This is a genomic window from Gilliamella sp. Choc5-1 (assembly GCF_001690595.1).
Lineage (GTDB): Bacteria > Pseudomonadota > Gammaproteobacteria > Enterobacterales > Orbaceae > Gilliamella > Gilliamella apicola_M.
Genome location: NZ_LZHH01000109.1, coordinates 1 through 97,037, shown reverse-complemented (window position 1 = coordinate 97,037; position 97,037 = coordinate 1). Strand labels below are relative to the sequence as shown.

The 97,037-nt window shown below is 34.3% G+C and carries 81 protein-coding genes, 3 tRNA genes and 1 pseudogene; 35 read left to right on the top strand and 50 right to left on the bottom strand.

Annotated features, from left to right (window positions below):
• From A9G35_RS09685 to A9G35_RS09675, 3 genes are all read right to left on the bottom strand, one after another.
• The coding region (locus A9G35_RS09685) for a helix-turn-helix domain-containing protein (protein WP_141673854.1) at positions 1 to 391 on the bottom strand (391 nt) is incomplete at its 3' end.
• Positions 392 to 595: 204 nt separating this feature from the next.
• Positions 596 to 904, bottom strand: a complete 309-nt coding sequence (locus A9G35_RS09680; RefSeq protein WP_065636666.1) for a hypothetical protein — start codon at positions 902 to 904, stop codon at positions 596 to 598.
• A gap of 641 nt (positions 905 to 1,545) precedes the next feature.
• Positions 1,546 to 3,009 carry an aminoacyl-histidine dipeptidase gene (locus A9G35_RS09675; RefSeq protein ID WP_065636665.1) on the bottom strand — a complete coding sequence of 488 codons (1,464 nt, stop codon included), beginning with the start codon at positions 3,007 to 3,009 and terminating at the stop codon, positions 1,546 to 1,548.
• 148 nt (positions 3,010 to 3,157) lie between these two features.
• Here A9G35_RS09675 and gpt point away from each other — a divergent pair, with 148 nt between their 5' ends.
• From gpt to proB, 3 genes are read left to right on the top strand one after another with little or no spacing between them, the layout of a single operon-like run.
• Positions 3,158 to 3,691, top strand: a complete 534-nt coding sequence (gpt, locus tag A9G35_RS09670) for a xanthine phosphoribosyltransferase (protein WP_081300194.1) — start codon at positions 3,158 to 3,160, stop codon at positions 3,689 to 3,691.
• A gap of 20 nt (positions 3,692 to 3,711) precedes the next feature.
• Positions 3,712 to 4,968: an alpha/beta hydrolase gene (locus A9G35_RS13265; RefSeq protein WP_065636664.1), complete on the top strand. Its 1,257-nt coding sequence runs from the start codon at positions 3,712 to 3,714 to the stop codon at positions 4,966 to 4,968.
• A gap of 27 nt (positions 4,969 to 4,995) precedes the next feature.
• Complete coding sequence (gene proB, locus A9G35_RS13260) at positions 4,996 to 6,108, top strand: glutamate 5-kinase (protein ID WP_065636663.1); 1,113 nt, start codon at positions 4,996 to 4,998, stop codon at positions 6,106 to 6,108.
• A gap of 284 nt (positions 6,109 to 6,392) precedes the next feature.
• Here proB and pyrE read toward each other — a convergent pair whose 3' ends face one another.
• Entirely contained in the window at positions 6,393 to 7,040 is a 648-nt protein-coding gene (gene pyrE, locus A9G35_RS09655) for an orotate phosphoribosyltransferase (RefSeq protein WP_065636662.1), read from the bottom strand.
• Positions 7,041 to 7,053: 13 nt separating this feature from the next.
• Positions 7,054 to 7,770 carry a ribonuclease PH gene (gene rph / locus A9G35_RS09650; RefSeq protein WP_065636661.1) on the bottom strand — a complete coding sequence of 239 codons (717 nt, stop codon included), beginning with the start codon at positions 7,768 to 7,770 and terminating at the stop codon, positions 7,054 to 7,056.
• 157 nt (positions 7,771 to 7,927) lie between these two features.
• On the opposite strand from rph, the gene A9G35_RS09645 reads away from it, so the two are divergent.
• The 5 genes from A9G35_RS09645 (at position 7,928) to A9G35_RS09625 (ending at position 13,269) form a co-directional block, all read left to right on the top strand.
• Positions 7,928 to 8,794, top strand: coding sequence for a YicC/YloC family endoribonuclease (locus A9G35_RS09645; RefSeq protein ID WP_065636660.1), 867 nt, complete (start codon positions 7,928 to 7,930; stop codon positions 8,792 to 8,794).
• An 11-nt stretch (positions 8,795 to 8,805) separates the two neighbouring features.
• Positions 8,806 to 9,696, top strand: coding sequence for a DMT family transporter (locus tag A9G35_RS09640; RefSeq protein ID WP_065636659.1), 891 nt, complete (start codon positions 8,806 to 8,808; stop codon positions 9,694 to 9,696).
• 564 nt (positions 9,697 to 10,260) lie between these two features.
• Positions 10,261 to 10,334: transfer RNA gene (locus A9G35_RS09635), tRNA-Cys, on the top strand.
• A gap of 90 nt (positions 10,335 to 10,424) precedes the next feature.
• A complete protein-coding gene (locus tag A9G35_RS09630; RefSeq protein ID WP_065636658.1) occupies positions 10,425 to 10,616 on the top strand; it encodes a thermostable hemolysin delta-VPH in 192 nt (63 codons plus the stop codon).
• Positions 10,617 to 11,229: 613 nt separating this feature from the next.
• The gene (locus tag A9G35_RS09625; protein WP_065636657.1) at positions 11,230 to 13,269 is read left to right on the top strand and encodes an acyltransferase family protein; all 2,040 of its coding nucleotides are present in this window, start codon (positions 11,230 to 11,232) and stop codon (positions 13,267 to 13,269) included.
• 401 nt (positions 13,270 to 13,670) lie between these two features.
• Here the strand turns inward: A9G35_RS09625 and A9G35_RS09620 are convergent.
• From A9G35_RS09620 to erpA, 3 genes are all read right to left on the bottom strand, one after another.
• Positions 13,671 to 13,746, bottom strand: a tRNA-Gly gene (locus A9G35_RS09620).
• Between the two features lie 18 nt (positions 13,747 to 13,764).
• Positions 13,765 to 13,852 (bottom strand) — tRNA-Leu (locus A9G35_RS09615).
• A gap of 222 nt (positions 13,853 to 14,074) precedes the next feature.
• Positions 14,075 to 14,413 (bottom strand): iron-sulfur cluster insertion protein ErpA, encoded by a 339-nt coding sequence (gene erpA, locus A9G35_RS09610; RefSeq protein ID WP_034914816.1) that lies wholly within the window; start codon positions 14,411 to 14,413, stop codon positions 14,075 to 14,077.
• A 159-nt stretch (positions 14,414 to 14,572) separates the two neighbouring features.
• On the opposite strand from erpA, the gene hemL reads away from it, so the two are divergent.
• Both hemL and bcp read left to right on the top strand, forming a co-directional pair.
• A complete protein-coding gene (hemL, locus tag A9G35_RS09605; RefSeq protein ID WP_065636656.1) occupies positions 14,573 to 15,868 on the top strand; it encodes a glutamate-1-semialdehyde 2,1-aminomutase in 1,296 nt (431 codons plus the stop codon).
• A 66-nt stretch (positions 15,869 to 15,934) separates the two neighbouring features.
• A complete protein-coding gene (gene bcp, locus A9G35_RS09600) occupies positions 15,935 to 16,411 on the top strand; it encodes a thioredoxin-dependent thiol peroxidase (protein WP_065636655.1) in 477 nt (158 codons plus the stop codon).
• A gap of 38 nt (positions 16,412 to 16,449) precedes the next feature.
• Here the strand turns inward: bcp and A9G35_RS09595 are convergent, their stop codons facing one another.
• Both A9G35_RS09595 and A9G35_RS09590 read right to left on the bottom strand, forming a co-directional pair.
• Positions 16,450 to 17,526 (bottom strand): AI-2E family transporter, encoded by a 1,077-nt coding sequence (locus A9G35_RS09595; protein ID WP_065636654.1) that lies wholly within the window; start codon positions 17,524 to 17,526, stop codon positions 16,450 to 16,452.
• A 49-nt stretch (positions 17,527 to 17,575) separates the two neighbouring features.
• Positions 17,576 to 19,099: a helicase HerA-like C-terminal domain-containing protein gene (locus A9G35_RS09590; protein ID WP_065636653.1), complete on the bottom strand. Its 1,524-nt coding sequence runs from the start codon at positions 19,097 to 19,099 to the stop codon at positions 17,576 to 17,578.
• A gap of 225 nt (positions 19,100 to 19,324) precedes the next feature.
• On the opposite strand from A9G35_RS09590, the gene A9G35_RS09585 reads away from it, so the two are divergent.
• On the top strand, positions 19,325 to 19,555 hold the full coding sequence (locus A9G35_RS09585; RefSeq protein WP_065636652.1) for a YdcH family protein: 231 nt from the start codon (positions 19,325 to 19,327) through the stop codon (positions 19,553 to 19,555).
• 336 nt (positions 19,556 to 19,891) lie between these two features.
• Here the strand turns inward: A9G35_RS09585 and mgtA are convergent, their stop codons facing one another.
• The 3 genes from mgtA to zntB all read right to left on the bottom strand — a co-directional run bounded on the left by mgtA (position 19,892) and on the right by zntB (position 26,515).
• Positions 19,892 to 22,600, bottom strand: coding sequence for a magnesium-translocating P-type ATPase (gene mgtA / locus A9G35_RS09580; protein WP_065636651.1), 2,709 nt, complete (start codon positions 22,598 to 22,600; stop codon positions 19,892 to 19,894).
• A gap of 948 nt (positions 22,601 to 23,548) precedes the next feature.
• The gene (locus A9G35_RS09575) at positions 23,549 to 25,441 is read right to left on the bottom strand and encodes a DNA topoisomerase III (protein ID WP_065636650.1); all 1,893 of its coding nucleotides are present in this window, start codon (positions 25,439 to 25,441) and stop codon (positions 23,549 to 23,551) included.
• A 72-nt stretch (positions 25,442 to 25,513) separates the two neighbouring features.
• On the bottom strand, positions 25,514 to 26,515 hold the full coding sequence (gene zntB / locus A9G35_RS09570) for a zinc transporter ZntB (protein ID WP_176701417.1): 1,002 nt from the start codon (positions 26,513 to 26,515) through the stop codon (positions 25,514 to 25,516).
• A 213-nt stretch (positions 26,516 to 26,728) separates the two neighbouring features.
• On the opposite strand from zntB, the gene argS reads away from it, so the two are divergent.
• Both argS and pbpC read left to right on the top strand, forming a co-directional pair.
• Entirely contained in the window at positions 26,729 to 28,462 is a 1,734-nt protein-coding gene (argS, locus tag A9G35_RS09565) for an arginine--tRNA ligase (RefSeq protein ID WP_065636649.1), read from the top strand.
• Positions 28,463 to 28,565: 103 nt separating this feature from the next.
• On the top strand, positions 28,566 to 30,905 hold the full coding sequence (gene pbpC / locus A9G35_RS09560) for a penicillin-binding protein 1C (protein ID WP_065636648.1): 2,340 nt from the start codon (positions 28,566 to 28,568) through the stop codon (positions 30,903 to 30,905).
• A gap of 47 nt (positions 30,906 to 30,952) precedes the next feature.
• Here pbpC and A9G35_RS09555 read toward each other — a convergent pair whose 3' ends face one another.
• Positions 30,953 to 31,243, bottom strand: a complete 291-nt coding sequence (locus A9G35_RS09555; RefSeq protein ID WP_065636647.1) for a putative quinol monooxygenase — start codon at positions 31,241 to 31,243, stop codon at positions 30,953 to 30,955.
• Between the two features lie 460 nt (positions 31,244 to 31,703).
• On the opposite strand from A9G35_RS09555, the gene A9G35_RS09550 reads away from it, so the two are divergent.
• Positions 31,704 to 32,720, top strand: coding sequence for an amidohydrolase family protein (locus A9G35_RS09550; protein ID WP_218057253.1), 1,017 nt, complete (start codon positions 31,704 to 31,706; stop codon positions 32,718 to 32,720).
• Between the two features lie 244 nt (positions 32,721 to 32,964).
• A pseudogene (gene kptA, locus A9G35_RS09545) lies at positions 32,965 to 33,486 on the top strand (RNA 2'-phosphotransferase); the annotation flags it as partial.
• Positions 33,487 to 33,656: 170 nt separating this feature from the next.
• Here the strand turns inward: kptA and A9G35_RS09540 are convergent.
• The 4 genes from A9G35_RS09540 to rnm all read right to left on the bottom strand — a co-directional run bounded on the left by A9G35_RS09540 (position 33,657) and on the right by rnm (position 37,967).
• Positions 33,657 to 35,027 (bottom strand): hypothetical protein, encoded by a 1,371-nt coding sequence (locus A9G35_RS09540; RefSeq protein WP_065636646.1) that lies wholly within the window; start codon positions 35,025 to 35,027, stop codon positions 33,657 to 33,659.
• Positions 35,028 to 35,311: 284 nt separating this feature from the next.
• Positions 35,312 to 36,322 carry a 23S rRNA pseudouridine(2605) synthase RluB gene (gene rluB / locus A9G35_RS09535; protein WP_081300191.1) on the bottom strand — a complete coding sequence of 337 codons (1,011 nt, stop codon included), beginning with the start codon at positions 36,320 to 36,322 and terminating at the stop codon, positions 35,312 to 35,314.
• Positions 36,323 to 36,402: 80 nt separating this feature from the next.
• On the bottom strand, positions 36,403 to 37,023 hold the full coding sequence (locus A9G35_RS09530) for an L-threonylcarbamoyladenylate synthase (RefSeq protein WP_034909803.1): 621 nt from the start codon (positions 37,021 to 37,023) through the stop codon (positions 36,403 to 36,405).
• A gap of 110 nt (positions 37,024 to 37,133) precedes the next feature.
• Positions 37,134 to 37,967, bottom strand: coding sequence for an RNase RNM (gene rnm, locus A9G35_RS09525; protein WP_065636672.1), 834 nt, complete (start codon positions 37,965 to 37,967; stop codon positions 37,134 to 37,136).
• Between the two features lie 70 nt (positions 37,968 to 38,037).
• On the opposite strand from rnm, the gene rraB reads away from it, so the two are divergent.
• Positions 38,038 to 38,433 carry a ribonuclease E inhibitor RraB gene (gene rraB, locus A9G35_RS09520; protein ID WP_065636645.1) on the top strand — a complete coding sequence of 132 codons (396 nt, stop codon included), beginning with the start codon at positions 38,038 to 38,040 and terminating at the stop codon, positions 38,431 to 38,433.
• A 71-nt stretch (positions 38,434 to 38,504) separates the two neighbouring features.
• Here rraB and A9G35_RS09515 read toward each other — a convergent pair whose 3' ends face one another.
• The 5 genes from A9G35_RS09515 to prfA form a co-directional block, all read right to left on the bottom strand.
• Positions 38,505 to 41,183 carry a beta-N-acetylhexosaminidase gene (locus tag A9G35_RS09515; protein WP_065636644.1) on the bottom strand — a complete coding sequence of 893 codons (2,679 nt, stop codon included), beginning with the start codon at positions 41,181 to 41,183 and terminating at the stop codon, positions 38,505 to 38,507.
• A gap of 10 nt (positions 41,184 to 41,193) precedes the next feature.
• Entirely contained in the window at positions 41,194 to 42,534 is a 1,341-nt protein-coding gene (locus A9G35_RS09510; RefSeq protein ID WP_442903179.1) for an OprD family outer membrane porin, read from the bottom strand.
• 870 nt (positions 42,535 to 43,404) lie between these two features.
• Positions 43,405 to 44,259 (bottom strand): 3-deoxy-8-phosphooctulonate synthase, encoded by an 855-nt coding sequence (kdsA, locus tag A9G35_RS09505; RefSeq protein ID WP_065636643.1) that lies wholly within the window; start codon positions 44,257 to 44,259, stop codon positions 43,405 to 43,407.
• A gap of 16 nt (positions 44,260 to 44,275) precedes the next feature.
• Positions 44,276 to 45,112: a peptide chain release factor N(5)-glutamine methyltransferase gene (prmC, locus tag A9G35_RS09500; RefSeq protein ID WP_065636642.1), complete on the bottom strand. Its 837-nt coding sequence runs from the start codon at positions 45,110 to 45,112 to the stop codon at positions 44,276 to 44,278.
• Positions 45,109 to 46,194: a peptide chain release factor 1 gene (prfA, locus tag A9G35_RS09495; protein WP_034909811.1), complete on the bottom strand. Its 1,086-nt coding sequence runs from the start codon at positions 46,192 to 46,194 to the stop codon at positions 45,109 to 45,111. The genes prmC and prfA overlap by 4 nt, the downstream gene beginning before the upstream one ends.
• 293 nt (positions 46,195 to 46,487) lie before the next feature.
• On the opposite strand from prfA, the gene A9G35_RS09490 reads away from it, so the two are divergent.
• Entirely contained in the window at positions 46,488 to 46,721 is a 234-nt protein-coding gene (locus A9G35_RS09490; RefSeq protein WP_065625826.1) for a hypothetical protein, read from the top strand.
• A gap of 170 nt (positions 46,722 to 46,891) precedes the next feature.
• On the opposite strand, the gene A9G35_RS09485 is transcribed toward A9G35_RS09490, so the two are convergent.
• From A9G35_RS09485 to aceE, 4 genes are all read right to left on the bottom strand, one after another.
• The gene (locus tag A9G35_RS09485) at positions 46,892 to 47,386 is read right to left on the bottom strand and encodes an RHS repeat domain-containing protein (RefSeq protein ID WP_065636641.1); all 495 of its coding nucleotides are present in this window, start codon (positions 47,384 to 47,386) and stop codon (positions 46,892 to 46,894) included.
• A 296-nt stretch (positions 47,387 to 47,682) separates the two neighbouring features.
• Entirely contained in the window at positions 47,683 to 49,107 is a 1,425-nt protein-coding gene (gene lpdA / locus A9G35_RS09480) for a dihydrolipoyl dehydrogenase (protein ID WP_065560236.1), read from the bottom strand.
• 16 nt (positions 49,108 to 49,123) lie between these two features.
• Positions 49,124 to 50,719 carry a pyruvate dehydrogenase complex dihydrolipoyllysine-residue acetyltransferase gene (aceF, locus tag A9G35_RS09475; RefSeq protein ID WP_065608597.1) on the bottom strand — a complete coding sequence of 532 codons (1,596 nt, stop codon included), beginning with the start codon at positions 50,717 to 50,719 and terminating at the stop codon, positions 49,124 to 49,126.
• Between the two features lie 12 nt (positions 50,720 to 50,731).
• A complete protein-coding gene (aceE, locus tag A9G35_RS09470; protein ID WP_065636640.1) occupies positions 50,732 to 53,398 on the bottom strand; it encodes a pyruvate dehydrogenase (acetyl-transferring), homodimeric type in 2,667 nt (888 codons plus the stop codon).
• Positions 53,399 to 53,770: 372 nt separating this feature from the next.
• Here aceE and lipB point away from each other — a divergent pair, with 372 nt between their 5' ends.
• Together lipB and lipA are read left to right on the top strand one after the other, a co-directional pair.
• Positions 53,771 to 54,391, top strand: a complete 621-nt coding sequence (gene lipB / locus A9G35_RS09465) for a lipoyl(octanoyl) transferase LipB (protein WP_065636639.1) — start codon at positions 53,771 to 53,773, stop codon at positions 54,389 to 54,391.
• 10 nt (positions 54,392 to 54,401) lie between these two features.
• Positions 54,402 to 55,361 (top strand): lipoyl synthase, encoded by a 960-nt coding sequence (lipA, locus tag A9G35_RS09460; protein ID WP_065636638.1) that lies wholly within the window; start codon positions 54,402 to 54,404, stop codon positions 55,359 to 55,361.
• 37 nt (positions 55,362 to 55,398) lie between these two features.
• Here lipA and A9G35_RS09455 read toward each other — a convergent pair whose 3' ends face one another.
• A complete protein-coding gene (locus A9G35_RS09455; RefSeq protein ID WP_065636637.1) occupies positions 55,399 to 57,171 on the bottom strand; it encodes a DUF3413 domain-containing protein in 1,773 nt (590 codons plus the stop codon).
• A 189-nt stretch (positions 57,172 to 57,360) separates the two neighbouring features.
• On the opposite strand from A9G35_RS09455, the gene A9G35_RS09450 reads away from it, so the two are divergent.
• The 3 genes from A9G35_RS09450 to A9G35_RS09440 all read left to right on the top strand — a co-directional run bounded on the left by A9G35_RS09450 (position 57,361) and on the right by A9G35_RS09440 (position 60,391).
• Positions 57,361 to 59,133 (top strand): AAA family ATPase, encoded by a 1,773-nt coding sequence (locus tag A9G35_RS09450; protein WP_218057252.1) that lies wholly within the window; start codon positions 57,361 to 57,363, stop codon positions 59,131 to 59,133.
• A gap of 117 nt (positions 59,134 to 59,250) precedes the next feature.
• Positions 59,251 to 59,772 carry a bifunctional 3-hydroxydecanoyl-ACP dehydratase/trans-2-decenoyl-ACP isomerase gene (fabA, locus tag A9G35_RS09445; protein WP_034909831.1) on the top strand — a complete coding sequence of 174 codons (522 nt, stop codon included), beginning with the start codon at positions 59,251 to 59,253 and terminating at the stop codon, positions 59,770 to 59,772.
• Between the two features lie 136 nt (positions 59,773 to 59,908).
• The gene (locus A9G35_RS09440) at positions 59,909 to 60,391 is read left to right on the top strand and encodes a thermonuclease family protein (RefSeq protein ID WP_065636636.1); all 483 of its coding nucleotides are present in this window, start codon (positions 59,909 to 59,911) and stop codon (positions 60,389 to 60,391) included.
• 17 nt (positions 60,392 to 60,408) lie between these two features.
• Here A9G35_RS09440 and A9G35_RS09435 read toward each other — a convergent pair whose 3' ends face one another.
• The 5 genes from A9G35_RS09435 to A9G35_RS09420 form a co-directional block, all read right to left on the bottom strand.
• Positions 60,409 to 60,690, bottom strand: a complete 282-nt coding sequence (locus tag A9G35_RS09435; RefSeq protein ID WP_065636635.1) for a DUF5339 domain-containing protein — start codon at positions 60,688 to 60,690, stop codon at positions 60,409 to 60,411.
• 236 nt (positions 60,691 to 60,926) lie between these two features.
• Positions 60,927 to 61,049 carry a DUF5339 family protein gene (locus A9G35_RS14180; RefSeq protein ID WP_442903178.1) on the bottom strand — a complete coding sequence of 41 codons (123 nt, stop codon included), beginning with the start codon at positions 61,047 to 61,049 and terminating at the stop codon, positions 60,927 to 60,929.
• Between the two features lie 226 nt (positions 61,050 to 61,275).
• Positions 61,276 to 61,485 carry a transcription antiterminator/RNA stability regulator CspE gene (cspE, locus tag A9G35_RS09430; protein ID WP_065636634.1) on the bottom strand — a complete coding sequence of 70 codons (210 nt, stop codon included), beginning with the start codon at positions 61,483 to 61,485 and terminating at the stop codon, positions 61,276 to 61,278.
• 303 nt (positions 61,486 to 61,788) lie between these two features.
• The gene (gene proC, locus A9G35_RS09425; protein ID WP_065636633.1) at positions 61,789 to 62,598 is read right to left on the bottom strand and encodes a pyrroline-5-carboxylate reductase; all 810 of its coding nucleotides are present in this window, start codon (positions 62,596 to 62,598) and stop codon (positions 61,789 to 61,791) included.
• 116 nt (positions 62,599 to 62,714) lie between these two features.
• Entirely contained in the window at positions 62,715 to 63,656 is a 942-nt protein-coding gene (locus A9G35_RS09420; RefSeq protein WP_065636632.1) for a type IV pilus twitching motility protein PilT, read from the bottom strand.
• A gap of 37 nt (positions 63,657 to 63,693) precedes the next feature.
• Between A9G35_RS09420 and A9G35_RS09415 the strand changes: the two genes are divergently transcribed.
• Positions 63,694 to 64,395, top strand: coding sequence for a YggS family pyridoxal phosphate-dependent enzyme (locus A9G35_RS09415; protein WP_065636631.1), 702 nt, complete (start codon positions 63,694 to 63,696; stop codon positions 64,393 to 64,395).
• Between the two features lie 36 nt (positions 64,396 to 64,431).
• Positions 64,432 to 64,989, top strand: coding sequence for a YggT family protein (locus A9G35_RS09410; RefSeq protein WP_065636630.1), 558 nt, complete (start codon positions 64,432 to 64,434; stop codon positions 64,987 to 64,989).
• A 202-nt stretch (positions 64,990 to 65,191) separates the two neighbouring features.
• On the opposite strand, the gene A9G35_RS09405 is transcribed toward A9G35_RS09410, so the two are convergent.
• From A9G35_RS09405 to corA, 4 genes are all read right to left on the bottom strand, one after another.
• Complete coding sequence (locus tag A9G35_RS09405) at positions 65,192 to 65,614, bottom strand: YcgN family cysteine cluster protein (RefSeq protein WP_065636629.1); 423 nt, start codon at positions 65,612 to 65,614, stop codon at positions 65,192 to 65,194.
• Positions 65,611 to 65,859 carry a YcgL domain-containing protein gene (locus A9G35_RS09400; RefSeq protein WP_081300189.1) on the bottom strand — a complete coding sequence of 83 codons (249 nt, stop codon included), beginning with the start codon at positions 65,857 to 65,859 and terminating at the stop codon, positions 65,611 to 65,613. Before A9G35_RS09400 ends, A9G35_RS09405 begins: the two co-directional genes overlap by 4 nt.
• Before the next feature lie 25 nt (positions 65,860 to 65,884).
• Entirely contained in the window at positions 65,885 to 66,844 is a 960-nt protein-coding gene (locus tag A9G35_RS09395) for a glucokinase (protein ID WP_065636628.1), read from the bottom strand.
• Positions 66,845 to 67,004: 160 nt separating this feature from the next.
• Complete coding sequence (gene corA, locus A9G35_RS09390; protein WP_065636627.1) at positions 67,005 to 67,946, bottom strand: magnesium/cobalt transporter CorA; 942 nt, start codon at positions 67,944 to 67,946, stop codon at positions 67,005 to 67,007.
• A gap of 217 nt (positions 67,947 to 68,163) precedes the next feature.
• Here corA and A9G35_RS09385 point away from each other — a divergent pair, with 217 nt between their 5' ends.
• The 6 genes from A9G35_RS09385 (at position 68,164) to A9G35_RS09360 (ending at position 74,298) form a co-directional block, all read left to right on the top strand.
• A complete protein-coding gene (locus A9G35_RS09385; RefSeq protein ID WP_065636626.1) occupies positions 68,164 to 68,682 on the top strand; it encodes a single-stranded DNA-binding protein in 519 nt (172 codons plus the stop codon).
• Positions 68,683 to 69,207: 525 nt separating this feature from the next.
• The gene (locus A9G35_RS09380) at positions 69,208 to 71,517 is read left to right on the top strand and encodes a DNA internalization-related competence protein ComEC/Rec2 (RefSeq protein ID WP_065636625.1); all 2,310 of its coding nucleotides are present in this window, start codon (positions 69,208 to 69,210) and stop codon (positions 71,515 to 71,517) included.
• A gap of 100 nt (positions 71,518 to 71,617) precedes the next feature.
• Positions 71,618 to 72,613: a tetraacyldisaccharide 4'-kinase gene (lpxK, locus tag A9G35_RS09375; RefSeq protein WP_065636624.1), complete on the top strand. Its 996-nt coding sequence runs from the start codon at positions 71,618 to 71,620 to the stop codon at positions 72,611 to 72,613.
• A gap of 20 nt (positions 72,614 to 72,633) precedes the next feature.
• On the top strand, positions 72,634 to 72,819 hold the full coding sequence (locus A9G35_RS09370) for a Trm112 family protein (RefSeq protein WP_065636623.1): 186 nt from the start codon (positions 72,634 to 72,636) through the stop codon (positions 72,817 to 72,819).
• Between the two features lie 18 nt (positions 72,820 to 72,837).
• On the top strand, positions 72,838 to 73,602 hold the full coding sequence (kdsB, locus tag A9G35_RS09365) for a 3-deoxy-manno-octulosonate cytidylyltransferase (RefSeq protein WP_065636622.1): 765 nt from the start codon (positions 72,838 to 72,840) through the stop codon (positions 73,600 to 73,602).
• Between the two features lie 3 nt (positions 73,603 to 73,605).
• A complete protein-coding gene (locus A9G35_RS09360) occupies positions 73,606 to 74,298 on the top strand; it encodes a DUF2461 domain-containing protein (RefSeq protein ID WP_065636621.1) in 693 nt (230 codons plus the stop codon).
• A 24-nt stretch (positions 74,299 to 74,322) separates the two neighbouring features.
• Here A9G35_RS09360 and A9G35_RS09355 read toward each other — a convergent pair whose 3' ends face one another.
• From A9G35_RS09355 to A9G35_RS09345, 3 genes are all read right to left on the bottom strand, one after another.
• Positions 74,323 to 74,985, bottom strand: coding sequence for a MarC family NAAT transporter (locus A9G35_RS09355; RefSeq protein WP_065636668.1), 663 nt, complete (start codon positions 74,983 to 74,985; stop codon positions 74,323 to 74,325).
• 632 nt (positions 74,986 to 75,617) lie between these two features.
• Positions 75,618 to 77,204, bottom strand: coding sequence for an alpha-glucoside-specific PTS transporter subunit IIBC (locus tag A9G35_RS09350; protein ID WP_065636620.1), 1,587 nt, complete (start codon positions 77,202 to 77,204; stop codon positions 75,618 to 75,620).
• 123 nt (positions 77,205 to 77,327) lie between these two features.
• The gene (locus A9G35_RS09345) at positions 77,328 to 78,656 is read right to left on the bottom strand and encodes a 6-phospho-alpha-glucosidase (protein WP_065636619.1); all 1,329 of its coding nucleotides are present in this window, start codon (positions 78,654 to 78,656) and stop codon (positions 77,328 to 77,330) included.
• A 248-nt stretch (positions 78,657 to 78,904) separates the two neighbouring features.
• Between A9G35_RS09345 and A9G35_RS09340 the strand changes: the two genes are divergently transcribed.
• Positions 78,905 to 79,621: a GntR family transcriptional regulator gene (locus A9G35_RS09340; RefSeq protein WP_065636618.1), complete on the top strand. Its 717-nt coding sequence runs from the start codon at positions 78,905 to 78,907 to the stop codon at positions 79,619 to 79,621.
• Between the two features lie 253 nt (positions 79,622 to 79,874).
• On the opposite strand, the gene ihfB is transcribed toward A9G35_RS09340, so the two are convergent.
• The 7 genes from ihfB to prfC form a co-directional block, all read right to left on the bottom strand.
• A complete protein-coding gene (gene ihfB, locus A9G35_RS09335) occupies positions 79,875 to 80,165 on the bottom strand; it encodes an integration host factor subunit beta (protein ID WP_065636617.1) in 291 nt (96 codons plus the stop codon).
• A gap of 98 nt (positions 80,166 to 80,263) precedes the next feature.
• Entirely contained in the window at positions 80,264 to 81,946 is a 1,683-nt protein-coding gene (rpsA, locus tag A9G35_RS09330) for a 30S ribosomal protein S1 (protein ID WP_065636616.1), read from the bottom strand.
• Positions 81,947 to 82,061: 115 nt separating this feature from the next.
• Entirely contained in the window at positions 82,062 to 82,742 is a 681-nt protein-coding gene (cmk, locus tag A9G35_RS09325; RefSeq protein WP_065636615.1) for a (d)CMP kinase, read from the bottom strand.
• Position 82,743: 1 nt separating this feature from the next.
• Positions 82,744 to 84,024, bottom strand: a complete 1,281-nt coding sequence (aroA, locus tag A9G35_RS09320) for a 3-phosphoshikimate 1-carboxyvinyltransferase (RefSeq protein ID WP_065636614.1) — start codon at positions 84,022 to 84,024, stop codon at positions 82,744 to 82,746.
• Positions 84,025 to 84,053: 29 nt separating this feature from the next.
• Complete coding sequence (locus A9G35_RS09315) at positions 84,054 to 84,917, bottom strand: helix-turn-helix domain-containing protein (protein WP_065636613.1); 864 nt, start codon at positions 84,915 to 84,917, stop codon at positions 84,054 to 84,056.
• Between the two features lie 114 nt (positions 84,918 to 85,031).
• Positions 85,032 to 87,923, bottom strand: coding sequence for a pitrilysin (ptrA, locus tag A9G35_RS09310; RefSeq protein ID WP_065636612.1), 2,892 nt, complete (start codon positions 87,921 to 87,923; stop codon positions 85,032 to 85,034).
• Between the two features lie 114 nt (positions 87,924 to 88,037).
• Entirely contained in the window at positions 88,038 to 89,630 is a 1,593-nt protein-coding gene (prfC, locus tag A9G35_RS09305) for a peptide chain release factor 3 (protein ID WP_065636611.1), read from the bottom strand.
• Positions 89,631 to 89,834: 204 nt separating this feature from the next.
• On the opposite strand from prfC, the gene ilvY reads away from it, so the two are divergent.
• Together ilvY and A9G35_RS09295 are read left to right on the top strand one after the other, a co-directional pair.
• The gene (gene ilvY / locus A9G35_RS09300; protein WP_065636667.1) at positions 89,835 to 90,737 is read left to right on the top strand and encodes an HTH-type transcriptional activator IlvY; all 903 of its coding nucleotides are present in this window, start codon (positions 89,835 to 89,837) and stop codon (positions 90,735 to 90,737) included.
• 131 nt (positions 90,738 to 90,868) lie between these two features.
• Positions 90,869 to 93,040 (top strand): 3-hydroxybutyrate oligomer hydrolase family protein, encoded by a 2,172-nt coding sequence (locus A9G35_RS09295; protein WP_065636610.1) that lies wholly within the window; start codon positions 90,869 to 90,871, stop codon positions 93,038 to 93,040.
• 71 nt (positions 93,041 to 93,111) lie between these two features.
• On the opposite strand, the gene A9G35_RS09290 is transcribed toward A9G35_RS09295, so the two are convergent.
• From A9G35_RS09290 to fsa, 3 genes are all read right to left on the bottom strand, one after another.
• Positions 93,112 to 93,693 (bottom strand): acyl carrier protein phosphodiesterase, encoded by a 582-nt coding sequence (locus tag A9G35_RS09290; protein ID WP_065636609.1) that lies wholly within the window; start codon positions 93,691 to 93,693, stop codon positions 93,112 to 93,114.
• A gap of 12 nt (positions 93,694 to 93,705) precedes the next feature.
• Positions 93,706 to 94,512: a siderophore-interacting protein gene (locus A9G35_RS09285; RefSeq protein ID WP_218057251.1), complete on the bottom strand. Its 807-nt coding sequence runs from the start codon at positions 94,510 to 94,512 to the stop codon at positions 93,706 to 93,708.
• A 154-nt stretch (positions 94,513 to 94,666) separates the two neighbouring features.
• Positions 94,667 to 95,329 (bottom strand): fructose-6-phosphate aldolase, encoded by a 663-nt coding sequence (fsa, locus tag A9G35_RS09280; RefSeq protein WP_065636607.1) that lies wholly within the window; start codon positions 95,327 to 95,329, stop codon positions 94,667 to 94,669.
• 296 nt (positions 95,330 to 95,625) lie between these two features.
• Between fsa and A9G35_RS09275 the strand changes: the two genes are divergently transcribed.
• Both A9G35_RS09275 and A9G35_RS09265 read left to right on the top strand, forming a co-directional pair.
• Positions 95,626 to 96,492 carry a helix-turn-helix domain-containing protein gene (locus A9G35_RS09275; protein ID WP_065636606.1) on the top strand — a complete coding sequence of 289 codons (867 nt, stop codon included), beginning with the start codon at positions 95,626 to 95,628 and terminating at the stop codon, positions 96,490 to 96,492.
• A 275-nt stretch (positions 96,493 to 96,767) separates the two neighbouring features.
• On the top strand, positions 96,768 to 97,037 hold a 270-nt coding region (locus tag A9G35_RS09265), incomplete at its 3' end, for a helix-turn-helix domain-containing protein (protein WP_141673851.1).

The window sequence follows — 97,037 nt, the reverse complement described above, 5'->3', positions numbered from 1 at the left end:
GTGCCACTTTGGTTTCTAGGGCTATTAAGCGTTTTTTAAAACTTTCTAAATCGTGACGTAGCCAAATAGAGCGTACCCCACTCCCTGACACCATGATGCCTTCTTGACGAAGTTGATTGGCAACTCGATGTTGCCCATAAGCTGGATATTCATAGGCCATATTAACAACGGCTTGTTCTATATGTGGCTCTACCCGATTTTTTTCGATAGGCTTTTTACGACTGATTTCTTGAAGCGCAAGCTCACCCCCTTGCTCATACAATTTTTTAAAGCGATAATAGCTATCTCGACTGTATCCCATGACTTTGCAAGCTTGTTGAACGTTACCGAGTTGTTTAGCTAATTCTAGTAGTCCTAATTTAGGTTTAATGATTTTGGCGGTTTGATTCATTTCTGACTCTCCTTTTGTGTTATAAAATAACTTAAATGTCAGATTAAGTAAAGATTATTACAAATTTAATGCTTTATTATGGATTTTATTTTTTATATCTTCTTTTGTTACTTCCACTTGAGATAAAAATAAATTATTATCATCCCAATTTATTAATTTATTTGTTTTAAAATATAAATCCATATTATATTTGTTGTATACCATCTATAAATATTTTACCAATTCTCCTTCTTGATTATATTCTAAAAAGCTAATATCTATTCCATAAAATGAATTGTTTATGTAAGCTAAGGGAGTTTCTCCGGCTAAGATTGTCACATAATATTGTTGATGATTAAGGCTTGAAAAGGCATACTCAGCCCATTTTTTAGGGTTTTTAATTAACTCTAATTCTTCTTTGTTAAGATTATTATCTAAATTGTTTTCTTTGATATTGTTGAGTGTGTTTTCTTCTGAATCTAAACTCTTGTTTATCCAATTATACTCTTTAAACTGAAAGTTATATTTGCTCATAATTAATCACTTTTTGAATAATACTATAATGAATATACATAAAAAACTTAACTCATTATCACAAACAAGCGATAGTCGCTGATATCATCAAGAAAAATAACTGTCAACAATTTAGCTAAAAGCTTTATATTCAATAAGCTAGCGACTTATAATGTGCTAAATAAAGCCCGATTGAAGCTGTCTGTTCTTTTAACCTGCTAGAATGAGCGTTATAAAAACCTGCCTGTCAAAATGCGATGTCTATCTAGAACATGCTATTTATAACCTCAAAAAACTCATTTAACATTAAATAACATCACTCCTATGAATATAAAACACTAATGAACAGTTTAATCACTATTGGGTATTTACTCGACTATTCTTTTTTAGGTTAAATTTTTGTAAAAAATATTCAGGATTCTATACCGTCTGGAGATAAAAAATGAAAAGAGTGATACGAGCTTTAAATTGAAATGTGGCATTATCAACAAATATTTAGTGATACAAAAAAAAGACAAAAAACTTAACGTTTTATTGATTTTTATAATACGGTTAAATCACATAAAGGGATTTCAGGCAAAACGCCTTATGCGTTTTTAGCGGATTATTTTAATCATGGCGTGTAAATACCTACCGATAAAGATCGGTAGGTACGCGTTAGATTATTTTAGATGGTTTGCCGATTTTAAGATCGCTATTAATAATTCCCAATATCGGTAAACGCTTTGAATATTGACTTTTTCGTCTGGAGAATGCGGTGAAACAATTGTTGGTCCAATTGAAATCATATCCATATTTGGGTAACTCTGTTTAAATAAACCGCATTCAAGCCCAGCATGAATCACCATTATTTTGGCTTTCTGAGAAAAAATTTCGTGATATTTATTTTTTGCAAGTTGTAACAATTGTGAATCTAAATTAGGCTCCCAACCAGAATACCCTCCACTAATTTCATAATTAGCATTTGCTAATTGGCTAAGCGATATCAATGTTGATACAACCGCATCTTTTGCGCTATCAACTTGAGAACGAATTAAAAAATGAACATTCAATTGATTATCTTCAATATTAACAATACCTAAATTAAGTGAAGTTTCAACCACACCATCTAGCTGTTTACTCATTCTAACCACGCCATTAGGTGCTGTATTTAGCCAATTGATGATTTTATTTTGATGTTCAGTAGTTAGTACACGTTTTACTTTATTGGACTGAACTTCTGATAAAGTGATTTCAATAGTCGGTTCAACATGACCTAACTCATTGTGTAAGATAGTTTGATACTGTTGAACAATGGCTTGTAATTTAGGTAGATCTTGTTTATTTAGTGTGATTTCAGCAAAGGCTTCTCTTGGAATCGCATTACGCAATGATCCACCTTTTATATCGGCTAATCTAAAGGAAATATCTTGCGCATATTGCGCTAAAAAGCGAGCCATTAATTTAATTGCATTACCTCGACCAAGATGGATATCACACCCGGAATGTCCACCTTTTAATCCTTTAAGTGAAAGATTCATATAGCAATCGTGCTTTTCTGGCATTACCGCATAAGTAATAGCAAAGGTGGTTGTAAAGTCAACGCCACCAGCACACCCCGTAAATATTTCACCTTCATCTTCAGAATCGGTATTAATTAAATATTGGCTTTTTAGCCAATTAGGTTGTAAACCAAAAGCGCCATGCATGCCGGTTTCTTCTGACACGGTTACTAATACTTCAATCGGTCCATGTTCAACTGATGGATCAATTAAAACAGCAAGTGCAGATGCTAGTCCCACTCCGTTATCTGCGCCTAATGTAGTACCTTTGGCTTTTACCCAATCACCATCAACATAAGCTTGAATTGGGTCGGTTAAAAAATCGTGAATAGTACCTTCATTTTTTTGTGGCACCATATCCATGTGTGCTTGTAAAGCAATTGATGGGCACTGTTCCATACCTTTGGTAGCGGGCTTAGTTAATAAAATATTACCCACTTTATCAAGTTTGCAATCAATATGATGTGTATTGGCAAAATCGACAATATATTTAGTAATCATTTGTTCGTGATGAGACGGGTGCGGAATATTACAAATATCATTAAAAATTTGCCAAACAGAACTAGGTTTTAGTGTAGAAAGCATAATATAACCCCAATATTAAGTAAGTAATAAATTTGAGTGGTTTTTTTTATCTAACCACTCTATAATAAGGTGCAATTTTACATTTATTTTTAGTCCATTAATATTAATTTATTATATTCGTATATCCGATTAAAATTGCAGGTTACTCATGTCAATAGAACAAACATTAACAGAAGAAGAAATTAAAGCAAAAAAACAACAAAAAGCAGAACTTATTGCTGAAAAGAAAAAATTCAACGTCACCTGGGAAATGTTACAATCCTACGGTCGTCAACTTTCAGAGCGTTTATTACCTGCAAACCAATGGAAAGGCATTATTGCCGTTAGCCGTGGCGGGCTTGTTCCAGCTGCTATTTTAGCGCGAGAATTAAGTATTCGCTATGTCGATACGGTTTGTATTTCAAGCTATGATCATGATCACCAACGTGAAAAGCTAATATTAAAACAAGCCAAAGGTGATGGAGAAGGCTTTATCGTGGTTGATGATTTAGTTGATACAGGTAACACCGCTCACACAATTCGCGAAATGTACCCAAAAGCTCATTTTGTCACTATTTTTGCAAAACCAGCTGGTAAGCCCCTTGTTGATGATTATGTGATTGATATTGAGCAAGATACTTGGATAGAACAGCCTTGGGATACCGGTGTCATGTTTGTTAAACCGATTTGCGATAACAAATAATCAAGAAAATTAAATTCGTTATGGTAGCTATCGAAAATCTAACAGCACAAATATTTAAACCACAATTTGATTGCCCAGAAACATCAACGCTTATTAATCGTATCGATAGTGGTGATGGTAGTAGCATTAGCGCCTTAGACGGTGAGATTGACTCAAGATGGTATCGAATTATTAATGCGGTTTTATGGCATTGGCGAGGATTACCAAAATTAGAAGCTGAAGCGGTTTTAGCAAAAATTGCCGCTTCAACTAAACTACACACCAATGATAAATGGTTAGATACCGTCGTTGGTTACCAATCTGGTAACTGGGTTTATGAGTTTTTAAATCAAGCAGCAGCATGGCAAGCTAAAGCTGAATCGATTGATAAAACGAATCTTACCGGTGAAGATAAAAATAATTTACTCAATTATTATCTTATTGCCAGTGAATTATCAAGTATTGCTAGCTATCCACATTTTAAAACTGACGAACTTGCAATGCACGCCCAAACTTGTGCTTACCAAACTTATGCAAAAGCAATTAACTTTTCCCCTTTTTTGATTAAAGAACTTGAATTTAAAGTTGATAACCGTAATGTTAAGACAATGTTACATTTACCAAAGACGGAAAGGACTTGTCCTGTTGTGCTAATTTGTAACGCATTAGGTAATTTACAAATTGATTATTACCGTTATTTTAGTGAATTTTTAGCACCTAATGGGTTTGCTATGCTAACGGTTGATCTGCCCACTGTTGGTTATAGCCGTAACTTTGCTTTATCACAAAATAGTAGCCAAATTCATCAAGCTATAATAGAACAACTTCCATCCATTCCTTGGGTTGATAATAATCGTATTATTGTTGCAGGATTTCGGTTTGGTTCACACATTGCAACACGTTTAGCTTATTTAATGCCCAATAAAATAAAAGGGTTATTTAATTTTACTCCACTCATCCACCAAATTTTTGTTGATAAAGCGTTACAAAAAAATCTACCTAATAGTTACAAAGATATGCTAGCTAGTCGTTTAGGATTACCATCAATATCCAACCAACAATTAGCCGCTGAATTGAACTACTTTTCACTAAAAAATCAAGGGCTTTTAACTCATGCTTGCCAAGTTCCTGTTATGAATATTATTTTTGAAGATGATAAACTCAGTAACCTTTGCGAAGCAAAATTGATTCATTCAACGAAACAAAACAAAGTAGTAACTGTTCCTAAAAAACAATTACAGAAAAGCTTGCATCAAGCGTTAACACAATCAGTAAAATGGATGGAGTCAGTTCTATAATTCACGTTTAAACAAAAGAGTAATATTATGAGCAACAAAAAACAACAAACAATTGTTGTTAAATTAGGTACTAGTGTGCTTACTGGTGGCTCTAAGCAATTAGATAAAGCACAAATAATTAAAATTATTCAACAATGCGCACTTTTACATCAAGATGGACATAAAATTATTATTGTTACATCAGGTGCAATTGCAGCAGGTCGCGAATATCTTAACTACCCCACTCTACCTAATACCGTTGCATCCAAACAATTACTTGCCTCTGTTGGACAAAGCAAATTAATACAACTTTGGGAACAGCTATTTTCCATCTATAAGATTTATATCGGTCAAATGTTACTTACTCGAGCTGATTTGGAAGATCGCGAACGATTTTTAAATGCACAAGATGCACTAAAAGCAATGTTAGATAATCATATCGTTCCTGTCATCAATGAAAATGACGCGGTTGCAACGGCAGAAATTAAAGTTGGCGATAATGATAACTTGTCAGCACTAGCTGCCATCTTAGCTGAAGCTGATAAACTGATTTTATTAACCGATATTGAAGGACTATATACAGCAGATCCAAGATCTGATAAAAGTGCCAAACTAATTCATACAATTGATCATATTGATGATAATTTACGAAGCATCGCAGGTGATAGTGTTTCAGGGCTAGGTACAGGTGGCATGGGCACAAAACTACAAGCCGCTGAAGTTGCCGGTAGTGCTGGTATTGAAGTCATAATTGCCGCAGGAAACAAAGTCAACGTCATTATTGATATTATCAATAATCAATCTGTCGGTACACGATTTATACCACAAAAAACCCCACTAGAGCATCGAAAACACTGGCTTTTTGGTGCACCCAAAGCAGGCATAGTGCGCTTAGATGATGGTGCAGTTAATGCAATATTAAATAATGGTAGTTCGCTGTTACCTAAAGGAATTATCAATGTAGAAAAAGATTTTTCTCGTGGTGAAGTAATTGATATTTGCGATAAAGTTGGCAAACGCATTGCACGCGGTGTCAGTCGCTATAACAGTGATGCTTTAAGGCAAATTGCTGGACATCATTCTCAAGAAATTAGTCAAATTATTGGCTATGAATATGGTCACGTTGCTGTTCACCGTGACGATATGATAATCAAACAATAATGAGACGTTACCAATACTTTTATCATTTGCAATTATTTTTGTTTTGATCACTACTTTAGAATTATTTTAAGTATGAAGTGTAAACAACTGGGCTTTTTCATATAGATAAGTTAATTTTTATCAACTTAAATAAAATTTTTTTACTGAAATGTTATATTTTTCTAAAACTTTTTGACAAAGATAAAGCCTGAATATAAAACATCAAAACAAGTTATATCTTAAAATAAAAAAGCACCTTTCGATGCTTTTTTGAGTTGAAGTATACAAGCAAAAAAGTAGATGGCTTATTTTATTCCATACTCATTACGATATGCTTCAACAAGCCCCACTTGATCTTTGCGAGCAGGATCTTTGTAAAGGTATTGGATCAAATCATCTAATGTAATAATTGAAATAACATCACAATGATAAGTTTGTTTAATTTCTTGAATGGCTGAAAGTTCACCACGACCTTTTTCTTGACGATCAAGGCAGATTAATACGCCTGCAAGTTTAGATTTATTGTCTTCTAAGATCCGCATAGATTCACGAATTGCGGTACCAGCGGTAATTACATCATCAACTAACATGACGCGCTGTTCATAAATAGAGCTACCAACTAAGTTACCACCTTCCCCATGATCTTTGGCTTCTTTGCGATTAAAGCAATAAGGCACATCAACATTATGGTGTTCAGAAAGGGCGACCACGGTTGATGAAACGATTGGAATACCTTTATAAGCAGGACCAAAAATCACATCATACTCTAAATGAGCATCCATTAATGCGGCAGCATAAAAACGGCCTAACAATGCAAGATCTTTTCCGGTATTAAATAAACCAGCATTAAAGAAGTAAGGGCTTTTTCTACCTGATTTTAACGTGAATTCGCCAAATTTTAAGGCTTGTCTATTTAATGCAAATTCAATAAATTCACTTTTGTATGATTTCATTGATTTTCTCCAATTAATCTTTTAAGGCCTGTTTTTGAGCATCAATAATGGTTGCTATTCCATTTTTTGCTAATGCTAACAATTTTAATAACTCTTCATGACTAAATGGCTCGCCTTCTGCTGTGCCTTGTATTTCAATGATTCGCCCATCATCGGTCATGATAACATTCATATCGGTTTCGGCATTTGAATCTTCTATATATTCCAGATCACAAAGCGCTTCACCTTCAACAATACCAACAGAAACAGCCGCAACTAGTGATTTAATTGGGTTTTGTTTGATTTTTCCATTGGCTAACATTTGGTTAATAGCATCATTTAAAGCAACACAAGCACCAGTAATTGAGGCCGTTCGAGTACCACCATCGGCTTGAATAACATCGCAATCAAGTGTAATGGTATGTTCGCCTAACAGCTTTAAGTCAATCATTGCTCGTAATGAGCGAGCAATTAGGCGTTGAATTTCCATTGTTCGGCCTGTTTGTTTACCTTTAGTAGCTTCACGTTGTGTTCTTGAATTGGTTGCACGAGGTAACATGCCATATTCAGCAGTTACCCACCCTTGGCCTTGCCCTTTTAAAAAACGAGGAACACCTTCGTCAACAGTAGCATTACAAAGCACTTTGGTTTCACCAAATTCAACTAATACAGAACCTTCTGCATGCTTAGTATAATGACGGGTTATTTTTATTGGGCGGACTTGTTCCGCAGATCGACCAGAAGGGCGCATGCATTTCTCCAACAGTTTCTGTTTAAAATTAGTTTTGAGTTAATCATTTAGGAGGACATCAACAAGATAAGTCGATGTTTAGCCTAAGCTAAGAGCGCATTATACAGAATTTATGATACAATGCCCAGCAAGTTTTTTACAATTTTAGGATGTTATTATGATTTCAAGTATGACTGCTTATGCAAGAAAAGAGCTAAACCAACCATGGGGGACTGCTTCTTGGGAATTACGCTCAGTTAACCAACGCTACTTAGAAACATATATTCGTTTGCCTGAGCAATTTCGTTCACTTGAACCTATCATTCGTGAAAGATTACGAAACCGCCTAACTCGTGGAAAGATCGAATGTAATTTACGCTTTGAATTAGATCCATCAGCACAACATCAAGAGCTTTCATTAAATAAAGAACTAGCTAAACAAATACTTAATGCGGCAAGTTGGGTGCAAACCGAGCATGACTCAGCGCAAATTAACCCTATTGATGTATTGCGCTGGCCGGGTGTAATGTCGGCAAAAGAGCAAAACTTAGATACCATTTCGCAAGAAATTTTAGCGCTACTTGATACTGCAATTGATGAATTTATTACGGTGCGTGAACGCGAAGGTAAAGCACTTTGTGATCTTATTATCAAACGATTAGAAGCAATTACAGCAGAAGTTGACAAAATCCGTCAATGGATGCCAGAAATTCTTGAATGGCAAAAAGAGAGGCTAAAAAGTAAATTAGAAGAAGCCAATATTGAACTTGATAATTCTCGTTTTGAACAAGAAATTGTTATGCTTGCACAACGTATTGATGTTGCTGAAGAACTTGATCGTTTAATGACACATGTTAAAGAAACCTATTCTATTTTAAAGAAAAACGAAGCTATCGGGCGCAGACTTGATTTTATGATGCAAGAATTTAATCGAGAATCTAACACTATTGCATCTAAATCAATTAATGCTGATGTGACAGCTAGTGCGATTGAACTCAAAGTGCTTATTGAACAAATCAGAGAGCAAGTACAAAACATTGAGTAATGATTTGATTCATGAATAAATCTTTGGGTATTTTAACCGTTACATTGGCATCAATTTTATGGGGAACAACGGGCACAGCTGCTACATTTGCGCCCTCGCTTTCACCTTTACTTATTGGCTCGTTAGCAATGGGCATTGGTGGCATTTTACAATGCACATTGGCGATATCTAAAATAATCAAAGAGCGCCATTTATTAATCAAGCATGGTCACTTACTTACTGTTGGTGCTATTGCTGTTATGCTTTACCCTTTAGCTTTTTATAGCTCTATGCAATTATCAGGTGTAACCATTGGAACGGTGGTTTCTATTGGATCTGCCCCGATCCTTTCGGCGCTCATTGAATATATTAGTCGTGATTTTTGCCTAACTAAACAATGGGTAATAGGAGCAGCCTTGGGTATTTTGGGGATAATTTTACTTGCCTTTTCAAAAGATAATTCCACCGCAACGCAATATGAACACACCACTATAGGTATTTTATTAGGATTAATTGCTGGATTTACCTATGCCTTATATTCATGGTCAGCTCGTCAATTAATGTTAAAAGGCATATCAACAAAATCGGCCATGGGGGCAACGTTTGGATGCGGTGGCATCCTACTCATACCGGTTATGCTGCTTACAGGAGCTGCATTATTTGACTCACTAACCAATATTGTTGTTTGTATTTATATGGCATTAATCCCCATGTTTATGGGGTATTTATGTTATGGCTATGGTTTATCTAAAATATCGGCTAGCTCGGCTATAACAATCAGCTTATTAGAGCCTGTTATTGCAGGCATATTAGCGATGCTAATTATTGGCGAACAAATATCTTTAGTTCGATGGCTTGGCATTATATTGATTCTTATATGTTTTATTTTTATCACCCTATCAAGTATCACCAATAAAAGATAAACCATTGATATCATAAAAAAACAATAATTGTAATTAATTTAGCTATCCCCTAAAACAACTGTTTTAGTCTAACAAGATAGATAATATCGGCACCAAATATAGCTAAAATTTTATTTACCCACTTTAAAAAGCCCATAAAGCATCAAATAACACAACTTCAAATAAAACACTAAAATAAACAGCATAATTCGGTGAAAACAATCTATCTCTAGGAAATTTACATAATCGTTCACTTTTTAGGTTATATTTTTTGTAAAAAATATTCAGGATTCTATACCGTCTAGAGATTAAAAAATAAAAAGAGTGATGCTTGCTTTTAATTAAGATATTGCATAATTACCAAATACCTGAAAATAAAAAACAAAACATTAAGCAATTTCTTAAAAAACACTTTATAATTTTAGATGATTATTTTAACTATGATTGGTTACAGCTCGGCATTTTTCTAAACAATATTAGAAATTAGAATAAAAATGAAGTGATTGATGTAATTATAACCTATTTAATCTTGACGGCTAATCAGGCCAATGCTAATATTTGCAGCCTATCTAGATAGACCTTTAGGGCGCGTTGGCAGAGTGGCCATGCTGCGGATTGCAAATCCGTCTACCTCGGTTCGACTCCGGGACGCGCCTCCATTCCTTATAAAATTAATTAGTATTTTTATTTATTATTTTAGTTATAATCATTTTTTCCAATTTTATAAACTTAACCTATCAGAGCTTACTATGAGTTACTTTAATTATCATGCAAAAGCAAAAAGATTAATTAAGGATGGTTATCTTATTAGATATGAGTTTGTAGATAATTGGAATGGTATTAAACCAGCTTTAGTTTTATATTTTAAAGACAGCAATCCGATGCCAATTAGAGAATATAAATGGAATGAATACTTATTATTGCTGAATAATAAATATTAATGGAGGGTTTAGAGGTAGGAAACAGCTACAATGTTTACAATAATACGAGCCACTACAATTAAAATGAATGTTTTGTGCTTTATTTTGCCTTCCTTAAGCCCTATTCTTTGGCCTGTAAATACACCTTATCAAGCCTTTTATTTGATGATCAATACCGTAAGTTATCTTGCTAAAAATCAAAAATTTATCTAAAATTTAAAAAATGAGATAGATTTTTGAGTTAATTTTAAAAAAACCTTCATCCTTTCCAAAATATTAGATAGCAATCATCTTTATCATTTTATGGTTTTAATAATATTGTTGTTCATATTCTTTGCAATACCCAACCATTGGCTGAATGACGTCGTAGACGATTGTAATAAATTTCGATATGTTCAGATAGTGTTTTATTAGTAAGTTTTCTCGTTTTGTAGTAATAGTCATCAAATTCTTAAGGTTATCTTAGTTACAGTAATTGACTCATCATTGACTTTAAAATCAAACCTATATAAGATTCAGTGCTTAAAATTAAATAATAATCCTTTATCGGTAATTTAACATTGATTATCTAAAAAATAATAATTTACTTATTATTTTAAATACGTTTTCATTTCATTAAACATGGTAGTAATTTATGAGCATTAAATATAGATCTGATATTGATGGTCTAAGAGCTTTATCTGTTTTATCTGTCATCATTTTTCATTTAAATAATTCTTGGCTTCCAGGTGGATTTATTGGGGTTGACATTTTTTTTGTTATTTCAGGATATCTGATTACAAAAACAATTTACACCGAAATGAAAACAAATCAATTTACGTTCAAGAATTTTTATCAGCGACGGATTAATCGTATTTTACCTGTATTTTTTGTAGTGATATTTATTTCAACATTTTTTGCATGGTTTATTCTGTATCCTGATGAGTTTGAAATATTTCTAAAAAGTGTTAAATCTACAACTTATTTTGCGGAAAACCTTTTTTTTGCTAAAAATACTGGTGGTTATTTTGATCTATCTGCTGACAATATGGCAATACTCCACACATGGAGCTTAGCTGTTGAAGAGCAATTCTATATCATTTTGCCTTTCGTCTTACTCTTTTTACTGAAAATAAAATTTAATAAAAATAAAATATTACTTATTTTAGGTGTTATTGCATTTTTATCATTTTGCTTATCACAAATTTCACCATATTATTATTATCTTAGTCGCCAAAATTACTATTCGCTCTTTACTGGTCGGGCTGGTGAGCTGTTAATTGGCTCTATTGTCGGTATTATATCTACTGACCATAATACAAAATCAAACTGGATTGATAATCTAGCAACTAGTTCTTTTTATAAAAATATCTTTTCGTTAATTGGATTTATTATTATTATTTGTTCAATTATTTTTATATCAAATGACTTTCTTTTCCCAAGTTTTATAACCGTGATCCCTGTTGTTGGAGCTGCATTAATTTTATTTTTCTCTGATAAAGAGACTCTTTTATTTAAAATTTTATCTTATCGGCCTTTTGTATTCATAGGATTGATATCCTACTCTCTTTATTTATGGCATTGGCCAATTATTTCTTTATATAAACAATATTTTATTATAGATGAATTAACTGATTTCAATGATTATTTATTCGTTATGGTATTAATAATTATTCTTACTTTATTAAGTTATTTTTTCATAGAGACTCCATGTCGAAAAAATAAAAAAAGTTTTAGATTTTCATTTTGTTGTTATTACCTTATTCCTACGTTAATTATTTTCTCTTTTTATGAAACCCAAAAATACACAAAATTTGCAAATAAAATATTTGTCGAAAGATTTAATGTTGATAGAGGCAACTCTCTTCGTTGGGTTAAAGGAAAAGATGATTTTCTATTTTTAGGAGATAAAAACGAAAAAATTATTAGAAAATTAACCTTATCAATAAGGCCAACAGAAAAACAACTCAAAGCATCAACTAAAATTTTTGGCAATATTACTAAGGAAGCGGCTAAATATGGCACTAAAGTTGTTTTATTGATTGGAGCAGATAAAGCTAGAATTTATCCACAATATTTACCTGATCAAATTCATTTATCTAAAGTAAGATATCTTGATTTTTTTCTTGCTGAATTGCGTAAAAATAAAAATTTAACCATTTATGATTCAGAACCTGATTTATTGGCTGCTGCTAAAATAAATGAAAACTTTATTTATCATCGTACTGATTCACATTGGAATTCTAAAGGTGCTTATATTGCCTACACTGCTTTTTTAAAAGAGCTTGGTATCCCTCCGATTGATGTTACATTTACATTGATTAATAGTAAATACGGTGACATTGCCGATATTGCCGGATTGAAAAAGAAAGATCTAACATTTCATAATGATGATAATTTTGAAGTTTCTTTTAATTCGCCTCAAGATGTTAAATGTACTTACATCGGATTTACACATATATCTTTTGGAAATAATGAAGATTGTATTAATTCATTAGCTCCTATTGATAAAAAAGTATGGGTTATTGGCGACTCTTTCTCTATAGCATTGAGAGAGTATTTTTCTGCAACTTTTAAAAATGTATATTTTATGGGACATTGGCATGAACAATTACCGATATTACCTAAAGAAATAGCAGAAAGCAAAGAAAAGCCAGATATTGTTGTTATAGTTAAAATTGCACGTTCTTTTTAAAAGATTTAATTATTTATTTGTAGAAATTTATCGCATTTTTTCATTAAGTTAATAAATTGTAGTAATAAATAAACATAAACAACAAAATTAGCGCCTTATCACAAGCAAGCGATAGGGTGTCTTCATATTGTTACTACCGCTTAAAATAGTACAGCTATGTAATCAATATCGGGTATTTACTCGACTATTCATTTTTTATGATTACATTTTTGTAAAAAATATTCAGGAGTCTATACCGTTTGAAGATTAAGAAAATAAAAAAAATAATATGAAACTTTAATTGAGATGTGGCATAAACAAGCAAATATTTAATGATTCAACACATAGAAAACAAAAGTTTGTTTATCAGTTATTTTCAGTATTTAAATATGTGTTAAGAAATTTTGTTAAATTATAAAATTTGGAGCGGGAAACGAGGTTCGAACTCGCGACCCCGACCTTGGCAAGGTCGTGCTCTACCAACTGAGCTATTCCCGCATGAGAAGTGTTTATTAGTGGTGCCCGGGGCGAGACTTGAACTCGCACGGCCAAAAAGGCCGAGGGATTTTAAATCCCTTGTGTCTACCGATTTCACCACCCGGGCTCAAAACCAATTACGAAGAAGTAATTGCGTTTTGAATGCTGTGCATTTTACTCATCTTAAATTTATCGTCAACAAAAAAATTCAAATTCTTGTTTGACTGCTCAATGTTTGTCACATTTTGTAGGTTTGTTAACCTTTTCTTCAAAAATTTTAAAAAATAGAATTTATTGTTAATAATAAAAGTGATTAGCCTTTAAAAGAGCTAAAATCTAATTTTATAAATTAAACACTAAACGATGAACCGCAACCGCAAGTGGTTGTTGCGTTAGGGTTATCAACCACAAAGCGAGAACCTTGTAGACCTTCAACATAATCGATGGTACCGCCAACAAGATATTGCAAACTCATTGGGTCGATAACCAGTGATACGCCATTTTTTTCAATTGCTAAGTCGTCTTCGTTTACTTTTTCATCAAAGGTAAAACCGTACTGAAATCCGCTACATCCCCCACCTGTAATGTAAACTCTTAATTTAAGGTTTGGGTTTTCTTCTTCAGTAACAAGTGACTTAACTTTATTGGCGGCGGCATCAGTAAAGTTAATTGGTAAGGCATCGCTCATGTTCTTCTCCTAATATAATAATCTTAATATTATATACCTTTGCTAAATGAAAATACAAAATAGAAAACTTCTATTAAATAAATTTCTAATAGCTAGCTTGAATTTGTTTTGATTTTATGAATAAATACAACAAAATTTTTTATAGAGATTATCTCAATTATGCTAAATACTTTCAAATCAGAAGCTCTTTATCATCAAGCCTTATCGGTTATGCCTGGTGGCGTTAATTCTCCAGTTCGTGCTTTTAATGGTGTCGGTGGCATACCTTTGTTTATTGAGCGTGCAAACGGTGCATATATTTATGATGTCGATAATAAAGCCTATATTGATTATGTCGGCTCTTGGGGACCAATGATTCTTGGGCATAATGATCCCGATGTTGCTAATGCGGTCATTAATGCCGTGCATAATGGATTAAGTTATGGCGCACCAACCGAAATTGAAATAAAAGTGGCTAATTTGGTTTCACAACTGATGCCCTCTATTGAAATGGTGCGAATGGTAAATTCAGGAACCGAAGCAACCATGAGTGCCATTCGTGTTGCGCGTGGATTTACTGGGCGAGATAAGATTATTAAGTTTGAAGGCTGTTATCATGGACATGCCGATTATTTATTAGTTAAAGCTGGCTCTGGTGCTCTTACGTTTGGTCACCCTACCTCACCAGGAGTACCTAATGATTTTGTTAAGCATACCTTAGTTTGTGACTATAACAATTTGGAATCAGTCAAAAAGCAATTTGCACAATATCCTAACGATATTGCCACCATTATTATTGAGCCAGTGGCTGGCAATATGAACTGCGTACCAGCCAAGAAAGCGTTTTTGCAAGGCTTGCGTACGCTTTGTGATGAATACGGTGCGTTGTTAATTATTGATGAAGTGATGACTGGCTTTAGAGTCGCGTTGGGCGGTGCTCAAGATTATTATGATGTGGTGCCCGATTTGACTTGTTTAGGTAAGATTATTGGTGGTGGTATGCCTGTTGGCGCTTTTGGTGGTCGTGCTGATATTATGAAACAACTAGCACCAACTGGACCAATCTATCAAGCTGGTACGCTTTCAGGTAACCCCGTTGCAATGGCAGCAGGATATGCGACATTAACAAAGTTGATGGAAGTAGGTATATATCAAGAATTAGAAGATAAAAGTGCATCGCTTGCCAACGGTTTGTTAGCGGTAGCTAAAAAGCATAATGTGCCATTAGTGGTGAATTATGTAGGTGCCATGTTTGGGTTATTTTTTACAACTGCTCCAGAAGTAACCAGTTATCAAGATGTGATGCAGTGTGATGTTGAATTATTCAAAAAATTCTATCATCATATGCTTAACGAAGGTGTCTATTTTGCACCGTCAGCATTTGAAGCAGGCTTCATGTCACTTAAACATACAGATAAAGAAATCAATCACACAATTGATGCTGCAAGCCGTTTTTTTAGTAATTTAAAAAGATGATGCTGTTTTTAATATACCCAAAGAACTAACAAATTAAACGACTTAACTTAAATAGGTAATAATTATATGGTTAATCCACTTAAAGAAGGTGCACAAGCTCCTCAATTTTCGTTACCAGACCAAGACGGAGAGCAAATAAGCTTGAAAGAGTTTAAAGGTCACCGTGTTTTAATTTATTTTTATCCAAAAGCAATGACACCAGGTTGTACAGTGCAAGCTTGTAATTTACGAGATTGTGCTGATGACTTTAAAAAGTATAATGTAGCAATCCTTGGAATTAGTACCGATAAACCAGAAAAGTTATCTCGATTTGTTGAAAAAGAGTTATTAAATTTTACATTGCTTTCTGACGAAAATCACGAAGTCGCCCAAGCATTTGGTACTTGGGGCGAAAAAGAGTTTATGGGTAAAACTTATGATGGTATTCACCGTATTAGCTTTTTAATTGGTAAAGACGGGAAAATCGAAAAAGTATTTAATGATTTTAAAACTGCTAACCATCATGAGGTGGTTTTAAATTATCTTAAAAACCACCCTAAATAATTAGATTAAATAAAAGCAGATTAGCTATTAGTCTGCTTTTAACTCACACCATTTGCATTATTTAATTCGTCTTGTTTTGGCCAAGCATTGATAATTGCTTTAACTAAAGTTGCTAATGGGATCGCAAAAAATATCCCCCAAAATCCCCATAAACCACCAAAGACAATCACCGCTAAAATAATAACCAGTGGGTGTAAATTGAGCTTTTCAGAAAACAAGCAAGGCACGAGTAAGTTACCATCTAATGCTTGTATTAAGATATAGAAAAATAGCAAATAACCAAATTCAGCGGTTAATCCCCATTGAAAGAGAGCAATAAGAATGACGGGAATACTTGAAATAATAATACCAACATAAGGCACCAATACCGATAAGCCTACAATCACAGCTAATAAAAGTCCATAATCTAAACCAAAATACCAAAAAGGAATATAAATACAAACGGTTAAAATAATAATATGCAATACGTTACCAATAATATAATTAGCTATTTGCATATCCATTTCATTGGCTACTTTGTTTAAAATTGTACGATTTTTAGGTAAGATTTTTGAACAATACCCCCATATTTTGGCTTTATCTTTTAATAAAAAGAACATCATGATGGGCACTAAGACTGCATTAATCGCAACTGAAACTAACCCTAATAAAGAGACAATTGAAAATTGCAATAATGAGTTACCTGTTTGTACAGCTTTGTTAGTAATACCTTGGATTATTGAGTCAAATAAGCGTACATCGATCAATTCTGGATAGTGCTGAGGTAAAGTGGTTAAAAAATTGTTAGCAAAATTTAGCATGTTTGGAATATTGGTGATTAAGCTAATGCTTTGCTTCCAAATTAATGGTAATAAGATCATAAATCCAATTAATACAATCATCAAAAAAAGCAGTAATACCATTACCACAGCAAGCGTTCTTGGAATATTTTTTTTGTGTAAAAAGTTGACTGGCCTATCAAGCAAATAAGAAAGTACAATCGCGATTAAAACAGGTAGCAGAATTTTATTGAAAAAATAGATGATGATAAATAGACTAATAATTACAACCATTAACGAAACAACATGCGGATCGCTAAAGCGCTTTTTATACCATTCAATAAACATTTTTAACATTAAAATACTCCTACTTTACTAACTTTTGAGAGTAATAAACTCTATTTAATTATTTTTTAAAACCACCCAATATACCACGAGTGATCTGTTTGCCAATTTGATTCACAACTTGTCTTGTTGCACTTTTGGCAATTTGTTGGGTTATACCATCATGTTGCCCGCCTTTTGGTCCTTTAGAACCAAAAAGGAGTGTGCTAAAAAAATTAAGTAATCCGCCATTATTTTGTTTATTGTTGGTATCATCATCACTTTTGTTATCACTATTATTGGTATCTTGATTAGGCATATTATTTAACGAAAACCCAGCTTTTAATACTTCATAGGCCGATTGCCTATCTAAAGTTTGTGCATATTTATGATAAAAACGAGATTGATGAATAATTGATGCTTGGTTATCTGGCGACATTGCACCCATTTTTGAACTTGGTGCAATAATATAACCACGCTCAACCATGTTTGGGCGACCTTTTTCGTCTAGAAACGAAATAAGCGCTTCACCGACGCCAAGTTCCATAATCGCTTTTTCAGTGTCAAAACTTGGATTGGCTCGCATAGTTTGGGCGGCTGTTTTTACTGCTTTTTGGTCTTTAGGTGTAAATGCACGCAAAGCATGTTGTACACGATTACCTAATTGCCCTAAGATCGTATCAGGGATATCAGTCGGGTTTTGAGAAGCAAAATAAACCCCCACACCTTTAGAGCGAATTAAACGCACTACTTGTTCTATTTTTTGTAATAATGCGGGGGAAATATCGTTAAAAAGAAGATGAGCTTCGTCAAAAAAGAAAACAAGTTTAGGCTTATCAAGATCGCCGACTTCGGGTAAATGTTCAAAAATTTCGGACAATAACCATAACAAAAACACGGAATATAATTTAGGCGAATTGTATAACTTTTCTGCCGATAGAATGTTAATGACACCACGACCTTGAGCATTAACTTGCATTAAGTCTTGAATATCTAACATCGGTTCGCCAAGAAAAAATTCAGCACCTTGTTGTTCTAATGTTAATAGCCCTCGCCCAATTGCACCAATTGATGATAACGAAATATTGCCATATTGTGTTGTAAACGTTTTTGCGTTATCACCCACGAATTGAATTAATGTACGAAGATCTTTAAAGTCAATTAATAATAAGTTGTTATCATCAGCAATTTTAAATATTAACTGTAATACACCTGATTGTACATTATTTAAATCAAGTAATCGGCTAAGTAAAATCGGTCCTATATCTGACACTGTACTGCGGACGGGTATTCCTTTTTCAGCAAAAATATCCCATAACTCAATCGGTGATGAATCGGGCTGCCAATCATTTACTTCAATACTGGCTAAGCGAGCTTGTAACTTTTCAGATAATATCCCCTGTTCACCAATGCCTGTTAGGTCGCCTTTTACATCAGCAAGAAAAACGGGCACACCGATTTTCGAAAACCCTTCAGCCATTTTTTGTAATGTTACTGTTTTACCCGTACCTGTTGCACCAGTAATTAAACCATGCCGATTAGCTAGTGCCGCTATCATAGATAGATCTTTACCTTGGCTTTTGGCAATTACAATTGATTCACTCATAAGGTAACCCCTTATTAATTTGTGATTAAAATAATATTGTTACGGTCAAATCTGTCACGAAAAAATTTTGCTCTAACAGCAGTTTATTTATAATAATAACCTTTTTATAAAACAGCCCCCATCTATAAAAATAATTTTTCTATGAAACGAGTTAATAATATTGTATTCTGAATTAGCAATAGTCGCTATTGTTATTATTCCATCTAGCCTAAATAAGGAGGCGTTATGTTTCCAGAATATCGAGAAATCATTTCTAAATTAAAAAATACCGATTTACGTTTTCAAAAATTGTTTGATCAACATAATGAACTCGATCAAAAAATCAAAAATATTGAATCAGGTATTATTGTTAACACAACCGAAACGATAGAGGCATTAAAAAAACAAAAGTTAAAAATTAAAGACGAAATTCATGAAATTTTGAAAAAAGCATCAGATAAAATTGATAACATATAACCAAGTATCATTTGCAAAAATTTTAATTAATCGATTTATTATAAGAAATGCAAATAAAAACCCCAACGACTGGGGTTTTTTTATTATCTTTAAACCTAATGTTTATACTAACCATTTGGGTTTTAATTATTTAGCTGCGCTTGTGCTTTTTTTTGTTTTCGGCTTTTGAGCAGCATAATTAAATTTTTATGTGGTTTTTTCATAGATTATTTCCTTTTGTTATAATTATATGGTTAATAAATTAATTTTTAATTACTTTTACTATATAAATTTTAAAATAGCTAAGCGACATTTATATCGCTTAGCGGTTATTGGTAATCAGTTATTATTGTTGTATTAAAACCATTGTCCGAAGCGTTTAATATAAATCCGTTTCATCAATTGTGCAACACAGCAATAACTAAATAAGGTTGCTAAAAGCCATGGAAAATATGACAAAGGTAATGGTTCTAACCCAATTAATCCACCAAGTGGAGAAAACGGAATATAAATACCCACAGCCATAATTAACAAGGTCATCACAATAACTGGAAATGCTGCAGTGCTTTGCACAAATGGGATTTTTTGTGTTCTAAGCATGTGCACCACTAATGTTTGTGATAATAACCCCTCAATAAACCACCCCGAATGGAATAATGATTGCATTTCAACGCTATTAGCACTGAATACAAACCACATTAATGCATACGTTGAGATGTCAAAAATAGATGATGTTGGTCCAATCCAAATCATAAATCGCTTAATATTTAGCGCATCCCATTTGCGTGGTTTTTGTAAAAACTCATCATCCATTTTGTCCCATGGTAATGAGAGCTGTGAAATATCATACAGCAAATTTTGAATGAGTAAATGTATCGCTAGCATAGGTAAAAATGGTAGAAACGCACTAGCAACCAATACTGAAAAAATATTACCAAAATTTGAACTTGCCGTCATATTTAAGTATTTCATGATATTACCAAAGGTTTCACGCCCACATATTACACCTTCCTCTAATACCATTAGGCTCTTTTCAAGCAAAATAATATCGGCTGATTCTTTCGCGATATCAGTTGCGGTATCAACAGATATCCCAACATCGGCATCACGAAGTGCTGGCGCATCGTTTATACCATCACCTAAAAAGCCCACAGTATGGCCATTATCTTGTAATAATCGAATAATTCGTGATTTTTGCAATGGTGTTAATTTAGCAAAAATAGTACGTTGTTCGATTTGTATTTTAAGTTCGGCATCGTCCATTTTTTCAATTTCAGTGCCTAGTAGTGGTATACCTGGTTCTAAACCGACTTCTCGACACACTTTGATAGTAATAATTTCGTTATCACCTGTTAAAACTTTAACACCCACACCATGCTCATTTAAAGCCGAAATTGCTTCAAATGCACTTTCTTTTGGTGGATCTAAAAAGGTTAAAAAACCACGAATTGCAAGGGCTGTTTCGTCTTGTACTGTATATTGCGCTTTTGTTTCGCTAGCGGGAATATCTTTTATACCAACCGCTAACACTCTAAAGCCATCTTTGTTATAATCATGCGCTAAAGCAATTAATGCTTGTTTACGTTTATCATCTAATGGTAAATATTCGCCATTTTCATAAACATGACTTGCAATCGATAGCATTTCTTCAACAGCACCTTTACAAATCATTAAATGGTTATCACTATCATTTTGTACTACCACCGATAAACGACGACGCACAAAATCAAACGGTAATTCATCAATTTTTTTGTATAAGCTAGCCCCCACCTTTTTCATACGGGTCTTTTCTTCGGCAAAACGAATAATCGCTTTATCCATCAGATTTTTCATACCGCTTTGATAATAGCTGTTAAGCCACGCTAGTTCTAAAACAGATGAATCGACCTGACCATTGATATCAAGATGATGTTCTAAAATGATCTTATCTTGCGTTAAAGTGCCTGTTTTATCGGTACATAAAATGTCCATTGCCCCAAAATTTTGGATAGCGTTAAGTCGTTTAACAACCACTTTGCGCTTTGCCATACCAACAGCGCCTTTAGCTAAATTGGCGCTTACAATCATTGGTAACATTTCTGGCGTTAAACCAACGGCTACCGCTAATGCAAACAATGCTGCATCGCCCCAATCATTTTTTGAAAAACCGTTAATAAAAAAGACAATTGGTACCATAATAAGCATAAAGCGAATAAGCAACCAACTTACACTATTAACACCACGATCAAACGAAGTTTCTGCGCGTGACCCAACAATCGATTTTGCCAACGAACCAAAATGAGTATCGGCACCGGTGGCAACCACAATGGCAGTAGCGGTTCCACTGACTACATTGGTGCCCATAAAACAGATATTATTGACATCAAGTACATTATCTTTAGCAATATCTGATTGTTCAATATTATCAGTCGTTTTTTGTGTTACCGCGCCCAACGTGTCATATTTTTCAACAGGGATTGATTCACCAGTTAATACCGCTTGGCTAACAAATAAGTCTCTAGATTCTATCAACCGAATATCAGCTGGGATCATGTCACCTGCGGATAAATAAACAATATCCCCTGGAACAATTTCACTTAATGGAATTTCAATGCGCTCAGGGTTCATATCTTTATGTGCACGACGCAATACCGTTGCGGTTGTGCGAATCATTGATTTTAAAGCTTCGGCCGCTTTGTTCGATCTAAACTCTTGCCAAAAACGCAATAATCCACTGAGTGAGACCATCGTTAAAATAATAATAATCCCTGTTAAATCGGTCTCTTCACCATTTTGCATAGGTAACCAAAAATCGGTCACAAAGCTGACAATGGCTAGTGCCAATAAGACAAATATAAATGGATTGTTAAATGCCATTAATAATTGCACTAAAATTGAAGGTGCCTTTTCACGGGCAACTTCGTTTTTACCATATTGTTCAATTCGTGATTTTGCACTTTCTTGTGTTAACCCCGAAAGACTAGATTGAAATTTAGATAAAATACTATCAAGGCTACTTTGCGATTCGTTGATAGCTTTGATATCAGCACTATTTTGTGCTTTATTTTTTGATGCATTTTTTGTCATCTTCAGTACCTATATTCATAATTTTGGCAAAAGCATGCCAACTCATTGTTAACAAATAACGATAAGTAGTTAAATTTTGTGATGAGCTAAAATTTTAGTGCATAGCAAAATTAGCCTATAAAGCTACTTGTATAGATAGCGCTAAGCATTAAATATAATTAGCAAAAATTAATTAAGAATTTAGATACAACTCGGTGGTTCTAAATGTTTTTCTGAAAGGTGCAAAATACACTGCATAAAGCTGTGTGCGCATTGATGTTTTGAATTTGTGTGATAGCGTGTAAAAAAATGCATATCGTTCACCGTTACCGTTTTATCAATTTCGGTTTGTGAACTGAAAAAATGATGATTTAGACAGGTTCATTAACCGATAATGATGTGTTTAAACTTATCTCCCCGTATTTTGGGGTGACCCGATTGAGTGTCCATATTTCTCCTGTAAATTGAACTCTACACTTTGTATTTCAACTTTTCTTCACCCTCATTTTTAGTTTTCATAATAACTAAAAAAGGAAAAAAAGCTCAAAAGGCGCGCATTTTATACGCTTTTAAGAAATAAAAGTCAATCTATAAAGACATAATAAAGTGATAATTATTGAAAAACAGCACTTATCGTTATTTTTATCTTCATGATTGATTAGTTTGCACTCCATAAAAAGACTATAATTTAACGTTGAGCACAACCTATAGTCATCAGGTTGATTATATAATGTGGCAAGTTGTCTTGTTTAGTCTATTTAAGCAAAAAAACAATTAACTGTTTGTAAAATTTTCATCAAAAAGTTTTAGAAAACTATCTATTTCAATATAAAACACATTTCCATAATGTGTTTATTGATAAAACGCTTTTTTAACTATCTAAGATTATTCAATAATAAAATTAAATTTTCGATTTTAATAAACAAAATAGATAGGCTAACCACACATTGATTTGTTTGTATCTAACCATTAGGCACGAATATTTAACCTTGCATTTTTTAACTGATTAACAAGATCTAATAGTGATAAATTAAGTTGATGCATAAATTGTTGGTACGAAAATGTTTTTTTACTAATTTCATCCAACTGTAATTCCCAATGGGCGGTCATATCGGGCATCGACATTATATCAGGTAGCGATAAAATTAGGTTTTTACCCACCTCGGTTGAGCGTATAGCTTTACCTTGGCGAGTCAAGAACTGACGTTTAAACAACAACTCAATAATACCAGCCCTTGTTGCTTCTGTGCCTAAACCATCGGTTTCACGCAGTATTTTTTTAATTTCAGGATCTTTAACAAATCGGGCAATCCCCGTCATTGCCGACAACAATGTTGCATCAGTAAATGGCCTTGGTGGTTGGGTTTCTTTGCTAAGCAGTTCAGTATCAATACATTGCACTGTTTCACCCTTTTTAACTAATTTAGTTAATAAACCATTACTTTCATTATCATCGTTATTAGCTTCTATCTGATTGTTTTTATTTCGAAATAAAACCTTCCAACCTTCATCAAGCATTTGATTAGCTTTAGAAATAAATTTTCCACCTTGAATATCAACATCAATTTGCAATTCAGCGTATTTATATGCTGGATAAAATTGAGCTAAATATTGCGTTGCAACGGCTTGATAAACGGCTTTTTCGTTAACTGATAGGTTATCCATTTTTGCTTTACGCAAGGTTGGAATAATAGCGTGGTGCGCCTCTACTTTTTTGTCATTCCACGCTTTAGTGCGTAAAGTATAATCAGCATGACTAATTGCGGTTTGCAATTCTGGGCAGTTATTTTCGATGGCAGACTTTACCCCCGTAATTTGTTTTAAGTGTTCTTCAGGCAAAAAGCGACTGTCTGATCTTGGATAGGTAATTAATTTGTGTTTTTCATATAACGATTGACAAACATCAAGCACATCTTGAGCACTCAGCCCATTTTTTTTAGCCATCTCAATTTGCAGTGCCGATAAATTAAATGGCATTGGTGGGGCAAGTTCTTTCTTTTTATTACTAACTTTATCAATTGTTCCTGATTGATTATTGATGCGTTTACAAACATTTTCGGCCAATTTTTTAACTAAAACACGCCCTTCCTCGTCCTGATAAGGCGCGCAAGCTTCACTAGGTTGCCATTTGGCTTTGAAGATTTCATTATCTTGTGTTTGTAGCACGGCAAAAACTTCATAAAAGGGTTTAGGTACAAATTGCGCTATATCTAAATCACGCCTAACAACCAATCCTAAAATAGGCGTTTGTACTCGCCCAATGGACAACACCCCCCGATAACCGTTTTTTTGCCCAACAATAGTACAAAGTCGGCTCATATTAATGCCATAAAGCCAATCTGCTCGTGCTCTTGCCAAAGCCGAAGTAGACAAAGGAATAAAATCTTGGTTACTGCGTAATTGCTGTAATGACTTTTCAACAGCGCTAGCATTTAAATCGCTAATCAAACAGCGTTTTATTGATTTGCGTTTATCTAGCGGTAATTGGCAATAATTTAAGACTTCATCAACCAACAACTGCCCTTCCCTATCTGGATCACCTGCATGCACAATTTGATCCGCCGATTTAATGAGATCCACCAAAATATTAAATTGTTTTTCTGTCGTATTTTTTGGCGTCAATATCCACTTTTCAGGCACAATGGGTAAATCGTTAATTACCCACTTTTTATATCGCTGATCATAAACTTCTGGCGTGGCTTGCTCAAGCAAGTGCCCAATACACCAGCTCACCACATCACCATTACTTGCTTTAATAAAACCATTACCTTTTTGATGAGGTTTTGGTAACACATCAGCAATAGCCCTAGCTAAACTGGGTTTTTCAGCAATAAATAGACGATAGGGCTGATTAGATCGCATAACAACAATTATTCATAAAAAATACCAAAATTATAAACGGTTATTCGTTTTTTACAAAAAAGATTAGCCCAATTACCACCATTTTTTATATTTAAGCCAAATAACCGAAATAACACAAATAATAACAAGCAGTAATATCAACCCAACAAAAGACCAGCCTTCGCTACTAAAAGGAATGCCCGCTAAATTGACACCAAGTAAACTGGTTAAAAATGTAATTGGTGTAAATATAATAGTAAATAGCGACATTAAGTAAATTCGTTTATTGGTTGATTCGGCCAAAAAGCTATTAATCTGCTCCATAATTGAAGCTAACCGCAACAAACAGCTATCGATATCTGATACATAATGATTTTGTTGATAAGAAATATCATGCAAGCGTTGGCGATCGTTATCGTCAATCCATGATATTCTTTCAGTCGAAATTTTTACAAAAATATCACGTTGTGGCGACAATAATCGGCGTAAGACGATCAACTGTTTACGAACCCGACCGATCTCTTTATAAGAAAAGATACGTTGGTTTAATACTGAATCCTCTAGCTTAATGATTTTATTGTGGACACTATCAAAAGATAAGTTAACCTGATCACTAATTAAATCCGACATTTGAATCAACCAATCCGCCACATCCACAGGACCAATGCCCTTTTCTAAGCGATCTTTTAATTCCGCAATAGCAGAAATTTGTTGATGTCGAGTTGAAATGATCATGTTATCGGTAATAAAAAAACGAAAGGTAACAATAGGATCGGGAAGCTCATTAGGAATAAAATTAACGCCTTTTAGCACGACTAAAACGCCCGACTCAAAACGAATCTCTTTGGATATTTGATTTGGTTTTACCAACTCATTTTTAATTAAATCAGGAACTAGGTTTGTGGTATTTATCCAATTAACCGTTTCTTGTTTAGCAAAGTCCAAATGAATCCAAAATGGTTGCGAAACAGAAGGCACACTATGTTCATTAAGCGGTATAGCTTTACCTTTACCATCTAACTGACAGCAAAAAGCTGGATTAGCCTCTAAAAGATGAGAAACAGAAATAATACTTTCACTATTTTGATTCGTCATTATCATTCCCATTTATTACGATTTTTTTAAATTATATACTGAATTTGGATTAAAATGGAGCTACTAATGATCCTTGCCAAAATATTAGATATTGCTTACCATTTTTTTATATATTTTTTTATAAAGAAAAGCTTCTCTATTATACGGACAGTGACAATTTATCACATTCTCGGTATGATATTAGCCATTTTATGATAATTGATTAGGTTTAGTGTGAATATTCAACAATTATTAACGCAACGCGTTTCACAAGCAATGATTATGGCGGGTGCAGATAAAAACTGTGACGCTTTAATTAAGCAATCAAATAAAGCTCAATTTGGTGATTACCAAGCCAACGGCATTATGGCTGTTGCCAAAAAACTCGGAATGCCACCTCGAGATCTTGCTCAATCTGTTTTACAACATTTAGATATCGATGATATCGCCGAAAAAGTTGAAATTGCAGGCCCTGGTTTTATTAATATCTTTTTAAAAAATAGCTGGATTGCTGAGCAAAATGAAATTGCATTAAACAGTGATAAGCTCAATATTACTCTACCTGCAAAACCGCAAACTATTGTGGTCGATTATTCGGCGCCAAATGTAGCTAAAGAAATGCACGTTGGTCACTTGCGTTCAACCATTATTGGCGATGCGAGTGTGCGTGTTTTGTCATTTTTGGGACACAACGTGATTCGAGCCAATCATGTTGGTGATTGGGGAACGCAATTTGGTATGTTAATTGCGTATCTTGAAAAAATGCAAAATGAACATGCCAATGATATGGAACTTTCAGATTTAGAGTCATTCTATCGTGCTGCTAAAAAACACTATGATGAAGACGACGTGTTTGCTGAAAAGGCACGTAATTATGTTGTTAAACTACAAGGTGGTGATGAGTATTGTCGTGATATGTGGCGCAAGCTAGTTGATATTACTATGACGCAAAATATCGCCACTTATAAACGTTTAAATGTTACGTTATCGCTTGAAGACACTATGGGTGAAAGCATTTATAACAGCATGCTACCTAATATTGTTACCGATTTAAAACAGAAAGGGCTTGCGGTTGAAAGTGAAGGGGCGATTGTTGTTTTTCTTGATGAGTATAAAAACAAAGAAGGCGAGCCAATGGGTGTTATCATCCAAAAACGTGACGGCGGTTACCTTTATGCCACAACTGATATTGCTTGTGCTAAATACCGTTACGAAACATTACATGCCGATCGTATTCTTTATTATACTGATTCCCGCCAACATCAACATTTAGAACAAGTTTGGGCTATTGTTCATAAAGCCAAGTATGTGCCAGAATCATTAAAACTTGAGCACCATATGTTTGGTATGATGCTAGGTAAAGACGGTAAACCATTTAAAACACGTTCTGGCGATACCGTTAAATTAAATGATTTGCTCGATGAAGCTTGTGAACGTGCGACAACATTAATTCGTAGCAAAAATCCTGACTTAACTGAAAGCGAGCTTGCCGAAATCGTCGATGCAGTGGCTATCGGTGCAGTTAAATATGCCGATCTTTCAAAAAACCGTACCACCGATTATGTTTTTGATTGGGATAATATGTTGTCATTTGAAGGCAATACCGCACCTTATCTACAATATGCTTATACCCGTGTGTTATCGATATTTAAAAAATCAAATATTGCCGAAGACAGCTTAACAGGTAATATTAGTTTAGAAACCGATAAAGAGCGTGCCTTAGCAACTCGTTTAATTCAATTTGACGAAACAATTTCAACTGTGGCAAGGGAAGGTACGCCGCATGTACTTTGTGCTTATCTTTATGAAATTGCGACGCTGTTTTCAAGTTTTTATGAAAACTGCCCTATTTTAACGGCCGACAGCGTAAGCTTAAAACAAAGTCGCTTGAAATTAGCTTGTTTAACAGCGAAAACACTGAAAATTGGTCTTGATATGTTAGGTATTAAGACAGTTGAGAAAATGTAACAAAATTGCCACTTATGTTAATGGATTTATAATATCGAACAAGCATAACAACATAAGTGGCTGCTTTGCTAATATGCAATATTTTTTGAATTTTTAGCTATCGATGATTAGATTTATTATCCGCCAACAAAATAAGTTAATGGCATTACTGCTGTTAACCATTGCGCTTGTTGCCATTCGGCTCTATCCCCACGCTCCACTTTCTGAACCATTGACCTTCTCGACTCGTTATTATGATAACAATAATCAGCTAATTCGCATGACATTAGCCAATGATGATCGTTATCGGCTATGGACGCCTTTAGAAGATATTTCGCCCGATATTGTTAACGGTTTGTTACTGCACGAAGATCAGTGGTTTTATTACCATGTTGGTATCAATCCATTTAGTTTAATGCGAGCTTTTGGTGCAACCTATTTGACTGGCGGTAACCGTCAAGGTGCCTCAACGATTACTATGCAACTAGCTCGTATGCATTGGCGGTTAAATACTAAAACCATTGGTGGGAAGTTGCATCAAATTGCTAGGGCTATACAGTTAGAGTTGATGTATTCTAAACATGATATTTTAGAAGCGTATTTAAATTATGCCCCTTTTGGTCGCAATATTGAAAGTGTTGGCGCAGCGTCATTTATCTATTTTAATAAACCACCTTCACAAGTTAATTTGCCTGAGGCGTTAACTTTGGTGGTATTACCTCAATCACCAACATATCGAGTTGATCGAAAAACAGGATTTGCTGGCAAAGCGTTAGTTAAAGCAAGAAACCAATTATTTGAGCGTTGGCAAGAAAAATATTTTGTTGATAGCAATATTGCCGCTCTTTTTTCGCAAAAGCTGGTTTTGCGTCAACCAGAACGAATGCCTTTTGGTGCACCGCATTTTATTAATCAAATCATTCAACAACAGCATAGCGATGCTCAAGAAATTAAAACTACGTTAGATAATAATCTGCAAAAAATCATCAGTCGGCAAGTTAATTTGTTTATTGAGCGAAATCGTATAAAAGGTATTAATAATGCGTCGGTAATTTTGGTTGATACCCAAACAATGAAGGTTAAGGCGCTGATTGGCTCGGCTAATTATTTTGACAATTCTATTCAAGGTCAAGTTAATGGTACACTCGCTAAACGTTCACCTGGATCTACACTTAAACCGTTTATTTATGCGCTTGGTATTGACCAAGGTGTTTTACATCCTCGTACAATTTTAAAAGATGTAGCAACTGATTTTGGTTCATACACGCCAGAAAACTTTGATCGTAACTTTCGTGGTCCTATTTCGGCAACCGATGCATTAATTCATAGCCGTAATATTCCTGCAGTATGGGTTGCATCAAAATTGAATAATCCCACTTTTTACCAGTTTTTAATCGATGCGCATATTCAAAAACTTGCCGATGAAGCGCATTATGGTTTGTCTTTAGTATTGGGTGGTGGTGAAGTAAGTCCGCAAGAGTTAGTTGGTTTATATGCCATGTTAACCAATGAAGGACGCTGGCAACCGCTACAATTTATTGAATCGGCAACCTTACCTGAACCACAAAAGTTATTAAGTCCACAAGCGGCATTTATGACTATTGATATGTTAAAACAAAACACCCGTCCACAAGATGTACTTAGCAAAATGCAAAAAAAGGTGGTGCCAGTTGCTTGGAAGACAGGTACATCATGGGGATTTCGTGATGCTTGGACTGCAGGGACTTTTGGCAATTATGCCATGGTGGTTTGGCTTGGTAATTTTGATGGTAGTGGTAATAATGCCTTTGTTGGTGTCGATGCTGCCACACCGCTGTTTTTTAATATTGTCGATAGTATTAACGCCTATTATCCTAATTTGCGTGAATCCAATCGCCCATTACCACCCAATTTAAAACGCATTGACATTTGCCTAACTAGCGGCAATTTGTTGACGCAATGGTGTAAAGCAAAAGGGAAAACGTGGTTTATTCCCGGTGTGTCGCCAATTAATCCCGATACGATTTTTAGACCTGTTATGATCGATAATCAAACAGGTAAAGCCGTTTGTCCGCCTTATGATTTTACAACTTCTCATTTAGCTGTTTTTGAATATTGGCCATCAGATTTGGCGGCTGTTTTTGCAAAAGCAGGGATTCCTAAAAAATCACCACCATCAACAAAACATTGTAGTTCATCACAAAATTATTTGGGTGATCCACCTAAAATAACCTCACCACTCAAGAATGTGGTTTATCAATTTAGAGCCGCAAAACAAAAAAATGAGCAAATCAGTTTTACTGCTAATAGTGATGGTGATGTTAAATCACTTTATTGGTTTGTTGATAACAATTTTATTGGGCAAACCGAACCTCGTAAGGCTCTTAGCTGGATCCCAACACAAAGCGGGACTTTCAAAATTTTAGTGCTTGACGATATGGGGCGAAGTGATTCACGGAATATAAAAATCGAACTGTTTGATTAATTAATATGGTAGTTAACCCGAAATGTTAACTATCATCATCTTTTAAGTTATATTACTTGTTTGGCAATATTAATCTCTAATCTATCAGTATGTTCTTTAGCAAAGTTGGCAAATTCAACAAAATGTGGCGTTGTGTTGTGAAAATCAATTGCCTGCTGTGATGCCCATGTTTCGATCACTATGAAGATATTTGAATTATCTATACTTTGATTAAGTTCATAGCGTAAACAACCTGCTTCAGCTCGACTACCTGTTACTAGACGTTTAAAAATTGGCTGAAATGCGTCATAGAATTCTGGTTTAACTGTGATTGTGGCAATAATATTTAATTGACTCATGTTAGTAGACTACCTATATTTCAAAATAAGTTGTTAGTGTAGTATACGCTTGCTACAGCTAATATCCAAAAGCTGTATTTAAGGTTAATAATCTCATTTTTGTGACAATAAATTATTATTAATAAATAATTAGTTAGTATTAAATATCTTATTTTTATAGACATTAAACTGATTAAAGATGTTTTTCAAAAGCAAAAAATCTAAAAAATAATACTTTAACCATTTCATTTATTTATATATTTTATGAATTATAGTACTTGCTATTACCAATATTTTGGTTAGAATTCCTGCAGTTTTGAATCGATATGGCGTTAGTACAATGAGTAATAGTAAATCAATCATTTTAACCAATAAAATTATTGATATTATATTATATTTTGTCCTCCTTTTTTGGAGGATTTTTTTGTCTGCACCATTCGATTTTATCTTTTTATTTTAAACAGAATTGTAGAGGCAGATTATGACCGATAATAAAAAAATGCTATTAACCAGTCGAGATCAAAGCTTAAAAGCTTATTTAATCAATAAAATTAAGCAAAATGGTGGTTGGGTTAATTCGCATATGCATGCAGATCGTGCTTTTACTATCTCGGTTGATAGTTTTGATATTTATCAAAAACAATCATTAATTGAAAAATGGGATACGCTAGATAAAGTCAAAGCGTCGATGAGCGAGGAGGATTATTATCGACATTTTAGTATGGCGGTTGAGCGAATGATTGAGCAAGGTGTTAGTGCCATGGGATCGTTTGTTGATATTGACCCTATTGCAGAAGAGCGTGCTATTAAAGGGGCATTACGGGCTCGAGAAACCTATAAAAACGACATCATCATAAAATTAGTCAATCAAACACTTAAAGGTGTTATTGATAAAGAGGCGCGTTATTGGTTTGATAAAGGCGCTGATTTGGTTGATATTATTGGCGGTTTGCCACGTCGTGATGAGCGTGATCATGGTGAAGGTATGGGACTTAAACATCTTGACGTTTTAATGCAAACTGGTAAATCATTAGGCAAAATGGTGCATGTGCATGTTGACCAATTTAATTCACAAGATGAAATCGAAACAGAACAGCTTACTGATAAAACCCTTGAACACGGTATGCATGGACGTGTGGTTGCGATTCATAGCATATCAATTACTGCGCATAGTTTAGAGTATCGTCAAAAACTCTACAAAAAAATGCAAGAAGCCAAAATGATGGTTATCGCCTGCCCATTTGCTTGGATCGATAGCCCTCGCCGTGAAGAGCATGGCCCTACTCGTAACTCACTAACGCCAGTGGATGAACTCGCCGCTGCGGGTATTCCTGTTGCTATTGGCACGGATAATGTCAGCGATTACATGCTACCGTTTTCAACGGGTAACATGTGGGAAGAACTTAAATTATTAGTCACTGGATGCCGTTATACCGATTTAGATAATGTGGTGAATGTGGCAACTAAAAATGGGCGAATGGTGCTAGGTATTGATTGATTTGGGGTAGAATCAGCTTGTAATTCCCTTCTTAAAATAGTAAAGCCCCAAAAGTAGGGAATTATCTATAATAAAAGTAAAGTAGGATTAGAACACGAAAACAAACTGCGTAATTTTTACGTAAGCTATGCCATCACTATTGCTATTTATTCGACTGTTCATTTTTAGGTTATATTTTGTAAAAAATATTCAGGAGTCTATACCGTTTGGTGATAAAAAACATTAAAAAACAATTAGATAAAAAAGCAAGTTTTTAAGTTATGTATTAAGACATCAACCAGAAGCCATTGGTATAACCTTAAACATTGAGGGATGGGTCGATATTAATAAACTGATCTTACAAGCTAATCAACATGGCGAATCTATAACTAGGGAGTTGATAGAAGAAGTTGTCAAAACAAGTGATAAAAAGCGTTTTACTATTTCAGATGATGGTTTAAAAATACGAGCCGCGCAAGGTCACTCAACACAACAAGTAAAAATTAATCATATAGAACAAGTTCCCCCCAAATTTCTATATCACGGCACCGCAACACGTTTTATTGATTCAATTAAAGAAAAAGGATTAATTGCCAGCGATCGCCATTATGTTCATTTATCGATTGATGAACAAACCGCAAATACCGTAGGAAAACGACACGGTAAACCAATTGTATTAAAAGTAAAATCATTACTAATGTATCAACAAGGCTTCAAATTTTATTTAGCCGATAACGGTGTTTGGCTAACTGGTACTGTCCCAAATACTTTTTTAATCTTTGACTAAATATGATTTAATCCAGACTGAGCTTGTTAATATTTAACGAATTAAAGCAAACCTGCAAATAAATAAAAGATAACATTCAGTTTACTCATTGAACACTCATTTACTAAAATGAGCATCAATGAGTAAGTCGTTTTTATTCAATTAAGTTTGAGTTATGGCATTTATAGCAATTATAAATATGAAAGATCTCGAACCATATCTTCTAGATATACTTTTAACTCTGTTAATTGCTGTTCTTTTGCCGCTTGAAGTAAGCTATCTTTACTTTGTAATGTTCCTTCGCTGTAATTACGCAAATTTGCTGGTACATTGCCAGAATAGATATAATCATGCTTTGCAGATGTTTTAACAATATTAAATGATTTACTGTAACTATAGATGCCATGAGCTTCAATTTCAGTCGTTAAGGTAAGTTTATTGCTGTGAGTCACCGTTTGTAAATTAAATGGTTGATCTTTATAGGTCTTGATTTGATTTTTATTGCCGTTTTCGTCAGTAATTTCAACATATTTATCAAATACTTTTTCGGTTTTAGTTTCATTGTTAACCGATTGCCCCAGATCAGAAAATTCAACATTTGTTTTGACACGGATTGTGACATCCGCTTGACTAGGTTCATAAATAATAAATTCTATAAAGTCTTTACTTAATATATCTAGTACATAAGATTTTAATTCTGAAGAATTATAATAAATTTTTATTTTGCCTTTTTTCTTGTACTTTTCTGCTTGTGAAGTTGCATCACGAAAATATCCATATTGTCGATAAGCTGAAACTGCTGATGCATAGTATTGAGCTACTTCTCGGAATTGATAACGATGAATTGCTGTTTTTGCTAGTTGTTGAGCTTGATCGTAAGCGATTTCGGCTTGTTGTTGAGAATATTTTCTATCATTATCAATAGAAAGTTTGTCGCTATCTTTGTACTTGCCAAGCGGTTTATATACAGCCGAGGCATTATTAAATGCGTCTGATGCTGCTTTATAGTCACCTTGCTTTTCTAATATTTTTCCTTGATCATAATACTCTTTAGCAGCAAGGTGCATATATTTGGTGTTAGCATTTTTGTATAACGCTTCAATGTTTTTGTAATTATATAGTTCTAAACCTTTTTGGTATAATTCTGCTTTTTGTTGATAGCTTTGGCTATCTTTGCCTGCTATAGAGTTACCATAATCATAATATTGTTTAGCAATGGTTTGTTCTAGCTTTGTGATATCGTATTTATCATTGAAAAAACTGACCGTTTGGCTATAAAAACGATCTCTTAACATCATTTTCATTTTAAGTAGGCATTGATAAATATCAATACGATTTTTGTAATCGTTGCTTGGTGTGTTAGCTAAATTAGTTTCGTAATGAGCCATAATATTACTGACCATCGTGATTAATTTTTCAGCTTTATCTTTATCAAATTTTGCTTCACCTTTTTCTTCAATACTACGTGTTAATAAACTTATACTTTCTAAATATTTTCCTTCTTTATAAGCCTGTTCAGCGGTACGAACATGGCAAGCTGTTAAAAGAAAAATAAATAACATTGTTATGGCTATCCTCATAATATTTCCTTTCTAGTAGGTTTTAACTAAATTACCAATTCATTGCAAATAAAACTATTTTATTAATTGTAACTAATTAAATTAGTCCGTATTTGTTGCTGATTAGCTTATAAAAATTTTTAAATAATGTATTAACTTTTTTTGCTAAACAACAATTAAATCGAAATTAATAGATTAAAATCAATAGATGATAATGACAATAATAGAGAGTTAGATAATATTTTGAAAACTCTCAATAAAGCTAACTTTATTGAGAGTATAAAAAACTATTTTCTGGTTGTTTTTTTTGCTGTTGCTTGACGCGGTGAACGTTGGGCTTTTGATAAATTGACTAGTTTAGCTCGTTTAGGGCGCTGCAACCGTTTGTCGGATGAGGTTTTGACAAAGCTTTTTTCTTGCTGTTGCATACCTACGATTTGGCGCAGGTAATTGACTGATTCAATATCTAACTCAAGCCATGTACCGCGTGATAATCCTTTGGGTAAAGTGATATTGCCATAGCGAATGCGTAGCAATCGACTAACTTGCACATCAATAGCTTCCCACATTCTACGAACTTCCCGATTACGGCCTTCTGTTATAACTACATTAAACCATTGGTTAATTCCATCACCACCTTGTGCTTTAATTGATTGAAATGAGGCTGGGCCATCTTCTAGTTGCACTCCTTTACGAAGTTGGTTAATTTGTTGATCAGTCACATTACCAAATACTCGCACTGCATATTCACGCTCAATCTCGTGCCGTGGATGCATTAATCGATTAGCTAATTCACCATCAGTTGTGAATAATAATAAACCCGATGTATTGATATCAAGTCTGCCAATGTTCACCCAACGAGCATTTTTTAATCTAGGTAAACGCTCAAAAACCGTCGCACGTCCTTGAGGATCGTTTCGTGAACAAATTTCACCTTCTGGTTTGTAGTAAGCTAGTACTCGGCAAACTTCTTTTTCTTTGCTTCTTAGCTGAACTAAATGACCATTGATACGAATTTTCGGATTGGCATTAACATCAACCCGATCACCTAATGTGGCAATTTTACCATCTACACTGATTTTACCGTCCACAATCATTGCTTCAATCTCTCGGCGTGATCCATTACCTAAATTAGCTAATACTTTTTGGAGTTTTTCAGTATTATCATGTACCGATGTTTTGCGTGTAATAGCTGGTACTCTTGAGGTTTTTGGTTTTTCATAGAGTTGCTTTTCCTTTGCTTTAACGCTATTTGTCTTTTTGCCAAGTTGTGGGAATGCTGATTTGCTATTTTTCATAAAATCCTCGCTGTTACCTTCTCAGGTATCAATTTTCTATTAGCTATATTGTCGATATATTGACAATAAAAAATGGACATTTATTCGAATGGCTTAGTGTCTCCACTTCCTTTACGAATAATTGTTGGATAGTCATTAGTCAAGTCAATTACGCTGGTAGGTTGTTGACCTATATAACCACCGTGCACAATCGCATCAAGCTGATAACCTATTTTATCTTCTATTTCGTCGGGATCGGATTGCGCTTGGTCATCATTAGGTAAAATTAATGTTGCAGTCATTAATGGCTGCCCTAATAATTCGAGCAACGCTAAATCAATTTTATTATCAGGAATTCTTAGTCCAATTGTTTTGCGTTTTTCATTCATCAATCGACGGGGTACTTCTTTACTTGCCTGTAAAATAAAAACATATTTACCAGGGGTATTATTTTTTAGTAACCGAAAAGTTGTGTTATCTACAAAAGCATAACTAGATAGTTCAGAAAGATCACGGCACATCAAGGTAAAGTTGTGATTTTTATCAAGTTGACGAATTTGACAAATTCGATCAACGCCTGACTTATTATCAAGTAAACAACCCAGCGAATATCCTGAATCTGTTGGAAAAGCTATAACACCACCATCATTTAATATGTTGACAACTTGATTTAATAATCGAGTTTGCGGATTATCTGGATGAATATAAAAAGTTTGACTCATAATTTTCTTTTATACCAATTATTGTTGTTAATCTGATTTGCATGATTAAATTTTATACTGTTAATCTTATGATAAAGCACGAATATAAATCCATTGTAATCCAGATTTATTTAGAGTTTCCAATTATGCCAAATTGGTATAACACTACCGGGCAATGGGGTTGTTTTACCTAAATCTAAATAGGTGTCAACACCATGAAAATCCGATCCTTGTGATGCTAATAGTTCAAATTCATTGGCTAATTTAGCTAATTTTTGTAAATCGTCTTGTGTTTGCCTGCTTTGTGAAACTTCAATTGCATCCCCACCACTAGCTTTAAACTCACTTATTAATAATTTCAATTTAGTTAAAGTTAGATCATAGCGACTTGGATGCGCAAGTACTGCTTGCCCTCCTGCAGCATGAATGGCATTAACCGCATCTGAAATACTACACCATGTTGCAGGTACATAAGCATAACCACCTTTGCCTAAGTACGTTTTAAAAGCGCGTTTGATGTCTTTAACATAGCCGTTAGCAACTAAAAATCTTGCAAAATGGGCACGCGAAACAATGTCTCCTTTTGCAAATTGTTGTGCTTGTTGATAAGCGTTTTCAATGCTAACTTTAGCTAATTTATGGCTTATAGCCAACGCTCGATCGATTCTTCCTTGTTCTTGTGATGATAGTAGTGCCATTAACTCAGGATGTGCAATATCAATATTTAACCCAACAATATGGATTTCGTTGTTTTTCCAAGAAGTTGATATTTCAACACCACAAGCTAATTTAATAGGTAAATTTTCGTTAGCAATCGTTTTTTGAGCTTCAGGTAAACCTTTAACGGTGTCATGATCGGTAATAGCCAAAATAGCAATTTGGTTATCCACAGCTCTTTTGACAAGATCGCTAGGTGTTAAAAGACCATCCGATGCCGTAGTATGTGAATGTAAATCAACGATCATTTTTTTCTCGAAAATTATTTTGAAACGTGTAATATACCACACAATTTGCATGACCACTAAAAGGTATATTATGAAAGATCAAATTCGCCTTGCTCAACAAGATACTAGCACAATTATTGAGGAACTATTAGAAGATGGTAGCGATCCTCATGCACTTTATATCATTGAGCATCACATTTCATCACAACATTTTGATAAATTAGAAAAAGTGGCAGTAGAAGCCTATAAATTAGGCTATGAGGCAACCGATCCCGATGAAGATATTGACGATGCAGGCAATGTTATTATCGCTTTTGATATTGTTACTGAAAGCCTACTCAATGCCGAACTAATAAATGCACAAATTGCAGAAATCATCGCACTTACTACCCAATTTGGCGTCACATATGATGGTTGGGGTACTTATTTTGAAGATGGGAATGATAACGATTTTGATGAAGCTGAGCTTATGGAGACACTTCATTAAATATCATCAACTCCCTTTCTTAGGCTTTATTCTTATCCGATAAACGGATAAGAATATTAGTGTTTTAAAGCTTAATTTAGCTTTTCTATACGACTTGTTCTTTTTTGATCTGATGAAATACTACGAATAGAGATAGTGTTATCTTTATTAATTGCCACTGGAACAGTATAAAGTTTCCAATTTTTTCCATTATTCGTTGAATATTCAATGTTTAAACCAGGAAATACAATATTGGCGTTTAATTTACCATTTACAATTTTTGCACCAGGGATAGGTAATCTATAATTTATACCCGCAAGATCAAGTTTAGCTAGCTCTCTTTGTCCAAGTAAATTAGCAAAGCGATTCCAATCATCATGTAACGCTTTGCTATCTACATAATGTGTTTCACCTTGCTGATATTGGCGATCTTTTTGATAAGCCATTTCCCAATCAGCTTGATGCCAAGCCCTTTCAGCAACCGCTAGTAAACGAGGAAAAGCCATATATTGCATTTTGTTATCACTACGGATATCTTCAGTCCAAATTTGTGCTGATAGCCCATAAGCACCTGACCAGTTCATAGTACCTTTAGCTGTAAATGGATTACCATCTCGGTCAACCGAAGTTTCAGCATTTTGTGGTAAATTATTGGGCGCAAAGCTAAATATTTTACGTTCATCACTAAAACGTGTTGCCCAATAGTAACCACTCTCTTTTGGATTCACTTCATATGGCATATCTAAATAAACATAGTCTGGATTAGAGATAATTACTTGATAACCTTTATTTGTCCATTCATTAACTGAATCAAATCCCCCCCAATATAATGTGTCCCAAAAGTTAACTGTGACTTTATCAACCGCAAAAGATTTGGCATTTTCGGCATGTTTCATACCATCTTGCCATGCTTGCATATGGTTTATGCCATGATCTTTAATAATGGTACTGACTTGTTGTGCAAAATAACTTGGTAGATGCTCAATATCTTTCACTTTGCCTTTTCTTACAAAAGTTTGACAAGCTTGTGATTTAGCCCATGGATGATCTTCAATACTTTGATCAATAGTACCTTTAATATCAGTTTTTTCTTTTGCTTGCAGATCTTGATAACCTGTACCTAAACGGATATTTTTAGCTTCATCACCACCAAAATGCCAAGTATTAAGCGGTTGCCCTGCTTCAATATGCATTTTTGCGATTTCATCGATAACTTTATTAACAAAGCGTTTAGATGAATCAAGACAAGGATTCAAATAGCTTAAGCGATTATAAAATTGTACCGTTGTGGTATTGGATGTATCGGTTGGATCAACTAAACGATACTCATTAGCTTGTTGCTCTTTTCCTTCATTCATTAGGCGTTTATAACGTGCTTCCATTGATACTATTGCGGCTCTGGCATGTGCAGGCATATCGATTTCAGGAATAACCTCGATAAAGCGTGCTTTTGCATATTTGACAATTTCAATGTAATCATTACGACTTAAAAATCCTGATCCACTCGTATTACTATCAGGTCCCGAACCTAATTGTGGTAATAAACAATTTTGCTCCGTGAGGTCGTGACAGCGTTTACTACCGATATCGGTTAGCTCTGGTAATCCAGAAATTTGAATTCGCCAACCTTCATCGTCACTTAAGTGAAAATGAAATTTATTCATTTTATATTTTGCCATTTGATCTAATAAACTTAATATGGCTTGTTTAGATTTAAAATTACGCCCAATATCAAGCATAATCCCTCGATAAACAAAACGTGGCGAATCGACTGCATTTAGCATTGGTATTGAATTTGAATGATTTACGGGAATGATAGATAAAATGGATTGAATGGCATAAAAAATTCCTGCTTCATCATAAGCGGTGATTAATGTCTTATCCTTTTTGATATCTAATTGATAAGCGCCAAATTTTTCTTGCTTAAATTGTTTAGGATCAACGGTTGCTTTTATTTGATAACCTTTTCCTGTTACTGCAATGTTTAATGCTTTAAATTGTGCTTTTAAAATAGCTAAACTTTCTTGATTTAAACCATTAAGGATCAAATTAACTCCTTGCTGATCAATTATAACATCCTCTTTACCTATTGTAAGTTTGCTTGGTGTCGGTAGAATTTGCCCTCGTAACGATGATTCAGATAATTTATTAATATCGGCGTTATATTCAAAACGGTTAGCAGGCGTCATTAAAATATTGTGATCATCAGCCGTTCTTTTCCATTGTTGTTTTATTGGTGCAACAAATGCTGATAAATTGTCAGAATCCGTATTAGTGTTAGCAATAACTTTGGGGTTAGCATCACTGGAAGTTACATACCAACGTGGCATAACATCACTTTCACTAAGCATCCAATATTCCCCAATAATTGGAATATTCACCGTTGTATTGGCAGGAAAACCAGTGAACTTTTCTGTTGGCTCAAGCTTATGTAAATCACCTGTAATATGGGTGATTTTAAACTGATCATTGTCTACAGCTAGAATCATTCTGATATTATCAAAATAGATAGCCCAATCTTTATTATTAATGGCTGTTCCAGTATTTTTAAGTGAAATCATGATTTTATTACAAGAAGCCCAATCAGCACCTAAAGCTGAACAGTTAACGCCATTTGAGTTTGCTTGATTGTCGACAACTTCATATTTAACATTAAGTTGAGAACTAATCAAATCAGCAATTTGTTGAGAAGCATGCACTGATTGAATCGCACATATATTTAACAAAGAAAGAATTGAAGTTGCTAATATCGTTGCCTTAATCTTTTTCATCATTTTTTACCTATTTTTGTTTAGCACTAAAAACAGTGAATGGAATAGTAACAATAAATTTAATATCTCGTTCATCTTGGAAAATATTACCGTATCCACCACCCCAGCTCGGTATATTTGAATGGTTGTTATATTTGGTATAGTGCAATTGGAAGGTTGTATCTTTTGCCCAACTTTCTTGCACGGTATAACCTAAATCAAAGTTATATGCAGATTCAATCAAACGCTGTTTTTGATTGTATTGACGATTAGTGCTAGGTTTTGCATCCCAACCATAGGCATAAGACGCACCTGTTTTCCAACCCGCTAAATAATGAGATAGATGACTTAAATCATAAGTCACTTCAGCAAACACTGCTTTTTCACCATTGGCATTGAAGTCTGAGCGAGAATTCCACCATATATCTAAACGACCATTTGATGAAGCATAATCAGGTGTCATACGCTGTAAAAAGAATCCCTGTTCTCCATCAGCTTTAACCGAAACGCCTTCAAATCGTAGACCGATAGCACCAACTTGATAGCCTAATGTTGCTGCTTGCAACCACGCTAAGCCATCATATACATCTGTACCTTTATGCGATTGATCTTTAGCGCCATAAAATTGGTAGCTCATAATCATAGGATTATCAAACACTTCCATTTTATAAGATACTTTACCAAAAAATTGGTTCATATAATTTTGTGCTTGTCCAAATGCACTTTCTAATACTAAGTCATTTTTAAAGTCATACTTCAAACCGGCAGAATGTAAATAATTAATTTTTTTACCTTTTCCCCACTGTTTAAATTCATAAAGCCGTTTATACCAAGGTGCTTTATATTTATCACTCCACATATATGACATCGACAATGCTCCAGCGCTATCAAAATCAAGAGTTGACCCTACCTCAAAACCTCGATAAGTACCTGGTAATAAACTCCAGTGTGGTGCAAGTAACGTTTGACCTGAGGGTTGAATATAACCTGCTTTTACCCAAAATAATTCGTCAATTTTAAAATTTGCTTGTGCTTTATAAAAACTAAGTCCACTGACATCTTTCTTCCAATCCTCATCCCAACGGGTATGAGCACCACTAAATCCTATTTCATTTGGGTGTCCATTACCGCCATTACTGACTTCCCAAGCGCCATAACCACCAAGTTCAATAGCCAATCTATCGGCAATATAGCCTGATTTAAAATCCAAATTAGTATTGAATGAAGTGTGTCTTAGGTTTTTTTCATACTTATGTGTATCAATATCTTTGCGTTCACGATCACGATTCCAGAAAAAGATATTACCAGTTAATGAAGCATCATCGAAAAAATGATTTTCATAGACGGCATCAACTGGAGTTGTTACCCCCATTAAAACAGAAAAAGAAAAAATAAGTTTAGTTAAAAGATTTAATCGGTTAGGTATCATTTTTGCATTATAAATATTCATATTTATTTTCCTAAAATAATGAAATTATGCTATTTAACTTACAGTAAAACTTATTAACATATGATTATTATTAATAAATTGAACTTCAAAGTAACTTTTATTTTAAACATTCGAAAACTAAGCTTTATTTAGGAACATATTTAAATTCAGATATGAGGTAAATATGTATTTTTATAATGCATAAACATATTTTATCTAGCAAATTAAACACTCTAAATCGTGATCATAATCACTAAAAAGATCGATTTTTATGCTAATTTTTAGATAAAAGTCACAACTTTTTTTATTAAAAAAAATAATATAACGGACTTTTTTAGAATTTTTTAAACTTATGACGGTATAGAATCCTGAATATTTTTTACAAAAATATCACCTAAAATATAAACCTTTGTATAAATATCCCATTGTAAATGACCAACCCACGTACAAAATTACGTTAGTATTAATCATTAAAGTCACATTATTTAATATGTTATGACGATTTTAGAAGATGTTAATGAATATGTTCTAGATGAACGTTTGGTGTCAATATTTAGTCTATCACCAATTTTATTTATAATATCAACACGCTACCTATGATTTAGGATATGGCATTTTTTATGTATATTTATTACTGTGGTTGAAAAATTGAAGATTAAAAAGTAAGTAATTTCTAAAGATTAATAACGTAAAATGACCACCAAATAAAAAAGAGAAATCACATTTGGTTTCTCTTTTTTATTAATATGCTAAAAATACCATTTACTTTATAATAAATAACGTTTTTTTAATTGTAGCTAAATAATTAAACTCTTAATGTTCAGTATCAATTTCATCAAAACTTTTTACTAGTTCATCAATGGCTTTCATCTGTTTTAAGAAAGGTTCCAATTTTGCTAGTGGTAACGCTGACGGTCCATCACATTTTGCATGACTTGGATCTGGGTGGGATTCTAAAAATAACCCAGCAATACCAACAGCCATGCCCGAGCGTGCAAGTTCAGTTACTTGGCCACGACGTCCACCTGATGCTGCTCCCATAGGATCACGGCATTGAAGAGCATGAGTAACATCAAAAATAACTGGTGACCCTTTGCTTGCTTTTTTCATAATGTTAAAACCAAGCATATCAACCACTAAGTTGTCATAACCAAAACAGCTACCACGATCACAAAGGATGATTTGATTGTTACCAGCCTCTTCAAATTTTTCAACAATATTACCCATCTGCCCTGGACTAACAAATTGTGGTTTTTTGACATTAATTACTGCGCCTGTTTTAGCCATTGCAACAACTAAATCAGTTTGTCTTGCTAAAAAGGCAGGTAATTGAATTACATCAACCACATCAGCAACGGGTTGACATTGTGCTTCAGTATGTACATCAGTAATAATTTTAACGCCAAATTGTTGTTTAAGCTCTTGGAATATTTTTAGCCCTTCTTCTAATCCTGGTCCACGATAGGAATGAATTGATGAGCGATTTGCTTTATCAAAAGAGGCTTTAAAAATATAAGGAATATTCAGTTTATTGGTAACGGTGACATAATGTTCACAGATTTTCATCGCTAAATCACGAGATTCAAGCACATTCATACCACCAAATAATACAAAGGGTAGATCATTAGCGACAGTAATGTCACCAACGTTTACTTTTTTTTGTTGCATAATAAAATTTTCCTAGTTAAGGTTTAAACCAGCGACCAAGGGTGACTCTGTCATTACCGCTATAGTCGGTGAAGGTTTCTACTAATTGAAATCCATGTTGTTTAAAAACTGTTTGCACTGCCTCGCCTTGTTTCCAACCATGTTCTATTAATAACCACCCATATTGGTTTAAGTGTTTAGTTGCACCTTGTACAATTAGTTTAATATCAGCTAAACCATCATCTTCAGAAACTAATGCGCTTCTTGGTTCGTAGCGTACATCGCCTTGAGATAAGTGAATGTCTGTTGGCTCAATATAAGGAGGATTACTGACAATCATTGAAAACTTTCTATTCTTTATTGGCTTGTACCAATCACCTTGTAAAAAATAAACATTATTCACCCCGATTTGGGTCGCATTTTTTTGAGCTAAAATTAGGGCATCTTTATTTTTTTCAATTGCGGTAAATAAACAGTCTTGACGTTCGGTTGCCATTGCAATAACTATCGAGCCGGTTCCCGTGCCAAGATCCAATACTTCACAAGGCACTTTAGGAAGGTACTCTAAACCTAATTCAACTAATTTTTCGGTATCCGGTCTAGGTATTAAAGTGGCGTTAGAAACATTAAACTTTAAGGACCAAAACTCTTTTTCGCCAGTTATATAAGCGATAGGCTCACCATTTTTCCTGCGTTCTAAACATTCAGATAAAGCAATCAATTCATCATCAGTTAGCAATGTTTCACTGAACGCCATTAAAAATGTCCGCGTTTTTTGCGTAACAAAACTCAGTAAAATTTCAGCATCTCGCTTTGGGCTTTCACTATCTGTTAAGGTTTGAGATGCACTTTTAAGCCATTGTAAGTATGTCATTCATCTTGTTCCGATAAAGCTGCTAGTTGATCAGCTTGATATTCCTGCACAATCGGATCGATTAGCATCTCTAATTTTCCTTCCATGACTTCATCTAAACGGTAAAGCGTTAAATTAATTCGATGATCGGTTACTCGACCTTGTGGATAATTATATGTTCTGATTCTATCTGAACGATCGCCTGAACCTAATAGATTTCGACGTGTTGAAGCCTCTTCTTGTTGGCGCTTACGTAGTTCCGCATCTTGAATTCTTGCAGCTAAAACTGACATTGCTTTGGCTCTGTTTTTATGTTGCGATCGCTCATCTTGACATTCAACAACGATGCCCGTAGGAATGTGGGTAATACGAATAGCAGAATCTGTTGTATTAACATGCTGACCACCTGCGCCAGATGAACGATAGGTATCAATTTTTAAATCAGCAGGGTTGATTTCGGGCATTTCTGCTTCAGGGACTTCCGGTAAAACAGCAACGGTACAAGCAGAGGTATGAATACGACCTTGAGATTCTGTTTCCGGTACACGTTGGACTCGGTGTCCACCTGATTCAAATTTTAAATTACCATAAACACCATCCCCACTAACTAACATAATAACTTCTTTATAGCCACCATGTTCACCATCATTTGCACTCATAATCTCAACACGCCAATTCCGTGATTCGGCAAATCTTGTATACATTCGTGCTAAGTCGCCAGCAAAAATAGCCGCTTCATCACCACCAGTTCCAGCTCTAACTTCGATAAAACAATTATAATCATCATTAGGATCTTTAGGTAATAGTAAAACTTGTAGTTGCTTTTCTTGTTCTTCAACTCGACTTAATGCTTCGTTTAACTCCTCTTGTGCCATTTCACTCATTTCAGGATCAGATAGCATCATTTTAGCTGTCTCAATATCCTCTTGTGTTTGCTTCCAATCAGAAAAACACTTAACCACCCCTGTTAATTGAGAATATTCTTTAGACAAAGTGCGAAAGCGATTTTGATCCGCAATAACCGAAGCATCAGACAATAATGCTTGAACTTCTTCATAACGCTCTTGTAGCATTTCTAATTTGTTGATAATTGAAGATTTCATAAAAATATATATTAGATGATATAAATTAATTAAATTTGTGGGGCATTATATACTTAATCACTTTTAAAATACAGTTTGAGCTAACTATCAAACTTATATTGCATAAACAATATATGGCATGGTGAGAGAATAAACCGAAATATTATAGACATAATAAAAAGTATTTTATAAACTTAATGTTGGCTTATTTTAGTCTTATGATTATGGTCAACAACTTATTTGTAGCAATTTTCTATTTTTATCAATTATGTTAACTAAATTCTATGACAAAATAATTTTTAAAATCTGAAAAAATGATAATTGAAATTGAAAGTTTTTATGGTAATACATTAATTTCAGGCAAAGCTTCATCAATAGGGCAGCTAAAATCGCGTATGATGAAAGTTCTCAATGATGTAGGTTCCGAAAATTTCACTCACATATTTTGCTTTCGTTATGGTTATCAAATTTATCCGTATAATAAAAATATTGCTGTAGACTATGTGATTGATTTAGATATTTACCACGTTTATCAGCCTTACCATTAATCCCTACTGATTAATTTAGTTTCAAAAATTTCTTAAAAAAACTGAATAAAATGATGTGCATTTAGATTTAAAAGTACTAAAAAAGGTGCAACAGGAAAGGCGTGTTCAAATATTCAATTTTGATCAGCTAATTTTCCTACATAGTTTAAATCATTTTTATTTCTCCATTTTCAGGATTTTAAATCCAATCCAAATGGATCAACTTCCAAATTAGAATCGAACGTATATGCATAAAAATTCGGGTTATTACCTGCCAGCCCGATAGGGTCTTGACTTATATAAGTTCCTGTATTACTGTCGTAATACCTGAAACGATTATAATAAAGTCCATCTAGTTCTTGGTCTTCATACTGCCCCAGTTGCCGGAACGGAATAAACGGCTGATTGTTAAACGAATCTTCCCGTATTCTGCCATAGATGTCAAATTCCACCTGCCAAACCAGTTCATCTTTATCATCATAGGCCTGAGCCGGTCTGCCCAAATAGTCCGATACAATTGAGTAGGACTTGCCATTACATAGCTTAGCAGTGGGTGCTAAACTTCCTTCCTCATAAACCCAAGTGGTCAGGTTTTGGACCGGTTCGGGGTGGTCCAAAATAAGCATTCCCAGCTCATCAGAAATAACCTTAGGACGCCGTGCACACTGATAATGCCATTCATGCAATAAAACATTACCATCCCAAAGATAGCGATAAATCTTTGTATGGACAATTTTCGCTGTTTTTGTTCCTGCTAGAAAACATCAAGTTTTTACATTTCATATGCTTAAAATAATTCACTCAAAATACATAACTTGAGATTTATCAGGGGCATGAATTTAATTAATTGATTTTTATTTGTTTTCTACATAAACGTAGTGCACTCCTGAAACTTTTTGACAAAAATTATCTTATAAAAAATAAAAATGCCGTTAGTTTGAGCTAACGGCATTTTATTAAGTATATAAATGACTTATTATTACTATTTCTTCTTCGCCTTAGCATTTGGTAAATCAGTGACTGAGCCTTCATAAATTTCAGAGGCTAAGCCAATTGATTCATGCAATGTTGGGTGAGCATGAATTGTTAATGCAATATCTTCGGCATCGCAACCCATTTCGACAGCTAAGGTGATTTCACCAAGTAATTCACCGCCATTTGCACCAACAACCGCACCACCTAATAGGCGATTATCTGCTTTATTGAAGATCAGTTTTGTCATCCCTTCAGAGCAATCAGAAGCGATAGCTCGTCCTGAAGCTGCCCATGGGAAGATTGATACTTCATAATCAATACCTTTCTCTTTCGCTTCTTTTTCAGTTAAACCAACCCAAGCAACTTCAGGTTCAGTATAAGCGATAGAAGGAATGGTTTTTGGATCAAAGAAGTGTTTTTTACCTGCAATTACTTCTGCTGCCACATGACCTTCGTGTACGCCTTTGTGCGCAAGCATTGGTTGACCAACAATATCTCCAATTGCATAGATATGCGGAACATTGGTACGCATCTGTTTATCGACTTCAATAAATCCACGGTCAGTAACATTAACGCCTGCTTTTTCGGCACTAATTAATTTACCATTTGGTGTACGGCCAATTGCTACTAATACCGCATCATAAGTATGAGTTTCGGTGCTGCCGTCTTTCTTTTCCATGGTGACATAAATTGCATCATGTTTTGCTTCAACGGTAGTAACTTTAGTTTCCAATCGTAACGTGAATTTCTTTTGGATCTGCTTAGTAAAGACTTTAATTACATCTTTATCAGCAGCCGGAATCACTTGATCAAACATTTCAACTACATCGACTTCTGAACCAAGTGCATGGTATACAGTCCCCATTTCAAGACCTATAATTCCGCCACCCATTAATAATAATTTTTTAGGAATGGTGGTTAAGGCTAAGGCATCTGTAGAATCCCAAATACGAGGATCATCATGTGGAATAAAAGGCAACTTGATTGGACGAGAGCCCGCTGCAATAATCGCATTATCAAAGGTGATCTTAGTGATTCCTTTTGATGAAGTTACCTCCATTGTATGACTACCAGTAAACTGTGCTTCACCTTGAATCACATTGACTTTGCGCATTTTGGCCATACCAGCTAGTCCATTAGTCAGTTGACTAATGACTTTTTCTTTCCAACCGCGCACTTTGTCTAATTCAAGTCTAGGTGTACCAAAATGGATACCATGTTCGGTTAATGATTTTGCTTCATCCATTACTTTAGCAACATGAAGTAATGCTTTTGATGGAATACAGCCTACATTTAAACAAACACCACCAAGTGTTGAATAACGTTCAACAAGGGTAACTTCTAGTCCAAGGTCGGCAGCACGAAACGCAGCGGAATAACCCGCTGGTCCTGCTCCTAAAACCACAACTTGTGTTTTAACATCTTGACTCATAATTTGATCTCCTTAATTACATCACTAAACGACGTAAGTCGGATAAGACGTTAACAATATGGCTTAAGAAGCGTGCACCATCAGCACCATCAATAACTCGGTGATCGAATGATAATGATAATGGCAACATTAGCCGTGGTGTAAACTCTTTGCCATTCCAAACTGGTTTCATGCTAGAGCGAGATACACCTAAAATACCAACTTCTGGCGCATTAACAATTGGTGTAAACGAGGTTGTACCAATGCCACCAAGGCTAGAAATAGTGAAACATCCACCTTGCATATCGCTACCTGTCAATTTACCTTCACGTGCCTTTTTAGAAATTGCCGCAAGCTCACGAGAAAGTTCAACAATACCCTTTTTATCAACATCTTTAAATACTGGTACTACAAGACCATTTGGTGTATCGACAGCAACGCCAATATTAATGTATTTTTTGATAATTAAGGTTTGGGCATCTTCAGATAATGAGCTATTAAAGCGTGGATACGCTGTTAATGCACTTGCTACCGCTTTCATGATAAACACAAGTGGCGTGATCTTAAGATCAAGTTTTTTCTTATCTGCTTCTGCATTTTGTTGCTTACGGAATGCTTCTAAATCAGTAATATCTGTTTCATCAAATTCTGTCACATGCGGAATCATTACCCAGTTACGGTGTAAATTTGCACCTGATACTTTTTGAATTTTAGTTAATGGTAAACTTTCAACTTCACCAAATTTGCTAAAATCAACTTTAGGCCATGGTAATAGACCAGGTAATGCACCACCTGTAGCGCCACTTTCAATTTGTTTAACAGCATTTTTTACGTAAGTTTGAATGTCTTCACGTAAAATACGGTTTTTAGGACCTGTAGCAGTAACTTTTGCTAGATTTACCCCAAATTCACGTGCTAAACGACGTACAGATGGTGTTGCATGAGCATAAGCATCGTTTTCAACAAACTCATTGCTTGATGAAGCAGGCGCTGATTTTGCAGCAACTGGTGCTGGCGTTGGCTCAGGTGCTGCTTTTTCAGCAACAGGCGCTGCGGCAGCTGGAGCTGCTTGAGTAACTGGAGCTGCACTAGATGTGGTTTCAAATTCCATGATTTTGGAACCTGTTTTTACTTTATCACCCACTTTTATCGTGATACTTTTAACCGTACCAGCAATGGTTGCTGGTACTTCCATTGAGGCTTTATCACCCTCAACGGTAATTAATGAATCATCAACAGATATAGTATCACCTACTTTTACCAAAATTTCCGTTACTTCGACTTCATCACCACCAATATCTGGAACTTTTACATCTACAATTTGGCTAGTTGCAGTTGGTGTTACTTCAACTTTTGGTGCTTCTTGTGCTGTAACTGTAGCTGGAGCGGCAGTTTCGCCACCTTGCCCATCAAAGACCATAATGTCAACGCCTGTTTTGACTTTATCGCCAATTTTTACAGAAATAGATTTAACAATACCAGCCTGTGGTGCTGGGATTTCCATTGATGCTTTATCACCTTCAACTGTCATAATTGACTGATCAGCTTCAACTTTATCGCCTATTTTAACCAGAATTTCGGTTACTTCTACTTCGTCACCACCGATATCAGGTAATTTGATTTGAATACTCATTATAATAACCTCTTATGCAATTCGTGGATTAAGTTTATCGGCATTGATTTCGAATTTTTTGATCGCATCTTCAACAACGCTAACTTCAATATCGCCACGTTTAGCAAGTTCACCCAATGCTGCAACCACAACATAAGATGCATCGACTTCAAAGTGATGACGTAAATTTTCACGGCTATCGCTGCGACCGAAACCGTCAGTACCGAGTACTCGATAGCTTTCAGCAGGTACAAATCCACGAATTTGCTCAGCAAACAATTTCATATAATCAGTTGAAACCACCGCTGGATTGTTATTCATAATTTGTGCAACATAAGGCACTTTTGGTGTTTCACTTGGATGCAACATATTATATCGTTCGCAATCTTGACCATCACGAGCAAGCTCTGTAAAGGATGTTACGCTATAAACTTCTGAGCTAATACCATAATTTTTAGCTAAGATTTCAGCCGCTTCACGAACATGGCGTAAAATAGAGCCTGAACCTAGTAACTGAACAGTCGGTTTGCCTTTTTGACCCTCAACGGTATCTAGTTTATAAATACCTCGTCGAATGCCCTCTTCTGCACCTTCTGGCATTGCTGGTTGTGCATAGTTTTCATTGAGAGTTGTAATATAGTAGTAAACGTTTTCTTGCTCACCATACATGCGACGTAAACCGTCTTGCATGATTACCGCAACTTCATAAGCATAAGCAGGATCATATGATATACAGTTAGGGATAGTTAATGCTTGAATGTGACTGTGACCATCTTGGTGTTGTAAACCTTCACCATTTAGCGTTGTTCGACCAGAGGTTCCACCAATCATAAATCCACGTGCTTGTTGATCACCTGCTGCCCACATTAGATCACCAATACGTTGGAATCCAAACATTGAATAGTAAATGTAGAATGGAATCATTGGAAAATCATTTGTGCTATATGAAGTGGCCGCAGCAATCCAAGAAGCCGTTGCACCACATTCATTAATTCCTTCTTGAAGAATTTGACCTTTCTCATCTTCACGATAATAAGCCACTTGTTCTTTATCTTGTGGTGTATATTGTTGACCGTGTGGATTATAAATACCAATTTGACGGAATAAACCTTCCATACCAAAAGTACGTGCTTCATCAGCTAGAATAGGTACTAGACGTGGAGCAAGTTCTTTATCCTTAAGCATAATATTAAGCGCACGGACAAATGCTATAGTGGTTGATATTTCTTTCGATTGAGCTTCAAGTAATGACGCAAATTCACTTAATGGAGGAATTGAAACAGTTCCTGAAAAATGAGTTAATCTAGATGGTACATAACCATGTAACGCTTCACGACGCTCATGAATGTATTTGTATTCTGGCGTGTGTTCCTCAAATTTGATGTATGGTAATTTTTCAAGTGCTTCATCTGTTACTGGAATATTGAAGAAATCGCGAACATGACGTACGCCATCCATATTCATTTTTTTCACTTGGTGTGCAATATTTTTTGCTTCAGCTGCAGCTCCCATGCCATAACCTTTAATGGTGTGAGCAAGAATAACAGTTGGGCGATCTTTGGTTTCTTTTGATCGTTGGAATGCTGCAAACATTTTAGCAGGATCTTGACCACCACGATTTAATCTAAAGATTTCTTCATCAGACATATCTTTAACTAATTCAGCAGTTTCAGGGTATTTACCAAAGAAATGCTCGCGAACATAAGCACCGTCTTTTGATTTTAATGTTTGATAATCACCATCAAGTGTTTCATTCATTAGTCGAATTAACTTACCAGACTTATCTTTTTGGAGAAGTTTATCCCAACGGTCACCCCAAAGAACTTTAATTACGTTCCAACCCGCACCAGCAAATACACCTTCTAGTTCATTGATAATTTTGCCATTACCCGTTACTGGACCATCTAAACGTTGTAAATTACAGTTGATAACAAACACTAAATTATCGAGTTTTTCACGCGTTGCAACGGTAATTGCACCTTTTGATTCTGGTTCATCCATCTCACCATCACCTAAGAAAGCATAAACAGTTTGTTCAGAGGTATCTTTTAGTCCACGATTTTCTAAATATTTTAAAAAACGTGCTTGGTAAATTGCACTAATAGGACCAAGCCCCATTGATACTGTTGGGAATTGCCAGAATTCTGGGAGTAGTTTAGGATGTGGGTAAGAAGGTAACCCTTTACCATGTACTTCTTGGCGGAAATTATCTAATTGTTCTTCGGTTAAACGACCTTCAATAAAAGCTCGAGAATAAATACCTGGTGAGATGTGCCCTTGGAAGTAAATTAAATCACCGCCATCTTTTTCATTACGAGCACGGAAAAAGTGGTTAAAACAGACTTCATAAAAAGTAGCTGCAGATTGGAACGATGCCATATGGCCACCAAGCTCTAAATCTTTCTTTGAAGCTCGTAACACCATCATAATTGCATTCCAACGGACAATTGAACGAATACGTCTTTCTATTTCCCAATCGCCAGGATAAGCAGGTTGCTCTTCTACTGGAATAGTATTGACATAATTGCTTGTTGAAGAACCAAAAAGTACTGGAACACCCCCATCTCTCGCCTTATTAACTATTTGTTCAATAATATACTGTGCACGTTCGACACCTTCTTCTCGAATAATAGACTCAACACTTTTGAGCCAATCTTGTGTTTCAATTGGATCGACATCATTCATTTGCATGTCCGACATATAAAAACCTCTTTTTTGTTTAGAAAAATACAACGTTTTATTCTTAATTACATTAAAAAATGTCACTAATCAAGCTAAAACGCTGGATTACGGAGTTTTATTTATAGCAGTCTGCCATTTTTAAAAAAAAAGTAAAGCAAACTGCTACTTTGAAAAGAATGTTAATTCCTATCAAATTAATCAACTATTTCAATAATAATAACAAAATTAATATTATTTATCTGATAAATAATTAAATTTTAATTAAGAGTAAGTATAAATATTATTTTAATAACTACACTAAAAATAACTACAAGTTGTCAAGTTATTACAAAATCTGTTATATACTTGTAAAAATTTCGATAATATTACTTGAAGACAACAGAAAAAACTATGACCATTAATAATGTCATAATCAAAGACTTAAAAATTAAACCATATGTGTATACCTATCAAGCTATGCATGACTTTACAAAACAACGTAATGAGCATTCTCTTGATGAAATCTGGTTAGTCGAGCATGAACCTGTATTTACCCAAGGTAAAGTTGGTAAAGCAGAACATTTATTAAATCAGACAAATATCCCAGTTATTCAGACCGATCGCGGTGGTCAAATTACTTACCATGCTCCAGGTCAACAAATCATGTATATTTTATTTGATTTAAAAAGACTTAAGATAGGTATCCGAGATATAGTTAGTTATTTAGAAAATAGTGTCATTCAAACATTGCTCCATTATGGTATTATAGCTAATGCAAAGTCTGATGCACCAGGAGTATATATTAACGAAAAGAAAATTTGTTCACTTGGTTTGCATATCAGTCGTGGCTGCACTTTACATGGACTTGCATTCAATGTTGATATGGATCTTTCCCCTTTTAATAACATTAACCCTTGTGGCTACGCCGGATTACAAATGACTCAACTAAAAGAATATGTCTCTCAAATTGACCGTAAAGAGATAAAACAACTATTAACCAATAATTTTATTAAGCAGTTACCTCAAAGATAAGATACCTATTATGCAAAATAATGAAACAATAATCAGAAGTTCGAAATATCGTGATGCCGAAAAGACACGCTTAATTCCAACTGTAACCTTAGAAGATGTCGCACCGCTAAAAAAACCTGAATGGATGCGAATTAAATTATCTGCTCACTCTGATAATATAGCACATATTAAAAACACCATGCGCAAACATGGATTACATTCAGTCTGTGAAGAAGCCTCTTGTCCTAATTTAGCTGAATGTTTTAATCATGGCACGGCTACTTTTATGATTTTGGGCGATATTTGTACCCGCCGTTGCCCATTTTGTGATGTTGCACATGGTCGTCCATTACCACCAGATCAAGATGAGCCAATAAAACTAGCTAAAACTATCCAAGAAATGAAGTTGCGCTATGTTGTTATTACTTCTGTAGATAGGGATGATTTAAAAGATGGCGGCGCTAGTCATTTTTCTTCTTGTACACAAAAAATCCGTGCTTTAAACCCTAGTATCAAAGTCGAAACGTTAACACCTGATTTCCGTGGTTGTATTGATGAAGCAATTGATGTCTTAAGTGATAATCCACCTGATGTATTTAATCATAATTTAGAAAATATACCTCGCTTATATAAGAGAATCCGCCCTGGCGCTAACTATGAAGGATCACTTAAATTACTGGCAGCATTTAAAGAACGATATCCTGAAATTCCTACAAAATCTGGGTTGATGGTAGGACTTGGCGAAACAAATCAAGAATTAATTCAAGTGTTAAAAGATTTACGTAGTCATGGTGTTACTATGTTGACGCTTGGTCAATATTTACAACCAAGTAAATATCATTTACCCGTTGAACGTTATGTTTCGCCACAAGAATTTGAAGAATTAAAGCAAACGGCATTAGCTATGGGATTCACTCATGCAGCTTGTGGGCCATTTGTACGTTCATCTTATCATGCTGATTTACAAGCAATGGGCAAAGAGGTGAAGTAATCTTCACCCCTTTTTATAATTCTACTCAAAAGCTAAATCAATTATCCACAACCATAAAACGGCGATTTTCAGTAACGATTTGCAAAAAGATGGGTAAACTAATTTTTTCTGCTTTTTGCAATTTACCATTAATATCATAAATTTTAGAACGACCAAAAGCATCTAAGACAACCGTTTTATCATCATAAAGTGCAGCTATAGTATTTTCATCACCAGCAACTAGCCATTGTCTAGACTTTTGAGTAAATAGGTTTTTACCTTGACTGTATTGCTGAGGTGGCGTAGTAACATAAAATGCGTCTTGCATTAATGTAAGCATAATATCAGTTTGCGAAGTTGCTTTTGTTATTTGGGCACGGCCTTTATTTGGCCATGATATAATCAATGGTACTTTTAATGATTCTCTGTTAAAGTCGCTTCCTGCATTGCGTAACGCTACTTTTTTCACCTCGTCAATTTTAATATCATTCGAACCAGTAATAACAATAATCGTATCATCATAGGCATTAGATAATTTTAAATAGGCAATTAATGATTCAATGTATTGATCTAGCCTTTTAGCTTCTGATTGAAGATCAGATATCATGATTTTTTTATTTTTATTACCCAATGAATATTGGATTATAGAAAACAAAGGTGCATGATTAGCAAGGCTATTTTGTTCTTCATGCCAAGCCCTCCAGTTTTCTGTTATTTGTTTATTAGATTGTTTTTTAGGTTGTGGTATTGAAAAATTAGATAACAAAGCTGAACGATATAAAGGTTCAGCAAAACCATTTTCCGAAAATAGACCTAAGTTGTAGTGCTGTTTTGTAACGACATCAAGCAATACAGACGGTTTATGTCCAACAAGGATACTATTATAGTAGTTAGGATCTAATCCATAAAACAATGAAAAGTCATTTAAATAGGACTGATTACTTGCTCCATAATGATTAGCAAAGAAAATATTATCTTGAGAAAATTCATTTAACCACGGCATATGTTGAGTTAATAAATTAGTATTCCACCCTTCAATAACAATCATTAACACATTATTTTTTATTGTCTTTTGATTATAAACAATATTTCCTAACGGATATTCAATTGCCATCGCAAAAGGATTCCCTTCTTGAGCAACACGATCACGATAACCATTTTCTTTAATAAAGCCATAACGTTCAAGAAAATGGCGAGCAGTTAAAGGATAAGAAAGTGGTAGGCTTGAACGCTGCATAGTAATTGGTCGATAAAAATTAGCATCAGCCCAGATATGAATCAAATGTGAGGTAACAAAACAAAGAATAAAAAGAATTACTACAGGCTTTGCATAGCGTTTACGTTTACTTAAGCTACGTAATTTTTTCCAGCTCCATACCGAAAATAAAATTTCAATCAACAAAATAAACGGAATAGCAATAAATACCGTACTTAAATAAGTAACTTTTTGCGATGAAAATAATTGCCAAATAGACAAATTAAGGTGCATTCTAAAATGCGAAAAAACTTCAATATCAATAATTAGTAATGAAAGACCTACTGTTGCAAAAACCGTTGCAATTATCCTTTGCCATCGAGATGAATGAATGAAAAAACTTAACGGAAAAAGCAGAATCAAATAAGCAATAAAGGTCAAATAGCTGAAATGTCCGATTGCACTAATAATTGCATAAAATCGCCCCATAAAAGTACGAGGCCAATCTGCAATAAATAAATATTGACTACCTAGTAAAATTACAACAAAAATATTAAACAACGTAAACCAATGCCCCCAACTAACAATTTGTGAGGCACGATAGTCTTTGAAGTAAGTATTTTTGATTTTGAGCATATTAAGTCGTTGCTAATAGTGATTGTTAAGATAAATAAACAATAAATTATGTTTTAGTTTACCTGATTTTAAAAAATCTTTCTGTAAATTTTTTATTTGCTACCATAAAGATTTTGGTAATCTGTTGGCGATACATCGGATACTTGTTATAATTTCAAAATGAAATAAGTTAACAAAAAGATAAAAACTTTGGCAATTAAACAACTCAACGCAAAACAGATCCAGCCTGATTTATCCTATATTTCTGAACTTAGAAACAAAACTAATAATTCAATATCATTAGCATCAGAAAAATCAGAACATTTACTCATGTGGCAACCACGTGTGGCCTCTGCCTTAGCACTGTTATGCCCACCCAAAAGAGTATGTTATAGCCCCCGCTTTATGTTGCTTAAAGCTCCTGAAAGTGAGCTTTTTTTTGATTTACTAAGACAAGCCATTAAATCTGATTTATCTTCACCTTCATTAGGCTATAGTTATTTTTTTAGCGAAAGTAAAATTACGCTGACCAATGCAAAGAGCAAACAAGATAATTTTGCAGCCCAAGACAATTGTTTATTTGCATCTTCTGTTGATAGTGAAAAACTATTTGGTTGTGTTAGACAACCTGAAAATAGCCCTATAAAATTACAAGCTGGACTTGTTCATCGTGCTAATGGCGGCATTTTAATTTTAGGCCTTCGCTCATTACTTAGCCAACCATTGTTATGGTCTAAATTAAAACAAATGGTAATAAAGCAAGAGTTTGAATGGGTTTCAGCTGACGAATCTCATCCTTTACCTTTGTCTATTCCTCCTATGCCACTTGATTTACGAATCATTTTAGTTGGGGATAGATTAAGTTTAGCAGAATTACAAGATTTTGAACCTGAATTTTATTCAACTTCTATCTATACTGAATTTGAAAATGAATTACCAGTCAAATCACCCGAGCAAATAGAACGCTGGATTAATTACTTAAAATTTATCGCTAATAAACAACAATTACCTAATATTGACACCTTAGCTTTAGCAAAAATTTACAAAGAGGCTACTCGCTATACTGGTGATCAACATTACCTCCCTCTTTCGGTAGATTGGATTAATTCGCTATTAGTTAATGCTACACACTTTATGCAAAATAATGTAATCGATGAATCAGCCATCACTTCTGCTATAAAGCAAAAATCATGGCATGAAAATTATTTGCAAGAAAGGCTACATGAGGAGATATTTAGTAATCAAATAATGATTAATACTAAAGAGCAAGTTGTTGGTCAAATAAACGGCTTATCAGTAATTGAATACCCTGGGTACCCAAAAGCGATTGGTGAACCCACTCGTCTAAGTTGTCTTATTCATTTTGGTGATGGAGAGATAATTGATATAGAACGCAAAACAGAATTAGCTGGTAATATTCACTCAAAAGGAATGATGATAATGCAGGCATTTATTATGTCTGAATTTGCTATCAATCATCAACTACCTTTTTCAACTTCTTTAGTGTTTGAACAATCTTACAGTGAAATTGATGGCGATAGTGCTTCACTTGCAGGGCTTTGTGCAATCATTAGCGCTTTATCACAGCAACCTATTGATCAACAATTGGCTGTTACTGGTTCAGTAGATCAATTTGGTCATGTCCAATCAATTGGTGGAGTGAACGAAAAAATTGAAGGATTTTTTGCTGTTTGTAAACAACAAGGTTTAACTGGACAACAAGGCGTAATTATTCCAGCCACTAATCAACGCCATTTAAGTTTAAATGATGATGTTATTGAAGCAATCGATCAAGGAAAGTTTTCAATATGGTCTGTTGAACATGTTGCTGATGCGCTTTACCTACTAACAGGTATTCCTTATAAAGATAAAGATAGCATTAATCTTTACCAATTGATTCATGCACGTATGCAAGCAGTATTGTTGCAGGACAAAAAACAAGATAGTTGGTTAAGTAGATGGCAAAAATATTGCAAAAAGTAACAATACCAAATAAACTTTGGTTCAAAATTTTATTAATTACGAAATAGGAAAAGAGAGTTAGTTAACTTTCAATTTTTCAAAACATGTTTTAATTTACATTAAATAAAAGGTTTTTTTATGACATTTGAACGTAAATCATCGTACGATAAAGCTGATTTAATTAAATCAGGCAATAATGAATTATTTGGTCATGATGGACCACCATTACCATCTGATTTAATGTTAATGATGGATCGTATTATTGAAATGAATGAAAACGGTGGCAACTTTGGCAAAGGTTTTGTTGAAGCTGAACTTGATATTAATCCCGATTTATGGTTTTTTAAATGTCATTTTAAAAACGATCCAGTTATGCCTGGTTGCCTAGGACTTGATGCTATGTGGCAATTAGTTGGATTTTATTTAGGTTGGATTGGTGGTAAAGGGAAAGGCCGCGCTTTAGGTGTTGGTGAGGTAAAATTTACTGGCCAAGTACTACCAACCAATAAAAAAGTAACCTATAAAATCCATTTCAAACGTGTTATTAATCGCAAATTAATTATGGGTATCGGTGATGGTGAAGTTTTTGTTGATGGTAAGCTTATTTATCAAGCATCTGATTTAAAAGTAGGTCTATTCCAAGATACCAACGCTTTTTAATTTAAAGCTACTCATTCTGTCAGCCTTATTAAATACAAATAAGGTTGACATCATCTCTTTTTTATTAAATCCATATTTAGTTATAGCATGAAAAATCCTGTATAATGCTACAAATTTTTATACTTTTTTATTTATAATGAATCGTTTAAAACCTTTATTAATTTGTATTATTTTATTTTTTTTATCAAACACACTAGTTTATGCTGATTTCAATGGTAAAGTTGTAAAAGTAATTGATGGCGATACAGTTGATATCTTAACTATCAAAAAACAAAAAATCCGTGTTCGTCTACTTGATATCGATGCACCAGAAAGTAAGCAAGCTTATGGTAATGCATCACGAAAATATTTGGCTTCACTCATTGCAGCTAAAAATGTTTTTGTTAAAGAAAGTAAAAAAGATATCTATGAGCGAAGTTTAGGTACTATTTTTTTAAATGAAGTGAATATCAATGAAAAAATGGTTGAAAATGGTTATGCTTGGGCATACCGTTATAAAGGAGTTGCCAATAATAAGTTAATGGTAAAGCTAGAAAAAATAGCTAAACAAAACAAAAAAGGGCTATGGAAAGATAAACATCCAATAGCCCCATGGAATTATCGCCATAATAAACGATAAATTATACTCAAAAAATCTTATTTTTTAGGTAAACTTGCTTCAACTTGTTTAAGTAACTCGATACCTTGTTTACAAGCTGCTTCTTGAGCATCTGCAGGCATTGACGAAACTTGTTGTTTACCTGTTTCTAAGTTTTGTTTCATCATATCTGATTGTTGTTTAGTTAGAGAGTCTTCAGGAATAGCTTTAACTAAACTATCAACTTTATCAAAATAGGTTTTACATGATTCAGATAAATCCGCTGCCATAGAAATAGTAGAAAAACCTAATAGCGCAACAGATAATAATAACTTTTTCATTTTCTTCCCTTATATCATAAATTTATTAGAAATATCATTAAAAATGATAATTAATGCTTGAAATAGCCAAGATATAATAAAGAATTTTGGAAGGGAAGTCTATATATACAAAATTAATAATGATCACTTAACATGTTCATTTATTTATTTGTATTATTTTTTAAATACTAAATGTTCGATTTGTGTATATAGTTCAATTCCCTTTTTACATGAAAATTCTTGCTTTTCAATTGACATCAAGGAAATTTGTTTTTTTGTAATTCTATTTGTTGTTTGCTTGCTTCATTTTCGGGAACAAGCTTAACTAAATTATCAAGTTTATTAAAATAAGTTTTGCAGCTTTGAGATAAATCAGCCATAGCAGTAGAACAAAGCCCTAAAAGCCAATAAATAACAGTAATTTTTTCATTGTATTTCCTTACATTTATATATATTAATAATAATTTACTAAAAATAAAAAATTGTACACTTAAAATAACCAGAATATAATACTGAAAGACTTTAGCTGAAGTGCTATAGAATAAATCACTTTATGAGTAAATATTTTGCTCATAAAGTGATAAACAAAAAGATAAAGAATAGTTTTTAGATAATTGCAACATCTACAGCGGCAGGACCACGCGGGCTATCTTGAATAGAAAATTCTACCTGTTGCCCTTCCCCTAACGTTTTGAAACCATCGCCTGAAATTGCAGAAAAGTGTACAAATACATCTTTGCTACCATCTGCAGGAGAAATAAAACCAAAACCTTTACTTTCGTTGAACCATTTAACTTGACCAGTTTTCTTAGACATAATAATCTTCCTATAAATAAATTAATCTCAGCCACTAAGGGCTATATTTAAAAACATAAAACCTAGATTACTTATTAACACTAAGAAGAGGGTACTGAAGAAAACTAATTCCAAGGACGAAGTAAACTACAAACTATATATATCTAAATGTTATAAAATAAATCCGCATGTCGTATGCTTGGGTCTATTTACTCATAATTAGTTTGCTAATGCAAGCAATCTTTTTTAAAAGATTGCTTATTATATTAGTAAAAATAATTCATAACGCTAATTTAAAGATATAACATTATAAATTTTATCATATTAATCTTTTGCCATTATTTGAGATTTTTTTATTGTTGCTTCTACTGCATTAATAACTGCAGCTCTAAATCCTTTTTCTTCAAGCGCATGAACGCCTTCAATAGTCGTACCTGCTGGCGAACAAACCATATCTTTTAATTCGCCTGGATGCTTCCCTGTTTCTAATAATAGCTTTGCCGATCCCAAAACAGCTTGTGCTGCAAACTTATAAGCTTGTTTTCTTGATAACCCACCTTTTACTGCACCATCAGCAAGTGCCTCAATAAACATAAAAACAAAAGCAGGAGAAGAGCCACTAGCACCAATAACAGCATCAATTAAATATTCAGGCACAACTTCGGTTTCACCAATGCAATTTAATAACTTTTTTACAATCAACAGTTCTTCATCAGTAATTTCAGTATTTGGCGTAATTGAACACATAGCAGCATTAACAAGTGCGGGGGTATTTGGCATAACACGAACAATTTTTTGTTCATAACCAACACATTTTGCAATTGTTTTAATAGTAACGCCCGCAGCAATTGAAATAACGATAGTGTTCTTTTTTAATTCTTTTTGAATATCATTAAGTACATCCACAATCACATTGGGTTTAACGGCAACAAATACAATATCCGACTCACGAGCAACCTCTCTTGCAGAATCAAGATTATTGATAGCATAATTTTGATTCAGCATTTGGCCTTTATCAGGATGGGGGTCATAAACATACATTTGTGTTCCTGATACAATATTGCTTGCTAAAATACCTTGCAGTATCGCATTACCCATATTGCCTAAGCCAATAAAACCAATTCGTTGATCCATTTATTACCCTCTTTTGCAAAAGACTATTTGGAAGATTATAAATGATTTTAAATATAAATCTCAAAATTTTGTATCAAAAAAATTCAACATCAAGTTTTATAAAAGAGTAAATGATGTTAACTTTTTGGCATCACTTGCATTCCATATTGTTGCCCTGTCTGCATAAGTGAAAAAATCTGCTTAATTTTACCTTCATTAATCAAATTACTAACAGCTGATGTATTGATAAGGATTTCAAATAACGCTTTACGACCATTCTCCGTAGGTACTAACTGTTGACTGATAATTACTCTTAAATTATTTGATAATTGCATGCGAATAAAATTACGCGAACTTTCATCAAATACATCAATAATACGATTAATACTTTGAACAGCAGAACATGTATGCAACGTAGCAAAAACTAAGTGCCCTGTTTCTGCTATTGTCAAAGCCGTTTGAATCGCTTTTTTATTACGTAATTCCCCAAGCAAAATTATGTCAGGATCTTGCCTTAAAAGACTATCAAGTGCATGATCAAAATTTGTAAGCTCCCTTTGTTGAATTAATGAATGTTGATTGTGATAAATAAATTCAATAGGATCTTCTAAAGTAATAATATGCTTAGATTGAGTTAAATTAATATGCTCAATTAATGATGCAAGCGTCGTTGATTTGCCACTTCCTGTGGCTCCAGTAACTAAAATAATACCACTTTCATACGTTATTAGTTTTTTAACAATGTCAGGCACACCTATTTCAGCGAGATCGGGAATATGATTTTTAATGATTCGAAACACCGCCGAAATACCGCGCTGTTGATAAAAGATATTGACTCTAAAACGGCCTATTTCAGGGGATTGGTAAGCTAAATCAATTTGTTTATTTTTCTGTAATTGTGTTTTTTGTGATTGATTAAGTAACGTTAATAGCTCAGTTTCTAACTTTAAATGTGATAGCTTTTCATTAGATAAACACTGTAATTGTCCATTAATGCGAATGCGTGCAACTTCACCACTTGAAAGGTGCAAATCGGATGCTTTTTGCGTTACACTAAGCGACAACAACGAATTTAACATTACATTTGACCTATTAGTTTATTAATTGGGAATTAACATGAATACAGTACGTGACAATTTACTTACTATAAAAAGCACCATTCAAAAAATAGCAGAAAAATGCGAAAGAGATCCCAATACAATTGAACTTATTGCGGTCAGTAAAACAAAACCTGTGGCCTTAATCAAACAAGCAATAGATGCAGGCCAACTTTCTTTTGGTGAAAACTATGTTCAAGAAGGTGTTGAAAAGATCCTCCACTTTAAACAAACACAGCCCAACACTCCATTAACGTGGCATTTTATTGGGCCATTACAATCGAACAAAAGCAAATTAGTTGCCGAACACTTTGATTGGATGCATACCATTGATCGCTTCAAAATTGCACAACGTTTAAATGACCAGCGCCCTACATCAATGGCTAAATTAAATGTATTAATTCAGGTCAATATTAGCCACGAAGCAAGTAAATCAGGAATTTTACCTGAGCAAGTTGCTGATTTGGCTAAGCAAATAATTGCACTACCCAATTTAAAATTACGCGGTTTAATGGCTATTCCTGAAATTGAAAATGATTTTGACAAACAATTACATGTCTTTACCAAAATGCAGGAACTGTTACATTCTTTACAAGCCGATTACCCATTTATGGACACATTATCTATGGGCATGAGTAACGATATGCAAGCTGCGATTGTTGCAGGTAGCACAATGGTTCGCATCGGCACGGCAATTTTTGGAGCAAGGCAGTATTTGTGATATATTGCCTAGATAATTTATTTTAAGGAGTCTTAAATGGCATCGCTTTATTTTTTAGGAAAAACCCTTTTAACGGCATGCTTATATGCTTTAATTTTGCGCATATGGATGCAACGTGTACGGGTCAATTTCTATAATCCATTTACCCAATTTATTGTCCGAATAACCCAGCCAATTATTGCACCACTGCGCAAAGTTATTCCTTCTATTAAACAGATAGATACGGCGACATGGGTTGTTTTATACTTTTTTGCTTTTATAAAAATTACCTTTATTGGCTATTATGGAATCATCAATAATTTAAACTGGCCTATTGGATATCTTTTATATGCCGTTGCAGCCATCGCTCACGCATTTGGACATCTATTATTTTGGTTATTACTATTTAGAGCAATTTTAAGTTGGGTAAGCCGAGGACAGTCGAATGCCGATGAGTTGCTTGCCCAACTAACAGAACCATTTATAGCACCAATTCGACGCATTGTACCACCTATTGGTATGATCGATATTTCATTTATGATTTTTGTATTTATTTTGATGTTTTTAAATATGTTTGCTACTGATATCATGGGATATTTATGGTTTGTACTTTAAATTCAGATAAGTAGGAACAACAGCTTCCTTAAATTGTCACCAAAAGGCTCGCTAAAAGTGAGCTTTTTTGATCTAATCAAAAGTAAATAAATAACTATAAATTTTTCCAATACTGAAAGTTAACCAATAAAAAAGGTGTTATTACAAGTAAAAAACGGTCAGGAAAAAATTGATTTTATTTCAGTTTTTTTATTTCTCTTTTTTAAAGAATATGGTCTTCCCAACAAATTACATCTTTTTCATAAACAATTCGATTTTTAACCGAAATTTTTAGCTTGTGCATAAGTTTCTTATTGCCCGTAATAAGCGGATGCCAATCTGGTAATTGTCCTGTCTCAGAAAAATATCGATAAGTACAAGTTAATGGCAACCATTCAATAGTAAGAAGATTATCACGAGTCAACTTGATACAATCAGGTTCGTAATCAAAGCGATTATAATAGTGTTTACATTGACAAGTATTAGAATCAAGCAAATTGCAAGCGACATTGGTATATAATATTTCGTCAGTATCTTCATCCATTAATTTATTTAAGCAACACTGGCCACAACCATCGCAAAGTTGTTCCCATTCGTCGTCACTCATCTGTTCTAATGTTTTGTTCTCCCAAAATGATTCAATCATACTTTAAAATCATCTTCTTTTAACATTTGTAAAAAAAATCCATCAGTTTTGATTTTTTCTTCAATTTCATCCGAAGTTCCCACCACAAAACGTCGTTTGCCATCAAGAAGTACTTTCATCACAAATACCGGCGAACCAAAAATAGACATTATTTTTTCAGGAATAGTCGAAAAATCATTTTCATTTTCCATATATAAATAACAATTTTCTTTTTTAGTGCTTCGATAAATATAACACCACATCATAAAATAAAACCTTTACTCATCAATATTATATAAGACAATTTTGTAAATAAACACCAGCGCCAAATAAACCTGGATCTTCATGTGTTATCACATAAACAGGAACTTTTTTGACTAAGTATGACATACGGCCTTTATGTTCAAAAGCCTGCCTAAATGGTGATGCTTTAAAAAATTCAATAAAACGCGGTACAATCCCACCTGCAATATAAACACCGCCTTGCGTATTAAGCGTTAATGCCAAATTACCACCAAAACGCCCCATAAAAGTACAAAAATAGGTTAACGTTTGTAAACAAAGTGGACAACTTTTTGATAGAGCTTTCTCAACAATAATATCGGGTGTAATCTCTATTACTGGTTGATTATTAATTTGTAACAACGCTTGATAAATATTGACAATACCATTGCCTGATAAAAACCGCTCGGTAGAAACACGCCCAAATTTTTTGCGTAGTTCAGCTAAAATCCGATCTTCATCATCACTTATCATTGGCAGTTCGGTATGTCCGCCCTCTCCTGGTAACGTAACCCAATGTTCATTGACTTTAATCAGATGTGACACACCAAGCCCTGTTCCTGCACCATAAATCGCAATGGGATAATTTAAATCAGGTTCATCACCACCAATTTTTACAAGATCTTGTTTTGGTAGTTTAGCAATTGACATTGATACCGCTGTAAAATCATTAATCACTTCAAGCTTAGTCAGGTTTAACTCTTTAACAAGCTCTGAACGTGAAAATGACAAATTGTTATTTGTCATTTTTATCACATCACTATCATCAATCGGGCAAGCGATAGCAATACATGCCATTTTAACAATTACCGATTGGGCTGCTAAATAATTTTTAATTAATGTTAATAACACATCATCTTTTGCAATAAGTACTTTAGTAATTGAAGATAATTCATTGGTTGCTAAGTTATAAAGTGCAAATCTGGCATTGGTTCCACCAATATCGGTGACTAGTGCATATTGATTCATGTTATTTCCTTTATGATCAATTCATTTCTATTCAAACAACAAGTTTAACTATCTAATAGTTACATTAAAGTCACTCAGCGATTCTAAATAGCGACGACAAAATGATTTTTGCCATACTATTACCATATCAGTGAGTAATAGCAACGTTAAGTAAATAGATCTATAACCACTTCTTAAGTTTAAAGTAAATATAAGGCGCAACACCTGCTAGTAACATTAATAGTAACGAAAATGGGTAACCATATTCCCATTTTAATTCGGGCATAAATTCAAAGTTCATACCATAAGCCGATGCCACCACTGTTGGTGGTAAAAACACAACCGAAACCACCGAGAAAATTTTAATAATTCGGCTTTGTTCAATATTAATAAAACTGGTTGCTGCTTGCATTAAAAAGTTCACTTTTTGAAATAATGATTCATTATGCGGCACAAGCGATTCAATATCTCGAATCACTTCACGAGCTTGTTCTAGCTGATCTACAGGCATTTTAGCACGACGAACTAAATAATTGACCGCACGCTGGCTATCCATTAAACAAAGGCGCACTTTCCAAGCCGTATCTTCAAGTTCAGCTAATGAGGTAATAGCCTCATCATAATGTTCTTGCGCTGAGCGATCCATAATAATTAAGCTCAACTCTTCAAGTTCACTATAGATATTTTCAATTTGATCGGCTAATTGTTCAACTTTTACTTCGAATAAATCAAGCAGTACTTCATAAGGGTTGCCATCACCCATAGTTTGATAACGTGAACGCATTCGATATAAACGAAATGCCGGTAAATCGCGTTCGCGCAATGTAAATAAACGGCCATTATGCACAGTGAAAGCGACCGTTGAATTGCCCGCACGATCTTCTGCATCTTCGTAAAAAAAGAAGGAATGGACATGTAAACCCTCATTATCTTCAAAAAAACGCGCTGATGCTTCGATATCATCTAACTCAATACTGGTTGCTAAGTTTTGTCCTAAATGTGTTAAAACAAAGTCACGATCAGCTTCTTCTGGTTCAATTAAATCAACCCAAGCCGCATTATTTATATCGCCTTCATTAATTTTTACCAATTGTTTGTTTTTTAATCCAAACGCATTAATCATAAAGCCTCCTATTGAGGAAATTTTTTAGAACATTACATTAACAAATGTTCGGCATTATACTCGTTATAGCAACAAATTCCTATGTTAAAACTAACCTTTCTTTATTTTTATAAAAAGAGATCAAAATTCCATAATTGAATTAAATTCGCTGATATTACTGCAGTCTCATGTTACAATACGCAGCTTAAATACTTAGTGTAATTTTTAGGAGTCAATAATGGCCAGTCGAGGAATAAATAAAGTCATTTTAGTTGGTAACTTAGGTCAAGATCCCGAAGTTCGTTACATGCCTAATGGTAACGCCGTTGCCAATATTAGTATTGCGACATCAGAAATATGGAAAGATAAACAAACAAATGAAAACCGTGAACGAACTGAATGGCATCGAGTTGTTATATTTGGTAAATTAGCTGAAATTGCCGGCGAATACTTAAAAAAAGGTTCACAAGTTTATCTTGAAGGGCAATTACAAACTCGAAAATGGCAAGATCAGTCAGGGCAAGATCGTTACACAACAGAAGTTGTGATCAACCCAATTGGCGGTACTTTACAAATTTTAGGATCACGCAATGGCGGAGAAAACATGGGAGATAGTTCGCAAAATTGGGGACAAAGTGCCAATAACACTTCATCAGCGCCAATGGCTCAATCTCGTCCTACAACACAAAATGCGCCAGCACAACCTGCAGCGACACCAGAACCACCTATGGATTTTGATGACGATATTCCATTCTAAAACACTCCTAATGTGTAGATAAACAAAGAGATGTTTACATTTTATTATTAAAGCAATCCTCTAAACTATAAAGCGATTTTGGAAAATCGCTTTATAGTTTTAATCGTATTATACAATATCAATCGCTTAAGCATTTGTTGCCTATCTTTTCAATCGTTAAATATTTGCTGATTATTTGCTTCATCTCAATTAAAAATACATAACAGCATTTTTTAAATTTTTAGATTTTTAATATCTAAACGGCATAGAATCCTGAATATTTTTTACAGTAATTACTCAAATTGCTGTAAAAAATACAAAAAAATCCCTGAAATTTATCAATTCAACATCCACAAATATTTTTTAGTGTAATATCAGCACGTTCTTATTTTTTCAAAATTTAAAATACTGTAAATAATTTTAATAAACTTTTTCTAGGTTAATAATAAAATTGGAGGCTACATCGAAAAATTCAAACAAAATTCTTTTTTTATGGCATCAACTGATAAGCTGATTATTTATATAAAATAAATATGTTAGGCTCTAATGCGACAGTCTTATTCTCTTGATTTATTAGCTATCATGTTTTCTTTGGGGTGTTTACCATTACTGTTTTTACCGCATCTATTATCTGATCTTCAATGGTATTTCATTGCCACTATTTTGCTTGTTTTAGTGTTGGTGGTTCCGGTTAAATTTCGTTTTAATTTATCTATTATTGTTGTATTTAGTTTAAGTTTTTTATGGTCTGTTGCTTATTCTAAGCAATATTTAACCCATATTTCACCTTATATTGATAAAACGTTAGTGGTTAAAGCAAAAGTTGTAAATATCAATACCCATCAAAAAGCAGCTGCAATATCGCCTTATTATTTGTCATTTTCTATTTTTTCTATTTCGGGTGTTACACTTTCTAATGATATTCCAATTTCAGTTTATTGGGATAACCCAGCAACGCCACAATCAGGGCAAACTTGGCAATTAACGTTAAAAACCAAAGTGGTGCATAGTTATCTTAATGAAGGGGGATTTGACAGCCAGCGCTTTTCAATAGCAAACCGACGTTTACTATCAGCAAAGTTAGTTGATGCAAAATTGTTAGACGATGAATCTAATTTAAGGCAATTTATTGTTGATTTAGCACTTCCTTACATTGATTTGTTTGATTATCGAGACATATTGCTTGCGCTTGCGTTTGGGGATCGTTCTCAGTTAGATGAATCCCATCGTATGGTGATGATGCAAACCGGGGTTGCTCATTTAATGGCAATCTCTGGTATGCATATTTTAGTCGTTTTTACGCTTAGTTGTTTTTTGGTTAAGATTGTTCTGTTTTTTATCCCAAAACGTTTTATCTATTTTTTTGTGCCTATTATAATCGGTTGGTTATCCGCAGTTTTTTATGCATGGCTAACTGGATTAAATCCCCCCACTTTGCGAGCTATATTGGCTTTATCTATATGGATCTATTTGCGTTATAAAAAAAATCAAATTAGTGCATGGCAAAAAATTAACCGCATCATTGCATTGCTATTATTATTTGATCCATTGATGATTTTGTCTGAAAGTTTTTGGTTGTCTTGTTATGTAGTAATTAGCTTAATTTTTTTATTTGAGTGGTTACCAATACCTCAAGAAATAAAGTATAAAAAGCGTTGGTACATGGTTAGATTATTGCATTTGCAATTCGGTTTAACTTTATTAATGCTTCCTATTCAATTTTTTGTTTTTCAAGGCGTTAGTGCCGTTTCTATTTTAACCAATTTAATTGCCATCCCTATTATTTCGTTATGCACTTTTCCTACTATTTTATTTGCGTTGATATTCAGTCTTATGGACTGCTTTTATGTCGCATTATGGTGTTGGTCGATTGCTGATAAATCGCTAGAATGGTTATTTTCTAGTTTAAATTGGTTCAATTTGCTATGGCTTAAAGTTCCTGCCAATTTTTATTTGTTAAGTTTTTTAGGTTGGCTTACTGTTGTTATCATACGCACAGGAGTTTGGCGCCGTTTTAGCATTACTCTTGTTGTTATTTTTATGTTACTAATTACGCCTATTTTTGAACAGTCGCATTATCGCTGGCGGTTAGATATGCTTGATGTCGGTCATGGATTGGCAATTGTTATTCATGACGGAAAGTCAGCCATTTTGTATGATACAGGCGCTAAATGGGAAAAAAGTTCAGCAGTAGAAAGGGTTATTATTCCTTTTTTACAGTGGCATAATTTAAATGTACAAGGTATTATTATTAGCCATCAACATAATGATCATGTTGGTGGTTTGGATATGCTACAACGTGTTTATCCTAAAGCATGGTTAATGAGTTCTTCTTCTAGTTTTAATAATGACTATCCATGTTTAGCCGGTCATCAGTTTATTTGGAACGATCTAACGTTTAATGTGTTATGGCCTAATAAATTAGTTGATTATGCTCAAAATGAAGACGCTTGTGTAGTGCAAATTAGTGATGGACAGTTTTCTGTATTATTAACGGGTGATTTAGAGCGCAATCAAGAGTATCAATTAGTGGCTAAATACCGAAACCAGCTAACTTCAACCATTTTACAAGCGCCACATCACGGTAGTAATACCTCATCAAGTTATCCATTTTTAAATCATGTTAAACCAGTAAAGTTATTAGTTTCTACTTCTCGTTATAATCCTTGGAAACTGCCTTCCACTAAAGTAATAAAAAGGTATCAAGATTTACAACTAAATAGTTCTGTTACAGCTAAAACAGGGCAAATAAGTTTATTTTTTGATAAACAAACTTGGCAACTAAAAACCATGCGAGGTGAAATTAAACCTAGATGGTATCATGATTGGTTTGGTAGTTTACCAATTTATGAGTAAAATAAGCTATCTTTGGTTATAAGTGACTATTTTTATAATTGTGATATCAACATTAAGTTATACGCAATTTTACTAAATTTAATTGAGTGATGTTAAAGTTATGATTGAAAAACTATGGTATGGTAAAAATCGTTTATTTTGGTTACTCATACCATTTTCTTTATTATATGGTTTGATTGCTTTTGTTCGTCGCTCTTTATATCGATTCGGTATTTTAAAATCTTGGCATTCACCCGTACCTATTATTATTATTGGCAATTTATCCGTTGGTGGTAATGGTAAAACACCGCTAGTTGTTGGTTTAATTGAATCACTAAAACAAAAAGGATTGCAAGTTGGCGTGGTTTCGCGAGGCTATGGTGGTAAGTCTGACAATTATCCTCTTATTTTAGATAAAACAACAGCCACCGAACAAGCCGGTGATGAACCTGTACTTATTTATCAACGTACTAATGTGCCTATTGCTGTATCTCCACACCGCTCTGACGCTGTTCAAGCACTATTAAAGCAATATCAATTAGATGTTATTTTAACTGATGATGGTTTGCAACATTATGCATTATCGCGCGATATTGAAGTGGTGGTCGTTGATGGAAAACGTTTATTTGGTAATGGATGGTGGATGCCAGCAGGACCAATGCGAGAGCGAGAAAGTCGATTAAAATCAGTTGATTTGATTATTATAAATGGTGACAGTATAAATAACCTAGCTCAAAAATACCCAAATAAGGCCTACAGTATGCAATTAGCACCACGATACGCGGTAAATTTGCTTACTCAAGAAAGAAAACCATTATCTTCATTACAAAATATTTGTGCTATTGCTGGTATTAGTCATCCGAACCGTTTTTTTGATATGTTGATAAAAATGCAAACGAATGTGATAAAAACCGTTCCTTTTGCCGATCATCAAAAATTTACGTTGTCATTATTAAACGATATTGCAAATTGTAACCAAACTCTTTTAATGACTGAAAAAGATGCGGTTAAATGCAGGCAGTTTGCTCAACCAAATTGGTGGTATTTACCCGTTGATGCGGTAATACCCGTGCAAGCAATTGAGCAGATCTGTTCCTTATTAGATAAGATAAGATAAACTCCCAAAGAGAATAAAATATGAAAGAAATCCTTTTGAGCGCCCTTGCTTGTCCAAAATGCCATGGGCAACTACAGTATGATGCCAATAATCAGCAGCTAACTTGTTTAGCGGATAATTTAGTTTATACCATAAAAGATAATATTCCTGTTTTGCTTGAATGCGAAGCACAGCCACTTAATAAACCATTATCTACTCAAGAATAAAAAGATAGGATATTAGTTATGAATTTTTCGGTTATTATTCCTGCTAGATATGGTTCAAGCCGTTTACCTGCTAAGCCGCTAGCGGACATTCATGGAAAACCTATGATTGTGCGTGTAATGGAGCAAGCAAAAAAATCCTCAGCTAATCGAGTGATCATTGCAACCGATCATCAGCAAGTTTTTGATGTAGTCAAAACGTATGGTGGAGAAGTTATTCTGACAAGTGATAAGCATAATTCAGGTACTGAAAGGTTAGCAGAGGTGATTAATACTTATCAATTTGCAGATGATGAGATTATTGTTAATGTACAAGGCGATGAACCTTTAATACCGCCTATCATTATTAACCAAGTGGCTGAAAATTTAGTGCAATATAAAACGGGAATGGCAACGTTAGCTGTGCCAATTGATTCTGTTGAAGAAGCATTTAATACGGATGCTGTTAAAGTTGTGACAGATAAAGATGGTTATGCACTTTATTTTTCAAGGGCTACCATTCCTTGGGAACGCGATCGTTTTGCGAAATCAGCTGAACAGTTAAAACCGTCTAGCATTGGTGATTTTTATCTTCGTCATATTGGTATTTATGCTTATCGTGCTGGCTTTATTCGTCAATATATTAAATGGGCACCATCAACGCTTGAGCAAATTGAGATGTTAGAACAATTAAGAGTACTTTGGTACGGTGAAAAGATTCATGTCGCTGTGGCAAAACAACCTCCAGCAATTGGTGTTGATACTTTAGAAGATTTAGAAAAAGTAAGAGCGTTATTTAAGGAGTAAGCAATGGCAAACTTTACTGGGTTTACGCAAGAAGGGCTTAATTTTTTACAAGATGCTTGGATAAATAACAGCAAACCATGGTTTGAAGAACATCGTGCTATTTATGATAACGATTTAATTAAACCATTTAGGCTTTTGGTTGAACAATTAGCACCAGAAATGCTTAAAATTGATGAATGGTTTGAAACTCGCCCCGCTATTGGTAAAACGATTTCACGCATACATCGAGATACTCGTTTTTCAAATGATAAATCACTTTATCGTAGCCGATTATGGTTGACATTTAAACGACCCAATAAAGATTGGAAAGAAGCACCTGCTTACTTTTTTGAAATTAGTCCAAATAGTTATCAATATGGACTTGGTTATTATTGTTCATCAAAACAAACAATGGATATTTTTCGAGATGAGATTCTTAACGATACTAACAAGTTTTTAACCATGACACGTTGTGTCAAAAAACCATTTGAACTTGTTGGGGAAAGTTATAAACGTCCTTTAATCAAAGAGCAAGATGCCAAAATTGCAACATGGTATAACCGAAAAAATCTCGCAGTTATGGTAACAAGTAATCATATTGAAGACGTGTTAGATAGTGACTTACCCCCAAAATTAATTAAAGGATTTAAACAGCTCGTTCCACTCTACGATTATTTAATGCGAGTGGAAATGATTAAAAATATACCAATGCTTTAGCTTTATTGAGTTTATCCTTTTATATTAGATATTAGGGAAATTTAATATAATTTCTTTCACACCATTAATTATAAATTGTGTTCCAACACAAACTAATAAAAAGCCCATAATTCTTGAAGTGGCCTCAATGCCACTTTTTCCCATAAAGCGCATTATACTGCCAGCACTGCGCATACAAAACCAAAGAATAATACACAATAATAAAGGTACTAATATTGAAGCGGCGTAAACAACCCAAGTAGAAACGTCATATCCCCCACTTTTTATTGTTGAAGACATACTAATTATCATTGCAATCGTTCCAGGCCCTGCTGTACTTGGCATAGCTAGTGGCACAAAAGCGATATTATTTGAGGTTTCTTTCTTTTTAGCATCGGCTTCAAGGGTTTTATGGGATGGCTGTTGTGGAAATAACATTCTAAAGCCAATAATGCCAACAATCATACCGCCTGCAATGCGTAATCCGGGGATTGATATGCCAAATGTACTCATTACTAACTGTCCGCAATAAAACGACACGACCATAATTATAAACACATAAATACAGGTCAATTTTGATTGGTAATTGCGTTCTTCATTGGTCATATCACCCGATAGACCCAATAAAAGTACCACAGTAGTTAAAGGATTAGTTAATGGAATAAATAGAATTAAACCAAAGCCGACAGTTTGTATCAGTTCCAACATAGCTTTTTTTAGATCTAACAAAAATTGTAGCTAAGTATAATTGAAATAAATAAAAAATGATATATTGAGCGTAAGTTAACAGCCAATATTGGGTAATAAATAAGCGTTACAATCAATTACTGAGATTAAAAATAAGGTATAGAAAAATACCGTACCGTTAAAACTACATCATTAAAATGATTTTCGAAGACCCTATAAATAAATTCATAATGTATTTTTCCTCGAAATTACTAAAACTTTTGCTTTCTACCTTTTTAATCTTCAAATATTTACTAATTAACCACATCGCAATTACACGTAAAAACCAATTTTTATTTTTTAAAATAATTAAACGGGATAAACTCCTGAATATTTTTTACAAGAAAATAAATGTTGGTGGCTATTTTTTTATGATATAAACGTCATATCTCTTGTCTGTGATATCACTTTATTTTTATGGATATTTATTACCGAGTTGCTCAAATAACTAAAAGCAATGTAGAGAATTTCTATATATTATTCAAAAATAAATTTATATTTTTTAATAAGTTACGTGCTTAATCAAAATAACAAATAATCTCTATTTTAGAATTGATTAAACACGTCAATTAATGGTTTATGGTTTACTTATTAACAAAATTTATCGACATGATTTATTTTAATCGCGTACTCATTTCTTCTCTAACTTGAGGTACAGTTAAGCCAACAATAATTTGTAATGATTGCCCTTTGTATACAACATTTATTGCCCCATAACTTTGAAAATAAGCCACTTCCTGAACTAATTCTGGATTACTGACTTCAATACGTAAACGAGTTGCACAGTTAGTTAATTGTCTAATATTTTCTTTACCACCTAATCCTTCAATAAAGGCAATTGCTTGTTGAATTATCAAATCGTTAGTTTCAAATTCAGTATCAGATTGATTTGGCGATTTATTCTTTTTACTATTTTTACTATTTTTGTAATCTGATTTAGTAAATAGTTTAATATTAGTATCTGAACGGCCAGGCGTCATAAAATTGAATTTAAGGATTAAGAATTTAAACACAAAAAAGTAAATTGCTGTAAAAGTTAAACCAACAGTAACTTGAATAACATACGCCATCCAATGATTTTCCCCAAGAGGTAACCAGTTTTGGAAGATAAAATCGATAATACCTGAGTAAAAATTTCCTGATACACCAAGCATATACATAATTGCAGCCATTGACGCTGCTAAAAAAGCATGAACAACAAATAACATAGGTGCAATAAAAAGGAATGTAAATTCAATGGGCTCTGTTATTCCTGTCAAAACAGCGGTAACTGTTGCACCAATTAATAGTCCCAATACCATTTTTTTATTTTCTGGTTTTGCTGTTGCATAAATAGCCATTGAAATACCTGAGCAACCAAATACCTTCCCCATACCAATTAACATAAATCCACCCTGAGGAAATAATTCAGTTAATGATTTAGTACTATTAGCAAATTCAGAAATATGAGAAATCCAATAATTAACGGTACCGCCATCGGTAACAATTGGACCAAAATAGATTGGACCATAAACAAAATGATGTAATCCTGTAGGAATTAAAATGCGCTCTAAAAAAGTAAATAGCCATACACCGAATGCACCAGAATTTAAAATGAAAATTTGCAGACTTTGAATACCATTTTGAATAGGAGGCCAAACCAATACCGTCAATATAGCTAGTACCAACATTAAAGGGAAACAGATAATAACGATTAATGGAGTGCCTGTAAATACATTTGCCCATTCAGGTAAACGTAAATCAAAATAACGGTTATGAATCCAAACAGTAAAAGCTGCTGTCATAATTGAACCAACAATTGAAGTATCTAATGTTAATACACCACTAATTTCAATTAATCCTGTTTGCCCTACTTGATAGTTTATACCTAACTGTTCACTCCAAATATCAAGTATTCCTGCAATAAAATAGTTAAATGTTAAATAAGAGATAAAAGCGGCTAATACAGCTCGGCCTGATGCCTTTTTTGCTAATGCAATTGGCAAACCTAAAGCAAACAACATTGGCATATTTTGAAACAAAACTAAGGATGCTTTTTGAAATACACTGACAATTTTAACATAAGTGGATCCTTCTACAGCAAACGGAAACAAATTAGGATTAAGTAAAACGACAGTCAATCCCAATAAGATACCAGCAACGGGAAAGAGTAATACAGGAACAAACATTGCTGCTCCAAAGCGTTGAATTGTATTTCTCATAACATTAACCTTTTATTAATATAATGATTTTGTTATTCTTAAATATTTCTGTACATGTTTGTGAATAACACTAAACGTTTGCATTTACTCAAACGCTAGCATTATTCGTGTTAAACAAAATAATTATTTAAAAAACTGAGGTAAATAGTCTTTATTTTCGTTTAAGATTTCTTCAACAATTACTTTTGCTTTTGGAACGTTAACAACAGTTCTATTTAACGTTAAGGCATTGATTAATTTTTGTTTAGAACCTTCATACCAAGCATCAACGACTAATTTTTCATAACCTAATTGGATTTCTATCATCGCTTTTTGGAATGTCGGAATCTTACCAATAGCAAACGCTTTAGGGCCATCAGAAGTTAACATACAAGGCACTTCAACCATTGCATCATCTTGTATGTTGCTAATAATGCCTTTGTTTGGAACAATCACAAGATAGATATCGCCTTTGTTATAAGCTAGTGATGCAGCAACACGAATCATATAACGACCATGAATATCATCATGAAGCTGTTCACCAACAATAGAATTTTTTTCAATAATACGTTTACACATTTCAAATACTTGTTTTTCACGCCCATTGATAACTTGGCGCGCACGCGTATTATTAATATCTTCTTTACTCACCATTTTTTCTGGATATAAATAGTATTGTAAATAAGTATTTGGCAAAAATTCAGGGTTATCTCTTAACATTGTTTCCATGTTTTTAAACGTTGCTTGCCAAGAAGGATCATTAGCAATAATTGAATCAACTGCTTTAATCCCCTCTTTTAAAATAATATCTTTAATACGTTGAGTTAAATCTTCGCCTTGTTTATTTTTAATTTTAGTAAACCAACCATAATGATTTAAACCAAAGTATTCCGGTACAAAATCCCAAATTTCACAGCCAAGTAATTTAGCGTAGCTCACCATGATTGCTGCAGGCATATCACAAATATTTAAAATTCGATTATCATTAGGAAATTCTCGGTTTAAGGCATCTGCAACAATCGCAGCTGGGTTAGTATAGTTTAAGATCCAAGCATCTTTTTTATATGAACGAATTTCATGAACAAGATCGATCATATCGCCTATGGAACGCAAACCGTAAGCCATTCCACCTGCACCACATGTTTCTTGACCTACACATTGGTGAGATAAGGGGATTTGTTCATCACGCTCACGCATTTTTAAACCACCGGTACGAATTTGCATAAAAAAGAAATCAGAGTTTTCAAAAGCAATTTTTCTATCTGTTGTATAGATGAACTCTTCAATTTCAGGATAAAGTTCTTTAAACATAATTTCAGTTGCTTTGGCATTTAGCTCCTGACGGGCTGCATCAATATCATAAAAAACAACGCGTTTTAACGGAAAATTTTGTTTTTCTGTAACAAGACTTCTCATAATACCTAATGTATAAGTACTACCTGCACCTACAACGGTTAAATTAATCTTTTTCATAACCAATTTCCTCAACTCTATTTGTGAATAAAAAACACATTTATATGTTATCAATAAGTATTAAATTAAATAATACTTATTTAATACTAATGTGAAAAAGATCACAAAATTTTTATCGGTATCAGAAAATAGGCATATAAATGATACTTAACAATAATAGTTAGGCTCAAAGAATAATATTTTTCATTTGATGATATTTTGACTATTGAATGTTAAGATAATACAAATTTCATATGTAGGATATGATTATGAGTAAGCCACTTTATCGACAAATAGCTGAAACTATTGAGAAAAAAATTCGTTCTGGCGAATTAGATGTTGAAGATGTATTACCTACAGAACAAGCTTTACAAGAAATATATAATGTTAGCCGTGTCACTGTTCGCAAAGCTCTTGAACTACTTGAAAAACAAGGATTATTAGTGCGTATAAAAGGAAGTGGTACCTATGTTAAATGTAATTCGGCTAAACACGATGCCTTTCAATTAAAAGGATTTGAAGAAAACATTACCTCACAAGGAAGAATTGCTAGTACAAAAGTAATACATTTTCAGTTAGAACAAGCACAACCCGTTATTGCAAAGCATCTAAATATTGAAGTTGGCACATTGATATACTCAATAATACGTATTAGAACAATAGACGATGAGCCTGAAATTTTAGAGCAAAGTTACATGCCTCTTTCACTATTTCCTGATCTCAGTGTTAAAGTAATGCAAACATCGAAGTATCACTATATTGAAAAACAAAAAGGCTATCAAATATCGCTAAGTAGGCAAGACTTAAAGCCAGTTTTGGCAACTAGCATTGTTGCTAAACATTTAAATATCGAAACAAATTATCCTATATTATGCCTACGTTCAACTAGTGAATTAGTTAATGGCGAAGTATTTGAATATAGTATTCAATATTTAAGGGGATTCCAATATAGGTTTGAATATATTGCACGCAGAGGATTAGAATAAATATCAATTGTAAAAATTACTCACATTCTTTACGTATACAAACATATACAAAAGCTAACACACTATTATAAAGAAAAATAACTGTAATAACGGTTATGGTTTTATGGTTAGCTAAACATTTTTGCTCGGCCGACAAGCCATTTATAACCTGTTAAAGAAAGATCGATCGAGGTTTTTGCTCACTATAAACTATTTAAAATAAAAAGCCATTGATTTGACTCAATAGCTTCTTGCTAAATATAGAATTTAAAGACTATGCATTTACTGCATTATTTACTCTTTCACGTAATTCTTTACCTGGTTTGAAATGCGGAATATATTTATGTTTAACTTCAACATTACCACCAGTTCTAGGGTTTCTAGCTTTACGTGGAGCACGATAGTTTAAACTAAAACTACCAAAGCCTCGAATTTCTACACGATCGTTACTTTCCATAGCTAAAGCGATCTGTTCGATGATATCTCTAACTGAATCATCAACTAATTGAACAGGAAGATGTGTTCGCCAGTTAACAATTCGTTCTACTAAATCTGATCTATTCATGATCACTCCTAATTTATTTATGCGGTATGTAACTTGTTCATTTTATACCACAAAAGAAAAAGAGGGCAAGCCCTCTTTACTCTTTACATAAATATTTTTTACTCAGTTTTTGATGCAGCTTTAAATGCTTCAGCCATTGCGTTAGTAAATGATGCATCTTCTTGAGTTGCAGTATTATTTACAGCAGCAAGGGCTTCTTTTTCGTCAGCTTCATCTTTTGCACGTACTGATAATGAAATTGTGCGAGTTTTACGATCAATATTGACAATCTTAGCTTCAACTTCATCACCAACTTTTAATGCTGTTGTCGCATCTTCAATACGCTCACGAGCAATATCTTGAGCTTTTAAGTAGCCTTCAATACCTTCAGCGATTTCGATAGTTGCACCTTTAGCATCAACAGCTGTTACAGTACCTTTAACAATATTACCTTTTTTGTAGTTAGACGCAAAACTACTAAATGGATCATCTTCTAGTTGTTTAACACCTAAAGAGATACGTTCACGTTCTGCATCAACTTGTAACACAACCGCTTCAATATCATCACCTTTCTTATAAGCTTTAACTGCTTCTTCGCCAGGCATATTCCAAGAAATGTCTGAAAGATGAACTAAACCATCAATACCGCCATCTAAACCAATAAAGATACCGAAATCAGTGATTGATTTGATCTTACCGCTAACTTTATCACCTTTATTGTGTGATTCAGCAAATTGTAACCATGGGTTTGGTTTACATTGTTTAAGACCAAGAGAAATACGACGACGTTCTTCATCAATTTCAAGCACAATAACTTCAACTTCATCACCTAAGCTAACTACTTTAGATGGGTGGATGTTTTTGTTTGTCCAATCCATTTCAGAAACGTGAACTAAACCTTCAACGCCAGTTTCGATTTCAACAAAACAACCGTAATCAGTTAAGTTAGTTACTTTACCTGTTACTTTAGTACCTTCTGGGTAACGTTTAGCAATTGAAACCCATGGATCTTCGCCTAATTGTTTTAAGCCAAGAGAAACACGTGAGCGGTCTTTGTCAAACTTAAGTACTTTAACAAGTAATTCTTGACCCACTTCAACCACTTCACTTGGATGTTTAACACGTTTCCAGGCCATATCTGTGATATGAAGTAAACCATCAACCCCACCAAGATCAACGAATGCACCGTAATCTGTAAGATTTTTAATAATACCTTTAACTTCTGAACCTTCTTGTAGATTTTCAAGAAGTTGTTCTCTCTCTGCACTATTTTCAGATTCAATAACTGCACGACGTGAAACAACAACGTTATTACGTTTTTGATCTAATTTAATTACTTTTAATTCGATTTCTCTGTTTTCGATATGAGAAGTATCGCGTAATGGACGAACATCAACAAGCGAACCAGGTAGGAACGCACGAACGCCATTAAGATCAACCGTAAAGCCACCTTTAACTTTACCATTGATAACACCTAAAACTGTTGCAGCATCTTCAACTGCTTTTTCTAGTATTATCCATGCTTCATGACGTTTAGCTTTTTCGCGAGATAAAATTGTTTCGCCAAAGCCATCTTCAATTGAGTCAAGCACAACATCAACAATATCACCAACTTGAACTTCTAGTTCACCTTGGGAATTTTTAAACTGCTCTACTGGAATTGCGGATTCAGATTTTAAACCAGCATCAACTAAAACAACATCTTTGTCGATTGCAACGACAGTACCACGGATCATATTACCAGAACGAGTGTCTAGTTGATTTAAAGACTCTTCAAAGAGTTGAGCAAAAGATTCAGTCATATTTATATACTTAAAATTTATTTAACGTCCACATTACATCATGTCTTGTGGGGTTATTGATGATACTCCACTCATCCTTGTGATGGAGCTTGGTTTTATCACGCTGTAAACTAACTTACAACACAATTTTTTTGTTTATATACGTAATAGATTGTTCAAAAACATCTTGAATAGAAAGCGATGTAGTATCAATTATTAACGCATCAACAGCAGGTTTAAGTGGCGCAACAGCCCGATTACGATCACGTTCATCGCGCTCAGTTATCTCCTGCAAAATTTCGGCGAATTTAACATGTTTTTGCCTATGTTGCAACTGTTTCATTCGTCTTTCGGCTCGTGATTGTGCACTTGCATCAAGAAAAATTTTAACAGGCGCATCGCTAAACACCACACTCCCCATGTCTCGACCATCTGCAATAAGCCCTGGTGCTTGTCTAAAATCACGTTGTCGCTGTAATAATGCAGCTCTAACTTTATTGAGTGCAGCCACTTTTGAAGCAGCACCTCCTGTTTCTTCAGTGCGGATACGTTTTGTTACATCAACACCACTTAACAAAACCTTGACTTCAATATCATTACTATCAAAAGTCAAAGGTAAGTTTAACGCTAAATTAACTAACTGGTTTTCATCATCCAATGCAATATTTTTTTCAAGAGCGGATAATGCAAGCACACGATAGATAGCACCTGAATCTAAAAGATGCCATTTTAAATGATTGGCTAATGCCTGACATAACGTGCCCTTGCCAACACCACTTGGTCCATCAACAGCAACAACGGGAACTATTTTATTCATTTTATTGTTCGCTTAATTTTTTAAATTGTTCAAAATAATCAGGAAAAGTTTTCATTGTGCATTTAGGATCTAATATTGTCACAGGCGTATCAGAAAGCGCCACTAATGAAAAACACATAGCAATACGATGATCATTATAAGTTTCGATTTCAGCATGGATCAATTTATTGGGCGGCACAATAGTAATATAATCGTGACCTTCATCAACAGTTGCGCCAACCTTTCTTAATTCAGTTGCCATCGCATATAAGCGATCAGTTTCTTTCACTCGCCAATTGTAAATATTACGAATTGTTGTTGCACCTTTAGCAAACAGCGCTGTTGTGGCGATAGTCATTGCCGCATCGGGAATATGGTTCATATCCATATCAATACCATTTAATTCACCATGTGAACATTCAATATAATCATCAGCCCAAGTGATTTTAGCGCCCATTTTTTCAAGCACATGAGCAAATTGCGTATCTCCTTGCAAACTTTTTTTACCAATTCCTGTAACACGAACAGTGCCGCCTTTAATTGCTGCCGCTGCTAAAAAATAAGAAGCAGAAGAAGCATCGCCTTCAACTAAATAATCGCCTGGCGATTGATAACACTGATTAGCTTTAACAGTAAATTTTTGATAATTGTGATTGGTAACCAAAACACCAAACATAGCCATCATCTTAATAGTGATATCAATATAAGGCTTAGACACCAAATCACCAATTATAGTAATTTGAGTATCATTTTGTGCTAATGGCGAAGCCATTAGCAACGCAGTTAAAAATTGGCTAGAGACCGAACCATCAACTTGGATTTCACCACCAATAAAACCACCATGAAGGTGTAATGGTGGGTATCCTTCATTTTCGAGATAATCAATTTTAGCACCACCTTGACGCAGCGCATCGACTAAATGGCCAATTGGGCGCTCTTTCATGCGTGGTTCGCCTGTTAACACAATATTATTATGACCAAGGCATAAAGCTGCAGCTAAAGGGCGCATTGCTGTACCAGCATTACCTAAAAAAAGCTCTAATGCATGGTCAGATTGCAACATCCCCCCTACGCCTTGAATATCACAAATAGTCCGATCGTGTGATAGCTGGTACTTCACACCTAATGCTGCAAGCGCATCAAGCATATAACGCACATCATCGCTATCAAGTAAATTAGTTAAACGCGTATTACCCTTACTTAGAGCTGATAGCAATAAAGCACGATTAGACACGCTTTTAGATCCTGGCAAATTAATAGTGCCACTAAATGATTTTATTGGTTGTAACGTCAAAGATAACATAATGTCTCTCGTTAAGATTTCATAAATATTTAAAATTTATCTAATGTTGCTTTTAGCAAATCAATAGCGTGATGATCTTTAGCACTATTTTGCCATAACTTATCAAAAAGATGACGATAACGTTTAATAGCATCTTGCGATGAGGTAATAGAAGCAATACCTGTTGTCACATTCGGCAATTCACCTAAGCGAAATGGACTCATTGCCAACGAAATTGGGTTGTCGTTTTGGTAAAAAATTTGGAATGTAATTGATGGAATAGCTTCTTGCGTAATAGCAATAGTTGAAGCAAAAGATTGCTGTTCTATTAGATCAATTAAATGATAAATTTCGTTGCGAGCAAGTAGCATCCTTTCAGACTTTTTACCAGGCGAAATAGTCAAATTACCCACTAAACCAATATGCAAAAATCGTTCAATATTACGTAAGCTAATTAAATTAATCACTTTAGGAACAGATTGATAAAACTGCTTTTTACGATCTTTTAAAATCGCCAAAATTACTGAATATTTTTGAGATTCAATCGACTCATTTAGCATCATGGCTAAATGGGTTAAATAATCTGGAGAAGTTAATAAAAATGAAAAAGGATCAAAGTGAGAATAGATATGGGTTGATTGTTCTTCTAACTGGCGCATACGTTCAAAAAAACCTTCACCACTCGAATAATACTCAGTATCAATGCCTAGTAAACTCGCAAAAGAAGTACCGAGTAAAGATGCCAGTCGTTCTAGGGTTTCTATTTTAACAATTTCACCTTTTTCTAACCGATAGACTGCTGCTCTTGAAATTTTAAGACTATCAGCAACATCTTCAGCCTTCAGTGAAGCGGCAATCCTATACGCACGTAAACGTTGACCTATAGCACAATAATCAATCGATCCAGTAATCATAATATACTCAAACTATTGGGATTTTGGCAGTGTATCACAAGGTGATAGCAATGCCAATTTTTGGCAAAATGTTTCAGGCGTAGCCTATATTTTCATCAACAACTTAAATAACACCTATTTTAATAACTCATTTTGCAATGCCGATACATTTTCAAATTCAGTAAACTCAGAAATTGCCTCTGGTTGTTTAGCATTATCTTCACGCTTACCAAGAATTTGCGATGCAAATACAAAACCTTTTTTATCCATAACTGAACGGTTATAAAAATCAACTAAATCTTGTTGAGTGATTTTTTTCAATTGTTCAATTTTTTTGTGCCGTGAATCAAACATAAAACGCGAATTCCGATAGTCAGCCATATAACGACTAAACTCTTCATCCAATGTTTGCGGAGGCATTTTCAATTCATCAAGTACCGCTTTTTTATATTGCTCAATATCTTCTTTAGATAATGCTTTAAGCTTACTTAATATAACAGGATAAAATTCTTGGTAACGCTTAAATAAATAAACTGGATCGTATTGGTTGCTTTGAATGATAAAACTCATTCCAACTGAATCTCCAACTGTAACAGGGCTAGCAAATACGGCGTAGCCGAGTTGTTCATTGGTGCGTAACTGATCATAAAACCAAGGTGAAATAATTTTCGACAACGTATAACTTAGCATACTACTAGCAATTCGATCATAACCTGTTGGAATATAGCTCATCATCAAAGCATTATCAGTACTTTTCGCATATTGAGTCATTTTGGCCTCCAATGATTTTTTAATCTGAATATTATCAACAGGAGTAAATTCAACATCACGCACTAGTGTTTTTTGAATGGAATGATAAAGATCTAAAGAATCCTCGTTAGACAAATTACCCAAGCTAAGCATATAAGGTACTGAGTGAGTTAATAAGTTATCACGGTAAGCTAACACGTCATTAATGGTCATATTTGCTGTAATTTGCCGTTTTTCATCTCGTTCAAAATAATGCGGTAATACCGACAATGCATTAATAGGATTAACAGCTAACCTATAACTTTTAGCATGCTCGGCTTTATCCAATTCTTGCAAATACCAAGATTTAGCTAATGCTAAACTTTGCTCATCAATAGTAGCCTTGCGATAGTTATCAAGTATGCCAGTAACCATCTTTGTTAAATGTTGATTAAAGCCGCTGGCTGAAATCATTAAGCCATTATCATTACCAGTTGATAACGAAATACCTGCAACCCCAGCCTGAAATCGTAATTGTTCTAAATTACGACTAACAATATAATCAAGCAAATTAAAAGCAACCACAGCTTTTACGTCACTAGTAGCCTGGTTATTGCGTAATGAAACAACAATAGCAGCTTTAGGTTCATTTTTAAAATACTGGCTAGCAAAATGAATATGATTACCGCGCTTGCTAAATTTTTCAGGTTGTGCTTGATTACGATTTTGTTTTAAAATCGTAAAACTATCAGGTATATAAGGATTGAGCTCAGGCAAACTAAATGTAAAATTTTTGCCTAGTGCTAACCAACTTGCTTTTTGCTCGCTAGTGATATTATCAATTTTATAAGGCGCATCGACAAAATAAGCAGTTTTATTGGTAGCTTGGTTTGGCGAAATCACCCAAATTCTAGCATTATTGGCTGTCAAACTTTTTAAACGTGCCGTAATAGCTGATTTATCAAAATGAGTAGCAACATAATCTGAATTTAACACATTTTGAACTGGATACAACAACATCTGATCCGATAGCCATTCTACATATGACATATCACGCTCAACATCTTGATATTTAAACTCTAACGCTAAAACTTTTTTGAGCTCTTCATAATAAGCATCAGAAATTCCTTGCTTTTGAATTAACTGTAAATAATTAAAAATAGCGCCAATAACTTTATCTTTTTGAGCAAGTCCATCGTCGGTTAAACTTACATTAATACTAAATATACCACTATTACCATAACGGATGGGATTGATAGACGAACTAATTCCTTCAATCAAACCTTGCTTTTGTAACTGATCAGATAGCGTATTATGACTACTATTACTGATTAAATAAGTGATATACTCATCAGTTTTATCGGCAAATTTAGCCAGATTATTTTCAATCGGAAACTGTAAAAACAATAGTTTTTTGGGTTGTGCTGGTACCATAGAAATTTGTTTATTTAGCACATTTGGCGTTATAGCAGGCTTATCAACTATTGGGGCATTAATATTTTTATTAGGGATTTTACCAAAGCTATTTTCAGCTAATTTTGCCAATTTATTGATCGATTGATTGCTATACATCACGCCAACCATAATATTGGCTGAATAATAATTTTTATGAAAATTCACTAAAGCATCTTGCAATTTACTATTTTCTTTATCACTTAATGTTTCTAAATTACCGCCTGAAAATTGAGAACTCGGATGGTTTTGATTAATTGTTTCAGAATCAACTTGCCCTATCCTAAAACCATCATTTGATCTAGCCATTGTCAGTTCAGCATTAACTGCGTTACGTTCTTTATCGGCAAATTTAGGATCCAAATTGGGGGCACTAATAGCATCAGCTAAATAATCCAGCGCTTTATCAAAAGCACTATTTTCAACCTCAAAATAAAACGCAGTTCGATGCGCTGCAGTACTCGCGTTATAACTACCGGCATGACGGCTTAAAAACTGAGAAAAACTTGCAGGTTCAGGGTAATTTTTCGAGCCCATTAATACCATATGTTCAGCATAATGCGCCAACCCTTGTTGCTCTTTGGGATCTTGCAACGAGCCAACAGGCAGTGCTAATGATGCCAGTGATTTTACGGCTTTAGGATCTGAAACAAGTAACACGCGCATTTTATTTGCTAGCTCAATCACTTCATATTGACGCTTATCGCGTTCACTTTGTTGCACTTTTTCTATCAAAACTGGCTTTGTAAGCTTATTTTCGATGGCAAAAGATGGAGAAGTGGCAAGCAGTAACCCAATAATCCCACTAAAAATAAAATTAACCAATTTTTTGTTTTTATAAACCATAATATCTGCTCGCTCAACTCAGTTTTAAAAATAATACAAAAGTAATTTTACCAAAATACGAATGTATCTTTACGAATATATCTTAATAAAGTCCGTAATTAAAAAATAAAAAATTTAATGCTCTCGAGTTTTTCTAAATTCAACATCAGGATACCTTTCTTGCGTCAAATTCAAATTAACCATGCTTGGCGCAATATAAGAAAGGTTATCACCACCATCTAATGCCAAATTCTGTTCGCATTTGCGTTTAAATTCTTCCAGTTTTTTCACATCTGAGCACTCAACCCAACGCGCTGTTGTCACATTAACTGGCTCATAAATGGCTTCAACGTTATACTCTGATTTTAATCGAGCAACCACCACATCAAACTGTAAAACCCCTACAGCACCCACAATTAAGTCATTATTGGCTAATGGGCGGAAAACTTGTACTGCGCCCTCTTCTGAAAGTTGAACCAGTCCTTTTAAAAGTTGCTTTTGTTTAAGCGGATCCTTAAGGCGAATTCGGCGAAACAGTTCTGGCGCAAAGTTAGGAATGCCTGTAAATTTTAGATCTTCACCTTGTGTAAAAGTATCGCCTATTTGAATCGTGCCATGATTATGTAAACCAATAATATCACCGGCATAGGCTTCTTCAACATGTTCACGATCACCGGCCATAAACGTTAAAGCATCAGAGATATTAATATCTTTCGCAACACGCACATGGCGTAACTTCATGCCTTTTTCGTATTTTCCCGATACAATACGCATAAACGCCACACGGTCACGATGTTTAGGATCCATGTTTGCTTGAATTTTAAACACAAAGCCGCTGAACTTTTCTTCTGATGATTCAACTTCGCGCTTATCGGTTTGACGAGGTTGTGGCGTTGGTGCCCATGCAGTTAAACCATCAAGCATATGATCGACACCAAAATTACCCAGTGCAGTACCAAAAAAGACAGGAGTTAAATCGCCTGATAAAAAGGCATCTAAATCAAATTCGTTTGATGCGCCTTGCACTAATTCAAGTTCTTCACGCAGTTGCTGCGCTAGATCGTCGCCGACGGCTAAATCCAAATCAGGGTTATTTAACCCTTTAATAATTCGCACTTCTTGTATTGTATGGCCTTGCCCTGATTGGTAAAGGTAAGTTTCGTCTTTAGCTAAATGGTAAACACCTTTAAATAATTTTCCACAACCAATTGGCCAAGTAATAGGCGCGCACATTATATTGAGTTCATTTTCGACTTCATCAAGCAATTCCATTGGATCACGAATATCACGGTCTAACTTATTCATAAAAGTTAAAATTGGGGTATTGCGTAATCGCGTAACTTCCATTAATTTGCGTGTACGATCTTCAACACCTTTTGCAGCATCAATGACCATTAAACAACTATCAACCGCCGTTAGCGTACGATAAGTATCTTCAGAAAAGTCCTCATGCCCTGGAGTATCTAATAAATTAACTAAACAGTCATTATAAGGAAACTGCATCACAGAGGTAGTAATTGAAATACCACGCTGCTTTTCCATCTCCATCCAGTCAGATTTTGCATGCTGAGCATTAGCGCCGCGACCTTTAACTGTACCTGCTGTTTGGATTGCATGACCAAATAACAATACCTTTTCAGTAATGGTTGTTTTACCCGCATCGGGGTGAGAAATAATTGCAAAAGTGCGACGTGCATTAACTTCGTCTAAATAAGCTTGTTCTGTCATAAAACTGTTTTAACCTACACAAAAATAATCACCTATTCTAGCAGGTATCTGCCTGTTTTGCTATTAACCTTAATACGCAACGTAATTTGCCTTATTTATTTATCTATGCATAATATCTTCCCTAATAAGCAATGCAACATTTACTGCTTCTTGTCAAAAAGTTTCAGGAAAAGTATGCGTTTAAGTATAAAATTGGAATCTGCTATGAATATTCGTGATTTAAAACTGTACTTACATTTATGCAAAACCTGTCACTTTGGTATAACGGCAAATGCTATGCATGTTAGTCCATCAACCTTATCAAGGCAGATCCAACGACTTGAAGAACATTTTGGTCACCCGCTATTTATTCGCGACAATAGGCAAGTACAAATCACTTCGGAGGGCGAAAAAGTTAAACGTTTTGCTCAACAAGTAATAAACATGCACCAACAACTAAAATATGATTTAGATCAATCTAACCAACAGCTTGTCGGTGAACTTACTCTCTTTTGTTCAGTCACCGCTGCATATAGCCATCTACCTGAAATACTTGATCGCTTTAGGATCCACTATCCGCTGGTTGAAATCAAACTATCAACGGGTGATGCAGCTGACGCCGTAAAAAAAATACAAGCAAATGAAGCCGATTTAGCTATAGCAGGCAAACCAAAGCAGCTCCCTACAGGTATTGAGTTTTTAAAATTTGGCGAAATTGAAATGGTCTTGCTGATTCCTAAACTTAATAGCGCATTTAGTGACAAATTACATCAAAAACAGCCTGACTGGCACAATATTCCCTTTATATTGCCAGAACATGGACCAAGCCGCCATCGCATTGATTTATGGTTCAAACAAAGAAAAATCACCAATCCCAAAATCTATGCAACCGTTGCAGGACATGAAGCGATTGTATCGATGGTGGCTTTAGGCTGTGGGGTCGCTTTACTGCCAAAAGTTGTGATGGACAACAGCCCAGAACGCATAAAAGATCGCATAACTGAATGGTCTACTAACTTAATGGAACCCTTTGATGTTGGTATTTGTGTACAAAAAAGACGCTTGTCTGAAAAAATCATTGCCACTTTTTGGGAAATTTGTAATCTAAATTTACCCAATAACAAATAACAAAATATCTTGTATAATCATACCTAAATAAAATAACACCAATAATAGGGATGTTAAATAACCAGTGGACAAGCCACTTTTTAGCAAAATATAATCAAATCTAGCTGAATATCATTGTAATGGAATTAAAAATGAAACAGATAAAGATAAAAACATTAACCTCATTAATATTTTTTTCTGCTATCACTATGCCTATCGTGGTGGAGTGCGCTCCTGCAAAATCGTCAAAAATAGACGAAAGTACAAAAGTAACTAGCACAAATAATACCTCTACACCTCAAGTTGAACTACCTACATCGACAATCGATAGCAATGCTAATAATGATAGTTCCCCTGATATTGATAACACTATAAAAAAGCCAAAGTGGTTAGCTCGCAGTTCGTTGGTTTATTATAATGGTGATGATAATGATCTTGTTACTGCTGGTCTTGGCTTTACTCCGTTATCAACAAGTATCATTACACCAAAAGTGGAAATACCCAAAAAGCCAAACTTTGAAGAGCGTCGGCAAGCAAAGCTAAATCGCTATATTAACACCAAAATTGGTGAAGGCACATTATTTGGTTTTAGAAAACAAGAATTGACCCCCTTATTTGACGGCAAAATTGCAGGTACTGAAATAACCGCCCTACAAAGAGAAGATGGTGTTGGCATGCTGTTACAAATTCCACTTGACTTTAATAAGGATAAACCCTGCATTGTTGCTGTTCCTGCTATCGACTCAGATGGGATATTAAATGTCAAAGATGTACAAATTCGTGGATTATGGGGACTTCGCCATAATTGCGCAGTAGTATATAATGACAAAGGTTTAGGTAATGGCATTTATGATATCGAACGCAATCTTGGTTTTACCGTATGGGGAGAAGTAAACAGTGGTAATATTTTATTTAGCCCTTCGATAAAAGATAGAGAACAATACATCAAAAAATACCCTCATCGCTACGCGATCAAACAACTACACTCAAAACTAAATGCTGAAGCACGCTGGGGGGTACATGTATTAAAATCCATTGAATTTGCCTTTTATGAACTCAATAGCATGTTTTCAACCAATCAACAAATTATCTACAACAAAGATAATACCCTTGTTTTAGTGTACGGTGCAAGTGATGGCGGTGGAGCAGCCCTAAAAGCCGGCGAATTAGATGACCAAAACCTAATTGATGGCATTGTGGCAGTCAATCCGCAAATTCAACCAAATCTTAATAACGCTGAACTCACATTAAAAATAGGTAATGACTTCTCACAAAAATTAGAAGAAAAATCTATTGCCAATTACAGTGCTTACGGTGCTTTATATATACCGTGTGCAATCCCTGCAATAAAACCTAATAAAGATGACGATTATGTACCTTATGCAAATTATTTCCTTTATTCGCAAGAACGTTGTAATGCACTAAAAAAAGAAAAATTACTTACAAAAGGCACGCCTGAAGAAGCGCTAGAAAAACTGCACAAAAATGGCTGGACACCAGACATGGACATTCAACTACCATATTTCTATTATACCGAATCCATCGGCCTACCATATCAATACATTAGTGCTTATGGCAAATATGATGTCACTGAAAACATGTGTGATTTTTCAGTAGCCAGTACGCAACAAACACCTATTTACTACAGTGGTAAAGTAGCACCATTAAAAGAGATCTCATTTGAACAGATCTGGGGAATGGCAAATGGTCATTTACCACTTTGGAATGGAGATAATGCAACAATTTTGGATCTGGTTGAAAATAACGATCTTAATACACCAAGGCGCGAATTTTACTCAAGTTCACAATCAAAAAACACAGTTGATTATGGCACTACTGGGGCAATTTGTGTCTATAAAAAGTCACAAGAACCTCGCGTTGAACAAGGCATAAAACAAGTTATGTCATCCGGTAACTTACACGGTATAAAAACCTTTATTGTCCATGGTCGGAATAATGTTAAACAATTACCAAACTATACATCGCGCGCTTATGTTGCATTAAACAGTTTGGTAGAAGGTAAACAATCACAACTGCGATATATTGAAGTAGAAAACGCAAGCTACTTAGACGGCAGAGCGCCATTTGACAACACATTACTACCCATTGATTATTATGGAGAAGATGCCATCGAGTGGTTATGGGCTAACTTAACCAACAACGCTACGCTACCAGTAAGCCAAGTTGTACATACCAAAGCACGTGGTGGCAAAAGTGGTTATGCCCTACCATTAACTGACAAAACCCTACAGCCGATAAAACAATTGCCAAATAGCAAAGAAATTATTCAAAAAAACGAGGGCAACTTAATACTACCTAATTAATAGGCTTTATACTAACTCGCTATCGAATTTAAACTCAAGTACAACGATTTAAATTCGATAGCGCCCCTAATTCAGCCAATACGATCTTTTACCGCCAGACAGATTTTAGGATATAACAAAAAAAACAACGATTCTAATTGCACATAATTTTGTTTAATATCAACGATCGTTTCTTTTAATAAAGATAATTTTGGTCGTCTCTTTGCCATACCTCTTAATACATCACCAACAAAATCAATAAAAGCATAATTTACAAGCCACTCCTCTTGCCACATTGCATTCATAAAATGCTGATAATCGACAGGATAAACTGTAATATAAGGTTGGATAAGAGCTTTGGTTGTTTGATTAAATTCAGCCACACTTTTCAATAGTCCATATTTAGCCCAATGTTTTGACAAAAAGTGATCCCAAACAATATCTAATGTAATGGGGGCAACACGCTGATGTGATTTTCGAAATAGCAATTTAGCTTGCTTAACTTCAAATAGATTATCAGTCAAACTGTCGATTTTACGATGCAACATAATACCATCAGCAATATTGCAGCCATAAACTAAATAAGGATCGCCTTTAATAAAATCCGCTACGGTATTACCAATTAACGAACTATTAGCTAATGTTGCCAAATGCAAATGAGCAAGAATATTCATAAAAATAATTAATTATTCACGATGTTTAAATTCACCTTCGGCAAAACCTTCTCGCCAATAACTCGTAATCTGAAAAGCATCAGGCGACAAATGAGTATATTTATTCTTAACTGCTTGACGAATAGATTGCGCCAACGAACGCTCCATTCCGCCCCAAAACAACAGCTTATCATGCCCTAATAAATCAACATTCATTACCGCATCAACTAATTGGTAAGGAATATCTGTATTTTTCACAAACCAGTGAACCTCAACATTTTTATTATCGGGCAACGACACCATGTCATTTTTATGATTAACCTCAATAAAAGCAAATGCTTTTTGCATTTTAGGAAGATGTTCAAGCGTATAACAAATAGCAGGTACAGCCGAAATATCCCCCATTAACACCAAACAATCATCAGTAAACTGTAACTTACTAGCAATACTAATCAAACCAATTTGATCACCAATTTTAGCCTTTTGCGACCACACTGAAGCCAATCCGGTATCATGAATAGCAAAATCAACAAAAAATTGACTAGTTACGCTATCAAATTCACGCACACTATAACTACGCACTAGCTGACGTAACTTATCGTCAATAGCAATTTTATTATTATCATCAAGCTTAGGAAACGCAATTGTGCCAGTTAAAGGATCAGGAAATAACAACTTTAAATAAGGGCAAATCCATAATGGATTAGTATCAAATGATTTATCGCTACTAAACTGCACACGAATAAAACTAGGTGAAATTTTTTCTACTTTTAATACTGTTAATAATGAATTAACAATGACTTTTTTGTTTAGTTTGATTTTTTGTTTTTTTTCATCCATAGCCATCAATTCTTATATTTTTAATACTTGAAAACATCATACAACAAAAAATGTTAGAGTGATGCTATTTTTACAATTGAAAAATAGGTAACTTGTTCCATCATTAAAACGATGGAACAAGATTCAACAAATATCAATCAATAAATAAACAAACTTAAAATGCTAACGATCCAAAAGCTTCACACCAATCTTGATCAAACTTAGCAATTGCCGCATCAACAGCAGGATCTGAAATAAAAAGCTCTGCAACATCGACAGGTAAGGTGATAGCCCTACACCCTGCAAGCATACAGTCTAACGCTTGGCGTGGTGTTTTAAAGCTTGCGGCTAACACCATTGATTGTGGACAATGCAAATTTAACAATTTTTGTAATTCTAGTACTGTATCTTTACTATTTCCACCTTGTGCATCAATGCGATTAACATAAGGTGCAATATATTTAGCCCCAGCTAATGCAGCTAAAAACCCCTGCCCTGCTCCATAAACAGCCGTTCCCAAAGTTGGAATTCCTTGCTGGGTTAATTCTTTAATTGCAATCAATCCTTGAGCATTAACAGGAATTTTAGTCACAATCGATGGTACTGCTTTTCTAAGCTGATGAGCTTCTTTTATCATTTCATCAGCATTACTTGAAAGTACCTGAGCAAATAGTACTTTATCTGAACCCAATACTTCCTGTAATTCATCTAATAACGAAAAAATTGGCTTGCCCGATTTTGCTACAATGCTTGGATTAGTGGTAACCCCACTAATAGGTAACACCTTAGCTAAACGTTTAATGGCGACAAGATCGGCGGTATCTAAATATAATTCCATGGTTAACTCCTAGCTAAAACCAACAAATATCTATTAACGTATACATATAACGCTCTTTGTATTACAAATTTTGCGTTACAGCTATAGTAAAAAAAACAGATCCAACCGCCTAGAAGACAATTTTGTCATTTACTGGATTTTTGTACGCTAAATAAGAAATTGAGATTTAGATCACACAACGAAAAATTAACATTAACTTATTAAATAAAAGAAAAATTTATACTTATTTTCATCTTTTCCATATGCGTATATAATCTAAACGATAGTACACACTTGATTTATCATTAACTTAATTTATGACAAAAATCATTAACGAAAAACTAGCCAAACTAGTCAATAACCAAGAGTCAATCAATCATATCTATTTTGCCAATAGTAATGCTTGTCCGCCTTCACTTGCCTACCAAGTCAACTTTCCTAGAATTGAAATTATATTAGAAGGAAAGCAACAGATGCTATGGGCGGATAGTAATGGCAAAGTTATTGAAAAAATATTATCAATTAATGATCTTTTATATATTTCCGCTCAAAGCTGGAACAAACCCATTTGGACAAGCCCTGTTACTTTATTAAACATCTTATTTGATAAACAACAAATTGGTATAAGCCTATTGCATTGGGATGGCACACAACTAATTCCGCTTGAACAAATCAACACACCAAGACGTGGTCCACGGGTTGGTACATTTATTATTCAAACTCTGACCGAACTTATCTGGCAAAACCAATCATGTAAACAAAATCAAACTGCTTACTACCTTATTCACAGTTTACTTAGCAACACACTCGATTTGTTAAATATCAATATCAAAACATCATCCAAAACTACTTGCCTATATGAAGCCATTCGCCAATATATTGATACTCACTTTCGTGAGGATATTACACGCGACTTTTTAGCTAATATGTTTTACATTTCACCCAATTACTTATCACATCTATTTCAAAGCGAGGGAAAAATAGGGCTAAATGAATATCTAAATCATATTCGCTTAGAATATGCAAAATCGCTATTAAAGGATTATGATCTAAATATAAAAGAAATTGCTCTAGCATCGGGGTTTAAAGATAGTAATTATTTTTGTCGGATTTTTAAAAAAAAGACAGAACGAACACCAACACAGTATCGTCGACAATATCATAGTAAGTTAATGTGCAAATAGTTTTTTCACAATTAACTGTCAAACTCTTTTGTTTTTTACATTGTGCCACAATTACACATATTCATCGTCCTTGTTTAATGCACTCAACTAATGGTGCATTTCAATATAAAAAAATCAAACAGTATAATATTGGTTTTATTTTTAATTTAATGATTTTAAATAAAATTAAGCTGTTATACAGCTGTGAACGTTATGCTATTAAAAATAATAATGTGTAATAGTCTTTACTTAATCTGACATTGAGTTATTTTATAACACAAAAAGGAGAGGCAGAAATGAATCAAACCGCCAAAATCATTAAACCTAAATTAGGACTACTAGAATTAGCTAAGCAACTCGGTAACGTTCAACAAGCTTGCAAAGTCATGGGATACAGTCGAGATAGCTATTATCGCTTTAAAAAACTGTATGAGCAAAGTGGTGAGCTTGCGCTTCAAGAAATCAGTCGTAAAAAGCCTATCGAAAAAAATCGGGTAGAGCCACATATAGAACAAGCCGTTGTCAATATGGCCTATGAATATCCAGCTTATGGGCAACATCGAGTT

What these genes read in the sequence shown, in the direction of transcription:
- fabA (WP_034909831.1), top strand. Translation starts at nt 59,251, where the DNA reads ATGACATTTGAACGTAAATCATCGTACGATAAAGCTGATTTAATTAAA.
- prmC (WP_065636642.1), bottom strand. Translation starts at nt 45,112, where the DNA reads ATGACATACTTACAATGGCTTAAAAGTGCATCTCAAACCTTAACAGAT.
- A9G35_RS09440 (WP_065636636.1), top strand. Translation starts at nt 59,909, where the DNA reads ATGAATCGTTTAAAACCTTTATTAATTTGTATTATTTTATTTTTTTTA.
- proB (WP_065636663.1), top strand. Translation starts at nt 4,996, where the DNA reads ATGAGCAACAAAAAACAACAAACAATTGTTGTTAAATTAGGTACTAGT.
- A9G35_RS09360 (WP_065636621.1), top strand. Translation starts at nt 73,606, where the DNA reads ATGGCAAACTTTACTGGGTTTACGCAAGAAGGGCTTAATTTTTTACAA.
- A9G35_RS09410 (WP_065636630.1), top strand. Translation starts at nt 64,432, where the DNA reads ATGGCATCGCTTTATTTTTTAGGAAAAACCCTTTTAACGGCATGCTTA.
- A9G35_RS09590 (WP_065636653.1), bottom strand. Translation starts at nt 19,099, where the DNA reads ATGAGTGAATCAATTGTAATTGCCAAAAGCCAAGGTAAAGATCTATCT.
- pyrE (WP_065636662.1), bottom strand. Translation starts at nt 7,040, where the DNA reads ATGAAATCATACAAAAGTGAATTTATTGAATTTGCATTAAATAGACAA.
- A9G35_RS09540 (WP_065636646.1), bottom strand. Translation starts at nt 35,027, where the DNA reads ATGTTATTTATTTTTCTTTTAACAGCTTGCCATGTTCGTACCGCTGAA.
- aroA (WP_065636614.1), bottom strand. Translation starts at nt 84,024, where the DNA reads ATGTTATCTTTGACGTTACAACCAATAAAATCATTTAGTGGCACTATT.
- pbpC (WP_065636648.1), top strand. Translation starts at nt 28,566, where the DNA reads ATGATTAGATTTATTATCCGCCAACAAAATAAGTTAATGGCATTACTG.
- lpxK (WP_065636624.1), top strand. Translation starts at nt 71,618, where the DNA reads ATGATTGAAAAACTATGGTATGGTAAAAATCGTTTATTTTGGTTACTC.
- A9G35_RS09285 (WP_218057251.1), bottom strand. Translation starts at nt 94,512, where the DNA reads ATGGATGAAAAAAAACAAAAAATCAAACTAAACAAAAAAGTCATTGTT.
- ptrA (WP_065636612.1), bottom strand. Translation starts at nt 87,923, where the DNA reads ATGGTTTATAAAAACAAAAAATTGGTTAATTTTATTTTTAGTGGGATT.
- ilvY (WP_065636667.1), top strand. Translation starts at nt 89,835, where the DNA reads ATGAATATTCGTGATTTAAAACTGTACTTACATTTATGCAAAACCTGT.
- A9G35_RS09355 (WP_065636668.1), bottom strand. Translation starts at nt 74,985, where the DNA reads ATGTTGGAACTGATACAAACTGTCGGCTTTGGTTTAATTCTATTTATT.
- A9G35_RS09345 (WP_065636619.1), bottom strand. Translation starts at nt 78,656, where the DNA reads ATGAAAAAGATTAATTTAACCGTTGTAGGTGCAGGTAGTACTTATACA.
- kdsA (WP_065636643.1), bottom strand. Translation starts at nt 44,259, where the DNA reads ATGCAACAAAAAAAAGTAAACGTTGGTGACATTACTGTCGCTAATGAT.
- gpt (WP_081300194.1), top strand. Translation starts at nt 3,158, where the DNA reads ATGTCAATAGAACAAACATTAACAGAAGAAGAAATTAAAGCAAAAAAA.
- rph (WP_065636661.1), bottom strand. Translation starts at nt 7,770, where the DNA reads ATGCGCCCTTCTGGTCGATCTGCGGAACAAGTCCGCCCAATAAAAATA.
- A9G35_RS09680 (WP_065636666.1), bottom strand. Translation starts at nt 904, where the DNA reads ATGAGCAAATATAACTTTCAGTTTAAAGAGTATAATTGGATAAACAAG.
- A9G35_RS09395 (WP_065636628.1), bottom strand. Translation starts at nt 66,844, where the DNA reads ATGAATCAATATGCACTAGTCACCGATATTGGTGGAACCAATGCCAGA.
- A9G35_RS09315 (WP_065636613.1), bottom strand. Translation starts at nt 84,917, where the DNA reads ATGATTACTGGATCGATTGATTATTGTGCTATAGGTCAACGTTTACGT.
- A9G35_RS09295 (WP_065636610.1), top strand. Translation starts at nt 90,869, where the DNA reads ATGAAACAGATAAAGATAAAAACATTAACCTCATTAATATTTTTTTCT.
- zntB (WP_176701417.1), bottom strand. Translation starts at nt 26,515, where the DNA reads ATGACGAATCAAAATAGTGAAAGTATTATTTCTGTTTCTCATCTTTTA.
- A9G35_RS09515 (WP_065636644.1), bottom strand. Translation starts at nt 41,183, where the DNA reads ATGAAAAAGATTAAGGCAACGATATTAGCAACTTCAATTCTTTCTTTG.
- kdsB (WP_065636622.1), top strand. Translation starts at nt 72,838, where the DNA reads ATGAATTTTTCGGTTATTATTCCTGCTAGATATGGTTCAAGCCGTTTA.
- A9G35_RS09400 (WP_081300189.1), bottom strand. Translation starts at nt 65,859, where the DNA reads ATGATGTGGTGTTATATTTATCGAAGCACTAAAAAAGAAAATTGTTAT.
- A9G35_RS09490 (WP_065625826.1), top strand. Translation starts at nt 46,488, where the DNA reads ATGATAATTGAAATTGAAAGTTTTTATGGTAATACATTAATTTCAGGC.
- lipA (WP_065636638.1), top strand. Translation starts at nt 54,402, where the DNA reads ATGCAAAATAATGAAACAATAATCAGAAGTTCGAAATATCGTGATGCC.
- proC (WP_065636633.1), bottom strand. Translation starts at nt 62,598, where the DNA reads ATGGATCAACGAATTGGTTTTATTGGCTTAGGCAATATGGGTAATGCG.
- A9G35_RS09595 (WP_065636654.1), bottom strand. Translation starts at nt 17,526, where the DNA reads ATGTTAAAAATGTTTATTGAATGGTATAAAAAGCGCTTTAGCGATCCG.
- prfC (WP_065636611.1), bottom strand. Translation starts at nt 89,630, where the DNA reads ATGACAGAACAAGCTTATTTAGACGAAGTTAATGCACGTCGCACTTTT.
- A9G35_RS09435 (WP_065636635.1), bottom strand. Translation starts at nt 60,690, where the DNA reads ATGAAAAAGTTATTATTATCTGTTGCGCTATTAGGTTTTTCTACTATT.
- aceE (WP_065636640.1), bottom strand. Translation starts at nt 53,398, where the DNA reads ATGTCGGACATGCAAATGAATGATGTCGATCCAATTGAAACACAAGAT.
- A9G35_RS09370 (WP_065636623.1), top strand. Translation starts at nt 72,634, where the DNA reads ATGAAAGAAATCCTTTTGAGCGCCCTTGCTTGTCCAAAATGCCATGGG.
- A9G35_RS09385 (WP_065636626.1), top strand. Translation starts at nt 68,164, where the DNA reads ATGGCCAGTCGAGGAATAAATAAAGTCATTTTAGTTGGTAACTTAGGT.
- fsa (WP_065636607.1), bottom strand. Translation starts at nt 95,329, where the DNA reads ATGGAATTATATTTAGATACCGCCGATCTTGTCGCCATTAAACGTTTA.
- A9G35_RS09675 (WP_065636665.1), bottom strand. Translation starts at nt 3,009, where the DNA reads ATGCTTTCTACACTAAAACCTAGTTCTGTTTGGCAAATTTTTAATGAT.
- A9G35_RS09415 (WP_065636631.1), top strand. Translation starts at nt 63,694, where the DNA reads ATGAATACAGTACGTGACAATTTACTTACTATAAAAAGCACCATTCAA.
- A9G35_RS09455 (WP_065636637.1), bottom strand. Translation starts at nt 57,171, where the DNA reads ATGCTCAAAATCAAAAATACTTACTTCAAAGACTATCGTGCCTCACAA.
- A9G35_RS09645 (WP_065636660.1), top strand. Translation starts at nt 7,928, where the DNA reads ATGATTTCAAGTATGACTGCTTATGCAAGAAAAGAGCTAAACCAACCA.
- bcp (WP_065636655.1), top strand. Translation starts at nt 15,935, where the DNA reads ATGGTTAATCCACTTAAAGAAGGTGCACAAGCTCCTCAATTTTCGTTA.
- A9G35_RS09630 (WP_065636658.1), top strand. Translation starts at nt 10,425, where the DNA reads ATGAGTTACTTTAATTATCATGCAAAAGCAAAAAGATTAATTAAGGAT.
- cmk (WP_065636615.1), bottom strand. Translation starts at nt 82,742, where the DNA reads ATGAATAAAATAGTTCCCGTTGTTGCTGTTGATGGACCAAGTGGTGTT.
- rraB (WP_065636645.1), top strand. Translation starts at nt 38,038, where the DNA reads ATGAAAGATCAAATTCGCCTTGCTCAACAAGATACTAGCACAATTATT.
- A9G35_RS09420 (WP_065636632.1), bottom strand. Translation starts at nt 63,656, where the DNA reads ATGTTAAATTCGTTGTTGTCGCTTAGTGTAACGCAAAAAGCATCCGAT.
- A9G35_RS09575 (WP_065636650.1), bottom strand. Translation starts at nt 25,441, where the DNA reads ATGCGATCTAATCAGCCCTATCGTCTATTTATTGCTGAAAAACCCAGT.
- A9G35_RS09555 (WP_065636647.1), bottom strand. Translation starts at nt 31,243, where the DNA reads ATGAGTCAATTAAATATTATTGCCACAATCACAGTTAAACCAGAATTC.
- A9G35_RS09405 (WP_065636629.1), bottom strand. Translation starts at nt 65,614, where the DNA reads ATGATTGAATCATTTTGGGAGAACAAAACATTAGAACAGATGAGTGAC.
- rluB (WP_081300191.1), bottom strand. Translation starts at nt 36,322, where the DNA reads ATGAAAAATAGCAAATCAGCATTCCCACAACTTGGCAAAAAGACAAAT.
- cspE (WP_065636634.1), bottom strand. Translation starts at nt 61,485, where the DNA reads ATGTCTAAGAAAACTGGTCAAGTTAAATGGTTCAACGAAAGTAAAGGT.
- A9G35_RS09550 (WP_218057253.1), top strand. Translation starts at nt 31,704, where the DNA reads ATGACCGATAATAAAAAAATGCTATTAACCAGTCGAGATCAAAGCTTA.
- A9G35_RS09275 (WP_065636606.1), top strand. Translation starts at nt 95,626, where the DNA reads ATGACAAAAATCATTAACGAAAAACTAGCCAAACTAGTCAATAACCAA.
- rpsA (WP_065636616.1), bottom strand. Translation starts at nt 81,946, where the DNA reads ATGACTGAATCTTTTGCTCAACTCTTTGAAGAGTCTTTAAATCAACTA.
- prfA (WP_034909811.1), bottom strand. Translation starts at nt 46,194, where the DNA reads ATGAAATCTTCAATTATCAACAAATTAGAAATGCTACAAGAGCGTTAT.
- A9G35_RS09585 (WP_065636652.1), top strand. Translation starts at nt 19,325, where the DNA reads ATGTTTCCAGAATATCGAGAAATCATTTCTAAATTAAAAAATACCGAT.
- A9G35_RS09625 (WP_065636657.1), top strand. Translation starts at nt 11,230, where the DNA reads ATGAGCATTAAATATAGATCTGATATTGATGGTCTAAGAGCTTTATCT.
- A9G35_RS09530 (WP_034909803.1), bottom strand. Translation starts at nt 37,023, where the DNA reads ATGAGTCAAACTTTTTATATTCATCCAGATAATCCGCAAACTCGATTA.
- rnm (WP_065636672.1), bottom strand. Translation starts at nt 37,967, where the DNA reads ATGATCGTTGATTTACATTCACATACTACGGCATCGGATGGTCTTTTA.
- A9G35_RS13265 (WP_065636664.1), top strand. Translation starts at nt 3,712, where the DNA reads ATGGTAGCTATCGAAAATCTAACAGCACAAATATTTAAACCACAATTT.
- A9G35_RS09510 (WP_442903179.1), bottom strand. Translation starts at nt 42,534, where the DNA reads ATGGGGGTAACAACTCCAGTTGATGCCGTCTATGAAAATCATTTTTTC.
- lipB (WP_065636639.1), top strand. Translation starts at nt 53,771, where the DNA reads ATGACCATTAATAATGTCATAATCAAAGACTTAAAAATTAAACCATAT.
- aceF (WP_065608597.1), bottom strand. Translation starts at nt 50,719, where the DNA reads ATGAGTATTCAAATCAAATTACCTGATATCGGTGGTGACGAAGTAGAA.
- mgtA (WP_065636651.1), bottom strand. Translation starts at nt 22,600, where the DNA reads ATGACAAAAAATGCATCAAAAAATAAAGCACAAAATAGTGCTGATATC.
- A9G35_RS09290 (WP_065636609.1), bottom strand. Translation starts at nt 93,693, where the DNA reads ATGAATATTCTTGCTCATTTGCATTTGGCAACATTAGCTAATAGTTCG.
- A9G35_RS09340 (WP_065636618.1), top strand. Translation starts at nt 78,905, where the DNA reads ATGAGTAAGCCACTTTATCGACAAATAGCTGAAACTATTGAGAAAAAA.
- lpdA (WP_065560236.1), bottom strand. Translation starts at nt 49,107, where the DNA reads ATGAGTCAAGATGTTAAAACACAAGTTGTGGTTTTAGGAGCAGGACCA.
- A9G35_RS09380 (WP_065636625.1), top strand. Translation starts at nt 69,208, where the DNA reads ATGCGACAGTCTTATTCTCTTGATTTATTAGCTATCATGTTTTCTTTG.
- erpA (WP_034914816.1), bottom strand. Translation starts at nt 14,413, where the DNA reads ATGAGCGATGCCTTACCAATTAACTTTACTGATGCCGCCGCCAATAAA.
- A9G35_RS09350 (WP_065636620.1), bottom strand. Translation starts at nt 77,204, where the DNA reads ATGAGAAATACAATTCAACGCTTTGGAGCAGCAATGTTTGTTCCTGTA.
- A9G35_RS14180 (WP_442903178.1), bottom strand. Translation starts at nt 61,049, where the DNA reads ATGGCTGATTTATCTCAAAGCTGCAAAACTTATTTTAATAAACTTGAT.
- ihfB (WP_065636617.1), bottom strand. Translation starts at nt 80,165, where the DNA reads ATGAATAGATCAGATTTAGTAGAACGAATTGTTAACTGGCGAACACAT.
- corA (WP_065636627.1), bottom strand. Translation starts at nt 67,946, where the DNA reads ATGATTAATGCGTTTGGATTAAAAAACAAACAATTGGTAAAAATTAAT.
- hemL (WP_065636656.1), top strand. Translation starts at nt 14,573, where the DNA reads ATGCTAAATACTTTCAAATCAGAAGCTCTTTATCATCAAGCCTTATCG.
- A9G35_RS09640 (WP_065636659.1), top strand. Translation starts at nt 8,806, where the DNA reads ATGAATAAATCTTTGGGTATTTTAACCGTTACATTGGCATCAATTTTA.